A 109993-nucleotide genomic window follows, 5' to 3' on the forward strand; every position below is an offset into this window, starting at 1 on the left:
ACCTGGTTCGTGCTGCACGAGCTGCTCGGCGTCGAGAACGTCAAGAACTACGACGGCTCGTGGACCGAGTACGGCTCCCTCGTCGGCGTGCCGATCGAGCTGGGCGCCGCGAAGTAAGCCCCGAGCAACCCGAACCACGTCCAACTGACCTTTCCTGCCTAGGAGTTACGTATGTGTGGAGCGAAGGCCGGCGGTCCCGACGCCTCGACGATCAAGCCCGGTGAGACCACGATCCAGGGCCAGGTGACCCGCGACGGCGAGCCGGTGACGGGCTACGTCCGTCTCCTGGACTCGACCGGCGAGTTCACCGCCGAGGTCCCGACCTCGGCCACGGGCCAGTTCCGCTTCTACGCGGCCGAGGGCACGTGGACCCTGCGCGCGCTGGTCCCGGGCGGCACGGCGGACCGTACGGTCGTCGCGCAGACCGGCGGACTCGCGGAGGTCGCGATCGCCGTGTGACGGCGGCGCCGCGACGCGCACACCACAGGCTCGAAGGGCCGCATCCCCGGGGGTTGGACGCCACTGGTACGGGGTGCGGTCCTTCGGCTTGCGCGGGGTCCTCGGAGCGGGCCTACGCTGGGGGTATGTCTGCGCGGCGGAAGCGTGTGTACTTCGCCATGATGGGGCTGTGCATCGGCCTCTTCGTCCTGGCGTGGGGGCTCGTGCGGCTCTGGTCCGTGCCCGCCGCCGTCGGGATGTGCGTCGTCGCCATGGTCATCCCGCCGGTCGCCGCCATCGTCGCGAACCGGCGCGGGCCCGAGGACCGCTGGTGGGACGATCCGTCCGGGGACGCCCAGTCCGACGAGTGGTGGGACGAGCTGGACGGGAAGAAGCGGCCCCGTCCCTGAGAGGCGGGCGTGCCGCGCCGGGCACGCGGTTGAAGCGCTTTCGTTATGCGGACGCGTGCAACTCGCACGGGTCTCTGTGGGTCTCCTGTGCGCGCGGATACGGAATCCGCGCGTCGAGTTCCGTGGGGGGACCTGTTGGAAGACGTACAAACCGCGCAGACGGCGCCGCCTGCGCCGCCGGAGTCGACACCTGAGGAGGCGGCACCGGAGCCGGCGCCCCTTCGCCGTCGCCGCCGTGGCCGCACCACCCTGCTGATCGCCTGCGCCGCCGTCCTCGGCGTCGTCGCCGGGGTCTGCACCGGCTACCTCGTGCAGGCCGACCGGGATCCCGACCCGCTGCCGCCGCTCGCCGCGCAGACCGTGGCGCAGGCCCCGGGCGCGGCGCCGCAGGCGTACGCCGCCACCGGCGACCGTCGGGTCCGCACCGACGGTGACCTGCGCAAACTGCTCGTCCGGCGCCCCGCGGGCGCGCAGGAGGCGGACACCACGCAGGGCTGGCGGAACCTGTACGGCTACGCGAACGACTACGAGTCGCCGGACCACATGTTCCGCGAGCTGTCCAACAACTCCTTCCGCCGGGCCGCGGTGACCGCCTGGAAGAAGGGCCGGACCTCGGCCGAGGTCCACCTCATCCAATTCCGCGACGCCGAGCGGCTCGGCTCCCGTGACTTCGTCCTCGGCCAGCAGGAGTACATGTTCGAGAACGCGTGGGCGGGCAACGCCGGCGAGCCGATCCCCGGCAGCCACGGAGGCCGCGTCTATGTCTTCGACCACCCGCGCACCGTGGCCGGGTACTTGCCGCTGTACCAGGTGAGGGCGCTCGCCGCGCGCGGCGACATCGTCATGGACATCTGGCTCTACGGCCCCGATCCCATTCCGAAGAAGTCCGCGATGGACCTCGCCAAGCAGCAGTTGGAGCGTCTGTGAGCGACCAGTTCCCGGCGCCCGGCCCCGCCCCGGAGACACCCGCCGCGCGGAAGCGCAGGCGCTGGCCCGCCGTCGCGGCCGCCTGCGCCGTCGTGCTCGCCGTCGCGGGCGCCACCGGCTACACCGTGACGAAGGTCGACGAGGCCGACCGCACCGTGCCCACCACGGTGTGGGGCAAGCCGGAACAGCAGAAGCAGCGGGCCGGCGGTGAGACCGGCGCGAAGGGCGACCTGATCGAGCGCCTGCTGCCGATGCCCGAGGGGTACATTCCCGGGCCCGACATCGACGAGTTCGGCAACGACAAGGCGATCACCGGCCCGGAGGCCGTGGCCCGCCTCAAGAAGGGCGCCGACGACATGCCCGCCCGCCAGCGCGAGGCCCAGCAGAAGGCCATCGACAAGCTGAAGCTCAAGGGGCTGGCGATGCGCAGCTACGCCTCGGGCGAGTTCGCCCACTCCTGGGCCGACGACGACGCCGACTACGCCGTCGTCGAGATCCAGCTCGCCGAGCTGCAGAACCGGCAGATGGGCCGCCAGCTCCAGGAGTTCAGGTCGGCGTTCCTGCACGCGTTCGCCGGCTTCACCAAGGGGCCGAAGATCAAGGGCCACAAGAACGCGGACTGTTTCCTCGCGCCCCGTGCCAAGGACACCAAGCTCGACCTGCTGATGTGCAACGCGTACGAGGACGACGTCCTGGTCACCGTGACCGCGTACGGCACCAAGGCGATCGACGGCAAGGCCGTCGCCGCGCTGCTCGGCCGGCAGCTCGACCACATCTCGTCGCGGGGAGAACTCGTATGACCCAGCCGACCGAGCAGCCCGGCCCCGTGCCTGAGCCACCGCTCACGACCGAACCCACGACCGAACCCACGACCGAACCCACGACCGAACCCACGACCGAACCCACGACCGAACCCACGACCGAACCCACGACCGAACCCACGACCGAACCCACGACCGAACCCGCGCCCGAGCCCGCTCGCGTGCGCAAGGACCGCCGCGTGCTGCGCGCCGTGCTGCGCTGGACCGCGGCCGTCACCGTGTTCGCCGCGGTCGGCGCCGGGGCCGCGTACGCCGTCACGCAGCAGGACCGCGGCGACCTGCCGGGTCTCGCCACCGAGAGCGACGGCCGCTGGGAGTACCCGGCGATCGAGAAGCCGCCGCTGCCCTCGGGCGCCCCGGCCGCGTTCGCCGAGACGAACGCCCGCGAGGAGCACTTCGCGGACCTGCGCGAGCTGGTCCTGCCCGCGCCGAAGGGCGCGACCTTGGACAAAGAGCTCGCGGGCAAGGACGGCTGGCTGCCCACCGCGGACTACCTGAAGGCGTACGAGAAGGGGGCGCGCGGGGGTCTCGCCCAGTTCCTGAAGGACGGCGGTCTGCGGCACGTGGCCGCCCGCGGCTGGACCATGCCGGACGGCACACACGCCCGTATCTACCTGCTGCGTTTCCAGACGGGAGCCTTCGCGCGCCAGTACGCCGCGCACGTGGCCGGGAACTCCGCCCCGCTGATCGACGCCTTCACCGTCGAGGAGGACTTCTCCTGGACGGGGGACGTGGGCACCCCCGTGCAGTACACGACGCTGCACGTCTACGAGGAGATGCCGCCCTACGACGCCGAGCAGGTCCGGCAGGCCTACATCCAGTCGGGTGACCTGGTCGCCCTCGTCGTGCAGTCCGGCAAGGGCAGTACGCCCAAGGTCCCCTTCCGGCAGACGGTCGCCCTGCAGAACCAGCTCCTCGGCTGAGCCCGGACGCCGCGTGCGGCGGACCTCACCGAGAGCCCCGGGCCCCGCCCGACTACAGTGGGGCCCGGCTCTGTATGTCACCCGAGATGTAATCCGCTCACCGAGGAGCACCCGTGCTTGAGGCCTTCTTCTCCGCTCTCCTTGTCCTGGTCTGCGTCGGCGTCCTCGCCTTCGCCGGTCTGACCGTGAAGAAGCTGTACCAGGGCCAGCGCTGACCTATCGCACCGATTGAGTAACTCCATGATCCAGATCCCGTCCGACCTGCACCCCGACCTCGTCCCGCTCGCGTTCCTCCTGGGGAACTGGGCAGGCGCAGGCGTCACCGACTTCCCGGGCGCCGAGAAGGCCAACTTCGGTCAGGAGGTCTCCTTCACCCACGACGGGCGGGACTTCCTGGAGTACCACTCGCACAGCTGGATCCTCGACAGCGACGGCAACAAGGTGAAGCCGCTGGAGTCGGAGTCCGGCTTCTGGCGCGTCGACAAGGACCGCAAGGTCGAGGTCGTCATGGTCCGCGACGACGGCGTCGTCGAGGTCTGGTACGGCGAGCTGGCCGACAAGAAGCCGCAGATCGACCTGGCCACCGACGCGGTCGCCCGTACGGCCGCCTCCGGCCCGTACAGCGGCGGCAAGCGCCTCTACGGCTACGTGAAGAGCGACCTCATGTGGGTCGGCGAGAAGCAGACCCCCGAGGTCCCGCTGCGCCCCTACATGTCGGCCCAGCTCAAGAAGGTCGTCTCCCCGGAGGAGGTCGCCGAGATGGCGCGCAACCTCCCGGACATGCCCGACGACGGCATTGCCTTCTTCAAGTAGCCGTCCGCGAGTAGTCATACACTCGGCGGTGTGGTGAGCACCGACGGAATCGACTGGAAGAGCGACCTGCGGCAGCGCGGCTACCGGCTGACGCCGCAGCGCCAGCTTGTTCTCGAGGCCGTGGACACCCTGGAGCATGCGACCCCCGACGCCATCCTGGCCGAAGTGCGCAGGACGGCGTCGGGCGTCAACATCTCCACGGTGTACCGGACCCTTGAGCTCCTGGAGGAGCTGGGCCTGGTCAGCCACGCCCACCTCGGGCACGGCGCGCCCACCTACCACCTCGCCGACCGCCACCACCACATCCACATGGTGTGCAGGGACTGCACGGACGTGATCGAGGCCGACGTCGACGTGGCCGCCGAGTTCACCGCCAAGCTGCGCCGCGAGTTCGGCTTCGACACCGACCTGAAGCACTTCGCGATCTTCGGCCGGTGCGCCAAGTGCACGGCCGCCAGGGAAGACAGCCGGGAAGCGGACCGGGCGCAGGAATAAGCGGCCCCGGCTCCTCGTCGTAATGTGGGTGAACATGCAGCGACACTCAACGAGCAGCCCCCTGCTGACCCTGCCCGGCGCGGTCCCCGGCGAGGGCGTGGACGAAGGCGTCGCCGCGCACTACGGCGACCTGTTCCGCGAGCAGCGCTCCCTCGCCGACGGGTCCGGCGTCGTCGACCTCTCGCACCGCGGCGTCATCACGGTCACCGGCGACGACCGGCTGAGCTGGCTGCACCTGCTGCTGACCCAGCACGTCAGCGAGCTGCCCCCGGGGCAGGCGACCGAGGCGCTGATCCTCTCCGCCAACGGCCACATCGAGCACGCCCTGTACCTCGTCGACGACGGTACGACGACGTGGGCGCACGTGGAGCCCGGCACCCAGGACGCCCTCGTGACGTACCTGGAGTCGATGAAGTTCTTCTACCGCGTCGACGTCGCGGACCGCACCGCCGACATCGCCGTCGTGCACCTGCCCGCCGGCTCCATCGCCCCGGTGCCGGACGGGGTGACCGTGCGCGAGACCCCGTACGGGCGTGACCTCTTCCTGCCGCGCGGTGACCTGGAGTCCTACGCGAAGGAGAACGGCCCCGCGGTCGGGCTCCTCGCCTACGAGGCCCTGCGCGTCGAGCAGCACCGCCCGCGCCTCGGCCTCGAGACCGACCACCGCACGATCCCGCACGAGCTGGGCTGGCTGGAGAGCGCCGTCCACCTGCAGAAGGGCTGCTACCGCGGGCAGGAGACCGTCGCCCGCGTGCAGAACCTCGGCAAGCCGCCGCGCCGCCTCGTCTTCCTCCACCTCGACGGCAGCGAGGTCCACCTGCCACCGCACGGCGCCGACGTCCGGCTCGCCGCCGACGGCCCCGAGGGCCGCAAGATCGGCTTCGTGACGACGTCCGTACGCCATCACGAGCTGGGCCCGATCGCCCTCGCCCTGGTGAAGCGGAACGTGCCGGTGGACGCGGAGCTGATGGCGGAGACGACGGCGGCGGCGCAGGAGGTCGTGGTCGAGCCGTAACGGCTCGGCCGCGCTACATCTCCAGGAGCACGGTGAACGGGCCGTCGTTCGTCAGCGACACCCGCATCTGTGCCCCGAACCGGCCCGTCGCCACGGTGGCGCCGAGCGCCCGCAGCTGAGCCACGACCTCGTCGACCAGCGGCTCGGCGACAGGGCCGGGCGCCGCCGCGTTCCACGTGGGGCGGCGCCCCTTGCGGGCGTCGCCGTAGAGCGTGAACTGGCTGATGACCAGCAGGGGCGCGTCGATGTCACTGCACGACTTCTCGTCGGAGAGCATCCGCACGGACCACAGTTTCCGGGCGAGCTGAGCCGCCTTCTCCTCGGTGTCCTCATGGGTGACCCCGACGAGGACGCAGAGCCCCTCGCCCTTGATCTCCCCGACGGTCTCGCCCTCCACGACGACGCTGGCGCCGTCGACTCTCTGTACGACTGCTCGCATGCCCCCATCATGCCGTGACCCGGGGGCCGCTCCGCGCCGCGGTCCAGAACCCCCCATCCGGGGCGGATATGGGGTACTCGCGCACAGAGCGGGCACCGGGAGTGGCACCATGCTCACACGCGGTGCGCCGGTGGCGCGCGGCGGCGGTCCGGTCGAGGGGACGGTAAGCACACACCATGGATGCCCAAGCCATGAGCCACACACCGAGCACGCGTCGGTCCGGGGACCCGGGTGCGGCGCCGGCCCGGCCGCCCGTGCAGCGCGTCGACAGCCCCGCACTGCCGGCCGCCCCCGAACACGATCTGGCCCGGCTCGACCTGCCCGAACTGCGCCGGGTGCGCCGCGAGTCGCAGCAGGACGAGGCGGACCTGAGCTACGTACGCCGCCTGCTGCAGGGCCGTATCGACATCCTGCGTGCCGAACTGGGGCGGCGCCGCGACCCCGAGACGCCCGTCGTGGACCGGCTCTCGGAGATCCTCCGCGACCAGCCGACCCGCCACCGCTCCTCCGCCCGCCACGTCACCCTGGGCACCCCGCACAGCGAGGAGTTCCGCCGCCTCGCGGCCGAGATGCTCTCCGAGGTCGAACTCTCCGACCTGGCGGCCCGCACGGACGACGAACTCCGGGCGGCGATGGGCCGCCTGGTCGGCTACGAACAACAGGTCTCCCGCCGCCGCCAACTCCTCCAGCACACAGCGGACAACTGCACAACAGAGATCGCCCGCCGCTACAGGGACGGCGAGGCCCAGGTGGACGACTTGCTGGTCAACGGCAACTAGTCCGCGGCAGCTTCGCAAACAGCCCCGCCAGGGGCGGGGGGAACTGCGCGCCCAGTCACGACGCACGCGCACTCGAAGACGTAGGCGAGGCAAGCCTGTGCCTCCGCTACCTGGCGAGGCCGCAGACCAGCCCCGCCAGGGGCGCGAGGAACTGCGCGAGCAACCACGACGCACGCGCACTGAACGACGCTGACGAGCGCTCGCGGCGCTGAGGGGCGCGGGGAACTGCGCGCCCAGCCACGACGCACGCGCACCCGACACCGACGACCGGCGCCCGCGGCGCTCCGCCCCGACAGCCCGGGCCCACCGGAATGCCCGCGACACAAAACCCCGCCCCGCCCTAACGTGGCCAAATGATCATCCGCCCCATCACCGACGACGAACTCCCCACCTGGTCCCGCGCCCTGAACGCCGGCTTCCTACGACCCCCCACCACATCCCCGGCCACACTGGCCAAACGCCGAGCCCACTTCGACCTGCGCCGCACCCGCGCAGCCTTCGCCCCGCCCCCCGACCAGCGAGAAGGCAGGGACCAGACCCAGGTAGCCACCTTCCGCTCGTTCGCCCAGACCCTGAGCGTCCCGGGCGGAGCCATCGTCCCGACGGACGCCGTCACGAACGTCACCGTCAGCCCCACGCACCGCCGCCGCGGCCTGCTCAGCCGCATGATGGCCGACGACCTCGCGGAGGCGAAGGCCCGGGGCGACGTCGCGGCGACGCTGATCGCCGCCGAGTACCGGATCTACGGCCGGTACGGCTTCGGCCCCGCGGCCACCACCACCCGGTGGGAGATCGACGTGGCGCGCACCGGCCTGGACCCGCGCTGGTCGGGCCCGGAGGACGGCGCCCGGATCGACCCGGCGGACCCGGACGAGGTGCGCGGGATCGGCCCGGAGCTGCACGCGCGCCTGCGCGCCCGCGTGGCCGGTGTCCCGTCCCGGGACGACTTCTGGTGGCAGCACGCGACCGGCCTCTGGCCGACCCCCGAGGACCCGTGGAACGAGCCGCTCCACGCGGTGTACCGGAACGCGGACGGCGAGGTGGAGGGCCTGGTCGCGTACCGGGCCGACGGCCACTGGGGCGATGCCAAGGTACCGGGCAACACGGCGACCGTGCTGTACCTGATCGGCACCACCCCGGCCGCCGAACGCGCCCTGTGGCACCACCTGTGCTCGATCGACTGGGTCACGACGGTGCGGACGGACGGCCGCGCCCCCGATGACCTGCTGCCCCACCTGCTCCCGGACCCGCGCGCCGCCCGCATCGTGACGCAGGCCGACTATCTGTGGGTGCGGATCCTGGACGTCGTACGGGCGCTGGAGGCACGGTCGTACGCGGCGAGCGGTGAGCTGGTCCTCCAGGTGCGGGACGGGGCGGGCCTCGCCGAGGGCCGGTTCCGGCTGGCGGCGGGGCCCGGGGGAGCGTCCTGCGCCCCGAGCACCGCGGCGCCGCAGCTCACCCTCGACATCGGTGAGCTCGGCGCGCTGTGGCTGGGCGACGTCCCCGCGACGCGGCTGGCCGCCCTGGGCCGGGTCGAGGAGGAGACGGAGGGCGCCGCCGCACTGGCCGACGCCCTGTTCCGTACCCCGAGGCGACCGTGGTGCCTCGACATGTTCTGACCCTGTGGTGCGGTGGTGTACGTGGTCGGAAGACCGACCGGGCTCCCGGCTCCCCTCCGGAAGGGAGCCCGGTCAGCCGCTCTGGGCGAGCAGCAGGACGAGGATGGCCGCCCCGATGCCGCTGATCGTGGTGTTCCTGGCCTTGAGCCCGATGGTGAGCACGACGAAGGCGATGATGCCCATCGGGCCGTACTTCCACTGGATGAGCTGCTCGAATCCGATGGCGAGCGCGGCGATGAGGATGGCGAAGACCGGCATTGGACTTACCCCCTTTGAGTCCGAGTGGTGACCAACTCCGACGCCATGTCGGTGACGTAGACCAACCTGTGTGACCGACGCCAACCCCCGAGGTTGTCCGACCATGTCGCTCAAGTTGGTCACCAACTCACTGATACTTATCTCCGCTGAGGCGCGACTCATAACCACCTTTCCCGCAACTCCCCCAAGATGGCGGGAAGTTGTAGCCTTGGGCTGTGAATGCGGAACATGCCGCCGTCAATGGACGGCCGGAGCCGCGGCGGACGCAGTGGACGTACCGCGAGGTGGCCGACGAGCTGCGCGCCCGGATCCGTTCCGGGGCCCTCAGCGCCGGTCAACGCATGCCGACACAGGCGCAGTTGGCGGAGGACTTCGGCGTGGACCGCTCCGCCGTGCGCCAGGCGCTGCGCATTCTGCAGTCCGAGCATCTGCTGGCCAACGTCTCCAAGGGCAGTCCGGCCACCGTCGCGGACACCAGCAGGGCCGCGCCGAGCGGCCCGGGCGCGCTGCCGCAGCCGACGATGGTCGCGCTGGCACAGCGGGTGTCCGCGGCCTTCCGCCATTCCGATGTGGAGATCGACGCCCTGTGCCTGACCTCGGTCTCGCTGACCCTCGCGATGGGCGAGCCGCTGCGCGAGATCCACGCGGGCCGCATAAAACCGGCCAAGGTGCGGGTGCGGGTGCTGCTGCCGAGCCGGGACATCGACCTCGCCTTCCCCGCCCCGGCCGACGCCGAGGTGGAGGCGGACGGCGTGACCGGCGACCGGCTGCAGCGCTGGTGGCTGGAGCAGCGCAACGCGCAGGGACAGGTCCTGCGCCACAACCTGCTCGGGTTGCGGACCACGCACGGCATCGACGTCGAGGTGGCGTTCCGCGCGCTGCCGTTCACGCCACCGGTCAAGTTGTACCTGCTCAACGACGTCGAGGCGCTGTTCGCGTACTACACGCTGTCGCGGCGCGGCACACAGATCGACCACGAGCGGGTGGACGTCTACGACGCCCAGGGCGTGTCCCAGAAGCTGTTCGGGTTCGAGCAGGGGGCGGGGCTGCGGGACACGACGTTCGTGGAACAGTCCCAGCTCTGGTTCAACAGCCTGTGGAACACGATCAGCGGGGACCTGACGCTCAGCGCACCGGGCTGAGCGGGGTGCGGTCCTGCCCGGTTCCTCAGGTGAGGGCGGGTCCGGCCACCATGATCGCGAGCAGGACGCCGCCGACAGAACTGCACGTGGCGTTCCTCGACTTGGCGCCGACGGCCAGCAGGAGCAGACCGGCGATGCCGGCCGGCCCGTAGTGCCACTGGACGAGCTGCTCGAAGGTGATCACGAACACCGCGGAGAGGAGGCTCAGGAAGGCCATGACGTTTCCTCCTTCATCGGCTACGGCGGAGAAGATGGCTGTACCGGTTGGCCGCAGTTGGCAGCCAACTCTACTGTGGTTGTCCCCACTTGGTCCCAGGACGTAAACAAGTCAACGACCAGTGCCGCCAAGTGACAGGGAGTTGTACCATTTGGTTCGTGACTGGGGAGCGTGGCAGACATGGCTGACATGGCGGACGCGACAATGAACGGCGGGGGCAGGCTTTCGCCCCAGGAGATCGCCGACGACCTGCGGGAGCGCATCAGGGCGGGCCGGCTCCGAGCCGGTGAGCGGCTGCCCACACAGGCCGCGCTCGCCATGGAGTTCGGCGTGGAGCGCGGCACGGTCCGCCAGGCGCTGCACCTCCTGCAGTCGGACGGCCTCCTGAGCAACATCAGCAAGGGCAGCCCGCCCCGCATCGCCACCTCGTCCCCGGCCCGGGACGAGCCACGGCCCACCATGGTCGCGCTCGCACCCCGGCTGGTGCAGGCGTTCTCCCAGCCCAAGGTGCGTATCGACGCCGTCTGCATGACCTCCGAGACGCTGATGCTGGCCCTCGGCGAGCCGCTGCGCATGATCCACGAGGGCCGGATGAAACCCGAGTCCATCGACGTACGCATCCTGCTGCCGAGCCGCAAGATCGACCTGGCCTTCCCGGTGCCGGTCCCCGACGACACGGACGGCACCGACCGCGCGGACGACGAGGCGGTCCACCAGCGCTGGCTCGCCACCCGCAACGCCCAGGGCCAGGTGCTGCGCCACAACCTGCGCTCCCTGCGCTCCTCGCACGGCATCGACGTCCAGGTCACCTTCCGGGCGCTGCCGTTCACCCCGCCGGTCAAGCTCTATCTGCTCAACGACGCGGAGGCGCTCCTCTCGTACTACATGGTCACGCGCCGGGAGGAGGAGATCGACAGCGGCACCAAGCTGGAGATGTACGCCGCCACCGGCTCGCAGGCCCTGCTGTTCTCCTTCGAGCGGAGCGCGGGCCACCGGGACCGGGCGTTCGTGGAGGAGTCGCAGAAGTGGTTCACCGCCCTCTGGGAAACCATCACCTCCGACCTGACACTCTCCTAGTGACTTCAGATGCGACGAAACAAAGCGTTCCCGTGGCCGAAGTGACGGGATCAGCACCCGAGTTGAACGGTTCGGACCGGTCGCTGACCGATCTGGTTAAGGGCGCACGCCATGTGCTCTTCGACTTCGACGGGCCGATCTGCCGCCTCTTCGCGGGGCGCCCGGCCCCCGTGATCGCCCGCGAGCAGGTCGACTGGCTGGACGCCCAGGGCCTCGGCGAGGCCCTGACCCCGGCGGAGCGCACCGACGACGATCCGCACAGCGCCCTGCGCAGCCTGGGGCTGCAACGGCCCGACAGCGACCTCGTCATCGAGATGGAGAAACGTCTCACCGCGCAGGAGCTGAAGGCGGTCCGCTCGGCCTGGCCCACCGAGCACGCGGACCCGCTGATCCGCACCTGGTCCGCGGTCGGCGCCCGGCTGGCCATCACCACCAACAACTCGCCCGAGGCGGCCCGGCGCTACATCGAGGGCCGCGGCCTCGCGCCCTGCTTCGAACCGCACATCTACGGGCGCACCCGTGACCTGCGCCTCCTCAAGCCGGACCCGTACTGCCTGAACCTCGCCCTGCGCGCGATGGGGGCGGCGCCGGCCGCCGCCCTGATGATCGGCGACGCGCCCACGGACCTGCTCGCGGCGCGGGCCGCGGGGGTGCCGTTCCTGGGGTACGCGCGCAATGAACGCAAGGCCGAGCCGTTGCGCGCGGCCGGGGCGCGTCATGTCGTCAGGTCGCTGGAATCGCTGCTCACGATCTTGCGGGGTCCTTAGGGCGGGCCGGGGCGGTCCAGGGCGGAGCCAGGGGAGGGCTGGGACGGTCCGGGGCAGGGCCGGGGCGGCTTCTGCGGAGTGAGAAGTTCCGCGCACGTCCGGTGGAGTTGGCGACCAACTGACGTAGAGTTGAGCCAACTTGGCAAGGCGGAATCTTGCCGAGGCGGGACGGGAGTACGTCGCGGTGAACGGCAAGAGCAACGTGGTGCACGGCAGCAGCAGTCCCACCCCCCGAGCCACCGCCGACGAGATCGCCGGCGTTCTGCGCGAGCGCATCAGAGGGGGCGACCTCAGGGCGGGCGACCGGCTGCCCACGCAGGCCGCGCTCGCCGAGCAGTTCGGTGTGGAGCGCGGCACGATCCGGCACGCGTTGCAGCGCCTGCGCTCGGACGGCCTCCTGACCAACGTCAGCAAGGGCAGCCCGCCACAGGTCGCGGGCGCCCCGGCCGCCCAGGGCCCCGGCGGCTCCCGCGCGGCCCGCTCCATCCTCGGCCCGCGCCTCGTGGCGGCGTTCGGGCAGCCGCGCGTGCGGATCGATGTCGCCTGCCTGACGGCGGAGACCCTGATGACCGCGCTCGGCGAACCACTGCGCCGCCTGTACGAGGGCACCGACCGCCCGGACTCCGTCCACCTCCGGGTCCTGCTCCCCGTCCTCGACCAGGACCTCGACTACCCCTCACCCGACAAGGGCTGGGGCCACGACGAGGCCCTCGACCGCGCCGTCAAGGAACGCAGCCGCGCCCAGCGCGCCGCCCAGCAGACGGTCCTCACCAACACGGTCACGGGCCTGCGCCGCAGCGGCATCGACGCCCGCGTCGAATTCCGCCACACCCTCGGCACACCGACCAGGAAGGTCTACCTCCTCAACCAGCGCGTGGCCCTGGTCGGGCACTACATTCCGGGGCGGTTCCTGCGGGAGGTGGAGGATTACGAGGGGGCGAATCCGGTGGCGTTGTGCGATGTGGAGGGGTTCGATACGCCGATGTTCGTGTTCGACGCGGACGAACACGGGGACGCGGCGGCCTTCGCACAGGCCGAGCAGGCCATGTTCGACGGCATCTGGGAACACGTGGCGCGGGCTCAGGCCTGAGCCAGGACCAGGAAGGCGAGCGCGACCCCGGTGAAGGCCAGCGGAGTGGACTTGCGCTCGGCCGACCACAGGAGGGTCAGGAGGGCGAGCGCGAAGACGCCGAAAACCCCGTACTGGGACTGCAGGAACTGCTCGACGCCGTAGCCGAGCAGAGGCGTCAGGATCTGCCACACCGGATTCATGTACCCCACCCCTTGTGATGTCGTGTCGGTGCCGTCACCTACTGGTCCAATTGGACTGGTTGACTTGGATTGGTACTCCCCGGCCGTGCAGATCCTTAATCAACCCCTGCCCACTGGCGGTAAGTTGACTGAAACCGGTGTGCTGGTGGCCTGACGGAGGTACGTTCCCCCTGTGGCGAGCGGCCGAAGCGATGCGAGTGGCGGCAGCGCGGTCTTCCGCGTCGTCGAGGATCTGCGTGCGCGGATGGCGGGAGGTGACTTCCCGCTCGGCTCACCGCTGCCCGCCCAGCGCCAACTGGCCGACGACTACGACGTGTCGCGCGACACCGTGCAGAGGGCTCTCCAGCAGCTTCGTGACGAAGGGTGGGTCGAGTCCCGGCAGGGCAGCGGGACCCGCGTGATCAAGGCCCAACAGGTCCAGTCGTACACGGCGAAGGCGGCCAAAGAGGGCCGGGTGACGCTGCGGGAGTTCTTCGACGAGGCGTTCGCCCTGCAGGACGTGGCACTCGACGTCTTCACACTGACGTCGGAGTCGCTGGACACCCAGGTGCGGGGGCAGATCGAGCGGATCAGATCCGGGGCGAGGCCGCCACGCAACATCACCATCCGGATGCTGCTGCCCTCGGAATCCCTCGATCTGCCGTATCCACGGGCGCTCAAGGATCCGGACGGCCGGCTGACGGCGCGGCTGCAGAAGAGACTGCTCGGGATCACGCACCGGCACAGCGGCTCACTGGAGGTGCAGTTGCGACAGTTGGAGGCCGAAGGCTTGGTGGAGTCCGCCCGGATCGAGACACGCCATGTCGATCTGGCACCGGCCTTCAAGCTGTACCTGATCAACGGCGAGCAGGCCCTGCACGGCCCGTACGAGGTGCTTGAGCGACCTATCGTCCTGAGCAACAAGGAGACGGTCGAGGCCCTGGACGTGCTCGGCCTCGGCGCGATGCTGACGCACTACCTCAAGGACGGCAATCCGGACTCGCGCGGGTCCGTCTTCATGGCGGCGTGGCAGGCGTGGTTCGACTCGGTCTGGACCCGCTTGGCGTACTGAATCGGTCGTCGTCCGAACGCGGGGCCCCGGAAGAGTGTCTTTACGCCGCCCGAACCCGGCACTAGCGGTCTCCGGTCGTGGGCTCCAGCGGCCCGGTCTACGCTGTGCCCCGTTACGGCCGTACGCATGAGTATTCAGGAGTGACCGGTGGGCGCAGATCTCGCCCTGAGGTCCCAGCAGCCACAAGTGGTCCGTGAGGTAGGGGCGCGTTGGCTGTGGGACGGCGTCGTCGAGGGCGCGCGACACCGTGGTGAGGAGCTGAGCGGGCACCACAACCACAACCAGGTGGTGCAGCTCTCCGCCGAGGAGGCGGCGGAGCTGGGCCGTCCGCCCGGATCCCGCGTCATGGTCAGACGCCGGAAGAAGGACGCGCCCTCGGTGGTGATCAGGACGTGGCGGGACGAACGGACGGTCCTGGACGCGATCGGCGGCACCCTCGGTCACGTACCGCAGTGTCTGGCGCAGCGCGATGACGTCGCCATCCACAGCTATATGGAGGGCACGCCCCTGTCCGGTGTCTGCCGGGACGGTAAACCGGTTGATTCGGTGCTGATCGACGCCTTCACCCATCTGCTGGCGGACATGACGCGTGTACCCGAGGGGCGCCTGCCGGCGAGGCCGCTCCACTGGCCCCGCGACCGGGACAGCCGAGGATTCTTACGGAGACTGGCGCTGGCCACCGACGAACAAGTGCGCCAGCCCAATTGGGCTGCCTTCGGTGGCCTCTTCGTGGCGTTGGGCGTACCGGAGAACGCACTGAGGCTGTATGCCCACTGGGCGCCGAAGCTGACTCCCCGTCCGTTCAGTCTGCTCCATGGTGATCTGCACCGCGACAACGTCATCGTCACCTATGACGGCGTACCCCCGCTGATGTGTGTGGACTGGGAGCTGGCGACCTACGGCGATCCGCTGCACGACCTGGCGGTCCACCTGGTGCGGATGCGCTATCCGCGGGAGCAGTGGGTGGAGGTGATCGAGCGCTGGCGCGAGGCGATGCTCCGGGTGCGTCCGGCAGCGGTCGAGGGGCTCGACGACGATCTGCGGCACTACATCGACTTCGAGCGGGCCCAGTCCGTGTACCCGGATGTGATCAGGGCCGTTGGTTCCCTCGGCGACACGTTCACGCAGAGCGATCTGGAAGTGGCGTCGCAGGAGGTCCACCGGGCGCTGGTCGTGGCCCGGCAGCCGCTCCGGTTGCGTGACGTCATGGACGCGGCATCGATCGAGCCGCTGCTGTTCCGCTGGCGGGTGGCCCAGGGCTCCCGGCACCGGGGGAGAGTTCCCTACCCGGCCATACACTGGAAGCGCGACGTCCGGGTGCCGCTCCGCGCCTCGTTCCCCAAGGAGAAGGTGGAGGCGGCGCTGTGGGCGGAGGGCGCGGCGACGGCGCGGCAGGTCTTCAAGGGCACGGCCCACCTGGGCACAGTGGTCGAAGTCGACGATTACCCCGCCCCCGTCATGGTGCGCAGGAAAGTCGGCACGGACAGACCGATCGAGCCGAGGTTCCTCGATGAGCACGCGGTCCTGCGGGCCATCGAGGACTCGGGTGTGGACGTGCGCGTGCCCAAGGTTCTCGCTCTGGGGAAGAGCGACTTCGGGGAGCCATTCACCATCCACACCTATGTCGGTCCGTCCGACGCGGGCCATCGCCCGGTCCATCCCGTGCACGGGTTGCTGCAGGGAGAGGCCCACGACCTCGTCGACCAGCTGCGAAGACTGACGCAACTGGAGGCGCAGCCGTTGGCGCAGGACATGGGCGGGTCGCGTTTCTACGGTTGGCTCTGCGACCAGCTCGTCCTCCTGGTCACCGGACTCTCCCGCACATCGAAGGACCTGGCCGCCCGCCTCGGCCTGCCGGACGCCACCGGGCTCGCGGAGCGCTTGGACCGGCATGAGGTGCGGGAACGCCCGAATGTCCTGCTGCACGGCGACCTCAACCCTTGGAACCTGGTGCGGGGCGAGCGGGGCTTCGGCCTCACGCTCATCGACTGGGAGATGGCCATGGTGGGCGACCCGCTCTACGACCTCGTACGGCACATCCACCTGACCCCGACGACCCGCGAGATCCGGGAGCGGATGTACGCCCGCTGGGAGCGGCTGCTCCCGCCCCGCCACACGACCGGCTATCGGCGGGACGTGCCCGTGTACCAGGGCCTGGAGGTCGTCCGCTCGGCCTACGTCGACCTGGACCGCCTCGTCACCGGATCCGGCCTCGACGCCCCCAACGTCCGGCGCGCCGTGGGCTCCTACACGACGACCCTTCACAAGGCCCTCACATGGCTGGGCATGCCCCAGCTCTCCCGGGCCGCGGCCAACCCGTACCTCGCCCTCGCCCTGCCGCACGCGGAACCGGCCCCCGTACCCTCCCTCCCATGACGACCCCCGCCCCGCCCCCCGGCCTCCGTGAGCGCAAGAAGCAGCGGACTCGGCAGATGCTTTCCGATGCCGCTGTGCGGATGTTTCTGGAGAAGGGGTACGACAAGGTGTCCGTCGCGGAGGTCGCCGCGGCGGCGGAGGTGTCGAAGCCGACGTTGTTCCGGTACTTCCCGGCCAAGGAGGACCTGGTGCTGCACCGGTTCGCCGATCATGAGGACGAGGCGGCCCGGGTCGTGGCGGGGCGGGCGGCGGGCGAGGCGCCGGTTCAGGCGTTGCGGCGGCATTTTCTGGAGGGGCTGGAGCGCCGGGATCCCGTTACCGGGCTGTGTGATCATCCGGCGGTGCTCGCCTATCAGGAGCTGTTGTACGGGACTCCGGCCCTGGTGGCGCGGTTGGCCGGGTACCGGGAGCGGTCCGAGTCGGCGTTGGCCGACGCCCTCGGGGGGCCGGTCGTCGAGGCGCGGCTCGCCGCCGGGCAGATCGTGGCCGTGCAGCGGATCCTGGCCGAGGAGAACGTGCGGCGGATCCGGAGCGGGGAGGCGGCGGACGCGGTGGCGGCGGATGCGGTGCGCGCCGCCGAGGTGGGGTTCGGGCAGTTGGGGGAGGGGCTGGGGCGGCGGTTCTGTGCGGGTGGGTGAGTGTCGATAGTTTGCGGCTCGATAGTTTATGGCTGAGTTAAAAACTTAACTCGGTAACGTTTTGTGCGTTACCTTGGGGCGTATGGACCAGCCCTCCCTCCTCGCCGAACGCCGTTTCCACGACGCCTGCCGCGCCGCCCTCGACGCCATGGTCGAAGGCGCCGACGAGCAGGTCGTCATCGGGGAGAACGCCTCCGCGTCCGGCGCCGACGCCGAAGTCCTCGGGTATCAACTGCGCAGCCTCGCCGCGGGGTTGCGGGAGCTGCCGCCGGGGCCGTTGTTCTTCGGGCGCCTCGACTTCGGGGCAGGCGGTGAGCACGCGGGGCAGAGCTATCACGTCGGGCGGCTGCGGATCACCGAGGATCCGGCGGCGCCGCCTCTCGTCGTCGACTGGCGGGCGCCGGTGTCGCGGGCGTTCTACCAGGCGGGCGCCAACGATCCACAGGGTGTGGACGTACGGCGCCGGTTCGGCTGGGCGCCGGGCAGTCAGGGCGATTCGGCCGATCTGACCAGCATGGAGGACGAGCGGCTCGGCGCCGGTGAGGGCAGTGGTGGCGGCGGCCGGATCCTCGCCGGGGAGATCGAACGGCCCCGGGTCGGCCCCATGCGCGACATCGCCGCGACCATCCAGCCCGAGCAGGACGACCTCGTACGGGCCGGGCTCGGCACGTCGTTGTGCGTGCAGGGCGCGCCCGGCACCGGCAAGACGGCCGTCGGGCTGCACCGGGCCGCGTACCTGCTCTACACGTATCCGCAGCGCATCCAGCGCGGGGGCCTCCTGGTCCTCGGGCCCAACCGGACCTTCCTGTCGTACATCTCCGCCGTGCTCCCCGCCCTCGGTGAGAGCGGGGTGCGGCAGTCGACCGTCGAGGAGTTGGTCGGGAGAGGGCGGTCGGTAGGGGACGACAGTGATGTTGCGGCCGTCGTCAAGCACGATGCGCGGATGGCGGAGGTGTTGCGGCGTGCGCTTTATGCCCGGGTATCGTCCGAGGTCCAGGTCCAGGTCCAGGTCCAGGTTCAGGTCCAGGTCGAGGTCGATACCGTCGCCGATGTGGGCGGTGGCGCGCTCGTCGTGTCCGACGGGGCCTATCGCTGGCGCGTGCCCCTCGTCGAACTGCGGCGCATCGTCGACGACGTACGACGTGAGGAGCCGCCGTACGCCGCGGGACGCGAGCGCGTACGCAGCCGGGTCGTCCGCTGCGTCCAGGAGCGGGCCGAACGGCGTGGCGTCGCGGCGACCCGTGCCTGGGTGCAGAAGGTCGGGCGGTCACGGGCCGTGCGGGCGTACGTGGATGCCGTCTGGCCCAGGGTCCGGCCGGAGGAAGTGCTGTGGGGGCTGCTGTCCGACGCCGACGCGTTGGCTGTCGCCGCGGAGGGGGTGCTCAGCGGTGCGGAGCAGAAGGCGCTGCTTTGGGAGCGGCCCTCGCGTTCGTACAGGTCCGCGAAGTGGTCGAGTGCCGATCTCGTGCTGCTCGACGAGGTCGCCGGGCTGATCGAACACCCCGAGGGGTACGGGCACATCGTCGTCGACGAGGCGCAGGATCTGTCGCCCATGCAGGCTCGGGTCGTCGCCCGGCGGGCCGTCTTCGGGTCGTTGACCGTGCTGGGGGATCTGGCGCAGGGCACCACGCCCTGGGCTGCGCGCGCGTGGGGCGAGCTGTTGGTTCACCTGGGCAAGCCCGGGGCGGAGGTGGTGGCGTTGACCACCGGGTTCCGGGTGCCGGCCGGTGTCGTCGAGCTGGCCAACCAGGTGCTGGCACGTATCGATGTCGATGTGCCGGCGGCGCGGTCGCTGCGGGCGGACGGGGAGGTGCGGGTCGAGCGTGCCGAGGATGTGGTGGGCGGGGTGGTGCGGGCCGTGCGGCGGGCGCTCACGTATGAGGGGTCGGTGGGGGTGATCGCCGCCGAGGGGGACGTGGCTCGGGTGCGGGGGGCGCTTCGCGCGGCGGGTGTTTCGGTGGGCGGGGTCGAGGAGCTCGGGGCGCGGGTCGTGGTTCTGGGCGCCGGGGAGGCCAAGGGGCTTGAGTACGACCATGTCGTCGTTGTTGAGCCGGCGGCTGTGGTGGAGGGGGAGCCCTGGGGGATGCGGCGGCTGTATGTGGTGTTGACCCGGGCGGTTTCCCGGCTTGATGTTGTGCATGGGCTGCCCCTGCCGTTCGCTCCGCGGTAGGGCTGGACACTTCGGCCGGTATCGCGGGTGCGGGTGCGTCGTGGCTGGGCGCGCAGTTCCCCGCGCCCCTGGCGGGGTTGCCCCCTTGCGTCCATCTCCCGGGTGCGGGTGCGTCGTGGCTGGGTGCGCAGTTCCTCGCGCCCCTGGCGGGGTCGTTCCTGGCGGCGTCGTTCGCACCGCCCCTTCTCAACCCCGTTGCCTCGGGCGGCGCGTCGGGGACGGGGTCGGGGTGGACAGGTGGTCTGTTGTCAGGTGGGTCAGGAGGCGGAGGAATGTCTCCCGGTCGGCCGGAGGGAATGCCGCCAGGGCCTCCTCGTGGACCCGGTCCACGATCTCCTGGCTGCGGGCCGCCGTCCGGGCGCCGGCCTCCGTCACCGCGATGATCCGCGCCCGCCGGTCCGTGCTGGACGGGCGGCGTTCGGCGAGGCCCGCCTTCTCCAGGGCGTCGACGGTCACCACCATCGTCGTCTTGTCCATGTCGCCGATCTCGGCCAGTTGGTTCTGCGTGCGCTCCTCCTCCAGCGCGTGCACGAGCACGCAGTGCATGCGCGCCGTCAGGCCGATCTCGGCGAGCGCCGCCGCCATCTGCGTACGCAGCACGTGGCTGGTGTGGTCCAGGAGGTAGGAGAGGTCGGGCCTGGTCCGGGTCGGGGCGGGCGTCATGGCGGTCATGGGATTCAGGGTAGTCGGTTTCTCGTCCGTACTTCCGTCGTAGATAGTCTGCAACGGAACTATCTGTTACGGTCGTGCTGTCGTCGCCGCCCGGTGGGGGTGGTGGCCCGACCCAGGAGGACCGTTCGACGTGTCCGCCCTCCCCGCGACCGAAGCCGCGCGCCCCGCGCCGCCCCGCACCCGTTCCCGCTGGCTCGCCCTCGGCGTCATCGCCACCGGGACCCTGATGATCATCCTCGACGGTTCGATCGTCACCGTCGCCATGCCCGCCGTCCAGGACGACCTCGGCTTCTCGCCCGGTGGTCTGAGCTGGGTGGTCAACGCCTACCTCATCGCCTTCGGCAGCCTGCTCCTGCTCGCCGGGCGCCTCGGCGACCTCGTCGGCCGCAAGCGGATGTTTCTGACCGGCACCGCCGTGTTCACCGCCGCCTCGCTCCTCGCCGGGTTCGCCACGAGCCCCGGCGTCCTGCTCGCCGCCCGCTTCCTGCAAGGGGTCGGCAGCGCGATGGCCGCCGCCGTCGGGCTCGGCATCCTCGTCACCCTCTTCACCGACCCGCGCGAACGGGCCCGTGCCATCGGCGTGTTCAGCTTCACCGGCGCCGCCGGGGCCTCGATCGGGCAGGTGCTCGGCGGCGTACTGACCGATGCCCTCGACTGGCACTGGATCTTCTTCATCAACCTGCCCATCGGCGCCGCCGTCCTCGCCCTCGCCGTGCCCGCGCTCCCCGCCGACCGCGGCCTCGGACTGCGCGCGGGCGCCGACGCGTGGGGCGCGCTGCTGATCACCGGCGGGCTGATGCTCGGGATCTACGGCGTCGTGAAGATCGAGGAGTACGGGGCGTTCGCCGGGCGGACCCTCGGGCTGATCGGCGGCTCGCTCGCCCTGGTCGCGGGGTTCGTCGTGCGGCAGGCGCGGGCCCGTACCCCGCTGATGCCGTTGCGCGTCCTGCGCTCGCGGGCCGTCATCGGCGCGGGCGTCACCCAGATCCTCACGCTCGCCGCGATGTTCGCCTTCCAGGTACTGGCCGCGCTCTACATGCAGCAGGTGCTCGGTTACGGGGCCCTGGCCACCGGGCTTGCCATGCTGCCCGCCGCCGTCATGATCGGGGCGGTGTCGCTCGGCGTCTCGGCGCGGCTCGCGCACCGGTTCGGGGAGCGGCAGGTGCTCCTCGCCGGGCTCGTACTGCTCGCGGGCGCCCTCGGCTACCTCGCGCGCGTGCCCGTCCAGGGCTCGTACGTCCCTGATCTGCTCCCCGTGATGCTGCTGGTCTCCGGCGGCGGGCTCGTCCTCCCGGCGCTCGCCGGGCTCGGCATGTCCGCGGCGGGGGAGGAGGACGCGGGGCTCACCTCCGGCCTCTTCAACACCACCCAGCAGATCGGCATGGCGCTCGGCGTCGCCGTCCTGTCCACCCTCGCGGCGTCCCGCACCGACGCGCTGCTCGCCGCGGGCGCCACCAGGGAAACGGCTCTGACCAGCGGATACCGGCTGGCGTTCGCCGTCGGGGCGGGACTGATCGGGGCGGCGTTCGTGGTGGCGCTGCTGGTGCTGCGCAGGCCCGCGCGGCCTGTCCAGGAAGACGCCCGTACGGCCGCACCCACCGCCGCCTGAACCCGCAAGCAGCCACGAACCCGCAAGCAGCCACGAACCCGCAAGCAACCACGAACCCACAAGCAACCACGAACCCGTCAGCAGCCACGAACCCGTCAGCAGTTTAAAGAAGGAGCACCCCGATGCCCGGCCCCGCACCCCGTTCCCTCACCGAGCCCGAGCTGTCGAAGATTCTCCAGGACGGCCGTTTCGGCACCCTCGCGAGCGTCCGTTCCACCGGCCACCCGCACCTCTCCACGGTCCTCTACGACTGGAACCCGGCCGAGCGCCTGCTCCGCGTCTCCACCACCCGGGACCGCCTCAAACCACGTCATTACCGCGCCGACCCGCACGCCGCCCTGCACGTCAGACGCGACGATTTCGCCTTCGCCGTGGCCGAGGGGGAGGCGGAGGTGACGTCACCGAGCACGTCGCCCGGCGACGCCGTGGGGCGTGAACTTCTTGCCGTCGCGCGGCAGTTCGTCGCCGAAGGCGCCGAGGAGGAGTTCTACGCGGAAATGGTCGCCGAGCACCGGATCGTCATCCGCATCAAGGTGACACGGCTCTATGGGACGGCGCTCGACGGGGCGGTGTGACTCGTCGTGGAAGCTCAACGCGCGTGGCGTGGAACACTTTTGCAAGCGGTCGCTTGCAAAAGTTAGCGCGGGTGCGGCACCATCGAAGGCATGGCATCGCTCAACGTCGTCGGCAATCTCGGCGAGTACCTGCGGGAGCAGCGCCGAAACGCGCAGCTGTCGCTTCGTCAGCTCGCCGATGCCGCCGGTGTGTCCAACCCGTACCTGAGTCAGATCGAGCGCGGGTTGCGCAAGCCGAGCGCGGAGGTGTTGCAGCAGGTCGCGAAGGCGCTGCGGATCTCCGCCGAGACGCTGTACGTACGCGCCGGCATTCTCGACGCGGAGCGGGAGCGGGACGACGTGGAGACGCGTGCGGTGATCCTCGCCGACCCCTCGCTCAACGAGCGCCAGAAGCAGGTGCTGTTGCAGATATACGACTCGTTCCGGCATGAGAACGGGACCAGCGACCACCGCGCCGGCAGCAATGGCGACCATGACCACGGTTCCGACGGCGATGCCGAGCCCTCGACGACGTAAGCAGATGTGATCCGGGAGGACCACGCAATGGCCATCAAGGACGACCTGCGCAAGACCTTCTCCGACCCGACCCCGCTCTACTTCGCCGCGGGCACGGCCGAGTTGGCGTTCCAGCAGGCCAAGAAGGTGCCCGGGCTCGTGGAGCAGTTGCGGGCCGAGGCGCCCGCGCGGTTCGAGGCCGTGCGCAACACCGACCCCAAGGACGTGCAGGACAAGGCCGCCGCGCGCGCCAAGGAGGCGCAGGCGGTCGTCACCTCGAAGTTCTCCGAGTTCGTCGCCACGCTCGACACCGATCTGAAGAAGCTCGGCGAGAGCGCTCAGGACATCGCCCTGCGCGGAGTCGGACTCGCCGCCGAGGCCGCCGTCAAGGCGCGCGAGGCGTACGAGAAGGTCGCCGAGCACGGCGAGGAGGCCGTGAAGGCGTGGCGCGGCGAGGCCGCCGAGGAGATCAACGAGATCGCCGTGGCCGTCGAGCCGGACCCGGAGCCCGCGGAGGGCGCCGCCGCCGACAAGCCCGCCGCCGCGACGACCACCGCCAAGAAGGCCCCCGCCGCCAAGAAGGCACCGGCCAAGAAGACCGCCACCGCCAAGAAGAGCGCGGAGAGCACGGGCGGCGCCGGCGGCACGGGCGGCGCCGAGTAACCGCACAACCCGCACGACCCGCACGACCCGCACCATCACGAGCCGGGCACGAGACGCGTGTCCGGCTCGTTGTACGGGTACGGTGGCCGCAGGTCACTGGATGGAAATGGCAGACGATTTTGGTGGTGGCGTTGTGCTGATGCAGGGGTTCGCCAATGTGATGTGGCTGCTGAGCCTTGCGCTGATCGTCTTCAGTGGCTTCGCGCTCGTCGACGCCGCCATCCGGCGCGAGGACGCCTACCGCGCGGCCGACAAGAAGACCAAGCCGTTCTGGCTGGTCATCCTCGGGCTGGCGTTCGTCGTGAACCTGCTCTTCCCGATCCTGTCGTTCCTGCCGATCATCGGGCTCGTCGCGACCATCGTGTACATGGTGGACGTGCGGCCCGCCGTCCGGCAGATCACTGGTGGCGGGGGCCGCAGGGGGCGCGGCTCCAGCAGCGACGGCCCGTACGGCCCGTACAACGGCGGACGCTGACCCCCGAGCGGGAGAGGTCGGTCAGCGGTCCAGGAGCAGGATCGCCACGTCGTCCGTCAGGTCGCCGCCGTTGAGGTCGCGGACCTCGTTCATCGCGGCTTCCAGGAGCTCCTCGCCGCCGAGGCCGTCCGCCTGCCGCCGCCGGATCAGTTCGAGCATGCCCTCCTGGCCGAGGCGCTGGTTGCCCTCGCCGATCCGGCCCTCGATCAGGCCGTCCGTGTAGAGCATCAGGCTCCAGGACGCGCCCAGCTCCACCTGCGTACGCGGCCAGCGCGCCTTCGGCAGCAGCCCGAGCGCCGGGCCGCCGTTCTCGTACGGGAGCAGCGACGCCGGGCGTCCCGGGCTCGCGATCAGCGGCGCCGGGTGGCCCGCCAGGCACAGGCCCGCGCGGCGCCCGTCCGGCGATATGTCCACCGTGCACAGGGTCGCGAAGATCTCGTCGTTCTCGCGCTCGTGCTCCAGGACCTGCTGGAGGGTGGAGAGCAGCTCGTCGCCGCAGAGCCCGGCGAACGTCAACGCCCGCCACGCTATGCGCAGTTCGACGCCGAGCGCCGCCTCGTCGGGGCCGTGCCCGCAGACGTCGCCGATCATCGCGTGGACCGTGCCGTCCGGGGTGCGGACCGTGTCGTAGAAGTCGCCGCCGAGCAGCGCGCGGGAGCGGCCGGGCCGGTAGCGGGCGGCGAACCGCAGGGGCGAGCCTTCGAGCAGCGGCGTCGGCAGCAGGCCGCGCTCCAGGCGGGCGTTCTCCTGCGCGCGGATGCGGGACTCGGTGAGCTTGCGCTGGGCGATGTCGGCGCGCTTGCGCTCGACGGCGTAGCGGACGGCGCGGCCGAGGAGGCGCGCGTCCAGCTCGTCGCGGAACAGGTAGTCCTGGGCGCCGACCCGGACCGCCTCGGCGGCGCGCTCGGCGTCGCCGGACGTGGTCAGCGCGAGCACGGCGTGGCGCGGCGCGAGGCGCAGGACGTGCCGGAGGGTCTCCAGCTCGTCGGAGACGGCGTCGGTACCGGACCCGGCGTCGGCGACCGCTCCGGCCTTCGCGCCGCCGGGCGCGGGCAGCGCCAGGTCGAGCAGGACGCAGTGCACGTCGTGGGTGAGCAGCCGCTCGGCCTCGGTGAGGTTGCGGGCGGTGCGCACCCGTATAGGCCGCCCCGCGGCGTCCGGCATCTCCGGGATGGTGAACGAGCCGGCCGGGTCGTCCTCGATGACGAGGAGCGTCAGGAGGGAGTCGGCCGTCGTCTTGCCCGGCTTCGGCGGAGGCGTAGGCGTATGCGGCTGCGTATGCGGCTGCGTATGCGTGTCGGTGCTGGTGGCTTGCGTGGTGGGCGGGGTGTGCGTCGTGGTCGGCTTCGGTCGGGGCGGTTCCGCGGCCTGCGTGGTAGCGGTCGTGGTCGCTCCGGTCGGCGCAGCGTGAGCCTGACCACCTTCCACGGCGGGGATCGCTCTCTGCCGCGGTACGGGTACGGGCATCGCTCGGTTTCCTTCCCTCCCCCGAGGGCGCGGTGGGACGAAGGTCGTCGGCCACCAGACGGGGACCTTAGCGGTACCCGGCGCGTCAACGGAATGGCGAACGGCAAACGGCCAGCGTCATATGCCGCAAGGAGTACCGGAATTGGGCAGGTTGCGGAGGCGAACGCCTGACACGGAATGACGAACATCACGCCGTGCCGCCGGAACCGTACGCGACCGAGTGCGATCGGTCACGTGTCCCAGGTCACCGCGCGCGGGGAAGAGGTGCGGGGGGTGCTGGGGGGGGGTGCGCGGGCTCAGGCGTCCGGCCGCACGACTCCGAGGAGGTCCATGGAACCGGCGCCCGCGACCGTCACGTTCCGCCCCGGGCGGGGGGCGTGGATGATCGCCCCGTCGCCCACGTACATGCCCACATGGCTGGCGTCGTCGAAGTAGATGACCAGGTCACCGGGGCGCATGTCCTGGACGGCGATGTGCTTGAGCTGCTTCCACTGCTCCTGCGACGTGCGCGGGATCGGCTTCCCGGCCGCCGCCCACGCCTGCGAGGTCAGCCCGGAGCAGTCGAACGACTTCGGGCCCTCGGCGCCCCACACGTACGGCTTGCCGATCTGGGCGGTCGCGAACTTCACCGCCTCCTTGCCCGCCTGCGTCGCCTTGCCGTCGATCTCCTTCAGGACGCCCGAGGAGAGCCAGGCGGTCTGCGCCTTCTCCGCCGCCTCGGCCTCCAGCTTGGCGAGCCGCTCGAGCTCCTCCTTCTCGAGCCTGCTCTCCAGCGCCTGCGCCTCCTTGATCTGCTTCTCGACCTTCTTCTTCGCGGCCGCCTTCTTCTTGCGCCCCTGCTCAAGGTCCTTCCACTTGGCGGAGGCGTCGGCGGCGTACGCGGAGAGGTCCTCCTGCGTCTGCTCCAACTGTCCGAGCAGATTCTTGGTGGCGAGCTGGCCCTGGTGCAGCCGCCCCGCGTTGTCGAGGAACTGCTGCGGGTCGCCGGAGAGCAGGAACTGCGCCTCGCGCGGGATGCCGCCCGTGCGGTACTGCTCGCGCGCCGCGGCGGCCGCGCTCGCCTCCAGGCGGTCCAGCTTCTTCTGGCCCGCCGCGATCTTCTGGGCCAGTTTCACGATCTCGACGGACTGCTTGTCGGCCTTCTCCTCCGCCGCGTTGTACGCATCGGTGGCGACCGCGGCGTCGTGGTACAGCTTCTCGATCTTCTTGCGGACGGCTTCGAGGTCCTTGGTCTCGACGGGTGCCGAGGCGGACGCGGACGGCGACCCGGAGGGAGACGCGGACGGGGACGACGACGGGTCCGGGGAGGCGGGCGGTGCCGGTGCCGCGAACGCCGCGCCCGGCGCCGCCAGCACGGTCACGGCGCAGACGACCGCCACGGCCGCCATCGTCATCGTGCTCCGCTTGCTCATCCGCTCCGCCCCCACAGCCACAGCCGACACCACCGGCCCACACCTGATTTACCGTCAGTAACTTGTGTGCGCTCCGGGGATCGTGCCACGTGAGCGCCACATGCGACAGACCCCGCACGGTGTGACGAACGGAACGCGGTGAACGTTCCCGGAGACGGGTGAACGTCCGAGGGTCAGCCGGTGAACGGCCCGCGCGGCGCCAAGGTCAGCCGGTGAACGGCCCGCGCGGTGCCAACGCGCCCCATTCGACCGTCAGTTCCCCCTGCCGCCACCGCCCGGGACCGTCCACCACCGGCCACTCGCCCGACAGGGCCCACGCCGTGCGGATCCAGCGCTGCCGCGCCCCGTACGAGGCATAGGGCGCCGCCGCGGCCCAGGCCCGGTCGAAGTCGCGCAGGAAGGCGTGGACGGGTTCGCCGGGCACGTTGCGGTGGATCAGCGCTTTGGGGAAGCGTTCGGCCAGGTCGGAGGGGGTGTGCAGGGAGCCGAGCCGGGTAGCGAACGTCACCGTGCGCGGACCCTCGGGGCCAAGGGCCACCCACACGTGGCGCCGCCCGATCTCGTCGCAGGTCCCCTCGACCAGGAGGCCGCCCGGCGCGAGCCGCCCGCACAGCCGTTCCCAGACCCCGGTGACCTGGTCCTCGTCGTACTGGCGGAGCACGTTCGCGGCGCGGATCAGCACGGGCGGCGCGGCGAGGGGCAGCTCGAAGCCGCCGTGCCGGAACGTGAGCCCCTCGCGCTCGTACGGCTTCGCGGCCGCCACCCGCGCCGGTTCGATCTCGATGCCGACCACGCGCGCGTGGGGCGCGGTCTCCCGCAGACGGGCGAGCAGCTCGACAGCGGTCCAGGGCGCCGCCCCGTAGCCGAGGTCGACGGCGACCGGGTCGTCGGCGCGGCGCAATGCGGCGCCGTGCGTGGCGGCGATCCAGCGGTCCATGCGGCGCAGCCGGTTGGGGTTGGTGGTTCCCCGCGTCACCGTTCCCACGGGACGGGAAGGGGTACGCGGGTTCATGGCTACGAGGGTATGCGGTGCGGGAGGAGGGACCTCGGTGGGGATTTTGGTTGAGCCCGGGACGGTAATGATTCGGCAAACTGGAAATGGAGGCGGCCCCTCCGGTGTTGCCGCTCTTGGACGAGGGCCCCTGCCCTCTCCGAGCCGTGCCCGCGCCCGCGCAGGCTCCACCGTCCGTCCGCCCCACCGAGGAGGGCCCGCCACGTGAGCCAGTACGTGACCAGGTTCCGCCGGTCCGGTTCCGGGGCGCCCGCGGCCCGGCTGCGGTTCCCCGGCGGCTCCCGGCGCCCCCGCCGGATCGCCATGCTCAGCGTGCACACCTCACCGCTGCACCAGCCCGGCACGGGCGACGCGGGCGGCATGAACGTCTACATCGTGGAGCTGGCCAAGCGCCTCGCCGCGATCAACATCGACGTCGAGATCTTCACCCGGGCCACCACCGGCGGCCTGCCCCCCGAGGTCGAGCTGGCCCCCGGCGTCCTGGTCCGCCACGTGGACGCGGGCCCCTACGAGGGCCTCGCCAAGGAGGAGCTGCCCGCCCAGCTCTGCGCCTTCACGCACGGCGTGATGCAGGCGTGGGCGGGCCACCGCCCCGGCTACTACGACCTCGTGCACTCGCACTACTGGCTCTCCGGGCACGTCGGCTGGCTGGCCGCCGAGCGCTGGGGCGTCCCGCTCGTGCACGCCATGCACACCATGGCCAAGGTCAAGAACGCGGCGCTCGCCGAGGGCGACACCCCCGAGCCGCCCGCGCGCGTGATCGGCGAGACCCAGATCGTGCGCGCCGCCGACCGCCTCGTCGCGAACACCGCCGAGGAGGCCGACGAGCTGATCCGGCACTACGACGCCGAGCCCGGCAAGGTCGCCGTCGTCCACCCCGGCGTCAACCTGGACCGCTTCCGCCCCGCCGACGGCCGTGCCGCCGCCCGCGCCCGCCTCGGCCTGCCGCAGGACGCCCTCGTGCCGTTGTTCGCGGGCCGCATCCAGCCGCTCAAGGCCCCCGACATCCTGCTCAGGGCGGTCGCCGTACTCCTCGACGAGCGGCCAGAGCTGCGCTCGCGGATCGTCGTCCCGGTCGTCGGCGGCCCCAGCGGCAGCGGCCTCGCCAAGCCCGCCGCCCTGCAGAAGCTCGCCGCGCGCCTCGGCATCGCCGATGTCGTCCGCTTCCACCCGCCGGTCGGCCAGGACCAGCTCGCGGACTGGTTCCGGGCCGCGTCCGTCCTCGTCATGCCCTCCTACAACGAGTCGTTCGGGCTCGTCGCCATAGAGGCGCAGGCCGCGGGCACGCCCGTACTCGCCGCGTCCGTGGGCGGCCTGCCCGTAGCCGTACGGCACGACGAGACGGGCTTCCTTGTCGACGGCCACGAACCTGCCCGCTACGCGCGCGTGCTCCGCGAATTCGCCGACCACCCCCACCTCGTCGACACGATGGGCGCCGCGGCGGCCCGGCACGCCAAGGGCTTCGGCTGGGACGCGTCGGCGGCGCGGACCGCCGACGTGTACACGGCCGCGATGCAGGAACACCGCCGTCACGTACCCTCGCACCATGGCTGACCACGACCTTCCCACCGCCGCGGCGACCGTCGAGGCCGTGCTCAAGGACGCCGAGCTGGAGTGGGAGAGCCCGGAGCCCGGCTCGTACGTGGTCAAGCTCCCCGGCACGCGCAAGCTCTCCACGACGCTCTCGCTCCGCGTCGGACAGCACAGCCTCTCGCTGAACGCCTTCGTGATCCGCCACCCCGACGAGAACGAGGCGGGCGTCCACCGCTGGCTCCTCGAACGCAATCTCCGCCTCTATGGCGTCAGTTACGCGGTCGATCAGCTCGGCGACATCTACCTCGCCGGCAAGCTCCCTCTCGCGGCCGTCACCCCGGCCGAGCTCGACCGTCTGCTCGGCTCGGTCCTGGAGGCCGCCGACGGCGCCTTCAACACCCTCCTCGAACTCGGCTTCGCGAGCGCGATCCGCAGGGAGTACGAGTGGCGGGTGTCGCGCGGGGAGTCGACGCGCAACCTGGACGCGTTCGCGCACCTGATCGAGCGCCCGTCGAAGTAGCCGCCGGAGGGGCGTGGGGTCAGTGGGGTCAGCCGAGGGCGACCATCCGTACGACGGTGACGGTCAGCACGGTCCCCGACACGTAGTACAGGACGATCGCCCCGCCGATCGTGGCCTCGCGGCGGTCCCGCTCACCGGCGACCGAGCTGGACCCGTGCCCGTACGGATCATGCGCGAGCGTGCGGCTCATCTCGGCGCGGAACGCGTCCCCGTTCGCCATCTTGGCCAGGGTGTCGTCGGCGGGCGGTGCGTATGCGATGCGGCAGGCGCTGCGCCTGCGACGACGGCTCAAGCCGGGCCCCGCCTCTCCGCCTCGTCCCGGGCGAGCCGGGCGAGGATCGCGTCGGCCTCCGGATCGGGCACGGCCTCCAGCATCCAGTGGCGCATCACGGCGTGGATCTCGTCGACCCCGGCCTCGTTGATGGCACGGTCGAACTCCGTACGGCGCTTCAGGGGGAGCGCGGCGCGGATGGCGGGGATGCTGTTGGGCACGTCGACCTCGACGCCGGCGACGAGGGTGCGGGGCGGTTCATCGGTTCTGCCGGTGTCTGTGCCGGTGCCGGTGCCCGTACCCGTGGCTGCTCCGGTGCCGTCGGTTCTGGCGACTTCGGACATGTGGGGTTCCGTACCCGTCGGGGGGCCGGGTCAAGCGGGGGTGTTGGTGACGGCGGTGGTGGCGGCGGCGTTGTCGGGGGCGGGGACGGCGGCGCTGTCCAGGATGGGGACGGCGGCTTCCTGCCCGGCCGCGACCCGGGTCCCGTCGCCCAGGCCGCGCATCAGCACCCAGTACCCGACCGAGGTGACGGTCCCGAGCACCGCGCATCCGGCCCACAGCCAGCCCGCGCCCGCGGAGTCGAGCACCCAGCCGCCGGCGAGCGGGGCGACGAGCGCCGCCGCCGACCACGACGTCGTATAGACGCCCTGGTACCGCCCGCGCCCCTCGGCGGGGGAGAGCCGGGCGACGAGCCCGGACTGGGTCGGCGCGTTGACCATCTCCCCGAGGGTCCACACGGCGACGGTCAGCGCGTACGTGTACAGGGACCCGGCGAACGCGGTGAGGGCGAAACCGAATCCGATGAGGAGCGAGGAGACGGTCAACAGCCGTCCTGGGTCGCGGCGTTCGATGAACCGGGTGAGCGGGATCTGCAGCGCGACGATGATGACCCCGTTGACCGCGGCGACGAGCCCGACGTCCGAGCTGGACAGCCCTTCCTGCCCCATGACGATCGGCAGCCCGACCGAGCTCTGCGTGAAGACGACGGCGACGAGGAAGGACAGCCCGACCATGAGCATGAAGCGCCGGTCGCGCAGGACGGTGGCCATGGTGACGGCGGAGGAGGCCGACGCGCGGGCGCTGCCCCTGACGGTGTCCATGGTGGTGTCCATGGTGGTGTCCGGCCGGGTCTCCTTCACCTTGACGAAGACGACGAGGGCGCAGGCGAGCGTCATGGCGGCCTCGACGAGGAAGCCGAGGGTGTAGCTCTGTGCGACGAGGAAGCCCGCGTACACGGACGAGACGGCGAACCCGAGGTTGATGGCCCAGTAGTTGAGCGAGAAGGCCCGCACCCGGTCCTCGGGCCGGACGATGTCGGCCATCATGGCCTGGATCGCGGGCCGGGAGGCGTTCGAGGCGAGGCCGAGCGCGAAGCCGGTGGCGGCGATGGCGACGGGGTCGCGCACGAAGGCGAGGACGGCGACGGTCGCGGCGGTCGCGAGCTGCGCCCAGAGGAGTGTGGGCCGCCGCCCGATCCGGTCGGCGAGGACCCCGCCGAGGATCGAGGCGATGACGCCGCCGAGCCCGATGAGCGAGGCGACGAGCCCGGCGTAAGCGGCGGAGAACCCGCGCTGCGCGGTCAGGTACAGGGCGAGGAACGTAAGAACGAACCCGCCGAGCCGGTTCACGAGAGTGCTGGTCCACAGCCACCAGAAGGCGCGGGGGAGCCCGGCGACGGATGCGACGACGGATGCGACGACGGATTGCGTGGCGGCACGTCTGAGCGCGGCGACTGTCATGGGTGCGTCCCCCGGGGCGAAATGGCGTCGATGTAAGCGGTGCGGCAGCGCGACACAACTTACGACCGGGGTGTCTCGCCGGGCCACTCAATTGACGGGGACCGTCAATCGGCGCGGCCCGGGGCGGCCGATTAGTCTTGGCCCCATGGCCGACGCACCGTACAAGCTGATCCTCCTCCGCCACGGCGAGAGCGAATGGAACGCGAAGAACCTGTTCACCGGCTGGGTGGACGTCAACCTGAACGAGAAGGGCGAGAAGGAGGCGGTCCGCGGCGGTGAGCTGCTCAAGGACGCCGGCCTGCTCCCCGACGTGGTCCACACCTCGCTCCAGAAGCGCGCGATCCGCACCGCGCAGCTGGCCCTCGAGGCCGCCGACCGCCACTGGATCCCGGTCCACCGTTCGTGGCGCCTGAACGAGCGCCACTACGGCGCCCTCCAGGGCAAGGACAAGGCGCAGACCCTCGCGGAGTTCGGCGAGGAGCAGTTCATGCTTTGGCGCCGCTCCTACGACACGCCCCCGCCGCCGCTCGACCGCGACGCGGAGTACTCCCAGTTCTCCGACCCGCGCTACGCGACGCTCCCCCCTGAGCTGCGCCCCCGCACGGAGTGCCTCAAGGACGTCGTCGTCCGCATGCTCCCGTACTGGTTCGACGGCATCGTCCCCGACCTCCTGACGGGCCGCACGGTCCTGGTAGCGGCCCACGGCAACTCGCTGCGCGCCCTGGTCAAGCACCTGGACGGCATCTCGGACACCGACATCGCGGGCCTCAACATCCCGACGGGCATCCCGCTCACGTACGAACTCGACGCGGAGTTCAAGCCCCTGAACCCGGGCGGCACCTACCTGGACGCGGACGCGGCAGCGGCGGCGATCGAGGCGGTCAAGAACCAGGGCAAGAGGAAGTAAGCGCGACGTAGTAAGCCCCCTGCCTGCGGTTTCTCCGCTGGCAGGGGGCTTCTTGCTGTGCTGGGGCCGTGGCTGGGCCGTCAGGTGCGACGGTGCCAGCGGTGGAAGCGGATGTCGAGGACGATCAGCAGGACGACGGGCACGGTGATCTCGACGGGAGCTTCGGCCCAGCGGGCGAGTGCGCCGCCGGCCGAGCCGATGAGCGCCATAGGCAGGTCGCGCAGGCCGATGTCGACCGTGACGCCTGTGCGTGGGACCATTGAGTCTCCAACTGGGTTCGGTTTCCTAGCGAGGGATTCTGGACACGGCAAAGGAGCCGAATGCCGCCCCACCACGGGCGGCATTCGCATGCCATCGAGACTTTCTCATAGCGGTCGTGGGTCAATCAAACGAGCAGGTGAATTGGGGTGCGAGGTGCGGTTGCACTTTTACCCTTACGCCTGCAAAAGCTCTCACCACCCCGCAGAATCGTTCCTCCGTCCCTTTTCTGTAGACGTTTTGTCTACAGAAAAGGACAGGTCAGCGCCTCGCGGATCTGTGTGCCACTCCAGGATGGTGCGAAATACCTCCCTAGCAAGGGAGCTTTCTTGCTAGCAAGAAAGAAAGCTAGTGAGAGTCGCGAGTAGGGCGACTTCGTTCCATCCTTGGATGGAACGAAGCCGCCCCAGAAGAAAGAGCAGTGGATCTTCGCGTGATGCTCAATCTTCGTAAAATTCCTGGTAGGTCGCGGCGATGGCCTTACGTGTGCGCGCCTGGCTGGACGGCATCAGGTGCGCGTACACCCGGAGCGTCAGCCCCGGGTCCGAGTGGCCCAGGTACTCGGCGAGAGCCTCGATGTTCTCGCCCGCGTCAAGGAGCACCGAGGCGTAGAAGTGCCGGAGCGCATGCATGCCGTTCTCGCGAGACTCGGCGTACGGCTGTCCGTGCTCCGGAACCGGGATCACCCCGGCGCTGGCCAGCGCCCGTTTCCACGCCTCCTCGTTCAGCGACGTACGCCAGACGTGACCGCCCCGAGGCCCAGTAAAGATCAGCCGCTTGGTCACTGGCGGACCATCCGCGACCTTCCACGGCAAGGTGATCTCGACCGGCGGGAACCGCTTCATGTGAGCGCAGAGCGCGTCAGCGACCGGACCGGGCAGCGGCACGTCCCGGAGCTTGCCGCCCTTGGGCGGGCGAACACGGCCTTGCTGCGGCTCAGTTTGAGTTGCTGGACGACGTGGAGTGCGTCCGTCTCGAAGTCGACCGCGTCGACAGCAACGCCGAGGATCTCCCCCTGTCGGAGCCCACAACCGGCGCCCAGGTCCACCATCGCTTGGAACCGATCAGGCATGGCGGCCCGGACAGCGAAGACCCGTTCCGGCGTCCACGGGATCACACGCTTCGTGTCGACGGTCGGCGGCCGGACAGAGCGGGCAGCGCACGGGTTCCGGGGAAGATGCCCGTCGTCCACCGCAGCGCTCAGCGCGGCCCGAACGTTGGAGTAGATCGTCCGGGCATACGACCCCCTGACGCCGTTCTCCTGGAGTTGCCGCACCCAGTCGCGGACGTGCGCAGGCTGGAAGGATCCGAGCGGACGCGTACCCAGGTACGGGAAGGCGTGCAGCCGTAGCTGTGACACCATCGAGGCTTGGGTGTTCGGGTCGGCCCCCTGTGTGGCCACCCAGCGCTCGGCGTACTGCTGGAACGTGATCCGGGCAGCACGAGGGTCGATGTACTGCCCGCGCGCCATGTCAGCCTCGATGTGGGCCAACCACTGTTCCGCCAGGCGCTTTTGCCGGTCGGGGAAGCTCTTGGACTTCTCGGTACCGTCCGGGCCGACGTAACGAGCGCGGTAACGCTGCCCTGTCCCGTACCGGTCGGGTTTGACCTTGCGCGACTTCCCATCCGGGCCGGTCTCGGCTCTGTACCAGCGGTCTTGGATGTGCCCGGCCATCAGGCGGCGGCCCCTTCGCGCAGGGACTCGACCCAGGCCCGGACGTCCACGGGGTCGTAACGGAGATGCCGGCCGACCCGGAAGCCTCGCGGGCCCGTGCGCTTGCGACGCCACTGATAGACCGTCTCGACGCTGGGCAGGTCGAACATCGCCACCAGGTCATCAGGAGTCAGGAACCGCGATGGCAGGGTCCGCGACTCGGCAGCCACGTCGGTGACGGCGAGGTGCCGGCTAGCCATGGGTGGGCTCTCCTTCTGTTCCTGGGGCGGGTTCGAGGGTTTCGGCGAGCCAGGTTTCGGTGTCGGTGAGGCCAGTTCCGGCGTAGACCCAGTGAGCGAGGACGAGGGTCGTGCCCGGGGCATACGGATTTTCGTAGGTGGCGGGGCCGTTGCTCGCTGTTGTGGTTTGAGCGCGGCGCCATTCGGCTCGGGAGTTGCGGAGGGCGCCGAGGGTGACGGAGTAGCGGCGGCTCTTGGTGGAGAAGTGGCCGCAGAAGCCGAGCATGTGGGCCCAGGCGCGGAGCCGGAGGTCTTCGAGTTCCTTTCGTGCACCGAGAGTCCATGCGGTGCGGACCATGCGGCGGGCGTGGTCGTTGATGTCGAGTTGGGCGAGTTCGGCGAGGAACTTGAGCGGGCGGTCGAGGGCGCCTGTCGCGGTTTCGGCCCCCTTGGTGGCGTACTTGGCGATGTACGCCGCGACGGCCCGTTCGGTGAGTTCTTGGCCGGGGTCGAAGTCGGCGGAGCGGATGGTGCGGACGTCGAGTTGGCGGCCGAAGGCGAAGGCGTGCGTGCGGTCGTCGATGACCGGTCCGTCCACGCGGGCAGCGGTCGCGGCGGCGCGGATCGCATCGGTCAGCAGCTCGGCGCTCGCCCAGGCGGGCGGTGGGGTGTCGCCGCCGTCCGGGCCGTCGATACGGATGACGGCGTGGAAGTGGACCGCGCCGCGATTCTGGTACTCGGCGACCTTGGCGAAGGAGACGCGGGCGTAGTCGCGCGCTTGGCGACCTCGCGGCGGAGGTAGATGGAGAAGCGGCGCCAGAGCAGGCCCGCGTGTGCGTTCCAGAGGACGGCGGCTTCGTAGTCGTAGGTGTCGGGGTCGAGGGGTGTGCCGAGGGCGGGGTCGTCCTGGTCGTGGAGGACGCCGCACCGGCAGGGGCGGACCGTTCGGGCCGGACCGGTGGGGCGGTTGTGGACCGGGCCGAAGCCGGGGGCGGTGAAGGTGGCGAAGACGCGGGGGTGGGTGGCGACGCGTTCGGGGACGCCCTTGCCGCCGCGCAGGCCGGAGATGATCAGGTGAAAGGTGTCGCGGCGGTAGACCTCGGCGCAGGCCGGGCAGCGGGTCGTGCGGCGGTTGTTGCAGCGGACCAGGAGGTGACCGGCGGGGAGGTCGGTGGAGTCGAGGCGGTGGAGGACGTTGCCGATCTCGCCGGTACGGGTGTCGACGGCGTGCTCGGTGCGGCGGCCGTCGAGGCGGATGGGGTGCGTGCAGCCGCCGAGGCCGGAGAGCTGGCGCAGGAGCGCGGGCATGGTGCCGGAGGCGGCCAGTTGACCCAGTTCGGGCAGCGGGGGCGGGGTGGCGCGGGTAATGATGGGTTCTCCTTCTGGCTTCGGTCAGGAGGGACAGGGCTCCCGGGGCGGTGGATGCTTGGCGGTATCGAGGCCGCCCCGGGGGTCTGCGTACGGGCTTGAGCCCGGGTGGATCAGCGGTGCCGCTGGTCGCGGAGCATCGAGCGCAGGACCACGGCGGCGACGGCCACGGAGATGGCCGAGACGGCGACGGCGGCCAGGAGCGCGGTCAGCACGACACCGCCGACGAGGACGGTCACGACCGCGCCGGTACTGACGGAGATCTGCGGCACCGGTCGCCGGGCGGGAGCCAAGTCGCTGGGCGCGTGCGTGTGGACGGGCGGCGGCGTCGGGCTGTAGGGGTACGTCGTGGCTGGGGCGGTCGGCTCCACGGCTTTACGGAGCCACTTTGGCGCGAGCCTCGCAGATCATGGCCCCAACGTCGTGCTTTACCGGGCAGGTCCACAGACTGCCCGACGCGCCGAAAGCTTACGGGGCCATGATCACTCGCGCCAAAGCAGCGCCACCCCAAAGCCGCTCCGCCGCCCTGCATCGTCACTGATCGGTCTCTGTTGCACAAGGCTCGTACCGCGGACTCAAAAGGAGATATGTTGTAAGCCCTCCGGGACATGGGGAGGTACTCCAGTGAAAGGCAGAACGTGAAGGCGTACGCACTGTGGAACAACAAGGGTGGGGTAGGGAAAAGCTTCCTGTGCTTCGTCGCTGCTTGCCAGTACGCGGAGACTTTTCCCGAATCCGACGTATACGTGATCGATCTGTGCCCGCAAGCTAACGTGAGCGAAACCCTACTGGGAGGGTATCAGCCGACTTCGCCGCCAATTCGCAAGATCACCGCAAAAACACCTAGGGCCACGATCGCAGGGTACCTTGAGGCCCGCCTCAATTCACCCTTCCAGATGATCGACGATATCGAGCCCTTCGTCGTACAGCCGAAGAAGTACAACTCCAAGATTCCAGAAAATCTGTACCTTTCGTGCGGAGACAGCCTCCTGGAACTCTTGAGCGAAGCAATTCGACAGACATCCCAGCTAACAATCCCATTCAATGCTTGGCGTCAGGTAATTGAGTGGGTGCGAGACCTCTGCGAGGCCCTCTCCGCGAGGAGTGGCGATCGCGATACGGTGATCTTTATCGACTGCAACCCGAGTTTCGCGGTTTTCACACAGCAGGCACTTGTGGCCGCAGATTACCTGGTGGTGCCATTTACTGCGGATGACAGTTCTCGCCGCGCAATCGAGAATGTTATGGCGCTGCTCTATGGCGCAAGCATCGGTGAAGATATTGCTCAGTACGCGAGGATTAACTTCTCTCAGCGAGCTATTTCTGAGGGGGTGACCACCCCCAAGCTCCACACTTTCGTAAGTAACCGAGTCACTACGTATGGCCAAACGGCCAGCAAAGCATTCCAGGCGGTTAGGAACGCAATTGAATCGACCCTGAACGGAATCTACAAAAAGCACCGCTCGTACTTCGTATCCACGAAATCTCCCGGAGATAGCTTTGTAGAGGTTCCGGACTACCACAGCGCATGCATTGTTTCGGCAGTAACAGGCACACCCGTACACTCGCTGAAGGCTGGCCCTCATGTCGTGAACGGCGAGAGGATTCAGATCAACCTTGACCCTTTGAAGCGGTACAAGAAGGCGCTCTCTGAATTTGTGGAGCGCCTCTGATGCCCTCTCTGGCGCAAACCAACTTCAGGAGAGCGATCGATCGCGCCGTCCTTCTACGCAAATCCTGCTGTCAACAGCGCCGAGGAAAGAGGCTGTCAGATGACGTGCGGCAAGTTCATTACCACTCACATCTCGCTGCATGTGTTGCCGCCTGGGAGGCGTACATCGAGTCAATTGCATTGGAGTTCATCGACCGAGCCGCCCGGCCTCTAGATCCCGCATTCTCGGAATTTCGAACCCTTCTTCGCGATTGTGCAGTCAACGCCAACAAAAAATTCAACACACCCAATTGGGATAATTGCCGCAATCACCTCGTAAAATACACCGGATTCGATCCAATCCCCTCTTGGTCCACCGCGCGCCGCGGAACTAACTCCATCTCGGCGAAGAATTTTCTGAACGATGTCTTGCTAGTTCGCCATTCTTTCGCGCACGGATTTCCGCTGCCATCTACGGTGTCATGGCTCACCGTTGACGGCCCCAAGAGGCTGCTCAGTGTACGAAACCTGAAGGAAGTTGAATCTTTTCTGAAGTCGCTGACGGTTGCCACTGACGCTGGCTTGAGTGCGCGACTATTCAGCGTCTTTGCTGTGCAGGTCAATTGGTGAAGCGCAAGCCAATCAGGCGGTCGGCCTAGACAACCCATTCAGATACTCACACAGCCGACCTACGTGCTCCCCTTCGGCTGGAAGGTTGGCAGCCGGCTCAAGGTCCCAGTCACAGGCGAGACGGCTCATCGCGTCCGCCGGACAGCGATGCGACAGACTTTGCGGTCCGCGCTCAGCGGCCCGGCATGATGACCTGCACATGCTCCAGCGAGGCCAGCGTCATACTGTGCGTCGCGATGATGAACTGACACCCGTCTTCGACACGACCATTCATCCAGGAGACAAGTTCTTCGGTGATTGACCGGTCGAGCCCGGCTTCCGGTTCATCCAGCAGGTAAAGCACCCCTGGTTTGGGGCTCATCTCCGCCAACGCAATACGGAAAGATTCCCACGCGCTAAGATGCGGGTCGCGCCTTTCTCGGAGACTCAAGTAGGAGGCGTACCACACATCCTGGGGCCGCGGACGATGATGAAAAGTGATCTCCAAGGCGGCAGCCAGCCGTCGACTTAGCGGGCGGTAGCCGAAGGCTCTACCTGCTCTTTCCCCCGGTAAAGCGTGCGAGAGCGCCTCAAGGACCACGCTCTTTCCCACGCCATTGGGACCTGCCAGCACGGTGATTCCCGGGGCGATGGTGATGCCCTGACGTAGAAGTCCGATCATCGGTACAGTCAGCACACGATCACTTCCCGGCTCCATGACAGCATCAGTCATGCCTTCCGGAAGGAAGCGCTCAGGCGTAAGGCGCTCTGTATCTATGCACACCGCCCGCAAGAAGCCACCCCCCGTGTAATGGGGGTCAGGTTCAATAAGCTCTTTGTTGAAGCTGGCCGGAATCGAAGCAGAGCCGCCTAGTTCACGGGTGATCTGGGCAACGTCTTGGTCAAGTTCCCGCAGGGTCGTCTCTATTGCCTCGGAGAGACTCACTCCAGTGTCTCCGGCTGGCGCCGCCCCTATCTCTTCCTGGCGGACGAGGACCTGGGCGAAGCGCGCAATCCGACGAGCCCACTCTTCGAGCAGGTGTGCTGTTTGTTCATCAGCTTCCGCACACGTCGGCTCCTGTGGTGCCGAAGGATGCGGCCGTGACAGCGATTCGCCAAACGTTGCCTGTCCTCGCTTCGCACGCAGTGCAGAGATGCGGGTACGCATCTGTTGGCAGGTCATGACTAACGCCCAGGACAGATTCTGATCCTCTGCCCGCAGGTCTGCCAGGCGACGATGCATTTCTCGGAGCTCATGGGAAAGATCGAGCATCTCGCGCATAGTGGCGACGATGTCCGTGGTCGAATTAGCTTCCTCTCGTTCGGCGTTCGCAAGGACCCGCTCCCACAGAGGTCGTGCTGCCGCGAGCAGTTTCTGGTGTTCTGCTGCACTCGGCGTGATCACGTCAGCGACAGCTTCGACAAATTCCCAGGTAATGCCCACTCCAGCGAGCCTCATATAGGTCGCAGTACGCCCAGGCGGTGATTCGCCAGAGAAATGCTCTGCTGTGAAGCGGCTGATCACCTTGCTGACCGTCACGTCTCGGTCATCCAGCCACCGGCGGAGCAAACGGGCGAGCTCGTTCTCTTCCTTGGTGCCCTGCGGTGGTCGCCACTGTCGACGAGCTCCCCTCCCCATGGCCGCGCTACTCCTCTCTCCCGGATGTTCCTGAGTCATCGTGCCGTATAGGTCCGCCGTCCGGAGCCGTCCGGCGAACCTCACGGACGACTGGTCCTGATCAATCCCGTCGCGCCATTGTTGTCAGCGCCGCGATCACCCGAACACGGTCATGTAGAGAGGTAGTTGGTTCGGTTGATCACGTTCTAAGGGACTGGGGTGCTCTCTCTCCCGTCTGTTCACACCCGATGCGAAGGACGTGCATGTCTCAGCCGCACACCCACCAGGACTGTCAGCGACCGCCGTCCACGGACATCCCAGCTGCCGTACTGCCTCTGTTGGCCCTGACCTTCGTCCCGCTCCTCCTTGTCGTCGGCGGTGGACTTGTGTACGTGACTCTCACGCATCCGTCCGTTGCTGTACCTCTAACCGTCGCCACTGCTGGCGTCACGTTCGTGGTCACCATCGCAAGCACCCTCGTCGCTCTGGTTACGCGGCGGCGATGAGGCCAGGCCGAGGAAGCTGTTCGGTCCCGGAATGCACCCGAGCGAGTACCGCAGGCTGCCGCCGACTCCTACCGGCAAGAGGCGTCAGCGTGACCACAACTGGCCGCCGAGAGCCCTCCGCGGCTGGCTGACCAGCTCGCTGGACCGCAATGACCTCACTGCCGAGAGGTCGGGACGAAAAGGTCGTGCCAGACGCGTGCCAGATCCGGCGGGGAACCACGGGGGCCACCGGGAAATCAACCGGCCCGTTCACCATGCGTCGACACCTTCCACCGCAGGCCGGCCACCCAGCAAACCCCAGGTCACCTCAGCTTCCCAAGCTGATGTCTTATAGACCGGACCTGCAGCCGCGAGGCGCGGTTGTCCCGGTTGACGCCCTTAGTTACGTGAGCCCTGCCAGACTCCACTCATGAGGCGTTGTGGGGGCGTGACACGGCAAGGGCGAATGTGCGGTAACCCAGCGGGGCGGAGTGGCTATTGCCATTTGCATGGTGGTGGTCGCCGAAGTCCGAGCCCCAGTGTCCATCCTCCGCGCCGGTCTTCACGTGTGACAGTCAGTCCGCAGCCCCAGAGACAGCGACGTGGTTTGTGGTGGCGACTGCGGTGGCTCTTGATGAGCTGGCTTGAGATGCTGCGGGACCTCATCAGCCGTCGAAGACAAGGCTGTGGCTGGGCCGTCTCTGGGCCGTCCGAAGCCGCTCAAGGCCGGCCGACAACGACAGGTGATGACCAGTCAGGTGTCAGTGTTCGGGCCCCGGATCTGCAGAAACGCAGGCTGCCAAGATCCCCGACAAGACCCAGGGCAAGAAGAAGTAGCTTTTCTGATCATGCCCCTGAGCTGCGCAGACGGCGCAGCTCAGGGGCATCTTCACGGCCTGGGACCACTCTGGACCCTCAGCCCTCCGGGTGCTGAGGCCCGTCATGTCGGTGCGCAGACTGGCCCGCGTCGCTGTGAGTGCCTCTCAGTAATCTGCGACAGTCAGCCCTGGCTCGGCGTCGGGAGGCTCCGTGGAGAAGACTGCCCTCGTCCGTCCCGATCGGCTGTGGTCCGCGCGGGAGGTGCTGACGCGGCCGAGTCCTGTCCCCGCGGCGCCTGGGGTCTACGGATGGCACTTCGAGCAGTCGCCCCATCCGGAGCTGGAAGCCGGGCGGCTGCTCTACGTGGGGATAGCGCCGCGGTACATGGCGAACCGGACCAGCACGCAGGACCTGCGCAAGCGGGTGCGCTACCACTACCGGGGCAACGCGGCCGGCTCAACGCTTCGGCTGACCCTCGGGTGTCTGCTCGGACTTGAACTGCGCCGCGTAGGCAGCGGCAAGCGTATGACCTTCGGCAAGGCCGGCGAAGCCACCCTGAGCCAGTGGATGGCGGACAACGCGCTTGTGTGCTGGATCGAGCAAGGCGAGCCATGGGACCTGGAGTCACAGCTCATCTACCAACTCGACGTTCCGCTGAACCTCGACCAGAATCGCCACAACGCGTTTCACAGTCGTTTGAAGGAGCTACGGGCACAAGCTCGGCAGCGAGCACGGGAGTTGCCCGTCAGCTCCTAGGCCGCCGAGCTGCCGCAGGGCCGTTTCCTGGACCGCGAGCCCACCGCCTCTGACTTCCTGATCGTGCAACCCAGCGTCCGTGATGGCCACGCGGCTGCATCCCTCTAGGCTTTGCCATCGGTCCGCCTCTCCGATATGGCCCGGACCAGTCTGACGCTGACTGCCCGTAGGGATGCCTGCACTGGGCCGGCTCCGATGCAGTGGCAATTCCCGGGTCGTCGTACGCGTGATCAGGCTGCGCTCACAGCAGCCAGGCGTCGGCCATCTCGAAGGAGACCACCGTCCCGCCGAAACGGCTGGCTCCGTAGTGCCACGAGTCGGCGATGGCGTCGACCAGGAGTAGGCCGCGCCCGTGCGGGTCGTCGGCGTCGGGGCATCCGAGGCGCACGTTCGCCGGGGATCCAGGGTTGTGGACCTCGACGCGTAGGGAGGTTCCTTCGCGGAACCACTGCACTCGGACGACTCCGGGCTCGTCCGACTTTCCGTGGACGATCGCGTTGGTCACCAGTTCAGAGATGAGGAGAACGCAATCGTCGACCCGGCGACCGAGCTCGTAGGGGGCGATGAACTTCCGGCAAGTGAGCCGTCAACCTGTGGCCTAAGGTGTCTAGAGATGAGAGGAGGCCCGCGGGATGGCCAACACCGACAACGACCGTCGGCCCAAGTACCAGCGGATCGCGGACGCTCTGCGTGAGGCGATCCAGGCGGGCGAGTACGGTCCCGGTGATCGGCTCCCCGGGGAGAACGACCTCATGGCCACGTACGGCGTGGCCCGCATGACAGCGCGTCAGGCCCTGGGCGTCCTGCGGGACGAAGGTGTGGCCGAAGCCCGTAAGGGTGCCGGTGTGTTCGTACGGGAGTACCGGCCGTTGCGGCGACGCGGCATCCAGCGTCTCGCACAGCAGCAGTGGGGCAACGGTCGTTCCATCTGGTCGACAGATGTCGAGGACCGCGATCTGGTGGTCGACCAGGTCTCGGTGTCGGACGAGGTGGCACCCGAAGGCGTTGGAGCGGTTCTCGACCTGGCCCCGCAGGACACCGTGTGTGTCAGGCGCCGGCGCTTCGTGCTGGATGGCAAGCCCGTCCTGCTCGCGACGAGCTATCTCCCCTCGTCCCTGGTGGCCGGCACCGCGATCACCCGACCGGACACCGGGCCGGGCGGAACGTACGCCAGGCTCGCCGAACTCGGTTACGAGCCGGTGCACTTCCGTGAGGAGATCCGTTCACGGATGCCCTCGAAGGACGAGGCGGCGGAGCTGGGCATGTCCACAGGGACCCCGGTTTTCCTCATCTGCCGCACCGCTTATACGGCCGAGGGCCGCCCCGTCGAGATCAACGAAATGACGGCGGACGCCGCCTCCTACATCCTCGAGTACGACTTCGAGGCGTAAGCGACAAGCAGGTGGTGTCCTGGGTGTGGGACGGTCGGTCGCGCGGGAGCTGAACGTCCCGCCTCTCAGGTGACGTTTTTCGCGATCTCTCGGGCGCAGTCCAGCGCCTCCGCGCGGGTCGTGTCCACCACCACGTCGTACGTGACCCCCTTGTGCACCAGCTCCGCCTGCTGCGCCGCCATTCCTGTGATGCGGTTGCCCCGGGCCAGTTCGCGGGCCGTTGCCGCTTCCGCGTCGCAATGGACCCCGACCCAGAGCACGTCCAGGGTGCGGAGGGCTTCTCGCCAGCGGGACTGGGATTCCGCGCCGCCCAAGAAGATTTCGTCGACCACGATCTTCGCCCCGGCCCGCGCCATCGCCGCCACCCCCGCGATCCACGCCCGTTCCAGCTCACGGAAGGCCGGGCCCACCGTCACCGAGCCGTCGGGGCTGAAGTCGATCCCCGCTCCCGACGCCGGCATCGCCTCGATCAGCGTGTCCGTGCCCAGCGTCAGCCATGCGCCCGGGAGTACGGACTGGAGGCAGCGGGCGATGCCGGACTTGCCGGAGCTCGAGCCGCCGTTGAGGACGATCACGTCAGTCATCGTCGCACCGTAGAGCCGGGTGCGGCCGGGGCGCCAACGCGTTTCCGCGCGCTCATGCGCCGTTGATGCGCCCGCCCCCGCGGGCATGCAATGGGAGCAGACCCGTTGAGCACCGCATCCGTACCCGTACCCGTATCCGTATCCGTATCCAGGAGGGAAGCCCATGGCTGCCGAGTCCCCCAGGCCCGACCGGACACCCGACGCGTCCGCCGCCGCCCCAACCCCCCGCCCCGCACCCCGGCTGGTGCTGCTCGGGGCCTGTGGCTGCGGCTCGGGCTGCGGCTGCGGCTGCCAGTCGGGCGCCCCCTGCCAGTGCGGCGGCTGCTGCGGCTGACCGACAACCCGGACAGCCCGGAAGACCGAGGGGCCCCGCACATCCGCGCCTGCGGGGCCCCGTCAACCGGAGATCAGCGGGCCTCAGGCCGTCTCCGCCGCCGTCACCACCGACGACGATGCCGACGACGCCGACTGCACGTCCGCGTGTTCGCCCGTCACCAGGTACACCACCCGCTTCGCCACCGACACCGCATGATCCGCGAACCGCTCGTAGTAGCGGCCGAGCAGCGTCACGTCGACCGCCGTCTCGATGCCGTGCTTCCACTTCTCGTCCATGAGGTGCTGGAAGAGGGTGCGGTGCAGCAGGTCCATCTCGTCGTCGTCCTGCTCCAGCTGCATCGCCAGGTCGACGTCCTTGGTGATGATGACCTCGGCCGCCTTCGCCATGAGGCGCTGCGCGAGCTGGCCCATCTCCAGGATGGTCGCGTGCAGGTCGTGGGGGACGGCCCGGTCCGGGAAGCGGAGCCGGGCCAGCTTGGCGACGTGCTGGGCGAGGTCGCCGCTGCGCTCCAGGTCCGCGCTCATCCGCAGCGAGGTGACGACGATCCGCAGATCGGTCGCCACCGGCTGCTGCCGGGCGAGCAGCGCGATGGCCCGCGCCTCCAGGTCGTGCTGCAGATCGTCGACCTTCTGATCGGCGGCGATCACGCTCTCGGCGAGCTTCAGGTCGGCGTCGAGCATGGCCGTGGTGGCGCGCCCGATCGCCGACCCGACAAGGCGGGCCATCTCGACCAGGCCCTCGCCGATCGAGTCAAGTTCCTCGTGGTACGCGTCACGCATACGAACGTTCCCTCTCTGTACGTGAGGCTCTCTCCGTGAGGCTCTCTGTGGGGCTCCGCGGGGCCGCGTCAGCCCCACGCTCCCACGTTCGGGCCCGTACGCGTCCGGATCCGGCATCCCAAGTGAACCGGCCCCGTATCCAAGGTGAACTCTGGGCGACGAGTGTTCGAGCGACCACCCGGACGGCTGTGGAGGACCCGGTCGGGCCGCATATCGTTGAAGACATGGACGTGAACGCGGCGGTCGCCGCAGCGGCAGCGATCGCCGGAGTGTGTACCGGTGTCATCGCCATGCTGGCGTTCCGCTGGAGCGAACGCGAACAGAAACGCCCCACCCGTACCTCCCTGCACACGGACCCGGTCCTTCCGCCCGGCGTCGACACCGTGCTGTCGGTCCTGCGCTCCTCCGCTGTCGTCCTCGACGAGGCGGACAGCGTGGTCAAGGCCAGCTCGGCGGCGTACGCCCTCGGTCTCGTACGGGGCGGGAAGCTGGCCGTCGAGCCGATGCTGCTCATGGCCCGCGACACCCGGCGCGACGGCGAGATACGCCAGGTCGAGCTGGACCTGCCCCGGCGCGGCACCGGGCGCGGCGACGCCCTCGCGGTCTCCGCGCGGGTCGCCCCGCTCGGCTCCCGCCTGGTGCTCCTGCTCGTCGAGGACCTGACCGAGGCGCGGCGCATCGAGGCCGTACGGCGCGACTTCGTCGCCAATGTGAGCCATGAGCTGAAGACGCCGGTCGGCGCTCTGTCGCTGCTGTCCGAGGCCGTCATGGACGCCTCCGACGATCCCGAGGCCGTCGAGCGGTTCGCCGGCCGCATGCAGATCGAGGCGACCCGCCTGACCAACCTCGTCCAGGAGCTCATCGACCTCTCCCGGGTGCAGAACGACGACCCGCTTGAGGACGCCGAACCGGTCCGCGTCGACGAACTCGTCGCCGAGGCCATCGACCGCTGCCGCCAGCCCGCCTCCACCAAACAGATCACCATGGCCGCGGGCGGCACCGCCGACCTGCAGATCTGGGGCAACCGCGGTCAGCTCGCCGCCGCCCTCGGCAACCTCGTCGAGAACGCGGTCAACTACTCACCCGCGCGCACGCGCGTGGGCATAGCCGCCCGCCGGGTGGCCGCCCCGGGCGGCGATCTCATCGAGGTCGCCGTCACCGACCAGGGCATCGGCATATCCGACAAGGACAAGGAGCGCGTCTTCGAGCGCTTCTACCGCGTCGACCCGGCCCGTTCCCGTGCCACCGGCGGCACCGGCCTCGGCCTCGCCATCGTCAAGCACGTGGCCGCCTCGCACGGCGGGGAGGTCACCGTGTGGAGCTCGGAGGGGCAGGGCTCCACGTTCACCCTGCGGCTGCCCGAAGCGGCCGCGACCCGCGCCCCGCGCAAGACACCGGCTGCCTCCGGCCCCAGAGACGTACGCGACGAAGACGACGCATTCGGGCCCGACCGCACCACCACCGCCTACGCATCCATCCCCGCCGCCCCGGAGGTCCTTCCGTGACCCGAGTGCTCGTCGTCGAGGACGAGGAGTCCTTCTCCGACGCCCTGTCCTACATGCTCCGCAAGGAGGGGTTCGAGGTCGCCATCGCGGCCACCGGGCCCGACGGCCTGGACGAGTTCGAGCGCAACGGCGCCGACCTCGTCCTGCTCGACCTGATGCTGCCCGGCCTGCCCGGCACCGAGGTCTGCCGCCAGCTGCGCGGCCGCTCGAACGTGCCGGTCATCATGGTGACCGCCAAGGACAGCGAGATCGACAAGGTCGTCGGCCTGGAGATAGGAGCCGACGACTATGTCACCAAGCCCTTCTCCTCGCGCGAGCTGGTCGCCCGCATCCGCGCCGTCCTGCGCCGCCGCGGCGAGCCCGAGGAGGTCGCCCCGCAGGCGCTGGAGGCGGGCCCTGTCCGGATGGACGTGGACCGGCACGTCGTCACCGTCGCCGGTGCCAAGGTCGACCTGCCGCTCAAGGAGTTCGACCTGCTCGAAATGCTGCTGCGCAACGCGGGGCGCGTCCTGACCCGTATGCAGCTCATCGACCGGGTCTGGGGCGCGGACTACGTCGGCGACACCAAGACCCTGGACGTCCACGTGAAGCGGCTGCGCGCCAAGATCGAGCCGGACCCGGGCGCCCCGCGCTACCTGGTGACGGTGCGCGGCCTCGGCTACAAGTTCGAGCCGTAGGCCGGATCCGGCGCCGAGTACGCGTATGGCTGAGGGCGGGCCCCGATCCCCGGGGCCCGCCCTCAGCCGTGTGCGTCCATACGCGGCTCAGTGGCCGCAGCGACCTCAGTGGCCGCAGCGACCTCAGTGGCCGGACGACTCCGTCTGCTCGTCGGCGGAGGCATTGCCGGAGGCCGCGCCCGACGGGGACGCGGAGTTCGACGCGCCGGCCGCCGGCGAGCCGCCGGTCTCCGCCGAGGAGGAGGCCGACGAGGACGCCGACGTGGACGGCTTCGCGCCCTCCTTCGGCGTGGCGGGCGCCTTGCTCGGGCCCCACTTCTCGAAGTAGCTCTCGGCGGGCACGACGAAGCCGCGGATCTTGACGTCGCCGGTCTTGCTGAAGCCGAATGTGATCAGCTGCGCGTTGCCGTCGAGGATCGCGGCGTCGCTGTTGGGCAGCTCGGCGGAGGCGTTGTCCTTGCCGCCGAGGACGACCGAGCCGCCGGCCGGGACCGTGATCTTCGAGCCGCCCTTGGCGCCGGTCAGCTTGGCGGCCTCGGAGACGCCGTCCAGCTTGACCGAGTCGAGGGTCTCGTCGGTCGAGCCGTTGTTGAACAGCGTGACGTTGAGGACGGCGGGGCCCTCGGACGTGCGGTCCGGCTGTGTGATGACGGTGGCGTTCTGGATCTTGATGTCGCCGACCGAGGTCTCGGCGTTGTCCGGCTTGATCTGCAGTGTCTGGGCGTTGTTGCCGGCACCGCACGCGGCGAGCGAGGCGATCGAGAACGCGATGGCGGCGGCGGCGAGGGCGCCGCGTCGAAGGCTGCTGCTCACGGCGGCGGCATCTCCTTGAACGTGGGCGAAGCGGACGGCCCCCCTGGTAGCACAGCAGCACTGGCAGCAGGGGTGTAAAGCCGTCCTAAGGGACTGTCAGCGGCCTTAGGCTACCGAGCCGTTCCCGGGTCGCCGCACCCGACCCGCCCCTACGTGCCCCCGGGCCTCGCACGCGCCCCCGGTCAGCCGCATCGGCCGCCGCCTCCCCGCGCGCCCCGTTCGCCATTCACATAACCTTCCGCGCGCCGTAGTGCGCTCTTGTGCGCTCGCGCGTGGGGATTTCCGGTAAGGAATGCATGGCGGTTCGGAAAAACGATCATCCGACGGCGGAAATCCCGTGGATTGCCGGCGGAGTGACGTAGATCAATTCCCGGGATCGCGGGGTTCTCGAAGGGTTCCGGAAGGGATTCGGCTCGAACGGACCACCGCGACCCCGAACGGAGTAGCGGAACTTCGACGCTTCGAACTACACAAAACGGGACGTTCCTCCCCTCCTGACCCTGTTCCGGCGTCTGTGACGCGGACGTTTCGGGCCCGCCGGAGAGCACCTCCGACCTGCGAATACCGTGCTCCGCTACCCCTCCGCAGCACGTTCCTGTTGTTGTTGTCAAGCCCCGAGATATGCCCTGACCTGCGAAAACGCCATTCAGAACCCGCCGTTTCCGTGTTACCCTGGATAGCCACGGAAGGGGTACCTGTCACATGACGTTCAAGGTTGGCGACACCGTGGTCTATCCCCATCACGGGGCCGCGCTGATCGAGGCTATCGAAACTCGCCAGATCAAAGGCGTGGACAAGACCTACTTGGTGCTGAAGGTCGCCCAGGGCGACCTGACGGTACGTGTGCCAGCGGACAATGCGGAGTTCGTCGGCGTGCGTGATGTGGTCGGTCAGGACGGGCTCGACCGGGTCTTCGAGGTACTGCGCGCGCCGTATGCCGAGGAGCCCACGAACTGGTCGCGCCGTTACAAGGCAAACCTGGAGAAGCTCGCCTCTGGCGATGTCATCAAGGTCGCGGAAGTCGTCCGTGACCTGTGGCGTCGTGAGCGCGAGCGCGGACTGTCCGCGGGTGAGAAGCGCATGCTCGCCAAGGCTCGCCAGATCCTGGTGAGCGAGCTCGCTCTCGCGGAGAACACGAACGAGGACAAGGCCGAGGCCCTGCTCGACGAGGTTCTCGCGTCCTGATACGCGCCGCCTGATCGACCCGCGGAGTTTTCCGCGCAGCCTGATCAGGCACAGCCGTCGCGTAGAACAATGCCGTGGTGCCCGATGACCCTGATGGTGTCGCCGGGCGCTGCGGCATGTTCGTACCCATCTGTGTTTTTGTGGGTGTGCCGGGCCCGGACAGCTGGCTCGACCAGTGTCACGGAAGGGTCCGGTCAAGAAGTCGCGCCCGACACGATGTGGCCATACCCACCACCCCCGAGCGTACAAACCTGAACGGAAGCGATGTCTGACGAAACGCGTCCCGTCGCCGGCGGCGCCCGCACCGCGGCCGTGATTCCGGCCGCCGGACGGGGCGTACGCCTCGGTCCTGGCGCCCCCAAAGCGCTCCGCGCGCTGAACGGCACCCCGATGCTGATCCACGCCGTCCGCGCGATGGCGGCGTCCCGCTCCGTCTCCCTCGTCGTGGTCGTCGCGCCGCCGGACGGCGCCGCCGAGGTGAAGACGCTCCTCGCCGACCACGCGCTCCCCGAGAGGACCGACTTCGTGGTCGTGCCCGGCGGTGAGACGCGCCAGGAGTCCGTCAAGCTCGGGCTCGACGCGCTGCCCGCCGGTATCGACATCGTGCTCGTGCACGACGCGGCCCGGCCGCTCGTCCCGGTCGACACCGTCGACGCGGTCATCGAGGCCGTGCGCGACGGAGCGCCCGCCGTCGTCCCGGCGCTGCCGCTCACCGACACGGTGAAGGAGGTCGTGCCGACCGCGGACGGATCGCCCGAGCCGGTCGTCGCCACACCGCCGCGGGCCCGGCTGCGCGCCGTGCAGACGCCGCAGGGCTTCGAGCACGCCACGCTCGTCCGCGCCCACGAGACCGTCACGGACGACGTCACCGACTGCGCCGGGATGGTCGAGAAGCTCGGCCTCCAGGTCGTGCTGGTGCCCGGCCACGAAGAGGCGTTCAAGGTGACCCGGCCGCTCGACCTGGTGCTCGCCGAGGCCGTGCTCGCCCGCAGGAGGGCCAACGATGGGTTCTGAACACCACCTCCCCCCGCAGGTCGTGCTGCCGCAGGTCGGCATCGGGACCGACATCCACGCCTTCGAGGACGGGCGCGAGCTGTGGTGCGCCGGGCTGAAGTGGGAGGGCGAGGGTCCCGGTCTCGCCGGGCACTCCGACGCCGACGTCGTCGCGCACGCCGCGTGCAACGCGCTGTTCTCGGCCGCCGGGCTCGGCGACCTCGGCCGGCACTTCGGCACCGGCCGCCCGGAGTGGTCGGGGGCCAGTGGTCTCACGCTGCTGACCGAGGCGGCGCGGATCGTGCGGGACGCCGGGTTCGTCATCGGGAACGTGGCCGTGCAGGTCGTCGGCGCGCGGCCCAAGATCGGCAAGCGGCGCGACGAGGCGCAGAAGGTGCTCTCCGAGGCCGCCGGGGCGCCGGTCTCCGTCTCGGGGGCGACGACGGACGGGCTCGGGTTCCCCGGACGGGACGAGGGACTCATGGCCATCGCGACGGCGCTCGTGGTGAAGGCGCAGGTCAGCTAGGGCCGGGCGGCTTACTGCACATCCCTTGCAGTTAGCATGGTCGGGCAGGTGCCCGGTCGTGGTGACCGTGCTGGTCCGGGATGGTCGTGGTGAAGGCAGTGTCAGGCAATGGGTGAGTACGAGATCCGCGCGGCCGGTGACGGCGACGTGGACGGAGCCCGCGCCGTCATGCTGGACACCGTCTACCGCGACCTGCGCTCCGGGTACGTGCCGCGCTGGCACGCCGACATCATCGACCCCGCCGGCGCTTATCTGCGCCCCGAGCGCTGCACCCTGCTCGTCGCCGAGCACACGGCGAGCGGCGAGATCGTCGCCACCGGCGCGGTGCGCGACCGCGGGCCCGCCTCGCCGCCGAACCCGCGCTGGGTCGCCGACCGCTTCCCCTCCGGCTCCACCGCCCAGCTGTGCCGCATCTACGTACGCCCCGCCCACCGCCGCAACGGCCTCGCCCGCGCCCTCGTCCGCGAGCTGACCGGATTCGTCGCCACGGTGGGCGGCTACGAGCGGCTCTACCTGCACACCGACCCGGCCGTGCCCGGCGCCGAACCGTTCTGGCGCTCCCTCGCGCACGAGGTCTGCGACGAGCGGGAGCTGCCCGGCGGCGGACAGGGCATCGTCCACTTCGAACTGCCGCTGCCCGCCCCCGTAACCGTCCCCGCCCGGTGATGCGCCGCCGCGGCTTCCTCCTCGCGGCGGCCGGGGCGGGGCTGACCAGTGCCTGCGGCTCTTTCACCGGGACCGCGCGGGGCGGCCGGATCGCCGTCGACCTCGCCTTCGCGCCGACGCAGGGCCTGTCCCCGTACGGCGACGACGGGCTGCTGCTCAGCCGGCTCGCGGTCGTCGACGGGCTCACGCGGATGGACACCGACGGCGTGATCCATCCCGCGCTGGCCGCGAAATGGACCCGTACGAACGCCACGACCTGGGAGTTCACGCTGCGGGAGGCCCGGTTCCAGGACGGGCGGCCGGTCACCGCCGACGCCGTCGTGGGGGCGCTGCGGGCCGCCGGGCGGGCGAAGGTGAAGCCGCGCGTGCTGAGCGATGTGGAGCTGACGGTGGCGGCGGCGGGGGAGCGGACCGTACGGATCACGACCGGGACCGGCGATCCCCTGCTGCCCGCGCGGCTCGCCAACCCGTCCTTGGCGGTCTTCTCCCCGGCCGCGTACGGGAAGGGTTCCTCCAAGGACGCGGAGGTCGATCCGATCGGGCACGCCACCGGGCCCTTCACCCTCACCCACTTGAACGGCGCCGTCTCCGCCACCCTCGACCGCTTCGACGGGCACTGGCGCGGCAAGGCGGCGGCGCGCGGGATCGACGTGACCTTCGTCGCCGACAACAACGCCCGCGCCAACGCCCTGCGCTCCGGACAGATCGAGCTCGCCGAGTTCGTCCCCGCCGCGCAGGCGCTCGTCCTCGGCGGCAGGGCCCGCAAGGTCGCCACCGTCCGCACCACCACCCTGTACCTGAACACGCGGAAGGGGCCGCTCGCCGATCCCGGTCTGCGCGCCGCCGTGCGCGCGAGCGCCGACACGTCCGCGCTGGCCAAGAGCGTGTACGAGGGCTACGCCGAGCGCGCCACCGGGCTGCTCGGCCCCGGGTTCGCCTGGGCCGACGGCAAGCAGCTCCCCGTCACCGGGCGCGCGAAGGCGGCGAAGCCGCGCGGGCAGCGCCTCACCCTCGCCACCTACACCAACCGGGCCGAGCTTCCGGAAGTCGCCGCCGCGCTCCAGCAGCAGCTCGGGCGGGCCGGGTTCGACGTCCGGCTCGTCGTCAAGGACTACGCGCGCCTGGAGTCCGGGGCGCTCGACGGCGACTACGACGCGTTCCTGATGTCCCGCTCCACCGCGCTCGACACCGGCGATCCGGTCTCGTACCTGGCCTCCGACTTCACCAGCGGCGGCAGCTTCAACATCTCCCAGCTCGGCGACCCGGCCGTCGACGCCGCCGTGCGCAAGGCCGCCGCGCTCGACGACACCGCCCGGCAGCGGGCCGTGCTCGCCGCCGAGGCCGCGATCCTGCGCACCGACGCGGCCGTGCCCGTCGTCCACGAGGAGCACCTCCAGGGCGTCGGCGCCGGGGTGCGCGGAACCGTCCTCGACCCCTATGAGCGACAGTTCGTCGGTCTGGAGACCCGCGCCGCATGAAGAACGCGAGCGTCGTCGCCGGGCGCGTGGCAGCGGCGGGCGGACTGCTCCTGCTCACCGCGCTGCTGCCCTGGCTGACCCGCACCGACCCGGCGCTCACCGTCCTGCACGCGCGGTACGGCGACGCGCCCACGACCCCGCGACAGCTCGCCGAGGTGCGCGACCAGCTCGGCCTCGGCGAGGGCCCCTTCACGTTCCTGGGCCAGTGGGTACGGGACCTGGTCCACGGCGATCTCGGCTCCTCCTGGGTGACCGGCGCCGACGTCGGCGCGGACGTGGGCGCCGCCTTCGGGGTCTCCCTCTCGCTCATGGCCTACGCGATGGTGGTCGCCGTCGCCCTGGCCGTCGCCCTGTGCCTGCCGACGCTGTGGCGGGGGACCACCCGCACCCGGCCGCCGAGCGGGGTCGGCGCGGGAGTGCTCGCCGCGCTCCCCGAGTTCCTCCTCGCCTCCGTCCTGGCGACGCTGTTCGCTGTGCGGCTCGGCTGGTTCCCCGCGCAGGGCTGGCAGTCGCCCGTCTCCGCCGTGCTGCCCGCGCTCGCGCTCGGCATCCCCGCCGGGGCGGTCCTCGGACGCCTCGCGCAGGACGCGCTGCCCGCCGCGTTCGCCGAACCCTGGGTGCGGACCTGGCGGGCCAGCGGCATGCCACGGTCCCGCATCGCCCGGCACGCGGCGCGCCGCGCCCTGCCCGCCGTACTCCCGCAGGCCGGGCTCACCGTCGTGGGGCTGACCGGCGCGGCGGCGGCCGTCGAGGCGGTCTTCGCGATCCCCGGACTCGGCGGGACGGCGGTCGCCGCCGCGCTCGACCTCGACCTGCCGCTCCTCCAGGGCTGCCTTCTCGTCCTGCTCGTGCTGGGCGTGGCGGCGGCCGTGACCGTCGGACTCCTTCGCCGATGGCTGCTCGGGCCCGCGCTCAAGGCGGGCGCGCTCCCCGGCCTGGCCCGGCCGACCGGCGGCGGACGCGCACGCCTCTACGCGGCCGGAGCCCTGGCCGCCGTACTCCTCGCGGTGATCGTCTGGGGCCTCACCCGGGACGCCCTCCACGTCGACCTCGCGGCGCGCCTGGCTCCGCCCTCCGCAGCGCACCCGTTCGGCACGGACGCACTGGGCCGCGACGTGCTGGCCCGGCTCGGCCACGGGGCGCTCCGCACCCTGGCGGTCGCGGCGGCGGTCTGCGCGGCGTGCTTCGTCATCGGCGTCGCGCTCGGCCTCGCCCGCTGGACCAGGGGCCTGACCGAGGTCGCCAACGCCATGCCCGCGATCCTCGCCGGGCTCCTGGTCACCGGCGTCTTCGGCGCGGGCCTGACGGGGGCGGCGGTCGCCGTCGCGGCGGTCGGCTGGGCGCCGCTCGCCGCGCACACGGCGGCCCTGGCCGAGACGGAACGGGCCTCCGGCCACGTGGAAGCGGCCCTTGTGCACGGTGCGGGCCGCTGGCACATCCTCCGCCACCACGTCCTGACCGGCGTCCTCCCCCAGGTGGCCCGCCACGCGACGCTCCGCCTGGCCCCCACGACCCTGGCCCTGGCCTCCCTCAGCTTCCTGGGCCTCGGCACCCAGCCGCCCACGCCGGAGTGGGGCCGCCTCCTGATGGAGAACCTCCCGTACGCGGAACGGGCCCCGTGGTCAGTACTGGCCCCGGCCCTGGCACTGGCGTGCGTGGGCGCCTGCTTGGCACTGGCGTCCAGTACAACCCCCCAGGGGCGCGGGGAACGGCGCGACCAGCCACGACGAGACCGCACCCGGCGAACAACGGAACCGGCCACGGCGAGTCTCCCGTGAGAGCAAGCTGCCTCCACCTTCGCGACACCCCGCGCTATATCCGCCTGCTCACCACAACTCAGCTCGCCTTCAACATCGGCTTCTACGCCGTCCTCCCCTACCTCGCGGCCCACCTCACCGACAGCCTCGCCCTGGCCGGCTGGGCGGTGGGCCTGGTCCTGGGCCTGCGCACCTTCAGCCAGCAGGGCCTGTTCATGATCGGCGGCGCGCTGACAGACCGCTACGGCCCGCGCCCGGTCGTGCTGGCAGGCTGCACCCTCCGCATCGCCGGGTTCACCTGGCTGGCCTTCGCCGACCGCACAGGGACCGTCATCGCGGCAGTCGTCCTCGTCGGGTTCGCCGCCGCGCTGTTCTCCCCGGCGGTCGAGTCGGAGACGGCCCGCGAGGCGGTCGCGCACGAACGGGCCACCGGCACCCCCCGCGCCCAGATCCTCGGCCTGTTCTCGGCCGCGGGCCAGGCGGGCGCCTTCCTCGGCCCGCTGCTCGGCACGGCCCTGCTCTTCGTGAGCTTCCGGGCGGCGTGCCTGGCGGGCGCCTGCGTCTTCGTGGCGGTACTGATCGGCCACGCCCGTCTGATGCCTGGCAGAAAGCCGGACCGCACGGCGGCACCCGGCACGGCAGCACCCCGCACCGGACAGACCGGCGGAGCCCTCCGCCAGGTCTTCGCCCGCCCCCGCTTCCTGGCCCTCTGCCTCGCCTACAGCGGCTACCTCATCGCCTACAACCAGCTCTACCTCGCCCTCCCCGTCGAGCTGACCCGCGCCACCGGCTCCCAGGACGGGGTCGGCGTGCTGTTCGCGCTGTCCTCGCTGCTCGTCGTCGGGGCGCAGCTGCCGGTCACGCGCTGGTCGGCGGCGAGGCTCGCCCCGCGCACCGCGCTCACCGCCGGACTCGTCCTCGTAGCCCTCGGATTCCTGGCGGTCGCCTGGCTGCCGGGGCGGGGCGCGTACGTGTACCTCCCGGCCGGGGTCCTCGTCGTCCTGCTCACTCTCGGCCAGATGCTGCTCGTGCCCGCCGCGCGCGGCCTCGTCCCCGATCTCGTCGACGCGCGCCACCTCGGCCTGGCCACCGGCGCCCTCTCCTCCGTCTCCGGGCTCGCGGTCCTGGGCGGCAGCGCGGCCACGGGCGCGCTGCTCTCGCTGCCCGCCCCCGCCCTGTGGACGGCGCTCGCGGCGGTGCCGCTGGCGGCGGCGGGAATCGGCCGACTTGTGACCCCGGGGCACTCCAGTCACGTAAATGCCGCCCAGCCGCACGGTGTTGGCGCAGGATCGGGTACACGACACCCGTCGCCGGCCCGGCAGAGGGCCGGGCAAGCAGAAAAAGAGGAGTGAGGCCATGTCCGCCCAGCTGTCCGAGGAGCTGAAGGCGCTGCTCGACACCAAGGTCTTCATCAACGTCGCCACGATCCAGCCCGACGGCAGCCCGCAGGTCTCCCCGGTCTGGGTCAAGCGCGACGGCGACGACGTCCTCTTCTCCACGACCGTCGACCGCCGCAAGGAGCGGAACCTGCGCCGCGACCCGCGCGTGACGGTCCTGGTCCAGCCCGCCGACAACCCGTACACGTACGCCGAGATCCGCGGCACCGCCGAGATCACCACCGAGGGCGGCCAGGAACTCATCGACGAGCTGTCCGTCAAGTACACCGGCAAGAAGTACGCGGAGTTCAACCCGGCCTCCGCCCAGGACGGCGAGCGGGTCGTCGTCCGCGTCCGGGCCCGCAAAGTCGTCGGCGGCCTGTAGGAGCCTTCGTCGTCGCCCCGGTCGGGGCGATGACACAGCCTGTGACACCGTCGGGCCCCTGGCACCCCTCCGGGCCCACTACCCTGGAGGGGTGACTATTCGCCTGTACGACACCAGCGCCCGGCAGACTCGTGACTTCTCCCCGCTCACGCCGGGCTGCGTCTCGATCTACCTGTGTGGCGCCACCGTGCAGGCGGCCCCGCACATCGGGCACATCCGCTCGGGCCTGAACTTCGACATCATGCGCCGCTGGTTCACGTACCGCGGCTATGACGTGACGTTTGTGCGGAACGTGACGGACATCGACGACAAGATCATCAAGAAGGCGGCCGAGCAGAACCGCCCCTGGTGGTCGATCGGGTACGAGAACGAGCGGGCGTTCAACGACGCGTACACCGCCCTCGGTTGCCTGCCGCCCACCTACGAGCCGCGCGCCACCGGCCATGTCACCGAGATGGTCGAGATGATGCGCGGCCTCATCGAGCGCGGCCACGCCTACGAGGCCGACGGGAACGTCTACTTCGACGTCCGCTCCTTCCCCGGCTACCTCCAGCTGTCCAACCAGGACATCGACGGCCTGCGCCAGCCCCCGGAGGACGGCGTCACCGGCAAGCGCGACTCCCGCGACTTCGCCATGTGGAAGGCGGCCAAGGAGGGCGAGCCCAGCTGGGAGACGCCGTGGGGCCGCGGCCGGCCCGGCTGGCACCTGGAGTGCTCGGCGATGGCCCACAAGTACCTGGGCTCCGCCTTCGACATCCACGGTGGCGGCATCGACCTGATCTTCCCGCACCACGAGAACGAGATCGCGCAGGCCAAGGCGTACGGGGACGAGTTCGCCCGGTACTGGGTGCACAACTCCTGGGTCACCATGGCCGGCGAGAAGATGTCGAAGTCGCTGGGCAACAGCGTCCTCGTCGCCGAGATGGTCAAGCACTGGCGGCCCATCGTGCTCCGGTACTACCTGGGCACCCCGCACTACCGCTCGACCATCGAGTACAGCGAGGACGCGCTGCGCGAGGCCGAGTCCGCGTTCGCCCGCATCGAGGGGTTCATCCAGCGCGTCGCCGAGAAGGCGGGCGGCGTCGTGGACCCGGCGGACGAGGTGCCGCCCGCGTTCGCCGAGGCCATGGACGACGACCTCGGGGTGCCGCAGGCGCTCGCCATCGTGCACACCGCCGTCCGGCAGGGGAACTCGGCGCTCGCCGCCGACGACAAGGAAGCCGCCGTGGCCCGCCTCGCCGAGGTCCGCGCCATGCTCGGCGTCCTCGGCCTCGACCCGCTCGACCCGCACTGGGCCGGGGAGAGCGACCGCGGCGAGGACCTGCACGGCGTCGTCGACACGCTCGTCCGCCTCGTGCTCGACCAGCGTGAGTCGGCCCGCGCCCGCAAGGACTGGGCCACCGCCGACGCCATCCGCGATCAGCTCGGCCAGTCCGGGCTCGTCATCGAGGACGGCCCGAGCGGGCCGCGCTGGAGCCTCGGCCCCCGCTGAGACCCCTGAATGTGCCGCCCGCGCCGTCGGGCGGCACACTTCATAGACGTACACGCACTGAACACTCACGCAGAGACAGGTAGGTCATGGCCGCCAACAACAACCGCCGCATGTCCGGCAAGAAGGGCGCGCAGGTCGGCAGTGGCGGCCAGCGGCGCAAGGGCCTGGAGGGCAAGGGCCCCACCCCGCCCGCCGAGGCGCGCAAGGGCCACAAGAAGAACCGGATCGCCAACGCGGCGGCCAAGCAGGCCGCCCGCCGTCCCACCAGCCGCACCGGCGGCCCGCGCGGCAAGTCGGCGTCCGAGATGGTCGTCGGCCGCAACCCGGTCGTGGAGGCGCTGCGCGGCGGCGTGCCCGCCTCCACGCTCTACGTCCAGCAGTTCATCGACAACGACGAGCGCGTGCGCGAGGCGCTGCAGCTCGCCGGTGAGCGCGGCGGCATCCACCTCATGGAGGCCCCGCGCCCCGAGCTGGACCGCATGACCAACGGCCTCAACCACCAGGGCCTCGTCCTCCAGGTCCCGCCGTACGAGTACGCGCACCCGGAGGACCTCGTCGCCGCCGCCTTCGACCAGGGCGAGGACCCGCTGATCGTCGCCCTCGACGGCGTCACCGACCCGCGCAACCTCGGCGCCGTCGTCCGCTCCGTCTCCGCGTTCGGCGGCCACGGCGTGGTCGTGCCCGAGCGCCGGGCGGCCGGGATGACCGCCGGTGCGTGGAAGACGTCGGCCGGTACCGCCGCCCGTACGCCCGTGGCCCGCGCGACCAACCTGACCCGCGCCCTGGAGCAGTACAAGAAGGCGGGCGTCGCGATCGTGGGCCTCGCCGCCGACGGCGACCGCGAGGTCGGCGACCTCGAAGCGCTCTCCGGGCCCGTCGTCATCGTGGTCGGCAGCGAGGGCAAGGGCCTGTCCCGGCTCGTCGGCGAGACCTGCGACTTCCGCGTCCGCATCCCGATGCCGGGCGGCGCCGAGTCGCTGAACGCCGGTGTCGCCGCCGGTGTCGTGCTGTACGAGGCGGCGCGCCGCCGCGCCTGACCGGCGCGCACGGTCCGGGTCCCGCCCCCTCTGACGAGGCGCGTTACAGGTTTGACGGGGCCCGGACATTTCGGTGCGGTCAAGGCAGTGTCCTAAACACACATCACTCGGTTAGATGAGTGTGGACACCAGAACGCCCCGCACACCCTCGGGGGACCGCTCGTCGGGCTACGACGACGCTCCCGCGCTGAGCATGGTGAAGGTTCCGTGCGACCCGGCGCAGGTCATCGTCAACCACGCGAGTTTCCGCGTGCAGCTCCCCAGGGCGCAGCAGACGCAACTCCCGCGCATCGCACGGCACTTGGACGCCGTGGGGATGGCCGGAGCCGAAGCGTCGACCACCCGTATCCCCGTCATCACCGGCGCCGGCACGCCCGGCGCCCGGCGCCGCCCCGTCGTCATGCGCGGCGCCCAGGACCTCGCCGCCAGCGGCCTGCTGCAGTCCGCGCGCCGCGTGGGCGAGCCCGACGACGGTGGTGCCACACAGGTCATCCCGCGCGTCGACATGGACCGCGATCTCGCCGACGAGATGTACGCGGGCGAGCCGACCGAGGAGACGCCCGTCGTCATCGGCCGCCAGGGCGGCGGCCCCGGCACCCGGATCCTGCCGCAGATGCGCCAGTCCGGCGCGGCCTTCGAGGACACCGGCGAACTCCAGCAGTTCTCGTACGGGGACGAGGAGTTCGACGGCCCAGGCGGCCCCGGCGGCTCCCGCGGCGGCGAGGAGACACCGGACGAGACCACCGCCGCCCGGCGCTACGGTCCCGTCCGGCACGCCTACTACCCCGGCCGCCGGATGAACCTCGGCGTCGTCCTGCTCCCGCTCCGCGTCTTCCTCGGCTTCATCTCCATCTACGCGGGCATGGGCAAGCTCTGCGACCCCGTCTACTTCGACGGCGGCGAGCGCGGCTCCATGGTCAAGTGGCTGAACTCGCTGCACCCGTGGGCGCTCGCCGAACCCATGCGCGACTGGGCGCTCCAGCACCCCGTCGGCGCCGGGCTCGTCATCGCCTTCGCCCAGGTCATCGTCGGTGTCCTCACCGTCCTCGGCCTGTGGCAGCGGATCGCCGCCGTGTTCGGCGCGCTGCTCTCCGCCGCGCTCCTGCTCACCGTGAGCTGGAAGACCGTCCCCGCCTACGACGCGCCCGACATCATCTACCTCGCCGCCTGGTCCCCGCTGATCATCGCGGGCGCCCCGGTCTACTCGGTCGACGGGCGTCTCGCCGCCGGTGCCTGGCGGCGCCTCGGACCCCGCACCGCCCTGTGGGACCTGCGCCGCTACGTGCTGCGCCGGGGCACCGTCATCGCCACCCTCGTCATCGGCTCCACGCTGCTCGTCGGCTCCCTGCTCGGCAGCGCCGTCCGCGACGCCGACCGCGTCACGGCCCCCGGGCCCGGCGACGCCCCGCGCAACGAGCTGCCGGGCTCCCCGCTCCCGTCCACCCCGGGCGCCAAGCAGCGCCACTCGCAGTCCCCGTCGGCCTCGTCGAGCTCCCCGGCGCAGGGCGGCACCACCGCGAGCCCGTCCGGCGCGGCCAGTTCGCCGGGCGCCACGCGCGAGTCCGGCACGGTCAGCGGCACGACGACCACGCCGACGCAGGGCGCCACGGCCGGCCAGGCCCCGCCCCGCCAGACGACCCCGCAGCAGCCCCCGGCCAGCACGACGGCGGGCCCGGCCGCGAGCGCCGGTGGCACGTCCGGCGGCGAGGGCGGCAGCACGTCCGACGGCGGCGCGTCCTCCTCCGGCGGAGGCGGCGGCGCCCCCGAGCAAGGCGGCGGCGGCAACGGCGGAGGCGGCAGGCTGGTGGGCGGCCTCCTCGGCTGACCCGTTCCTCTCCGCCCGTACGAAGACGGGGCCCCGCACGACCATCGTGCGGGGCCCCGTCCTCGTACTCGCAGGTGTCAGCGGGTGAGCGCCTTGAGCTCCTTCGCCGCCTCGCTGAGGTCCTTCGCCGTGTCGATCGCCCGCCAGTACGCGCCCTGCGGGATCGGGAAACCGGCGAGGCGCTTGGCGCGGGCCAGGCGCGGGAACGTGGTGCGCTCGTGGTCGCCGGTGTCGGGGAGCAGCGAGGCGAACTCGGGGGAGAGGACGTACAGGCCCGCGTTGATCAGGTACGGCGACGGCGGGGCCTCGACGAAGTCCGTGATGTGGCCGAACGTGTCCGTCTCGACGGCGCCCCACGGGATGCGCGGCCGGGCGAGGGCGAGCGTCGCCGTGGCCTCGCGCTCGTGGTGGAAGTCGGCCATGTCGCGCAGCGAGAAGCGGGTCCAGATGTCACCGTTCGTCGCGTACCAGGGCCGGTCCTGGTGCGGCAGGTGCCGGGCCGCGAACTTCAGGCCGCCGCCCCGGCCGAGCGGCTCCTTCTCGACGACGGTCGTGACGCGCAGCGGCAGGTCCGCCCGCGCGAGCCACTCCTGGAGGACTTCGGCGAGGTGCCCGCACGACACCACGGCGTCCGTGACGCCCTCCTCGGCGAGCCAGGCCAGCTGGTGCCCGATGATCGGCGTCCCCGTGCCCGGGATCTCCACCATCGGCTTCGGCCGGTCGTCGGTGTACGGGCGCAGCCGCGAGCCCTGGCCCCCCGCGAGGACGACGGCCTGGGTGGGGCGGTGGGCAAGAGAGTGCGGGCCGTGCGCGGACGGTTCAACGGTCGTCATGACCGGAACTGTACGTGCGCACGGCCCGCCGGGGCTGCGGACGGCAGATGGCTCAGGCCCGGAACCCGGCCACCCCCGAGGCGAAGGAGGTGTCACAGACCGGGCGGGCGTACGACTGGGCGCGCGCCGGGCCGTAGGCCTGCACCGCCGCGCGGCCGAGGGCCTTCGCGATCGACATGCAGTGCTTGGCGAGCGACGGGCGCCGGTCGACCTCCTGCTGGAGATGGGTCAGCGCGATGCCGGGGTTGTCCTCCTGGAGCTCCTGGAGGAGCCGGTCGCGCAGGACGTCCTGCGGGGCGCGCGACTTGGCGCGGGCGGAGACATCCTGTGAGGAAGCCGTGAGGATGGAGTCCGCGTCGTTCCCGGACCAGTTGACTCGGGTGACCGCGAGGGTCCCGGAGAGCACCAGCATCACCGGCAGGACGAACGCGAGCGTGCGGGCGGCGCGGCGGGCGGGGCCCTGGCCCCGGGCTCGGCGCGGCTTCTGGGTGTAGTCAGCGGAGTGCGTCACGCGAGTGAGCGTAGCGGTCAGTGATGATTTGGCGACATTTCGTCACTCGACCGAGGGACGGGTAACTAGGTTTCTTTGCTTACGCGTTGACGCCACTGGCCTATATGTCCTACTTGCCGGGGAATTTGTCGACACCGCAGGGGTGCGGAGGCTTGCGGAGGCATGGGAAGAGCCCCGCGCGGGTAGCGCGGGGCCCTTCGGTCGTGTGTCGTGCGGTGGCTCAGTCGGAGAGACGCTCGCCCGTCGAGGTCGAGAAGACGTGGGTCTCGCCCGGACGCGGGACGACGTGCAGCTGCGCGCCCTTCTCCGGCACCTGGCGGCCGTTGACACGGACGACCAGGTCCTTGTGCTCGCCGCCGACCTGCGCGGCACCGTAGACGTAGCCGTCGGCGCCGAGCTCCTCCACCACGTTCACGGAGACCGCGAGGCCCGCCGGGGCGTCGGTGGCGTCCTTGGTGAGGGTCCTGGCGGCCTCGCCGCCGTGCTCGACGATGTCGAAGTGCTCGGGGCGGACGCCGACCGTGACCGTGGTGTCGCCCTTGTCGGCGGCGGCCTTGAGGGCCTCACGGTTGACCGGGACGACCGAGTTGCCGAACTTCACGCCGCCGTCGGTGATCGGGACCTCGACCAGGTTCATGGCGGGGGAGCCGATGAAGCCGGCGACGAAGAGGTTGGCCGGGCGGTCGTACATGTTGCGCGGCGAGTCGACCTGCTGGAGCAGACCGTCCTTGAGCACGGCCACACGGTCGCCCATGGTCATGGCCTCGACCTGGTCGTGCGTGACGTACACGGTGGTGATGCCGAGGCGGCGCTGGAGCGAGGCGATCTGCGTACGGGTCGACACACGGAGCTTGGCGTCGAGGTTCGACAGCGGCTCGTCCATGAGGAACACCTGGGGCTCACGCACGATGGCGCGGCCCATGGCGACACGCTGGCGCTGACCACCGGAGAGCGCCTTCGGCTTGCGGTCCAGGTACTCGGTCAGGTCGAGGATCTTCGCGGCCTCCTCGACCTTCTGCCGGATCTCCGCCTTGTTGACGCCGGCGATCTTGAGCGCGAAGCCCATGTTGTCGGCGACGGTCATGTGCGGGTACAGCGCGTAGTTCTGGAACACCATGGCGATGTCCCGGTCCTTCGGCGGGAGGTGCGTGACGTCGCGGTCGCCGATGCGGATGGCGCCGCCGTTGACGTCCTCCAGACCCGCGAGCATGCGCAGGGAGGTCGACTTGCCGCAGCCGGACGGGCCGACCAGGACGAGGAACTCGCCGTCCTCGATCTCGATGTCCAGGCCGTCGACGGCGGGCTTGGTCGAACCCGGGTACACGCGGGTCGCCTTGTCGAACGTGACAGATGCCATGGCTGTGAAGCCCCCTTCACCGGCAGGAACGTGCCGGACGATCCGTTGTAAAGGCGGGGCCGCCCTGGCTCGTGCCACGGCGGCGTGAAGCATGGTGGAGCGCTGGATGAAGCACTGGTGTAGTCCACGTGGGTGAACTGAACGGACCGTACCTGGCAGGTGGCCGATCTGTCAGCAGTCCTGAGCTTGTGAGATTCGCCGAAATATTCGACGGGGCGGGCTCCGGCGTTGGTTACACTGCTCGGGCTGCCTCCTTAGCTCAGATGGCCAGAGCAACGCACTTGTAATGCGTAGGTCGTCGGTTCGAATCCGACAGGGGGCTCCGCGCAGGTCAGGAAGGGCCCCGCTCCTCGGTCGGAGGAGCGGGGCCCTTTCGTTCGGTCAGTGGCGGCCCGTGATCCGGTCGGCCGCTCTGGCCAGGCGGGACGAGGTCGCGGTGTGAGTGGTCCGTTCGCGGTGGTCCGCTGTGCGGTACGTGGCGTAGAGGCCGTGGACGCCGAGCCAGCGGAAGGGTTCCGGTTCCCACTTGCGGACCTTGTGGTTGACCCAGGGGAGGGTCGTCAGGTCGGTGGGTCCTGACTGGCCCGAGTCCTGCTGGACGAGGTCGCGCAGAGTGCGGGCGGCCAGGTTCGACGTGGCCACGCCCGAGCCCACGTAGCCGCCTGCCCAGCCGAGGCCGGTCGAGCGGTCCAGGGCGACGGTGGCGCACCAGTCGCGGGGGACGCCCAGGACGCCGGACCAGGTGTGGGTGACAGGGACTCCGGTCAGCTGGGGGAAGAGGTGGGTGAGGAGCTGGGTCAGGGAGGCGACCGTCGCCGGGTGCGTGCGGCCGTCGGTGTCGGTGCGGGAGGCGTAGCGGTAGGGGTGGCCCCGGCCGCCGAGGGCGATGCGGCCGTCCGCTGTGCGCTGGGCGTAGAGGTAGGCGTGGGCCATGTCGCCGAGGGTCTCGCGGCCTTCCCAGCCGATGGATTCCCACTGGGCGGGGGTGAGGGGGGCCGTGGCGATCATGGAGGAGTTCATGGGCAGCCAGGAGCGGCGGTGGCCCTTGAGGGACGCGGTGAAGCCCTCCGTGCAGCGCAGGATGTAGGGGGCGCGGACGGTGCCGTAGGGGGTGACCGCGTGTTTGGGCTTGATCTCGATGACCGGGGTTGATTCGTGGAGGGTGACGCCGAGGGCTTCTACCGTCCTGGCCAGGCCCTTCAGGAGCTTCACCGGGTGCAGGCGGGCGCCGTGCGGGGTCCAGGTGGAGCCGACCGCGCCGGCGACGCGGACGCGGTCGGTGGTCTCGCGGGCGCCGTGCAGGGTGCGGTCCTTCTCGCCGTACGAGAGCTCCGTGGCGTGGAAGGACTTCAGACGCGCCAACTGGGCGGGGGTGCAGGCCACTTCCAGGACGCCGCCCTGGTGGATGTCCGCGTCGATGGCTTCCGTCCGGGCCACGTCGACGACCTCGGTCACCGTGGCGTTCATGGCCTGCTGGAGGCGGACGGCGGCGTCGTGGCCGTGGAGGGCGGCGTAGCGGTCGCGGCCGGCGATGCCGTTGTAGAGCCAGCCGCCGTTGCGGCCGGAGGCGCCGTAGCCGCAGAACTTCTGTTCAAGGACGGTGATGCGGAGGAAGGGGGCGGCCTTCTTCAGGTAGTACGCCGTCCACAGGCCCGTGTAGCCGCCGCCGACGATGACGACGTCGGCGGTGGCGTCGCCGGTGAGGGGCTCGCGGGGGGCGGGCAGGCCGTCGTCCGCGTACCAGAACGATATGCCGCCGTTGGCGGGGCCCGCCGCGCCGCTGCCGATGCTGTTCGCGCTGCTCATGGCGGTGGACGTTACTGCGCGGCACGGGTTCGCGGCAGGGGTTGGGCGCGACCCCGCGTGAGGGGCCGGCAGGCGAGGCCGATCAGGAGGGCGGTGAGGTGGCCGAGGTCGGTGAAGGTGCGGGCGACGGCGAGCGGGGCGGCGTAGACGAGGAGGGTCGCGGCCAGGTACACGTGGCGCCACGGGGGTGCGATGCGGTACGTGAGAACGCCGATGCTGCCCGCCAGGGCGTAACTGACGCCGATGTCCACGGTGTTGACGGCCGAGACGGGGGCGTGGCCGGAGCCGATGGCCCAGAGCAGGGCGCCTTCGCTGATGAGGGTGGCCAGGATGTGCGCGGCGGCGACGACGACGAGCCAGCGCGGGGTGGAGAGCCAGCGTTCGGCCTGGGCGTGGAAGACGGTGTAGAGGACGGCGTACGGCCACCAGCTGCCGTCGGTCCACAGGGCGGAGGAGACGAGGACGCGGACGGGGTGCGTCGCGAGCTCGTGCAGGTTGGTCGAGCGCTGGCGCAGGAAGTCGTGCTCGGAGTGCGGGTTCATGTGGTGCGCGGCGAGGGTGGTGAGGAAGAGCGCGGTCAGCCAGAGGTATGTGCAGGGGGCGCGGCGGATGTACGACCCGACGTGGGTCCCTGCGCGGCGGAGGAAAAGGCGCATGGTCGATTCAGGCACGCGGGTAGGGTCGGCCGGGTGATCGACATTCCGGAGGGGCTCGCACGGTCGCAGGCGGAGTACGCGGGGGAGGCGGGCCGCGCGTTCGTCGCGGCGCTGCCCGCGCTGGTGGAGGAGTTCGTCGAGCGGTGGGGGCTGCGGCTCGACGGGGCGCCGATGCACGGGGTCGCGGCGCTGGTGCTGCCGGTGGTGCGGCGGGCGGACGGGGTGCCCGCGGTCGCCAAGTTCCAGCTGCTCGACGAGGAGACCGAGGGCGAGCCGGTCGCGCTGCGGGTGTGGGACGGCGACGGGGCGGTCCGGCTTCTCGACCATGACGCCCGTACGGGCACGATGCTGCTCGAACGGCTCGACGCCGGGCGGATGTTGAGCACCGTCGAGGATTCTCGGAAGGCCGTTCTCGTGATCGCCGGGCTGCTCGCGCGGCTGACGGCGGGGCCCGCGCCCGAGGGGGTGCGGCGTCTGGACGACATCGCGGCGCGGATGCTCGCGGACGTGCCGGCGGCGCTGCCGAGGATCTCCGATCCGGGGCGGCGGGCGGTGATCGCGTCCTGCGCGGCGGCGCTGCGGGAGGTCGCGGCCGAGCCCGTGGGGGACCGGCTGCTCCACTGGGACCTGCACTTCGAGAACGTCCTCGCGAGCGAGCGGGAGCCCTGGCTCGCCATCGACCCGAAGCCGCTGGCCGGGGACCCGGGGTTCGATCTGTGGCCCGCGCTCGACAACCGGTTCGAGCCGGACGAGGTGCTCTGGCGGTTCGACGCGATGACGGACGTGCTCGGCCTCGACCGGGGGCGGGCGCGGGCGTGGACGCTGGGGCGGGTGCTGCAGAACGCGTTGTGGGACGTCGCGGACGGGCGTGCGCTGTCGGCGGACGATCTGGAGATCGCCGGGCGGTTGCTGGGCGGCTGAACCGCTGTGGACGGCAGCCGTTAGCCTGCGCGCATGATTCGAACCGCCGCCCCCGCCGATGTGTCCGTCATCCACGCCATGGTGCGTGAACTCGCCGAGTACGAGCGCTGCCTCGACGAGGCGGTGGCGACCGAGGAGCAACTGCACGAGGCGCTGTTCGGTGCGCGTCCGGCGGCGTTCGCGCACATCGCCGAGGACGACGGGAGCGGGGAGCCGGTCGGGTTCGCGCTGTGGTTCCTGAACTTCTCCACGTGGCGCGGGGTGCACGGGATCTACCTGGAGGACCTGTACGTGCGTCCGGGCGCGCGGGGCGGCGGGCACGGGAAGGCGCTGCTCACCGAGTTGGCGCGGATCTGTGTGGAGCGCGGGTACGGGCGCCTGGAGTGGTCCGTCCTGAACTGGAACGAGCCGTCCATCGCGTTCTACCGCGCGCTCGGGGCGCGCCCGCAGGACGAGTGGAGCGTGTACCGGCTGACGGGGGAGGCGCTCGACAAGCTCGGGGGATGACCTTCCACGACTTCCTGAGCATGGCTTCCTGGCGATTCAGGGTTCCAGGACCACCTTGCCCGTCGTGCCGCGTGTCTCCAGGGCGTGATGTGCCGCCGCCGCCTGCGCGAGCGGGAAGCGGTGGACGGCGGGGGTGAGGACGCCGCGGGCCGCCAGGTCGAGGGCGGCGAGTTCCAGGGTGCGGACGGGGTTGTCGCCGCCCGCCTTGCGCATCATCGCCTGGCCGAGGACCTCTTCCTGGACGATGCCGCGCCGGGCGCGTTCGGTCTCGTCGAGGAGGTGCGGGCCGCTGTCGGCGCCGATGCCCTGGCCGGACCAGCCGAAGATGAGGTGGTGGCCGCCCGGGCCGAGCAGGTCGAGGGCGGCGGTGGCGGCGGGGCCGCCGACACCGTCGTGGAGGACGGTGGCTTTGCGGCCGAGGTGGACGAGGAAGTCGGCTGCCCGTGTCGTCCAGTCGGGGTCCTTGTAGTCGAGGGCGAGGTCCGCGCCGTTGGCCGCGACCTGCGCTGTCTTCGCCGGGCCGCCGGCCAGGCCGATGACCGTGCCGCCCGCGTGCTTGACGTACTGGACGAGGAGGGTGCCGATGCCGCCCGCCGCCGCGGGGACGATCGCGACGGTGTCGGGGGTGGTCTCGGTGAAGTTGAGGATGCCGAGGGCGGTGCGGCCGGTGCCGATCATGGCTACGGCCTGGGCGGCGTCCAGCCGGGCCGGGATGTCGTGGAGCCGGCCGGCGTCCGTGACGGCGAGTTCGGCGTATCCGCCCGGGGCGAAGCCGAGGTGGGAGACGACCTTGCGGCCCAGCCAGGCCGGGTCGGTGTCCGGGCCGAGTGCTTCGACGGTGCCCGCGACTTCGCGGCCGGGGATGGTCGGCAGGTCGGGGAGGCGGGGGAGCGGGCCTTGTACGCCGCTGCGGATGGCGGTGTCGAGGAGGTGCACGCCCGCGGCCTCGACGGCGATGCGGACCTGGCCGGGGCCGGGCTCGGGGTCGTCGGTCTTCTCGTAGGTCAGGTTCTCGGCGGGGCCGAAGGCGTGGAGGCGGATGGCGTGCACGGCTGCTCCCTTGGCTGACTGGGTGGTGAGGGGTGCGCGGGTGGTCCGGACGCCAGTGTTCGACCTCAAGCTTGGTTGAGGTCAAGGGCGGGCGGCCGGTCCCCGGGCGTTGTCAGTGGGGGAGGGCAGCATGGGGGCATGGCAGCGGACAGGAGTGGCGGGGCGGCGAAGGTGAAGAGGGCGCGGCGGGCGGAGGTGCGGCTGCCCCCGCTGGTGCCGTGGGAGGAGGGCGGCCGCCTCGAGCCGGACGGGGACTACGACGGTATCGAGTTCGACGGGGCGGACTTCGCGGGCCAGGACGGGGCCGGGGCGCGGTTCATGGACTGCGCGGTCCGGGCCTGCGGCTTCGACGACGCGGGGTTGCGGCGGGCGCGGATCCTGGACTCGGCGCTGACCGGGATCAGAGGCGTCGGCACGGATCTCGCGGAGGCGACGCTGCGGGACGTGGAGGTGACGGACGCGCGGCTCGGCGGGGTGCAGCTGCACGGGGCCGTGCTCGAACGGGTCGTCATCAGGGGCGGGAAGATCGATTACCTGAACCTGCGCAAGGCGCGGCTGAAGGACGTCGTCTTCGACGGCTGTGTGCTGGTGGAGCCGGACTTCGGCGGTGCGCGCCTGGAGCGGGTGGAGTTTCCCGGGTGCGTGCTGAAGGGGGCGGACCTGACGGGGGTGACGATGACGGACGTCGACCTGCGGGACGCGGCGGAGCTCGGTGTCGCGCGGGGGGTGGACCGGCTGGGCGGCGCCGTGATCTCGCCGCCGCAGCTCTTCGACCTGGCTCCGGCGTTCGCGGCGCAGTTGGGGGTGCGGGTGGTGGGGTGAGCGTTCCGTTCCCGAGCGGGGCTCAGCGGGGCTCAGCGGTTGTCGGGGACGCGGGGGAAGCGGGCCTGGAGGTCCCAGATCGCCGGGTTCTCCGCGAGGTCCTCGTGCATGTCCGCGAGGTCGGCGATCAGGTCGTGCAGGAAGTCGCGGGCCTCGCGGCGCAGTTCCGCGTGGGAGAAGGTCAGCGGGGGTTCGTCGCCGGGCATCCAGTCGGCCTCGACGTCGACCCAGCCGAAGCGGCGCTCGAACAGCATGCGGTCGGTGGACTCCGTGAAGTCCAGGTCCGCGTACTGGGGGGTGGCGCTGCGGCTGCCGCGCGGGTCGCGGTCGAGCTGCTCGACGATGTCGCACAGCGCCCACGCGAAGTCGAGCACCGGCACCCATCCCCAGGCTGTGGACAGCTCCCGGTCGGCCTTGGTGTCGGCCAGGTACACGTCGCCGCAGAACAGGTCGTGGCGCAGCGCGTGGACGTCCGCGCGGCGGTAGTCCGTCTGCGGCGGGTCCGGGAAGCGGCGGGAGAGGGCGTAACCGATGTCGAGCACGTAGGGATGGTGTCACGCCGCGTGGGTGCGGCACGCAGGCCGGGCTTGTCACGCGGACGCCGCCTGGGTGCGGCGCGCCGCCCGGGTGCGGCGCGCCGCCCGGGTGCTCACGGCAGCAGGCGTTGTTCCTTCGCCACCGCGACCGCGCCCGCCCGCGTGTCCACGCCGAGTTTGTCGTAGATGCGGCCCAGGTGGGTCTTGACCGTGGCCTCGCTGATGAAGAGGGCCTTGGCGATGTCGCGGTTGCCGAGGCCGTGGGCGAGCTGGGCGAGGATGTCGCGTTCGCGGTCGGTGAGGGTGGGGCGCGGCTTGCGCATGTTGGCCATGACACGGCTGGCGACCGGGGCGGAGAGCGTCGTACGGCCCTGCGCCGCGGCGTGGATCGCGGCGAACAGCTCCTCCGGGCGCTCCGCCTTCAGCAGGTAGCCGGTCGCGCCGGCCTCGATGGCGCGGGTGATGTCCGCGTCGGTGTCGTACGTGGTCAGGACCAGGACGTGCGGGGTGGGGGCCGGGCCCGAGGTGAGGCGGCGGGTCGTCTCGACGCCGTCGATGCCGTCGCCCAGCTGGAGGTCCATGAGGACCACGTCGGGGGTGAGCTTGGCGCTGAGCGCGAGGGCTTCTTCGCCGGTGCCTGCCTCGCCGATCACCTCGATGTTCTCGGCGCTGTCGAGGAGGGCCAGCAGGCCTGCGCGGATCACTACGTGGTCGTCGCAGAGGATGATCCGGGTCGGGGTCAAGGGGGCTCCTCTTCGAGGCGTGGTCGGGGTCGGGGTGGCCCCCGCCTGTGCGCCGTGGGGGCGATTGTCGTCTCGCGGGTGCGGGTTCGTCGTGGCTGGTCGCGCAGTTCCCCGCGCCCCTTCAGGGCGCTGGTCGCCGCGGGGCCGCCGAAGCCCGGCCCCTTTGGGGCGCGCCTTTTACGGGTCCGTCAGGGTCCGTCAGCGGGATTGCCGCCGACAGGACCGTGCCGTCGCCTCGTGTTGACTCGATCGTGATCGTGCCGCCCAGCTGGTGGGCGCGGGCGTGGATGGCCGGGAGGCCGTGGCCGCGGACTCCGGTGGGGGTGTCGGGGAGGGCGGCGGGGGTGAAACCGTGGCCGTCGTCGGCGATGTCGAGGACGACCTGGTCGTCGAGGAGCGTCAGGGTGAGCGCGGCGGTGGTGGCGCCGGAGTGTTCCCGTACGTTGGCGAGCGCGCCCTGGGCGATCCGCAGGAGCGCCGACTGGACGCGATCGGGCAGGACCGGGGCGGGGCCCGTCGCGTGCTCCGGTTCGATGGTCACCCGCACGGTAAGGGCATCCGTCGATGCGCGTGCCGCCACCGCGCGCAGCGCCTCTTCAAGGCCGTGCGCCAGGTCCGCGGGGGCGAGGTCGTGGACGAAGCGGCGCGCCTCCGTGAGGTTGTGCTCGGCCACCGACTCGGCGGTGCGGACGTGCGCGCGGGCCTTCGCCGGTTCGGTGTCCCACACCCGCTCGGCGGCCTGCAACAGCATCTGTTGGCTGGACAGGCCTTGCGCGAGCGTGTCGTGGATCTCCATCGACAGGCGCTGGCGCTCGGCGAGGGTCCCCGCGCGGCGTTCGGCGGCGGCGAGTTCGCGCCGGGTGCGGATCAGGTCGTCGATGAGGGCCCGCTGGCGTACGGCCTGCCGCTGCATCTGGAGGAAGACGGCGGTGGCGATGACGACGACGGCGGGCGGGCCGAGCACCAGGTCCGGGTCCCAGCGGCCCGCGAGCCGCAGTTGCGCCGCGATGACCAGGGCCGTCAGGAGCGCGACCAGGACGAGCGCGGCGCGGGTCGGCAGTGTGCGCAGGCCGGTGTAGAAGAGCGGCACCGCGCACCAGGCGAAGCTGGGGGCGAGCACGACGAGCGCCACCCAGACGGCGACGACGAGCAGCAGCCACACCCGTCGCCCGGCCGTCGTGCGGGAACGGGCCGCGAAACCGGTGACGTACACCGCCGCGAGCACGGCGCACAGGGCGATGATCCACGGCGTGCGGTCCTCGCCGGGGTGGCGCAGGAGGAAGCGGGCGAGGGCGACGGCGAGGAGCAGGAAGAACGCCGCGTGCATGACGGCGGTCAGGCGCCGGGTGTCGGTCTCGTAGCTCCGGTCGACGCCGTCCGTGCCGCCCGCCCTGTCCACATGTGGCCACGGCTTCTCGGACACGGCCGCCTCCCTCCACTGTTGAGGCCCACTGCTACAGCCCACTGCTACCGCTCACTGCTACGGCTTTGAACTGGGCAAACACTTCCATTGTCGGGCCGCTGACCGCCCCCGGGGTCAACCGATCGGATGACCCGGGTGTCGGCCGCTCGGCAGCCCGGGAGCAGCCGGAACGGCGACGGCCGCGCCCCTTCCCCGGGCCCAGGCTGGATGCAGACGGACCCACCCCGAACACACGAGGAACTCCCATGAAGAAGCTCTCCCGCCGTTCCACCCTCGTCACCAGCGGCGCCGTCCTCGCCGCCGTTGCCGCCGGAACGGTCGGCGCCGTCAGCGCGAACGCCTCCGCCCCGGCCGCCCCGGCCGCCGCGCCCGCCGCCGCCTCGGCCGCGAAGGGCGGCACCACCATGTCGACGACGCACCTGACGCTGGCGTCCGCCACCAAGGCCGCGCAGGCCGCGCTCGACGCCGCGAAGAAGGAGAACCAGAAGGTCTCCGTCGCCGTCGTCGACCGTGACGGCAACACGATCCTGACGCTGCGCGGCGACGGCGCGGGCCCGCAGGCGTACGAGGCGGCCGAGAAGAAGGCGTTCACCGCCGTCTCCTGGAACGCCCCGACGTCCGAGCTGGTCAAGCGCCTGGACAAGGCGCCGACCCTGAAGGACATCCCCGGCACGCTGTTCCTCGGCGGCGGCGCGCCCGTGGCCGCGAAGGGTGCCCCGATCGCCGGTATCGGTGTCGCGGGCGCGCCGTCGGGCGACCTGGACGAGAAGTTCGCCCAGGCGGGCGTGGCCGCTCTCCGCTAGACCCCGGTCGCCGGTGACCCCGCGCCCTTGAGGGGCGCGGGGAACGGCGCGACCAGCCACGATGGTGGCGCACCCGCTGTAGATCCCTGATGGAGCTGTTCCCCATGCGCAACCCCGCCCACGGCGCCCTGCTCTCCGCCGCGTCCACGGGTGACCTCGGCGGTGTCCGCGCCGCCCTCGCCGCCGGGGCCGACACCGAGGCCCGCGACGAGCACCGCCGCACCGCCCTGCTGCTCGCGTCCGCGCACGACCACGTGGCCGTCGCCCAGGCGCTGGTCGCGGCCGGGGCCGACCCCGACGCCCAGGACGACCGTGCCGACAGCGCGTGGCTGGTCACCGGCGTCACCGGCAGCGTCGCCATGATGCGGGTGCTGCTGCCCGCCCGCCCGGACCTGAAGGTGGTCAACCGGTTCGGCGGGATCTCCCTCATCCCCGCCGCCGAACGCGGCCACGTCGACTACGTACGGGCCGTGCTGCGCGAGACCGACATCGACGTCGACCACGTCAACCGCCTCGGCTGGACCGCCTTGTTGGAGGCGGTGATCCTGGGCGACGGCGGCCGCGCGCACCAGGAGATCGTCGAGCTGCTGATCACAGCGGGCGCCACGCCCGGCCTGCCGGACGGCGACGGTGTCACGGCCCTCGCCCACGCCGAGCGGCGCGGTTTCACGGAGATCGCCGGTCTGCTGAGGGCCGTACGGTGAGGCGCGCGGCGGCGGCGCTGCTGGCGGCGACGGCGGCCGCGGTGATCGCCGGATGCGGTACGACGACGACCCCGGAACCGGCCCCGGACCCGCCCCGAGACCCCACCCGGACAGCCACGCCGCCCCCGACCGGGCAACGCGGGACGCCGAAGGACACGCCGAAAAACACGCCGAGAGGCACGCCGGGAGGCACGCCCAGAGCCACCCTCCTCCTCACCGACTTCGGCTCCGACACCGTCACCTTCCTGAACCCGGACGCGACCGACCCCGCCGCACGGACCACCGGCACCGTCCGCGTCGGCACCGCCCCCTACGGCCTCGCCGTCGGCGACGACGGGCGCGCCTGGGTCGCCACGGCCGAGGGCGTCGCGGTCGTGGACACCGCCGGCCGTACGAGAACCGCGCTCGTCCCGTACGAGACGGGCAAGGAGCGGGACCTGGGCGAACCCACGCACGGCGAGTACCGCGGCGGCGGCATGGGCATCGCCCTCGCCCCGGACGGCGAGCACGTCTACGTCGGTGTCAACGTCCCCGGCGGCCCGGGCACCCTGGAGGCCATCGACACCCGCACGCTGAAGGTCACCGGCACCGCCGACGTCGGCCGCCGCCCCTTCGACGTCGATGTCTCGCGCGACGGGACGGAGGTGTACGCGACGGGCCACGACTCCTTCGACGTCACGGTCGTCGACACGGTCGCCGGCACGGGGGACCTCGCCGGCACGCGCCGCGTCGAGGTCGCGCCGTACGGCACCGAGGGCGGGCTCGGCTCCTGGCTGAAGCCGCACTACGCGGCCGTGCGGCCCGGCGACGGCAGGCTCCTCCTGCCCTTCGAGGGCGAGCGGCTGGTGGTCGTCGACCCGGACACCGGACGTGCGACGGTCGGGCGGATGACGGCGAACACCCATCAGCACGGCGTCACGCTCACCCCGGACGGCACGCTCCTCGTCGTCGGCACCGGCCCCATCGACCCCGCCCGGGACGAGGGCCCCTCCCTCACGGTCCGCGCGCCCGACGGCACGGAGCGGGTGATCCCGCTCGACGGCCCGCACGAGGACGTCACGGTGTCCGCGGACGGTCGTACGGCGTACGTGACCGGCGGTTTCACACGGGACGGGTACTGGAACGGGATCACCGTCGTCGACCTCGACAGCGGCGACACGCGTCGACTGGCCGTCGGGGAGCGGCCGTTGGGCGTCGCGGTGCTCCAGCCGCCGACCCGGACATAGGGGGCAATAGGATCGCGGGGTGCGCCCTATCCTCCCGGTCCTGGTCAGCCTCGTCGCCCTCACCGCCTGTTCCGGCGGCGTCCACGGCACCCCGGGCGCCGCCGGTCTGCGCGACCCGTACTTCCCCCGCCTCGGCAACGACGGCTACGACGTCACCCACTACACGCTCACCCTCACCTACGACCCGGACACGCGCCGCCTGACCGGCAGGGCCGACATCACCGCGACCGCGCGCCAGGCGCTGAGCGCGTTCGACCTCGACCTCAAGGGGCTGACGGTGGACGGCGTCACGGTCGACGGGAAGCGCGCGGCGGGCAGCAGAGTCGGGCACGAGCTGAAGGTGCGCCCGCGCGACGAGCTGCGCGAGGGCGCCACGTTCCGCACGACCGTCCGCTACTCGGGCGAGCCGGTGACGATCACCGACCCGGACGGGTCGGAGGAGGGCTGGCTGCGCACCGCCGACGGCGCCCTCGCCCTCGGCGAACCCACCGGCTCCATGGCGTGGTTCCCCGGCAACCATCACCCGTCCGACAAGGCGACGTACGACATCGCGGTCACCGTCCCGAGGGGGCTGAAGGCCGTCTCCAACGGCGAGTTGAGGCGCGAGCGGACCTCCGCCGACGGGCGGCGCACGACCTACGCCTGGCACGTCGCCCAGCCCATGGCGAGCTACCTGGCGACCGTGGCGATCGGCCAGTTCACGACACGGACGTACACGACCCCGTCCGGCCTCCCCGTCCACACCGCCGTCGATCCGCACGAGGCAAAGGCGAGCGCGAAGGTCCTCGCACGGCTGCCGGAGGTGGTCGAGTGGGGGACGAGGACGTTCGGGGCGTACCCGTTCTCGTCGACCGGCGTGATCGTCGACCGGGCGGGCGACGCCGAGTACGCCCTGGAGACGCAGAACCGGCCCGTCTTCCCCGGCGCCCCCGACCTCGGCACCCTCGTACACGAGCTGGCCCACCAGTGGTACGGCGACTCGGTCTCGCCGAAGTCGTGGCGCGACATGTGGCTCAACGAGGGCTTCGCCACGTACGCGGAGTGGCTCTGGAACGAGGAGCACGACGGGCCGACGGCCCAGGAGACGTTCGACGCGCTGTACGAGAGCCCCCGCTCCGACCCCGTCTGGGCCTTCCCGCCCGCCGCCCCGTCCACCGCCGCGCAGATCTCCGACCCGCCGGTCTACCAGCGCGGCGCCATGGTCCTGCACAAGATCCGCCGGACGATCGGCGACCAGAAATTCCGCTCCCTGCTGCGCGGCTGGGCCGCCGACCACAAGTACGGCAACGCCTCCACCGACGACTTCACGGCGTACGTCGAGGCGAAGAACCCCGGCCGGGTGAAGGAGCTGGCGGGCGTCTGGAAGGTGTGGCTGTACGGGGACGGCAAGCCGGGCCGCGCCTGATCAGGGCGCGAGCGGCTTGCGCAGCACCCGGCAGGGGCGGCCCCGCTCAAGATCGGGCCGCCGGTCGATCTCCTCGTAGCCGAGCGCGGTCCAGAAGGCGAGCGCCGCGGGGTTGGCGTCGAGCACGGCGAGCCGGATCCCGGTGCGTCCCGCCGCCCGGAACCGGTCCTCGACCGCGGTGGCCAACTCTCGCCCGTATCCGCGCCGTTGCTGGTCGCCCGCGATCATCAGCAGGCCGATCCACGGGTCCGGGTCGTCCCGCTCGGCCGCCTCGGGGTGGTGCGCGAGCGTGACGGCGAGGCCGACGAGGCGGCCCCGGGCCCGCGCGAGCAGCACCTCCGCGCCGGGCTGAGCCAGCTCGTCGGCGAGCGCGACGGCGACCTGTGCGCTCGTGATGGCGTCCGGGTCGGGGAAGTCGCCGCTGAGGGCGAAGAACGCGCGGTTGGCGGCGTAGACCTCGGTCACCTCGGTGAGCAGTTCGCCGGGCAGGGCGTGGTCGGGGCCTGGGTCGAGCGGTTCGAGGATCATGCGGTGAGCGTAGGGAGCGGTTTATCGCGTTGCGCGGGCGGCGCGCGGCCGCGCAGCATTTCGGGTATGACCTCGTACCGGCACGCCCCGCGTCCGCTGTCCGCCGTCGCCCTCGTGGCGCGGCGACAGCAGCGTGCCGCCCGCCGCCGGAGGCCGATCCCGCCGCTGACGTGAGCGGGGCCCTGGTCGCGGGGGTGCTCGCCGGGTACGGCATCGCCGTGCCGGTCGGCGCCGTCGGGGCCTATCTGGTCGCCCTCACGGCCCGGACGAATCTGCGGACCGGTGCCTGTGCCGCGCTCGGGGTCGCCACGGCGGACGGGCTCTACGCGCTGGCCGCCGTCGCGGGCGGGGCCGCGCTCGCCCCGCTGATCCGGACCGTGCGGACGCCGCTGAGCTGGGGCGCGGCGGCCGTTCTCCTCGCCCTGGCCGTGCACGGCACCGTACGGGCGCTGCGCGCCACCGGTGCGGCGCCCGCACCCCGGCCGGCCGCCGCCCGCGCCTACTGGGGGCTGCTCGGCCTGACGCTGCTCAACCCCATGACGGTGATCTACTTCGCCGCGCTCGTCCTCGGCGGCGGCGACACCGTCACCGGGACGGGGCCGCGCGTCGCGTTCACCGTGGCCGCGTTCGCCGCGTCGGCGAGCTGGCAACTGCTGCTCGCGGGCGGCGGCGCGCTGCTCGGCCGCGCGCTGACCGGCGTACGGGGGCGGAGGGCGACGGGGCTGCTGTCGAGCGCGCTCGTCGCGGGGCTGGCGGTGCGGCTGGTGGTGACGGGGTAGCGGGTCTGCGGCGCAGCTGCCGGGACAGGTGCAGCCGGCGGAACGGGGGCAGCTGCCGGAACAGGTGCGGCTGTCGGAACGGGGGCGGCGGGCCTCGGGTGTACGCACCCGGGGCCCGCCGCCCTTCAGTTCGTCACCGTCAGACGTTGACGCCGAAGTCCTGCGCGATGCCCGTCAGGCCCGAGGCGTAGCCCTGGCCGACGGCGCGGAACTTCCACTCCGCCCCGTTCCGGTAGAGCTCGCCGAAGACCATCGCCGTCTCCGTCGCCGCGTCCTCGGAGAGGTCGTAGCGGGCGATCTCGGTGCCGCCGGCCTGGTTGACGATGCGGATGTACGCGTTGCGCACCTGGCCGAAGTTCTGCGAGCGGGTCTCCGCGTCGTAGATCGAGACCGGGAAGACGATCTTGTCGACGTCGGCGGGGAGGCCCGCCAGGTTGACGTTGATCGCCTCGTCGTCGCCGGCGCCCTCGCCCGTGCGGTTGTCGCCGGTGTGGACGATGGTCTGGTCCGGCGTCTGCTTGTTGTTGAAGAAGACGAAGTGGCCGTCCGAGTAGACCTTGCCCTGCGGGTTCACCGCGATCGCGGAGGCGTCGAGGTCGAAGTCGGTGCCCGTGGTGGTGCGGACGTCCCAGCCGAGGCCCACGGTGACGGCGGTCAGGCCCGGAGCCTCCTTGGTGAGCGAGACGTTGCCACCCTTGGACAGGCTTACAGCCATTGCGGGAGTCCTTCCCTCGTTAAGTCTTTGCGTGCGTAGCCGAAGCTACTCGTACCCCTATGAACGCGGAGGGGGTACCGGAGGTTCCAGCTCTCTTTACTTTCTTTACCCGGGCGAAAACCGGGTGACGCGGGTGGGGCGGGCGCGCGACCATGGACGCATGTCCGGTCCCTATCCCATCCGCGGTTCGGTCGTCCTCCCGGAGGCCGAGCTCCAGTGGCGTTTCTCGCGGTCGTCCGGGCCGGGCGGGCAGCACGTCAACACCAGCGACTCGCAGGTGGAGCTGCGGTTCGACCTGGCCGGTACGAAGGCGCTGCCCGAGGTGTGGAAGGAGCGCGCGCTCGAACGGCTCGCGTCCCGTCTTGTGGACGGGGTGGTGTCCGTGCGGGCGTCCGAGCACCGCTCGCAGTGGCGGAACAGGGAGACCGCGGCGGTTCGCCTCGCGGCGCTGTTGGGGGAGGCTACGGCGCCGCCGCCCAAGCCGCGGCGGGCCACGCGTATCCCTCGCGGGATCAACGAGCGCCGGTTGCGGGAGAAGAAGGCTCGCGCCGAGACCAAGCGAGGGCGCTCCGGCCGGGACTGGTAGGCGACCACGGGGGTGCCGCCTACCAGCCCCTGACCGGGGGTACGCAAGCCCGGCCCCCCGAGGCCGCTCGCACCCCCGAGCGCCTGCCCCTTAGGCACCGCTTCCGTGTGCGCGCACGCCGTGGCTGGCCGCGCAGTTCCCCGCGCCCCTGAGCGTCTGCCCCTGGCGCACCGTTTCCGTGTGCACGCACGCCGTGGTTGCTCGCGCAGTTCCCCGCGCCCCTGAAATGCGCACTACGTGCGCCATTTCAACGCCCGATGGAGCTGCGGCGAAGCCGCACGCTCCAGGGGCGCGGGGAACTGCGCGATCAGCCACGACGCGTCCGCAGTCGACGACGTTTCCGCTAGCTCAGGTTGCGGTATTTGCCGCGGAAATACATCAGCGGGCCCCCGTCCGCGCTGGGGAGCGCCGCGCTCAGGACACGGCCGATGACCAGGGTGTGGTCACCCGCGGGGACCAGCTTCTCCGTGCGGCACTCCAGCGTGGCCAGGGCGCCACCCACCAGCGGCGCCCCGGTGTGGGCACCCCGCACATAAGGGATGTCCTCGAAGAGCAGGCGGTCGCTGATCCGGCCCTTCATCGCGAAGCGTCCCGCGATGTGGGACTGGGACTCCGTGAGCAGGGACACCGCCCAGAGGGGCTGATCGTCGAGGAGGTCGTCCATGCGGGACCCGTTCCGGATGGAGACCAGCACGAGGGGCGGGTCCAGGGAGACGGACATGAACGCCGTGGCCGTCATACCCGCGTCCTCCCCGGCGGGCCCGTCCGGATCGAGCGGCGGCTCGTGCGCGGTCAGCAGGACGACCCCGGAGGCGAGACGGGACAGGGCGGCGCGGAAATCGTCGGAGCTCACGCCTTCAGCATGCACAGGCGTCACAGGGGAAGTCTTCAACACGCTCCCGACGCTAGCCCGGCCCGGGCACACCCCACATCGGACGGAGGACCGAGAACGGCGGAGATGAGGCCTAGGACCCTCCCAGGACCCGGAAACGGAAAGTAAGCAAACTCACAGGGTTCCCCCAGGTAACCGATTCAATCCCCCTGCACAGCTTGTGACTTGAGTCACAGGAGCCATATTTTGTTGACCCTGTGTACCGAGTGGGCAGCTCGCTGTGATTCAGTGGCGTGGACGCTGCGAGAGGAACGTGCCCCTGCACGTGCGCGTAGAGAGCCGATCAGAATTCTGGAGTGCTGTCGAGGTCTCGGGGAGAACTGAGCATGGAGACCGAGTCGGAGCCCTACGTCCGTCTTGCGACCCTGCATCAGCTGCATCAGGTGATGGCGGACATGAACACCGCCCGCAGCCTGGCCGACACCTTGCAGACGGTCGCCGACGGCGTCGTCACCGGGCTCGGTTACGAGCTGGCCTGCGTCAACCTCGTACGCCCGGACGGCGACCTGGTCGTCGCCGCGTTCGCCGGGAACTCCGCCGCGGAGGCGCTGATCACCGGCCGCGTCGGCTCCAAGGAGTCCTGGGAGCGCCGCCTGAACATGGGCGAGGCCTGGGGCGACCTGCGGTTCATCCCGTACACCGAGGGCTGGGTCCTCGACGAGGACGACGTGCCGCAATGGTTCACCGACGGGCCGCCGCCCCGCTTCGAGGACGAGTGGCACCCCTCCGACCGCCTCTTCGCCCCCATGTATGCGACGGGCGGCTCCGGCGGCGAACTGCTCGGCGTGATCTCCGTCGACCGCCCGCGCAACGGCCGCAGGCCCGGCGCCTGGGGCCGCGAGGCGCTGCAGATGTACGCGTTCCAAGCCGCCATCGCGATCAGCAACGCCCGTCTTCGGGCCAACATGCAGCGCGCCCTGGTCCGCCTGGAGCGGGAGCAGCAGGCGCTGCGGGCCAGTGAGGAATCCTTCCGCCAGGCCTTCGAGTACGCGCCTTCAGGCATGGCCGTCGCCGAGATGGGCGGTGATCAGCACGGGCTGATCCTGCGCACCAACGACGCGCTGTGCCGCCTCCTCGGCCGGCACTCCACCGCGATGCGCCGCTACTCCTTCGCCGACCTCGTGCACCCGGAGGACATAGGCACCCTGCTCCGCACCTCCGCCGAGGGCGGGCGGGCCGAGCTGCGGCTCGCGCGGCGCGACGGCAGCTACGTCTGGGTCAGCCTGCGCAACTCCGTCGTCGCCGACGCCACCGACGGGCCCCGCTTCCTGCTCACCCACGTCGAGGACATCGAGGAGCGCAAGCGCCGCGAGCTGGCGCTCGCCCACCGCGCCTCGCACGACTCCCTGACCGGCCTGCCGAACTCGGCGGAGCTGCGCTCGCGGCTCTCCGCCCGGCTCTGCCAGCGCCCGCTTGAGACCGGCAGGCCGAGCGCGATCGACTCGCTGGACGCCGCCTACGGCGATCACGGCCCGCACGGCCCTCATGCGACGCACGGGCACGACTTCGACTACGGAGCGATCGGTTCCGCCGGGTCCGGCGGGTCCGTCCCGGCCGTCCCGCACCAGTCCGGCCTCTACGACGGCTTCGAGAGCGACCACCACGTGCACCTGACGTCCCCCGACGGGCCGGACGGCTCCGGGACCGGCGTCGACGACGGCACCAAAGGCCTCGCCGTCCTCTTCTGCGACCTCGACGGCTTCAAGTCGATCAACGACCGGTTCGGGCACAACGCGGGCGACGCCGTCCTCATCGAGGTGGCCCGCAGGCTGACCAACGGCGTGCGGGACGGCGACACGGTCGCCCGGCTCGGCGGCGACGAGTTCGTGGTCCTCGCCGACGGGCTCGGCGCCGCCGACGCGCAGGATCTCGCCGTCAGGTTGCGGAACGCCATCATTCCGCCGATCCGCGTGGACGGCAGGGCGGTGCGCGTGGGGGCGAGTTTCGGCATCGGCTGGGCCCATTGCGGCATGACGGCCGAAGAAGTCCTCAGCTCGGCTGACCAGCGCATGTACGTGGAGAAAAGATCACGTGCGAAGCAGCACCGGCGGGCGGGCTGACCGGCGAGAACGGCTGATTCCACAGGTTTCGGTGAGGTCAAGGCCACGTCTTCGGGGTCCCCGCAGCGGGTACGCTCGCCCGGTAGGCAAACGCGTGAGGAGTGATCAGGGATGGCGCCCGGCAACAACGGCGCGAGCACCACGCCCGAGGACGACGATCCGTTCGGCTATCTGTACGCCGACGGACAGGCGGCCGGGGCGACCCCGCCCAGCGGTGGGGGCGGTTACGGCTACCCGCACACCCGCTCCTCGCACCACCACGTCCGCGCGGTCGGTGAGCGCCAGTACGGGCAGCAGCAGGTGCCGCAGCAACAGCAACAGCAACAGCATCAGCAGCAGACAGCCGCGTACCAGCAGCCCAACGCCTACAACCAGCCGAACGCCTACTACCAGGCACCGGAGACGCTGCCCGGCGGTGGCGCGCCCTCGCAGCCGGGTCCGCCGCAGGCCGGGCGCGGCGGTGGCGGCCGGGGCCGCGGCCCCAACACCAAGGCGCTGCTGATCGGCGCGGTCGCCGTGGTGGCGGCCGTCGTCATCGGCATCGGCATCGCCATGCTGAGCAACGGCTCGGACGACGACAAGAAGAACGACGCGGGCAGCACCCCGTCCGCGGACTCGCAGACGGTGGAGCCGAGCGCGACGCCGTCGAAGTCGGCCACGGCCGAGGAGCCGGCCGATCTGCCGAAGACCGACGCGAAGGCGCTGAAGCTGGACGGCGGCACGACGACGGCGTCCGACGTGCAGGGCGCGAAGGCGGCCGGCGGGGTCTATGTCGCGGGGTTCAACAAGGTCGGCGCGAGCGTGACCTGGACCGTCAACGACATCCCGAAGGACGGCCAGTACCGGCTGTACGTGAACTACGGCGTGCCCGGCAAGGACTCCGACGCCACGATCAACGTGAACGGCACGAAGCAGACCCGGCCGCTCAACATGACGAACTTCGCCCACGCCAAGGAAGGCGACTGGGAGAAGGGCTGGACCAACACGTGGGCGATAGTCCAGCTCACGAAGGGGACGAACGCGATCAGCGTCTCCTGCGAAGCGGGCAACAAGTGCGACGCCAACATCGATCAGATGTGGCTCACGACCAACCCTCCCAGCTGAGTTCCCCGTGACGGATCAGGCCGCGCTGGCCTGGTCCGTCACGCGTACCTCGTGCACAAGGCGCTCGTAGGTCGGGCCGTCGAACTCGCCCGCCACCGGGGCCACCACCGTCGCCGCCGACAGCGCGACCGCGCGGGCGAGCCGCTGCGGCCACGGCAGGTGCTCGACACAGCCGGAGATCAGGCCCGCGACCGCCGAGTCGCCCGCGCCCGTCGGATTGCCGCTGAGCCGGTCGGGGGCGGGTGCCTGCCAGGAGCCGTCCGGGGTGAGCGCGCGCAGCCCCTCCGCGCCGAGCGAGGCGACGACGGCGTGCGCGCCGCGTCTGCGGGCGTCCTTCATGGCCTGCGCCGGTTCGTGGCTGCCGGTCAGCTCGGCCAGCTCGTCCGCGTTCGGCTTGACGATGTCGGGGCGGGCCGCGATGCCGCGCCGCAGGGGTTCGCCGCTGGTGTCCAGGAGTACGGGCACGGAGGCGGAGCGGGCCGCGCGGATCAGGGTCGCGTAGGCGTTCACCGGGACGCCGGGCGGCAGGCTGCCGCACAGGGCCACCGCCGAGGCCGAGCCGAGCAGGTCCTCGTACGCCTCCTGGAAGGCGGTCCACTCGGCGGAGGAGATGAGCGGGCCCGGCTCGTTGAGCTGGGTCGTGTCGCCGCTCGCCGCGTCGACGACCGCGATCGTGCGGCGGGTCGGGCCGCTGACGGGGACGAGGGCGTCCCGGATGCCGTCGGCGCCGAGCAACTGCTCCTGAAGGGTGCGTCCCGTGGCGCCCCCGGCGAACCCCGTGACCGTCACCTCGTGGCCGAGGGCGGCGAGCACCCGGGCCACGTTGAGCCCCTTGCCGCCGGGGCGTTCGGTGACCTCGCGGACGCGGTGCGAGGCGTGCGGGCGCAGGGCGTCGACCCGGTGGGTGATGTCGAGCGCGGTGTTCAAGGTGACTGTGAGGATCACAGGACCTCCCCCCAGTGGAAAGGACGCGTGGAGACGCGGTGCGGGCGCGACCGGCACGCGTACGTACGGTGTCGCTTTCAGTTACGGGGGTTGATCATGCCAAAGTCAAGGCGGTTGGCCCAGTCCGCGGACCAACCGCCCTCTTTCCCGGCCCAGTTGAGGGTCGGCTTCAGCCCAGTTGGGGAGCGACGATCCACTCGCCCTTGCGCATGACGCCCTTGAGGTCGAACGCGGCGTCCAGGACGACGAGATCGGCGTCCTTGCCGGGCTCCAGGGAGCCCACCTTGTCGTCGATGCCGAGGAGCCGGGCCGGGTTGGCGGAGATCGCCCGGACGACGTCGTCGACCGCGATCCTGTCGATGGTCACGGCCCGCTTGAACGCGCGGTCCAGGGTCAGGGTCGAGCCCGCGATGGAGCCGCCCTCGACGAGCCGCGCCACGCTGTCCTTCACCTCGACCTCCATCGGGCCGAGCATGTAGCGGCCGTCGCCGAAGCCCGCCGCGTCCATCGCGTCGGTGATGAAGGCGACGCGCTCACCGCCCTTGTGGTGGAAGGCGAGTTCGAGCGCGGCCGGGTGCAGATGCGTGCCGTCGTTGATCAGCTCGACGGTGATCCGCTCGTCCTCCAGGAGCGCGGCGATCGGGCCCGGCGCGCGGTGGCCGAGGGCGGGCATCGCGTTGAAGAGGTGCGTGGCGACGGTGGCGCCCGCGTCGATGGCCTCCGCCGTCTGCTCGTACGTGGCGTCGGTGTGGCCGATCGCGGCGATCACGCCCTGTTCGGCCAGAAGGCGTACGGAGTCGATGCCGCCGGGCAGTTCGGTGGCGAGGGTGACCATCTTGGCCTTGCCGCGCGCCGCGTCGATCAGCTTGCGGACCTCGGCCGGGTCGGGGTCGCGGAGCAGCGTCTCGTCGTGGGCGCCCTTGCGGCACGGCGAGATGAACGGGCCCTCGAAGTGGATGCCCGCGATCTCGCCCTGCTCGGCCAGCTCCGAGAGCAGGCCCGCGCGCTGGACGAGGAAGTCGCTCTCACCGGTCACGAACGAGGTGACGACCGTCGTGGTGCCGTGCAGGCGGTGGGTGTGGACGCCCTTGAGGATCTCCTCGACGGTGCCGGAGGTGAAGGACGCGCCGCCACCGCCGTGGTTGTGCATGTCGACGAAGCCGGGCACCACCCAGTGGCCGGAGAGATCGACGCGCTCGGCGTCCGCGGGAGCGCTCCCCACGATCCGCTTGCCGTCGACGATGACGCGTCCGTCGGTGACGGTCCCGGTGGGCAGTACCACCCGGGCACCGGCGAGCACCTTTGCTGTGGCCATCAGGCGGTTACCTCCGCGCTATCGGTGGATGGGTTTCGGAGCAGGTCCCAGGCGAGCAGACCCGCGCCCAGGCAGCCGGCGGTGTCCCCGAGGACGGCCGGGACGATCGTGGGCCTGGCCTGGAACGTGACGCGCTCCGCGACCGCCGCCCGCAGGGGCGTGAACAACGTTTCCCCGGCCTCGGCGAGACCGCCACCGACGATCATGGTGCGGGGGTCCAGGAGAGTGAGCGCCATGACGAGCCCGTCCGCGAGCGCGTCCACGGCGTCCTGCCACACCTTGACGGCGATCGGGTCCCCGGCGTCGACCGCGCGGGCGCAGTCCGCCGCCGTGGCCGTCTCGTCGCCGCTCGCCGCCTGCCAGGCCAGGGTGACGGCGGACGCGGAGGCGTACCGCTCCAGGCAGCCGCGCTGGCCGCAGCCGCAGGGCACACCGCCAGGCCGTACGACGACATGGCCGATCTCCCCGGCCGAGCCGTGCGCGCCGGGCTCAATCCGGCCGTCGATGCCGATGGCCCCGGCGATCCCGGTGCCGAGCGGCATGAACAGGAACCGGTCGGCGTCCTTGCCCGCGCCGAGGCGGCCCTCGCCGAGCCCGCCGGTGCGCACGTCATGGCCGAGGGCGACGGGGATCGCGCCGAGCCGCTCGCTCAGCAGGGCCCGCATCGGCACGTCCCGCCAGCCGAGGTTGGCGGCGAACACCGCGATGCCGTCCTTCTCGTCGACGACACCCGGCACGGCGACACCGGCGGCCACGGCGGGCTCGCCGAAGTGCTTCTCGCCGTACGCGCGCAGGTCGGCGGCGAAGCCGAGTATCGACTCGACGACCGCGTCGGGGCCGCGCTCGCGCAGGGTCGCCCGGCGCGCCTGGTGCAGCAGCGTGCCGTCCGCCCCGACCAGGGCGGCTTTCATCCCGGTGCCGCCCACGTCCAGGGCGATGACATGTTCCACGGGGCACAGTGTCGCGCGAACACCCTTGAGAGGTCTAGTCCATTCGCACGATCTTGCGCGCGAACGGCCCTGTTTTCCGACCCGGGCGCGGGGTGGTGTAGACCTTATGTTCGACTCCGGGCGACCCCCGGCGACGGAACGTACGAGATCACACGTGACACACGGCGTGACACACATACGAGGGTGGGAACAGCGGTGCAGCGGTACATCACCGGTCTGACGGCGGCAGCGGTCGCACTCGGCATGGCGGGCACGCTCACCGCCTGCGGCGGCTCCGGCTCGGGCGACGTCACCCTGAAGCTCGTCGCCGCCGACTACGGCGACTCCAAGGCGAACAGCAGCCAGAAGTACTGGGACAAGCTGGCCGCCGCCTACGAGAAGGACCACCCGAACACCAAGGTCGACGTCGACGTCTACTCCTGGAACGACGTCGACGCCAAGGTCAAGGCCATGGTCGACGCGGGCCACGCCCCCGACCTGGCACAGATAGGCGCCTACGCCGACTACGCCGCCGCCGGCAAGCTCTACCCGGTCAGCGAGCTGCTCAACGTGCCCACCCAGGCCGACTACCTGCCCCAGCTCGCCGACGCGGGCAAGGTCGACAGCATCCAGTACGGGATGCCGTTCGCCTCCTCCACGCGCCTGCTCTTCTACAACAAGAAGCTCTTCAAGGACGCCGGCCTCACCCCGCCGACCACCTGGAACGAGCTGGAGGCCGACGCCAAGGCGCTCAAGGCGAAGGGCGTGAAGTACCCCTACGCGCTGCCCCTCGGCCGCGAGGAGGCCCAGGCCGAGACCATGATCTGGATGCTGAGCGGCGGTGACGGCTACACCGATGACGTCGGCACGTACACCATCGACTCCAAGCAGAACGTCGCCACGTTCGACTGGCTGAAGAACGACCTCGTCGGCAAGGGCCTCACCGGGCCCACCGCGCCCGGGAGCCTCAACCGGGCCGGTGCCTTCGCCGCGTTCGCCAAGGGCGAGGTCGGCATGCTCAACGGCCACCCCACGCTGATGCGGATGGCCGCCGCGCAGGGCGTCGACTACGGCACCGTGCCGCTGCCCGGACCCGACGGGCGGGCCGCGTCCACCATGGGCGTCGCCGACTGGATGATGGCGTTCAAGCAGAACGGCCACCGCAAGGAGGTCGGCGACTTCCTCAACTACGTCTACAGCGAGAAGAACGTCCTCGACTTCTCCCGCGAGTACGACCTCCTGCCCGTCACCAGGAGCGCCTCCGAGACGATGTCCGCCGCCGACCGGGACAAGAAGCTCTGGCCGTTCCTGGAGAGCCTCACCAGCGCCGAGATCTACCCCGTCGGCAAGACGTCCTGGGCGTCCGTCAGCGCCGAGATCAAGGACCAGATCGGCACGGCCGTCTCGCCGAACAACAGCGCGGGTGCCGTCCTCGGCCGGATCCAGAACCAGGCGGCGGCGGCCGAGGCCGCCGAGTAGCGTGACGGGCATGGACGCTTCCGGCTCCTCCGACCCCTCCGGCTCCTCTGGCTCTCTTGGTGAACGCGAGCGGGCCGTGCTCGCGTTCGAGGGGCGCGGCTGGGAGACGCCCGGCGCGAAGGAGCGCGCGATCCGTGAGGAGCTGGACCTCGCGCCGGTCCGCTACTACCAGCTCCTCAACGCGCTCCTCGACGATCCGCGGGCGCTCGAACTGGCGCCGGTGACGGTGAACAGGCTGCGGCGGGTGCGGGAGAGCCGGCGGCGCGAGCGCTGAGCCCTCCGGGCGGGGTGCGGGTGTGTCGCCGGGCCGCGATTAGCGCGGCCCCCTGTGGATAAAGTCGATCGCATGGGCAGCCATCACACGGACGACCACCGGGACGATCACTGGGACGACCTTCCCACCCCTTCCACCGCCGCCGGGCGGGACGGGCTCGCGGCCATCGTGGCGCGGCCCGGGCGGAGTGTCATCGCCGTCGACTTCGACGGGACGCTGGCGCCCATCGTCGCCGACCCCGAGCAGGCCCGGGCCCACCCCGACGCGGTGCCCGCACTTGCCGCGCTCGCGCCCCGGGTGCTTTCCGTGGCCGTCGTCACGGGGCGGCCGGCGGGCGTCGCGGTCCGCCACGGGGGGTTCGCGGGCGTACCCGGCCTGGAGCACCTCGTCGTGCTCGGGCACTACGGGGCGGAGCGGTGGGACGCGGTGACCGGCACGGTCCGCGCGCCCGCGCCGCATCCCGGGGTGGCGGCCGTCCGCTCGGAGCTGCCAGGGGTGCTGCACGAGGCCGGTCTCTGGCACGACACGTACGTCGAGGAGAAGGGGCGGGCGGTCGCGGTCCACACGCGCCGGGCGGCGGATCCGCAGGGTGCGTTCGACGCGCTGCGGGCGCCTCTTACGGCGCTGGCGGCGCGCCACGGCCTGGTGGTCGAGCCCGGCCGGATGGTGCTGGAGCTGCGCCCGCCGGGGGTCGACAAGGGTGTGGCCCTGACGGAGTACGTGCGTGAGGTGGGCGCCGAAGCGGTGCTGTACGCGGGCGACGACCTCGGTGACCTCCCGGCTTTCGCGGCGGTCGAGAAACTCCGCCTGGACGGGGTCCCGGGAGTCCTGGTCTGCAGCGGCAGCGCGGAGGTCCCGGAGCTGTCGGACAGAGCGGACCTGGTCGTCCCCGGCCCGGCCCAGGTGGCATCCCTGCTGTCCCAGCTGGCCCGGAGAGTGGCGCACTGACCTCCAGGCCACACGCGCGTCGTGGCTGCTCGCGCAGTTCCCCGCGCCCCTGAGCGTCTGCCCCGTCCGCACCTGCCCAGGGCGCACGCTTCGTCGTGGTTGCTCGCGCAGTTCCCCGCGCCCCTGAGGCATGCGGCTCCGCCGCAGCCCCATGGGGCGCGCGCGTCTCACACGCGCCTCTCTGAGATGGCGCACGCAGTGCGCATCTCAGGGGCGCGGGGAACTGCGCGACCAGCCACGACGGTGCCGCAGTCGTGAACGGTGGGGAATGGCGCACGCAGTGCGCGTTCCAGGGGCGCGGGGAACTGCGCGACCAGCCACGACGTGACCCGCACCCGGCAACGGGACCCGGCGTTCAGTCCCGCAGGGCTGACAGCTGGTCCAGGAACCAGGCCCCGGGGGGTAGCGCCGTGCCCGCCGCGGACAAGCGTTTCGTGCGTTCCGCCCGTTCGTCGGGCGACATCGCGAGCGCCGAGGCCAGGGCCTCACACGTCCCGCTCACGTCATACGGGTTCACGACAAGCGCGTCATCGCCCAGCTCCTCGTACGCCCCCGCCTCCCGCGACAGCACCAGCACGCAGCCCTCGTCGGAGACGACCGGCACCTCCTTCGCCACCAGGTTCATGCCGTCGCGGATCGGGTTGACCAACGCCACGTCCGCGAGGCGATACGCCGCCAGCGACCTCGCGAAGTCGTCCTTCACGTGGAGGACGACCGGCGTCCAGCCAGGCGTGCCGAAGCGCTCGTTGATGGACTCCGCGACCCGCGACACCTCGGCGGTGTAGTCCCGGTACACGGCGAGATCCTGCCGCGAGGGATACGCGAAGGCGACGTGGACGACCTTTTCGTGCAACTCGGGCCGGGTCTCCAACAGCAACTCGTACGCCCGCAGCCCCCGCACGATGTTCTTCGACAGCTCCGTACGGTCCACCCGGACGATGACCTTGCGGTCCGGGCCCACCTGTTCCCGCAGCGCGGCGAGCCGCTCGTCGACGTCGGGACGACCCGCCCGCTCCCGGAGGAAGTCCGCGTCGGCGCCCAGCCCGTGCACCCCGATCCGCGTGCCGGACGTACCCCCGAGGATGCGCGTAGCGCAGTCGGTGAAGGCGTCCGCCCAGCGCCGGGTCAGGAAGCCGAGCCGGTCCGCGCCGAGCATGCCTTGCAGGATCTTCTCGGCGATGTCGTCGGGGAGCATCCGGAAGTAGTCGACGGGCGCCCAGGGCGTGTGGGAGAAGTGCCCGATGCGCAGGTCGTCGCGGAGTTCGCGGAGCATCCCGGGGACGAGCGTGAGGTGGTAGTCCTGCACGACGACGGTCGCCCCGGGCGCGGCCTCCTCGGCGAGCGCTTCGGCGAAGGCCCGGTTGTACGCCTCGTAGGAGGCCCACTGGCGCCGGAACTCCGGGCCGAACGACGGCTCGAGAGGCGTCTGGTACAGCATGTGGTGCACGAACCACAGCACGGAGTTGGCGACGCCGTTGTACGCCTCCGCGTGCACCTCCGCGTCGATGTCCAGCATGCGCACGCCGGGCTCGGACACGCCGCGCCGCACGGCCTCCCGGTCGCCGTCGGTGAGGGCCGAGCAGACCCACAGCTTGTCCTCGACGACGCTGAGCGCGGAGACCAGTCCGCCGCCGCCGCGTTTCGCCTCGATCCCCGCCCCGCCGGCGCCGTCGGCACCGTCCTTCAGGACGTACGAGACGGGGCCGCGGTTGGACGCGACGAGAACCTCAGCAGCACCTTGCGTGGAAGCCATAGGGGCACGCTAGCCCGGTCGGAGGGGGTTCAAACGCGCCGACGGCTGCGTGCCGCCGCGAGGGCGAGCGCGCCGAGGACACAGAGCGCGATGGCGAGCCCGCCGTACAGCCACAGCCGTGGATGGTCGGAGCCGGTCGCGGCGAGCGCCGCCCATTCCGCGCGATGAGTGAGCCACATAGGGGGCAATCTAGACAGAAAGCATGATTAACCCACGTCTATGCCACGCGACGCTCCGCATACTCACCGATCTCGGCCATCGGTGGCCGCTCCACCGTGTCCACGGCGTACGTCCGCGGCACGAAGCCGCCCTCGCCCCGCTCGAACTGGGTGAGCTCCGGCCGCACCAGATGGCCGCGCGCGAGCCGGAGCTGGGCCGTGCGGTAGATCGCCGCCGCCATCCGGCCGAGCGCGAGGCCGTCCTGGTGGCGGTGTTTGCGCACCCCCACGTCGACCTGGGCGAGCGCGTCCAGGCCGACGGTGTGCAGCGCGTCGACGAGCAGCCCGAGCTCGACCCCGTACCCGACCGGGAACGGCAGGCGTTCGAGGAGCGACCTGCGCGCCGCGTACTCACCGCCGAGCGGCTGGACGAAACCGGCCAGGCGCGGCCAGTGCAGGTTGAGGATCGGGCGCGCCATCAGCTCGGTGACCCGGCCGCCCTGCCCGGCCGCCTCGCCGAGCGGGCGGTCGTACATCGCCTTGACGAAGCTGACGCCCGGGTCGGTCAGGAGCGGGCCGACGATCCCGGAGACGAAGTCCGCCGAGAACTCCTTCAGGTCGGCGTCGACGTAGCAGACGATGTCGCCGCTCGTGACGTACAGGGAGCGCCACAGCACCTCGCCCTTGCCCGGCTTGGCCGGGATGCGCGGCAGGATCGTGTCCCGGTGCACGACGCGCGCCCCGGCCGCCGCCGCGACCTCGGCGGTGCGGTCCGTGGAGCCGGAGTCCAGGACCACGAGATCGTCGACGAGCGGCACCTCCTCCGTCATCAGCTCGCGCCGGATGACGGTGGCGATCTGGCCGACCGTCGCCTCCTCGTCGAGCGCGGGCAGCACGACGCTCACCGTCTGGCCGGACGCGCGCTTCGCCGCGACCAGCTGGTGCGGCGGGCGGTCGGCCACCGACCAGGAGCGCTGCTCAAGCCAGCGTTCGACTTCTTCCAGCACGGTCTGTGGCTCCTCACGGGGGTCATCGATGTGATCCATCTCGCGGTGCGGACGACTATCTCAAGCGTCCGTGCCTTCGGTTACAGTCTTGAACAAGGCCGGTGACCATCGCATGCCGGGGTCGCCGCCGACACAACTGCCACAAACAACCGAATACCGCTCATCCAGAGGGGCAGAGGGATACGGCCCGTTGAAGCCCCGGCAACCCTCCAGCCGGTCTCGTACGCACACCGCAGTGCGCTCGCGAGGCTCCCGGCTAGGGAAGGTGCCAAATCCGTCTCGCGGCGAGATGCGTCGCGAGGAAGATGAGGAGAAAGGGCCTCGCCTCTCATGGCTGTACAGACTGTCGCCACCACGGACGCCACCGCCGCCGTGGACACCACCGCCGCCAAGGCCGTCGATCTCGGCCCCGCTTCCGGGCTCTCCTGCCGCGAGTGCGGCACCACTTTCGACCTTGGCCCCATCTTCGCCTGTGCCGAGTGTTTCGGCCCGCTGGAAGTCGCGTACGACCTTCCCGTCGGCGACCCCGAGGCGCTCCGCAAGCAGATCGAGGCGGGCCCGGCCAACGTGTGGCGCTACGCCCCGCTGCTGCCCGTCCCGGCCGACGTCGCCGAGAAGCCGAACCTGAACCCCGGCTGGACCAAGCTCGTCAAGGCCGACAACCTCGCCCGCGAACTCGGCGTCGAGCAGGGCAAGTTGTTCGTCAAGGACGACTCCGGCAACCCCACGCACTCCTTCAAGGACCGCGTCGTCGCCCAGGCCATCGAGGCCGCGCGGGCCTTCGGCTTCACCACCCTCTCCTGCTCCTCCACCGGCAACCTGGCCGGCGCCGTCGGCGCCGCCGCCGCCCGCGCCGGCTTCCGGTCCTGCGTGTTCATCCCGCACGACCTGGAGCAGGGCAAGGTCGTCATGGCCGGTGTCTACGGCGGTGACCTCGTCGCCATCGAGGGCAACTACGACGACGTGAACCGCTTCTGCTCCGAGCTGATCGGCGACCCGCTGGGCGAGGGCTGGGGCTTCGTCAACGTGAACCTGCGCCCGTACTACGGCGAGGGCTCCAAGACGCTGGCCTACGAGATCTGCGAGCAGCTCGGCTGGCGACTGCCGGACCAGCTCGTCATCCCGATCGCCTCCGGATCGCAGTTCACGAAGATCGACAAGGGGCTGCAGGAGCTGATCAAGCTCGGGCTCGTCGAGGACAAGCCGTACAAGCTGTTCGGTGCGCAGGCCGAGGGGTGCTCGCCGGTCTCCGTCGCGTACAAGGGCGGGCACGACGTCGTCCGGCCGCAGAAGCCGAACACCATCGCCAAGTCGCTCGCCATCGGCAACCCGGCCGACGGTCCGTACGTGCTCGACATCGCGCGCCGCACCGGGGGTGCCGTGGAGGACGTCGACGACGAGCAGGTCGTCGAGGCGATCAAGCTGCTTGCGCAGACGGAGGGGATCTTCGCGGAGACCGCCGGCGGGGTGACGGTCGGGGTCACCAAGAAGCTGATCGAGGCGGGGCTCATCGATCCGGCTCTCACGACTGTTGTGCTGAACACCGGTGACGGGCTCAAGACGCTTGACGCTGTCGCTGAGACTTCGCAGGCCACCGCGACCATCAAGCCGTCTCTTGAGGCGTTCCGGGACGCTGGGCTCGCCGCCGAGTAGGTTTCCCCTCCCCGCCCCTTCCCGTAACCGGGGGCTCTGCCCCCGGACCCCCGCTCCTCAATCGCCGGAGGGGCTGACTAGTGCTGAGGTGAGTTGTGAGCGTCAACGTTCGGATTCCTACCATTCTGCGTACCTATACCGGTGGGCAGGCCGAGGTCGCCGCCGAGGGCGGCACCCTCGGTGAGGTCATCGCCGATCTCGAGAAGAACCACACCGGGATCGCCGCCCGGGTCCTCGACGATCAGGGCAAGCTGCGCCGGTTCGTCAACGTCTACGTCAATGACGATGACGTCCGCTTCGAGCAGGGTCTGGAGACCGCCACGCCGGACGGCGCGGGCGTGTCGATCATTCCCGCCGTCGCCGGCGGCTGAGCGAACGCTGAGTTACCCCTGTTGCCCCCTCCGCGAGAGAAACGGAGGGGGCAATTCTGCTTGGTTGAGCGCGGTACAGTTGGGGAAGTCGCTTCCTTTCCCCGCCTGGTGCATGACGGGCGCATATGAGTTTCCGCTCGGGACGCGACAAGAAGCAGCCAAAGTGTCCAGCCCCTTCGAGCCTTTTATGGCATTTGCCTGGCCCGAGTTGCCCTGAGATCCGGTGAGTTGGCCCGGTTTCCCCGTTCGAGGGTGCCCAGATTTCTCGTCCGATTGACCTGTTGCAGACGGCAGTTGGGCAGATACATTCAGCCGCGGTCGACGCGTTCCGGCGCACACCCCCACCCATTGGGGAGGGTGAGGTCTGACCCGGATCCGCGAAGTGCGGGTCTGTGCAAGGGCCAGTAATAGGGGAGTTAGGCATGGCTCAGGGCACCGTCAAGTGGTTCAACGCGGAGAAGGGGTACGGCTTCATCGCGGTCGACGGTGGTGCGGATGTATTCGTCCACTACAGCGCGATTCAGATGGACGGCTACCGCACCCTCGAAGAGGGTCAGCGAGTGGAATTCGAGATCTCGCAGGGCCAGAAGGGGCCGCAGGCAGACATGGTCCGCCTGGCCGCCGCCGGCTGAAGCGCGTCGCGACTGACAGGCTTCGTACGAGACGAAGGGTCCGCGTTCCCCGAGGGGGCGCGGGCCCTTCGTCGTGCCCGGCGCCCCTCGCGCGCTGTGCGCGCCCCCGCCCGATCTGTGGTAGCCGCTTGCGCCCGCCCGTCGCCCGACCACCACCCCTCAACGATCCCGCTTCGCGGGAGCACCTTGCACTCTCCGGGGTCGAGTGCTAATCATTGGGCTTAGCACTCTCCCAGTGAGAGTGACAGAACTTGGATCGGGTCGGTGAGGTCCGGGGGCCGGTGGGGCAAGGAACCACGAGGCTCGGGGGCCGTCCGTCGCGGGCACCAGCACGGTCCGTTTGCTTGCTTTTCCACCCCGTCCGGGAGGACCACTTCACATGGCCAAGATCATCGCGTTCGACGAGGAGGCACGGCGCGGCCTCGAGCGCGGCATGAACCAGCTCGCCGACGCCGTCAAGGTGACCCTGGGCCCCAAGGGTCGCAACGTCGTCCTCGAGAAGAAGTGGGGCGCCCCCACGATCACCAACGATGGTGTGTCCATCGCCAAGGAGATCGAGCTCGAGGACCCGTACGAGAAGATCGGCGCCGAGCTGGTCAAGGAGGTCGCGAAGAAGACGGACGACGTCGCCGGTGACGGCACGACGACCGCGACCGTCCTGGCCCAGGCCCTGGTGCGCGAGGGTCTGCGCAACGTGGCCGCCGGTGCCAACCCGATGGCCCTCAAGCGCGGCATCGAGAAGGCCGTCGAGGCCGTCTCCGCCGCCCTGCTCGAGCAGGCCAAGGATGTCGAGACCAAGGAGCAGATCGCTTCCACGGCCTCCATCTCCGCCGCCGACACCCAGATCGGCGAGCTCATCGCCGAGGCCATGGACAAGGTCGGCAAGGAAGGCGTCATCACCGTCGAGGAGTCCCAGACCTTCGGTCTGGAGCTGGAGCTCACCGAGGGTATGCGCTTCGACAAGGGCTACATCTCGGCGTACTTCGCCACCGACATGGAGCGGATGGAGGCGTCGCTCGACGACCCGTACATCCTCATCGTCAACTCCAAGATCGGCAACGTGAAGGACCTGCTCCCGCTCCTGGAGAAGGTCATGCAGTCGGGCAAGCCGCTGCTGATCATCGCCGAGGACGTCGAGGGCGAGGCCCTGTCGACCCTGGTCGTCAACAAGATCCGTGGCACCTTCAAGTCCGTCGCCGTCAAGGCCCCGGGCTTCGGTGACCGCCGCAAGGCCATGCTCGGCGACATCGCCATCCTCACCGGTGGCACCGTCATCTCCGAGGAGGTCGGCCTCAAGCTGGAGAACGCCGGTCTCGACCTGCTCGGTCGCGCCCGCAAGGTCGTCATCACCAAGGACGAGACGACGATCGTCGACGGCGCCGGTGACACCGACCAGGTCCAGGGCCGTGTCAACCAGATCCGTGCCGAGATCGAGAACAGCGACTCGGACTACGACCGCGAGAAGCTCCAGGAGCGTCTGGCGAAGCTGGCCGGCGGCGTGGCCGTCATCAAGGCCGGTGCCGCCACCGAGGTCGAGCTCAAGGAGCGCAAGCACCGCATCGAGGACGCCGTCCGCAACGCGAAGGCGGCCGTCGAGGAGGGCATCGTCGCCGGTGGTGGCGTGGCCCTGCTCCAGGCCTCCGCGGTCTTCGAGAAGCTGGAGCTCGACGGTGACGAGGCGACCGGCGCCAACGCCGTGAAGCTCGCCCTGGAGGCCCCGCTCAAGCAGATCGCCGTCAACGGTGGCCTTGAGGGTGGCGTCGTCGTGGAGAAGGTGCGCAACCTGGCCGTCGGCCACGGTCTGAACGCCGCCACGGGTGAGTACGTCGACATGATCGCCGAGGGCATCCTCGACCCGGCCAAGGTGACGCGCTCCGCGCTCCAGAACGCCGCGTCGATCGCCGCGCTGTTCCTCACCACCGAGGCCGTCATCGCCGACAAGCCGGAGAAGGCCGCTGCCGCGGGCGCTCCGGGCGGTATGCCGGGCGGTGACATGGACTTCTGATCCGGTTCGTTCCGGTTCAGCTCGTCTGTTCGTCCCGAGGGCGGCACTTCCTCTTCAGGAGGGGGTGCCGCCCTCGGGCGTTGTCGGGTTAAAGTCCCCGGGCACTTCACGGGGCAGGCATATGACAGAAGCGGGGGACGGTATGGGAGACGAAGGCGGCAGATCCGAGGACTCCTTCGCCTGGGGGCAGGCGGTGGCGGCCATAGCCGTCGTCGGAGCGCTGGGCCTCGGCCTCTGGGCGCAGCAACTGCGCACCGGGGACACGGCCTCGGGGCAGAGCGCGGCGGAGCCCGCCACCTGCTCGGACTACGACAAGGCGGACGGCGCGAAGAACAAGGCGGCGGGGCGGGTCTCGGGCGCCGAGCTGTGCGCGGCCCTCAACCGGAAGGACCTCGCGACCCTCCTCGGCACGCCCACCGAGATCCCCACCACCGCGTCGGGCAGCAACACCGCGATCACGATGGCGGGCGCCCGCAAGATCCCCACGCCGTCGGCGCGGATCGAGTTCGAGACGTACACCGTGACCCTCGAAGGCACCTACGACGACCATCCGGTCGCCCTCACCGCGGGCCTCTTCGACGACCCGCAGGAGAACCGCCGGTTCCACGGCCACCGCGCGGTGCTCTACGCCGACCGCACCCTCAACCTGCAGTTCAGGCTCGACGGCAGTGACTCAAGCAGCGGCCCTGGCGTGCCCGCCCGCGTGCTGTCGGTGGCGCAGGACGCCAAGGACTCGGGCGGCTCCTTCGAGCTGACGCTGTGGCGCGAGGACGGGGCCGTGCCGGACGACCGCGTGCTGTTCGACGTCGCCGAGCGGGTGCTGCCGACGATCCCCGGGTGGGCCTCCTGATTTTCCTCTCACACGTGTCACCCGGCGCCCTGAGGCGTCCCCCCACACCCCGCACACTCCGAACGGAGCTCCCGTATGTCCGCGGCCCTTCTGGAAGCGCCGTCCATATCCACCCGGCCCGCCGAGCCGCAGCAGCGCCGCCGGTCGAGACGGCCGCGGCTGAACCCGCTCGACCGGACCGTGCTGCGGATCTACCTGCTCACCCGGCTCGGGCTGCTCCTCACCGCGTACTGCGTGACCCGGCTCTTCCCCGCCTCCCCGGACACCAAGGAGGCCAGGCCGCTGCTCTCCGCGTTCCAGCAGTGGGACTGGGCGCACTACCGGTCCATAGCCGAGTTCGGCTACTTCCACACGCAGGACAACTCCGAGGCGTTCTTCCCCGGCTTCCCGCTCGCGCTGCGCGCCGTGCACATGGTCGTACCCGACTGGAACGCCGCCGGGCTGCTCATCTCGCTCGTGTCGGGCGGCGTCGCCGTGCTCGCCCTCGCCCGCATAGCCGGCCCGGTGCTAGGCGGCCGGACGGTGCTGCTCCTGCTGATGTCGCCGTGCGCCGTCTTCCTGGCCGCCGGGTACACCGAGTCGCTGTTCCTCGCGTTCGCCCTGCCCGCGTGGCTGGCGGCGCGGCGCGAGAAGTGGGCGCTCGCGGCGCTCCTCACCGCGACCGCGACGGCCGTCCGGGTCAGCGGGCTCTTCCTCGCGGCGGCGCTGCTCGTGCAGTTCCTCGTGGCGCACGGCCCCGGCCGGCGGTGGCGGCGGCTGCCCTGGCTGGCGCTGCCCGCCCTCGCCCCGCTCGCCTACTCGGCGTACCTGCACGCCGAGACCGGTGACTGGATGGCGTGGAAGCACGCGGAGGAACGCGGCTGGTACCGCACGTTCCACGCGCCGTGGGAGGCGTGGTCGCACACCTGGGACGCGGCCTTCGGCGGCGGCTACGCCACCGGGTACGCCGTCATGTGCCAGGCCGAACTCCTCGGGATGCTGCTCGGGCTCGGGCTGCTCGGGTGGCTGCTGCGCCGTCGCCGCTGGGCCGAGGCGACGTACGTCGCGCTGAGCCTGTGGGCGCTCGGCACGTCCTACTGGTACACATCGGTGCCGCGCGCGACGCTGCTCTGGTGGCCGCTGTGGATCGGCCTCGCCGCGTGGACGCTCCGCAGCCAGCGGGCGATGCACGCCTGCCTGTGCGTGCTCGCGCCGATGTCGACGTTGTACGCGGTGACGTTCCTGTCGGGCCGCTGGGCGGGGTAGCCGAGGCCGTCGCTTTCAGCGGAGCGGCGTCTCCTGGTAGCTCAGCCACGCGTCCCGGCCCGCCTGCGCCGCGCTCTGCGCCTGGTGGAAGGCGCGCGACGCCATCTCGCCCGGCGGCACCTCCCAGCTCCCGGTCCACGTGCGACCGGCCCGCACCAGCTCGTACGCGAGGACGCCGACGCCGACCGTCGAGACGAGCAGCCCGGCGCCCCACAGCGTGGCGCCTGTGGTGAGCCGCCGCTGGTTCGGCCGGAACTCCGTCCAGGAAATCTTCGAAAACGTACTGTCAGCCATGCAGCCAGGATGCGCGTGTGACGGCGGGGCCGCATGTGGAGCCGGGACCGGCGCGGTCTCACACCCGTGTCTCTTCGCGGCCGAAGGCCATGGCCCTGCGGATCTGCGTCGCGTGGCTCCGGACGGTCTCCGGGGCGAGGGTCGTCAGGGGCCTCGACGTGGGGTGCGCGCCTCGGCACAGGGAGCAGGTTCCGCCGGGCAGCAGCTCCGGGTGGCCGGGTGTGCCGCACGTGGAGCACTCGATCATGCGCAGGATCGGGCGGGCCGAGACCGGGGCCGGGGGCGGGAGCTTGTCGACGAGGCGCCGGTGCAGCAGGGCCGCCGGGCTGTGGACTCGCGCCGGGAGCCCTGCGGTCAGCGCGTGCCGCATGTCGTCCTCGCTCGCGCCCCGCGTGAACCACCTCTCCGCCTCCGGCGCGAGCCGCGCGCACTCCGCCGCCGACAGCGCCAGCGAGGGAGCGTGGCGGCCCAGCGCCGCGAGCAGCAGGAACGCGCGGGTCCGCGTCGGGCGCTGCGTGGGTTCGGCCTCTGCCGGTGTCTCCTCCGGTACGTCGCCCATCGCGTACGCCGTCCACCACGCGTCGCCCCTCGCGGTCCGGGAGAACCACGTCCGCGTCACCCAGCGCGCACTGCCCGACCCGTGCACATGCTCGCGCCCGCGCCGCAAGTGTCCGGCTCGCTGGAGGTTGTTGAGCGCCGTACGCATCGCCGCCTGGCCGTACGGGAGGCAGCGCGAAAGAAGCTTCACCGACATCTCCGAGCCGTCGGGCAGCCGGTCGATGAACCCGGCGATGTGCGCTTCCCGCTCGGGGAGGTGGGTGAAGTCGTGCCCTGTGCGGGGCTGTTGCTCGGGTGCGGAACGTTTTCCGTAACCCGGGTTCGCCATTGGGTGCGACGGGGTGGGGGCGGCACTAAACTCGGCGTCAGCCATGAGGATCTCCTGGAAAGATCTTCGTTGGTTAGGCCCCCGCGTGTGTTTGCAGCACCGCGGGGGTTGTTCGTTATCCGGTGACGTTAGGGCTTGGTCACCCTGCGTGGCAAGCCGGTCCCGGAAAGTGCCCGGTGTGGCGAACGCGCAGGGAGGGAGGGTGGGTTGAGACCCACCCCCCAATCCCTACAAGCAGCGCTCGGGCCTCGGGGCTTGAGCCCCGGGTCAGCCCCGCCGCAGGTCGGCGACGAACGCGGACCAGCTCTCCGCCCGGAGCACGAGCCTCGGGCCGGCCGGGTTCTTGGAGTCGCGGACCGGGACGATTCCGGGGAGGTCGGTGGTGACTTCCAGGCAGTCGCCGCCGCTGCCGCCGCTGTAGGAGGACTTTCGCCAAGTGGCCGAGGTCAGGTCAGGCGCGGGGATCGTCGTGATCTTCATATGCGTAATCCTCCGCCACTGATGTGATCAGGGCCAGGGATTGCTTCGGCGTGAGCGCTTCGGCCCTGAGTAGATCGTAGGACAGGTGGTGGCGCGCGACGGTCGCCGGATCGTCCACCAGTTGCCCGACGTCGGACGCCTCGATGAAGGACAGCGGGGGCGCGTCGTCGAAGTGCATGATCTTGAGCGGGCCGTCCAGCGACGCGTGCGCGCCCGCCGCGAATGGCACTACCTGCACGATGATCCGGCGCTTCTGCGCCAGGGTGGCGACGTGGGAGAGCGCCTCCGCCATCACGGCGGAGCCGCCCACAGGTCGTCGCAGGGCGGCCTCGTCAAGGACGGTCCACAACAACGGTTTTGCTGGGTTGTCGAGGATGTGCGCGCGCTCCATGCGAGTGGCCACCAGGTTGTCGATGACCTCGTTCGGCGCTGTCGGCTGGTAGGCCAGGAAGACCGCGCGGGCGTAGGCCGGGGTCTGTAGCAGCCCTGGAATCAGCAGCGCCTGGTACTGCCTGATCTCGATCGCCAGGGCCTCCGCCTCGGCGGCCTCCGCGAAGTGCTCGGGGTGTTTTGATGCGTTCGCCTTGACGCAATGGCGTACGAAAAAGCTCCCCATGCCCAGGGTCTCGTCCAGGCGCGGCGCCATGTCCGGCAGGACGCGTCGCGTACCCGCCTCCATCTGGCCGATGTAGGAGCCGCTCACGAACAGGCGCTCGCCCAGCGCTTGTTGGGTGAGGCCCGCTCTTTCGCGGGCGTGGCGGAGTTCTTCGCCGATCATGACGCGGCGCGCGGCGGGGTCGAGGTCCTTGGGTCCGGTCATCTGCATCAGCTCCGGTGCAGCAGGTGCGGCTGTTGGGGGGTGCCCCCTGGCCAGCGTAGGGATTCAGCCATCACGCTGTGTGGTGAAAGCGCAACTTGGCGTGAAGGAGTGGAGCATGGTGGTGCGGGATGCGGAGCGGTTGCGGGTGGTGGAGGACGCGATCGAGCAATTGCGGGCGGAGCTGGGGGTGTTGGGTGTGACGCTGCCGTCGCTGCGGGTGGACGCGGTGTCGGCGGCGGGGGATGTCGCGTATCCGCTGGTGAACCTCGGGTGCGTCAACCTGGACATGACGCTGCGGATGGTGGCGGTGCTGCACGAGAGGAACGTGCGATGAGCCTCGGCCCGTATGTGATCGACACCCGGGACGGGCGCGTCGGGCAGGTGATGGCGCGCGACGGCGGGTTCCTGCAACTGCGGCCACCGGGCGGCGGGGTCGAGTGGGACTGCCCGCCGGAGGCGGTGACGCCCGCGCCCGTGCTCGATGAGCTACGGGCGCGGGTCCGGGTCGTCAATCAGGAGGGGCGACTGCCCTGAGCGGGCGTGGCCGGGTCAGACCTTGGCCGGGGCGGGCGGGGCCGGGGTGGTCGCGCCGGGGGCGGACTCGGCGCGGGCCGTCGGGGACTCGCCCGCGTCCACGTCCTGGTTCAGCTCGGAGAGCATCTGCTTGCTGAAGCCGAAGAAGTACGTGGCCAGGAAGCCGACCGCGTAGCCGATGAGGAGGCCGCCGCCGTAGATGAGGCAGGTCGTGCCGAGGCCGTGGTTGCCCTTGAGGAGGGGGAACAGGGCCCAGCCGGACGGGCCGATCGCCGTCGAGCCGACCTTCGTGCCGAGCATCGAGAAGAGTCCGACGAACGCGCCGCCCGCCGCGCCGCCGACGCACGCCGTGATGAAAGGGCGGCCCAGGGGGAGCGAGACACCGTAGATGAGGGGTTCGCCGACGCCCAGGAAACCGGCGGGCAGCGCCGACTTGATCGTCGTACGGATCGACTTGTTGTGCCTGAGCCGCTTGAAGACCGCGATCGCGCAGCCGACCTGGCCCGCGCCCGCCATCGCCAGGATCGGGAGGAGGACCGTGTAACCCTGCTGCTCGATCAGAGTGGTGTGGATGGGGATCAGGGCCTGGTGGAGGCCCAGCATGACCAAGGGGAGGAACAGGCCGCCCAGGACGAGGCCCGCGAACGCGCCCGTGTTGTCCAGGAGCCAGTTCGCCGCCGTGCCGATGCCGGTGGAGACCTCACCGGCGACGTACATCAGACCGAAGATCGTGACCAGACCGGAGACGAGGACCGTCAGGGTGGGCGTGACCAGGACGTCCACCGCCTCCGGCACCCACTTGCGGCACCACTTCTCCACGTACACCGCGAGGACCGCCGCGCCGAGCGCGCCCAGGACACCGCCCTGGCCGGGGCTCAGCTTCTGGCCGAACGCCGAGATGTTCGCGACGCCCGCGTACACGATGATCGCCGCGACCGCGCCGCCGAGGATCGGGGTGCCGCCGAACTCCTTCGCCGTGTTGTAGCCGACGAACACCGCGATCAGCGCCATGAAGCCGGAGGCGATCGCGGCGAGGGCGGGGGTGACGCCCGGCAGCCACTCCAGGTTGATCAGCAGGCCGTTGATGCCGGCGATGATGCCGCAGCCGATCAGGGCCGGGATCAGCGGAACGAAGATGTTGGCGATGCGGCGCAGGAAGAGCTTGAAGGGCGTGGCGTTCTTCGCCTTGCGGGCCGCCCGCAGCTCGGCGCCCTGGGCGGCGAGTTCGTCGGCGGTCGTGCTGTGCGCGGGGGTGGAGCTGTGCGCGGGGGCGGAGGCCGGGGCTTGCGCCCTCTCCTCCTCCACCAGCGCCTCGAACTCCGGCGTCACCCGGGCGACCTTCCCCGGGCCGAGGACGATCTGGTACGTCTCGTCCTCGACCACGCCCATGACGTCGGGCAGCGCCTTCAGCGCCTCGTCCTGGACGAGTGAACGGTCCGCCAGACCCAGCCGGAGCCGGGTCATGCAGTGGACGACGGAGGTGACGTTCGCGGCGCCGCCCACAAGAGGGAGGATCGAGGCCGCCACGTCGCGGTTCTTGTTCTCAGCCATGGTGCGTGCTGCCTTGCTGTGCGGTGGTTCGGTTCAGGGGGTGGTCTTGGTCGCCGCGGCGAGCGCCGCGCGCAGGTGGCCGTCGGACTCGGCCAGGAGACGGGCCGCCGTCTCCCCGTCGACCTCGCCGAGCACGACGAGGATCGCGTTCTTCACCTCCCCGTCCGTCGCGGCGAGCGCGGCCTCGATGACGGCGTCGTCGGCGCCCGTGGCCAGGGAGACGATGCGGCGGGAGCGGGCCCGCAGCTTCTCGTTCGACGCGCGTACGTCGACCATCAGGTTTCCGTACGTCTTGCCGAGCCGGATCATGGTGATCGTCGACAGCATGTTGAGGACGAGCTTCTGGGCGGTGCCCGCCTTGAGGCGGGTCGAGCCGGTGAGCAGCTCGGGGCCGACGACCACCTCGATGCCGTGGTCCGCCGCCGCCGCGAGGGCGCTGTCCGCGTTGCAGGACAGGCCGATGGTCAGGGCGCCGACGCTCGTGCGCGCGTGCTCGACGGCGCCGATCGCGTACGGGGTGCGGCCCGAGGCCGAGATGCCCACGACGATGTCGTTCTCGGTGAGGTCGAGCGCGGTCAGGTCTTCTGCCGCCAGGTCCTTGGAGTCCTCGGCGCCTTCCACTGCCGTGATCATCGCGGAGGGGCCGCCCGCGATCAGGCCGACGACCTCGCCGGGGGTGGTGTTGAAGGTGGGCGGGCACTCGGAGGCGTCGAGCACGCCGAGGCGGCCTGCCGTGCCCGCGCCGGTGTAGATCAGGCGGCCGCCGCGGGACATGCGGTCCGCCGTGCCGTCGATCGCGGCGGCGATCTGGGGGAGCTGGGCCGCCACGGCGGTGGGGACCGTGGCGTCCTCACCGTTCATGATCTGGGCGATCTCCAGGGTGGAGCGCTGGTCGATCTCGGCGAGTTCCGGGCGGAAGGCCTCTGTGGTGAGGGTGGCGAGCTGGGCCTGCAGGGCGGTGTAGTCCGTGGTCGTCATTGGGGGGCGGCTCTTTCCGGTACGGAGGGTTGTGGTCGGGTGCGGCTCGCTTTGTGGCCGGTCGCGCAGTTCCCCGCGCCCCTGGAATGCGCACTCCGTGCGGCATTCGTCGGCCGTCGGTCGGGTGCGGCTCGCGTCGTGGCTGGTCGCGCAGTTCCCCGCGCCCCCGAGTGCGCACTTCGTGCGGCACTCCTGCCGTCTTCGCGTGCGGGTCGCGTCGTGGCTGGTCGCGCAGTTCCTCGCGCCCCTTGAGTGCGCACTTCGTGCGCCGTCTCAGAGGGGCGCGCGTGATGCGTGGCCTAGGGGGCTGCGGCGAAGCCGCATGCTCCAGGGGCGCGGGGAACTGCGCGACCAGCCACGACGGTGGGGGAGTCGGGTGAATGCCTCCGGGGGCTGGGCGGTGACCCGGGTTCATGACCTGGACGCTCGTGGCGCCGCGCGATGCCGGTGGGCCAAGGCCTCGTAGGACGCCGAGAGCGCCGGGGCCGCTGTTTCGTAGGAGCGCTGGGCCACGCCCACGAACAGGCAGTCCACCACCAGGAGCTGGCTCGTCCGGGACGACATCGCCGCGGGACGCAGCTCGCTTTCCCGGGCGATGGAGGTCGTCAGGACGTGGTCCGCGTACTGGGAGACCGGCCCGTCCGGACGGCCGGTGATCGCGATCGTCGTGGCGCCGTGCTCGAACGCGACGCGGAGGGGCTCGATCACGTCGCCCGTCGCCCCCGAGTGCGTGATCGAGACCGCCACATCCCCCGAGCGGAGCGTCACCGCATTCGTGATCGCCAGGTGCGGGTCCGAGTGCGCGTGCGCCACCTGTCCTATGCGGAGCAGTTTCTGGGCCAGGTCCTGGGCGACCAGCCCGGACGCCCCGACCCCGTACACGTCGACGCGCCGGGCCCCGGCAAGCGCGCTCACCGCTGCGGCCAGCTGCACCGTGTCAAGCCCCGCCGCGGTGTCGGCCAGCGTCTGCTGCTCGTCGTAGGCCAGCTTCGCGACCACGTCCGCTATCGGGTCGTCGACCGCGATGTCGGCCGTGACGGCGGGCGCCCGGCCCGACTGCTGCTGGGCGGCGAGCCCGGCGAGGGCGAGGCGCAGGTCGCGGTAGCCCGGGTAGCCGAGGATGCGGGCGGTGCGGACCACCGTCGCCTCGCTCGTGCTGGTGAGCTCGGCGAGGCCGGTGACGGTGAGGGCGGCGCAGCCGGCCGGATCGGCGGCGACGGCCTCGGCGACCCGCTGCATGGAGCGGGTCATCGACGGCGCGAGCGTGCGCACCTTGGCGGCGAGGGCCGCGGGCGCGGGCGGCGCATCGCTTGAGAAACTTTCCTTCACGTCATTGCTCACGGCTGAAAGATATTTTCAAATACCGGAGGGGTCAAGAGGCGCACAATTGATGCATGGACACCATCAGCCCCCTGGAGCAGGCCCTGCACGCGGCCCGCGCACTCGTGCTCGCGGACCTGAAGGCGGCGGACGTCGCCGACCCGGACGTCGTCTCGCTCGTCGAGGAGTCGATCGCGTCCCGCCGCTGGTGGGTCGAGCAGTGGCCGGACGGTGTGGAGTACGTCTCCGGGCTCGTCGCGCAGGACGTGAAGGACGGGCTCCTTGAGCGGCACGGGCGCTGGCCGCTCTGCCCCGTGTGCGGGCCGGGCTCGGGCGCGGAGGGCCCGCACGCCCTGGACGTCGAGCCGGAACTGGGCGCCGACCCGCACTGGGTGTGCTCGGAGGCGGGCGTGGTGGTCGCGCCGGTGGGGTCGCTCGGCGCGGTCGGCCGGTGACGCCGGTGACCGTGTACATCGACCCGCCGACCTGGCCCGGCCACGGCCGCATGTGGTCGCACCTGGTCAGCGACGTGTCGTTCGACGAACTCCACGCCTTCGCCGAGCGCTTGGGCGCCCCGCGCCGCGCCTTCGAACGCGACCACTACGACATCCCGTCGCACCGCTACGAGGACGCGGTGCGGGCCGGGGCCGTCGCGGTCGGCTCGAAGGAACTGGTCCGCAGGATCACGGAGGCGGGGCTGCGGCGGCCGAAGCATCCCCGGTAGGTCAGGGACGGTCCGAGGTCAGCAGGTCAGCAGGTCAGCAGGTCAGCGGGTCAGCGCGTCAGCGGGTCAGCAGGTCGAGTTCCGTCGTCAGGTTGTCGCGGGCCGGGGACTCCCAGTGCGCCGCGCCGTGCGGCGTGCGGAACAGGCGGGGCAGGGCGAGGAGTTGGCGCAGGACCGCGGCGCGGCCCTCGCGGAACGCCTCGTCGGGCACGAAGGCGTACTCCGCGCGGACCGCCTTCGTGTACGCGGCGTACGCCTCCGGGGGCGAGGCGAGGATGGCCAGGTCGGCGTCGCACAGGGTCTCGCCGTTGGTGTCGCCGTCGGCCGGGTCGTGGCCGACCGTGAGCCGGACCAGGCGCGCGACCTCCGCGACCGCCGCCTCCGGCAGACCCGCCTCCGTCAGCGCGCGTTCGGCGAGCGCCGCCGAGCGCTCCTCGTTCTCGGAGCGGTCCGGGCGGTACACCGCGTCGTGGAACCAGGCGGCGAGCCGCACCAGCGCGGGGTCGTCGGCGTGGTCCGCGAGGACGTCGACGCGGGCCAGGACGGCCGTCAGGTGCTCGGTGGTGTGGTACTTGCGCTGAGGCTCGGCCCAGCGGGACAGCAGGTTGTCGGCGTACGGGTACGGGTCGAGGTCCGTCGCCCCGGCGCTTGCCGCGCGCAGGGCGCGGGCCCAGTGCTCACGCAGTTCCTGTGGGTCCTCGTACGGGGTGGTCATGGCCCGAACCCTAGAGCCTGGAGGCCGGTGTCAGTGGTGGCGGACCACGCCCGCGTCCCGGTACAGCGTGCTGTCGGTGTCGCCCAGGACGACGACCGAGAACACCGCCGAGGCGAACGCCCGGACGGCCCGCGCGGCGTCGCCGACGCGGTGCGGACGGGGGGCTCCGGTCGTCGCCGAGGCGCCGGAGGGGGCCGTGGTGCAGGTCGCTGTGCTCATGTATCCATCATGCGAATCCGGGCATACCCGCACATCGGTCCCGGGAGGGAACCCGGGTACGACCTGCGGGGGATGCCGACCCTGAGGGACCCCGGGGAAAAGTGTTGGCCCCGGCCATGGGGCGTCCCGTACACTCGCGCGTCTGCCCGCCTCCCTTCACCGCGTCGCGGTCGCCGAAGCCGGAGCGCCGCCGGCCGGACGGAAACCGGCCGGATCTCCCACCCGCGTACCCGCGTATCCGCGTACCCGTAGCCGGAGGCAACCCGTGAGCACGTCCACGCCGCTCGACCGTGAGCGCGCGCATCTCCATTCGTCCCGCGCCGCCCTGCGCGCCATGCGCGAGGACGCCGAGTCGCTCGACATCCGCGACGTCACCGCGAACTGGGTCAACGCCGAGGTGCTCCAGCGCCAGATCGACGACCGGATCAAGGCGCTCGCCGACCTCAGCCACACCCCGCTCTTCTTCGGCCGCCTCGACTACCTGCACGCACCCGGCGTCGACCTCGCCGAAGGCGCCGACGGCGAGCAGTTCTACATCGGGCGGCGGCACGTGCACGACGCCGAGGGCGACCCGATGGTCATCGACTGGCGCGCCCCCGTCTCGCAGCCGTTCTACCGGGCCTCGAAGAAGGACCCGATGGACGTCGCGCTGCGCCGCCGGTTCGGTTACACCGGCGGCGAGCTGAGCGCGTACGAGGACGAGCACCTCTCCGACCCGGACGAGGCCGAGCGCACCAGCAAGCTGCTCCAGCAGGAGATCGAGCGGCCCCGCGTCGGCCCGATGCGGGACATCGTCGCCACGATCCAACCCGAGCAGGACGAGATCGTGCGCAGCGGGCTCGCCGGATCGGTGTGCGTCCAGGGTGGTCCGGGGACCGGGAAGACGGCGGTCGGCCTGCACCGGGTCGCCTATCTGCTGTACGCGCACCGCGAGCGGCTCGCCCGCACCGGGACGCTCGTCATCGGGCCGAACGCGTCCTTCCTCCACTACATCGAGCAAGTGCTGCCCGCGCTCGGCGAGTTGGAGGTCAAGCAGGCGACCGTCGACGACCTCGTGGGGACGCACGTGGAGGTGCGGGGCGTCGACAGCGCCGAAGCGGCCCTCGTGAAGGGGGACGCGCGGATGGCGGAGGTCGTGCGGCGGGCGCTGCGGTCGCACATCACGATGCCGGACGAGGGGGTCGTGGTCGTCCGCGGATCGCGCCGGTGGCGGGTCGCCTCGTACGAACTGGAGGAGATCGTCCGCGAGTTGATGGCCCGCGACATGCGGTACGGGGCCGCGCGCGACGCCCTCTCGCAGCGCATCGCGCACGCCGTGCTCGTCCAGATGGAGCGGGCGGGGGAGGCGCCGGACGACCGGGTGCAGGACGCGGTCGCGCGGAACGCGGCGGTCAAGGCCGTGGTGAAGGCGGTCTGGCCGGCCGTCGACCCGGCCAAGCTCGTGCTGCGGCTGCTGTCCGACGCGGAGTTCCTGGCGGAGCACGCGGAGGGTGTGCTGAGCGGGGACGAGCAGAAGGCCGTGCTGTGGGAGAAGCCCGCGCGGAGCGTGAAAAGCGCCAAGTGGTCCGTCGCGGACGCGGTGCTCATCGACGAGGCGAGCGATCTCGTCGCCCGTACGCACTCGCTCGGGCATGTCGTTCTCGACGAGGCGCAGGATCTGTCGCCGATGCAGTACCGGGCGGTGGGGCGGCGGGCGACGACCGGGTCCGTGACCGTGCTCGGGGATCTGGCGCAGGGGACGACGCCGTGGGCGACGCGGAGCTGGGGTGAGGCGCTGGAGCACCTCGGCAAGCCGGACGCGGTGATCGAGGAACTGACGGCCGGGTTCCGCGTCCCGACGGATGTCATCCGGTACGCGTCCCGGCTGCTTCCGTCGATCGCGCCGGGGCTGGCGCCGGTGGAGTCGGTTCGTGAGAACCCGGGGGCGTTCGAGGTGCGTGCGGTGGCGGGGGCGGAGGGGGTGGTCGGGGCGTGTGTCGAGCTGCTGCGGCATGAGGGGTCGGTGGGGCTCATCGCGGCGGATGGGCGGTGCGCTGCGCTGGCTGAGGCGTTGGCGGGGGCGGGCCTGTCGTTTCTGGCCCCGGGCGAGGAAACGACGGCGGAGGCCCGTCTGACCCTGGTTCCGGCGTCCCTGGCGAAGGGGTTGGAGTACGACTACGTGGTCCTGGACGATCCGGCGTCGATCGTCGCTGGGGAGCCGGACGAACGCACAGGCCTCCGGCGGTTGTATGTGTCGCTGACCCGCGCGGTATCGGGCCTGTTGGTAACCCACACGACCCCACTACCGCTCCATCTGGCCTGACCCCCATCGCCGTAGGGCTTCCCCTTGGGGGCGGCCGCGCGTCGCGTCGTGGCTGGTCGCGCAGTTCCCCGCGCCCCTGAAGCATGCGGCTCCGCCGCAGCTTCATGGAGGGCCGCGTCACGCGCGCCTCACTGAGATGGCGCACGAAGTGCGCATCTCAGGGGCGCGGGGAACTGCGCGACCAGCCACGACGAGAGTCGCGCCCGAAAATCAACCGAAGAATGCCGCACGCAGTGCGCATTCCAGGGCCCGCGGTCGAGGACGGGGGTGCGTGGTGGCGGGCACCCGCTGGGGTCACGCGTCCAGGGTCTCGCGCCAGACCCGGACCGCTTCCGGCGAGACCGGGCCGTTCCAGCCGTCGGGGCGGGACGCGCCG

At 70.9% G+C, this 109993-nt stretch carries 116 protein-coding genes, 1 tRNA gene, 2 pseudogenes and 1 riboswitch (2 of these 120 cut by a window edge); of the genes and pseudogenes, 70 read left to right on the forward strand and 49 right to left on the reverse strand.

What is annotated here, in order from left to right:
• The 9 genes from N5I75_RS18245 to ygfZ all read left to right on the forward strand — a co-directional run.
• Nucleotides 1-117 carry the 3' end of a sulfurtransferase gene (locus tag N5I75_RS18245; RefSeq protein ID WP_476678806.1) on the forward strand. 729 nt of this gene lie to the left of the window's left edge, so 117 of the gene's 846 nt are visible here — the last part of the coding sequence; its start codon lies beyond the left edge, outside the window; it ends in the stop codon at nt 115-117.
• A 54-nt stretch (nt 118-171) separates the two neighbouring features.
• Nucleotides 172-459 (forward strand): DUF1416 domain-containing protein, encoded by a 288-nt coding sequence (locus tag N5I75_RS18250; RefSeq protein ID WP_127832476.1) that lies wholly within the window; start codon nt 172-174, stop codon nt 457-459.
• Between the two features lie 125 nt (nt 460-584).
• A complete protein-coding gene (locus N5I75_RS18255) occupies nt 585-848 on the forward strand; it encodes a DUF3099 domain-containing protein (RefSeq protein ID WP_476678808.1) in 264 nt (87 codons plus the stop codon).
• Nucleotides 849-983: 135 nt separating this feature from the next.
• Nucleotides 984-1775: a hypothetical protein gene (locus N5I75_RS18260; RefSeq protein WP_476678810.1), complete on the forward strand. Its 792-nt coding sequence runs from the start codon at nt 984-986 to the stop codon at nt 1773-1775.
• Nucleotides 1772-2575, forward strand: a complete 804-nt coding sequence (locus tag N5I75_RS18265) for a hypothetical protein (protein ID WP_476678812.1) — start codon at nt 1772-1774, stop codon at nt 2573-2575. Before N5I75_RS18260 ends, N5I75_RS18265 begins: the two co-directional genes overlap by 4 nt.
• On the forward strand, nt 2572-3519 hold the full coding sequence (locus tag N5I75_RS18270; RefSeq protein WP_476678813.1) for a hypothetical protein: 948 nt from the start codon (nt 2572-2574) through the stop codon (nt 3517-3519). Before N5I75_RS18265 ends, N5I75_RS18270 begins: the two co-directional genes overlap by 4 nt.
• 240 nt (nt 3520-3759) lie before the next feature.
• Nucleotides 3760-4332, forward strand: coding sequence for a heme-binding beta-barrel domain-containing protein (locus N5I75_RS18275; RefSeq protein WP_476678815.1), 573 nt, complete (start codon nt 3760-3762; stop codon nt 4330-4332).
• A 30-nt stretch (nt 4333-4362) separates the two neighbouring features.
• On the forward strand, nt 4363-4827 hold the full coding sequence (locus tag N5I75_RS18280) for a Fur family transcriptional regulator (protein WP_476678817.1): 465 nt from the start codon (nt 4363-4365) through the stop codon (nt 4825-4827).
• Between the two features lie 34 nt (nt 4828-4861).
• On the forward strand, nt 4862-5842 hold the full coding sequence (gene ygfZ / locus N5I75_RS18285) for a CAF17-like 4Fe-4S cluster assembly/insertion protein YgfZ (protein ID WP_476678819.1): 981 nt from the start codon (nt 4862-4864) through the stop codon (nt 5840-5842).
• Nucleotides 5843-5855: 13 nt separating this feature from the next.
• Here ygfZ and dtd read toward each other — a convergent pair whose 3' ends face one another.
• Entirely contained in the window at nt 5856-6281 is a 426-nt protein-coding gene (gene dtd / locus N5I75_RS18290; protein WP_476678820.1) for a D-aminoacyl-tRNA deacylase, read from the reverse strand.
• A gap of 191 nt (nt 6282-6472) precedes the next feature.
• Here dtd and N5I75_RS18295 point away from each other — a divergent pair, with 191 nt between their 5' ends.
• Both N5I75_RS18295 and N5I75_RS18300 read left to right on the forward strand, forming a co-directional pair.
• A complete protein-coding gene (locus N5I75_RS18295) occupies nt 6473-7060 on the forward strand; it encodes an RsiG family protein (protein WP_476678822.1) in 588 nt (195 codons plus the stop codon).
• A gap of 353 nt (nt 7061-7413) precedes the next feature.
• Nucleotides 7414-8679 carry a GNAT family N-acetyltransferase gene (locus N5I75_RS18300; RefSeq protein ID WP_476678824.1) on the forward strand — a complete coding sequence of 422 codons (1266 nt, stop codon included), beginning with the start codon at nt 7414-7416 and terminating at the stop codon, nt 8677-8679.
• A gap of 72 nt (nt 8680-8751) precedes the next feature.
• On the opposite strand, the gene N5I75_RS18305 is transcribed toward N5I75_RS18300, so the two are convergent.
• Nucleotides 8752-8937: a hypothetical protein gene (locus N5I75_RS18305; RefSeq protein ID WP_476678826.1), complete on the reverse strand. Its 186-nt coding sequence runs from the start codon at nt 8935-8937 to the stop codon at nt 8752-8754.
• Between the two features lie 215 nt (nt 8938-9152).
• Between N5I75_RS18305 and N5I75_RS18310 the strand changes: the two genes are divergently transcribed.
• Nucleotides 9153-10079, forward strand: coding sequence for a winged helix-turn-helix domain-containing protein (locus N5I75_RS18310; RefSeq protein ID WP_476678828.1), 927 nt, complete (start codon nt 9153-9155; stop codon nt 10077-10079).
• 25 nt (nt 10080-10104) lie between these two features.
• Here N5I75_RS18310 and N5I75_RS18315 read toward each other — a convergent pair whose 3' ends face one another.
• Entirely contained in the window at nt 10105-10296 is a 192-nt protein-coding gene (locus tag N5I75_RS18315; RefSeq protein WP_476678830.1) for a hypothetical protein, read from the reverse strand.
• A gap of 204 nt (nt 10297-10500) precedes the next feature.
• Between N5I75_RS18315 and N5I75_RS18320 the strand changes: the two genes are divergently transcribed.
• The 3 genes from N5I75_RS18320 to N5I75_RS18330 all read left to right on the forward strand — a co-directional run bounded on the left by N5I75_RS18320 (nt 10501) and on the right by N5I75_RS18330 (nt 13230).
• Nucleotides 10501-11373, forward strand: a complete 873-nt coding sequence (locus tag N5I75_RS18320; protein ID WP_476679535.1) for a winged helix-turn-helix domain-containing protein — start codon at nt 10501-10503, stop codon at nt 11371-11373.
• Nucleotides 11374-11414: 41 nt separating this feature from the next.
• Nucleotides 11415-12140: an HAD family hydrolase gene (locus tag N5I75_RS18325; RefSeq protein WP_476678832.1), complete on the forward strand. Its 726-nt coding sequence runs from the start codon at nt 11415-11417 to the stop codon at nt 12138-12140.
• A 139-nt stretch (nt 12141-12279) separates the two neighbouring features.
• Nucleotides 12280-13230: a GntR family transcriptional regulator gene (locus N5I75_RS18330; RefSeq protein ID WP_476678834.1), complete on the forward strand. Its 951-nt coding sequence runs from the start codon at nt 12280-12282 to the stop codon at nt 13228-13230.
• Here N5I75_RS18330 and N5I75_RS18335 read toward each other — a convergent pair.
• On the reverse strand, nt 13221-13412 hold the full coding sequence (locus N5I75_RS18335; protein ID WP_476678836.1) for a hypothetical protein: 192 nt from the start codon (nt 13410-13412) through the stop codon (nt 13221-13223). The two genes, N5I75_RS18330 and N5I75_RS18335, sit on opposite strands and share 10 nt — an antisense overlap.
• Nucleotides 13413-13584: 172 nt before the next feature.
• Between N5I75_RS18335 and N5I75_RS18340 the strand changes: the two genes are divergently transcribed.
• From N5I75_RS18340 to N5I75_RS18355, 4 genes are all read left to right on the forward strand, one after another.
• Entirely contained in the window at nt 13585-14463 is an 879-nt protein-coding gene (locus N5I75_RS18340; RefSeq protein WP_476678838.1) for a GntR family transcriptional regulator, read from the forward strand.
• A 147-nt stretch (nt 14464-14610) separates the two neighbouring features.
• On the forward strand, nt 14611-16839 hold the full coding sequence (locus tag N5I75_RS18345) for a phosphotransferase (protein WP_476678840.1): 2229 nt from the start codon (nt 14611-14613) through the stop codon (nt 16837-16839).
• A complete protein-coding gene (locus tag N5I75_RS18350; protein ID WP_476678841.1) occupies nt 16836-17477 on the forward strand; it encodes a TetR/AcrR family transcriptional regulator in 642 nt (213 codons plus the stop codon). The genes N5I75_RS18345 and N5I75_RS18350 overlap by 4 nt, the downstream gene beginning before the upstream one ends.
• Before the next feature lie 82 nt (nt 17478-17559).
• Nucleotides 17560-19647: a HelD family protein gene (locus tag N5I75_RS18355; RefSeq protein WP_476678843.1), complete on the forward strand. Its 2088-nt coding sequence runs from the start codon at nt 17560-17562 to the stop codon at nt 19645-19647.
• A 186-nt stretch (nt 19648-19833) separates the two neighbouring features.
• On the opposite strand, the gene N5I75_RS18360 is transcribed toward N5I75_RS18355, so the two are convergent.
• Entirely contained in the window at nt 19834-20319 is a 486-nt protein-coding gene (locus N5I75_RS18360) for a MarR family winged helix-turn-helix transcriptional regulator (protein ID WP_476678845.1), read from the reverse strand.
• A 130-nt stretch (nt 20320-20449) separates the two neighbouring features.
• Here N5I75_RS18360 and N5I75_RS18365 point away from each other — a divergent pair, with 130 nt between their 5' ends.
• The 5 genes from N5I75_RS18365 to N5I75_RS18385 all read left to right on the forward strand — a co-directional run bounded on the left by N5I75_RS18365 (nt 20450) and on the right by N5I75_RS18385 (nt 24136).
• The gene (locus tag N5I75_RS18365) at nt 20450-21928 is read left to right on the forward strand and encodes an MFS transporter (protein ID WP_476678847.1); all 1479 of its coding nucleotides are present in this window, start codon (nt 20450-20452) and stop codon (nt 21926-21928) included.
• A gap of 122 nt (nt 21929-22050) precedes the next feature.
• The gene (locus tag N5I75_RS18370; protein ID WP_476678848.1) at nt 22051-22503 is read left to right on the forward strand and encodes a TIGR03618 family F420-dependent PPOX class oxidoreductase; all 453 of its coding nucleotides are present in this window, start codon (nt 22051-22053) and stop codon (nt 22501-22503) included.
• 90 nt (nt 22504-22593) lie between these two features.
• The gene (locus tag N5I75_RS18375) at nt 22594-23019 is read left to right on the forward strand and encodes a helix-turn-helix domain-containing protein (RefSeq protein ID WP_476678850.1); all 426 of its coding nucleotides are present in this window, start codon (nt 22594-22596) and stop codon (nt 23017-23019) included.
• A 27-nt stretch (nt 23020-23046) separates the two neighbouring features.
• Entirely contained in the window at nt 23047-23661 is a 615-nt protein-coding gene (locus N5I75_RS18380) for a hypothetical protein (RefSeq protein WP_476678851.1), read from the forward strand.
• Between the two features lie 139 nt (nt 23662-23800).
• The gene (locus N5I75_RS18385) at nt 23801-24136 is read left to right on the forward strand and encodes a DUF2516 family protein (RefSeq protein WP_476679536.1); all 336 of its coding nucleotides are present in this window, start codon (nt 23801-23803) and stop codon (nt 24134-24136) included.
• A gap of 21 nt (nt 24137-24157) precedes the next feature.
• Here the strand turns inward: N5I75_RS18385 and N5I75_RS18390 are convergent, their stop codons facing one another.
• From N5I75_RS18390 to N5I75_RS18400, 3 genes are all read right to left on the reverse strand, one after another.
• A complete protein-coding gene (locus tag N5I75_RS18390; RefSeq protein WP_476678853.1) occupies nt 24158-25603 on the reverse strand; it encodes a PP2C family protein-serine/threonine phosphatase in 1446 nt (481 codons plus the stop codon).
• Nucleotides 25604-25899: 296 nt separating this feature from the next.
• Complete coding sequence (locus N5I75_RS18395; RefSeq protein ID WP_476678855.1) at nt 25900-27015, reverse strand: C40 family peptidase; 1116 nt, start codon at nt 27013-27015, stop codon at nt 25900-25902.
• Between the two features lie 205 nt (nt 27016-27220).
• Entirely contained in the window at nt 27221-28027 is an 807-nt protein-coding gene (locus N5I75_RS18400; RefSeq protein ID WP_476678857.1) for a class I SAM-dependent methyltransferase, read from the reverse strand.
• A gap of 204 nt (nt 28028-28231) precedes the next feature.
• Here N5I75_RS18400 and mshA point away from each other — a divergent pair, with 204 nt between their 5' ends.
• Together mshA and N5I75_RS18410 are read left to right on the forward strand one after the other, a co-directional pair.
• Nucleotides 28232-29581, forward strand: coding sequence for a D-inositol-3-phosphate glycosyltransferase (mshA, locus tag N5I75_RS18405; RefSeq protein ID WP_476678859.1), 1350 nt, complete (start codon nt 28232-28234; stop codon nt 29579-29581).
• Nucleotides 29574-30080, forward strand: coding sequence for a type III secretion system chaperone family protein (locus N5I75_RS18410; RefSeq protein WP_476678860.1), 507 nt, complete (start codon nt 29574-29576; stop codon nt 30078-30080). Before mshA ends, N5I75_RS18410 begins: the two co-directional genes overlap by 8 nt.
• 28 nt (nt 30081-30108) lie before the next feature.
• On the opposite strand, the gene N5I75_RS18415 is transcribed toward N5I75_RS18410, so the two are convergent.
• The 3 genes from N5I75_RS18415 to N5I75_RS18425 all read right to left on the reverse strand — a co-directional run bounded on the left by N5I75_RS18415 (nt 30109) and on the right by N5I75_RS18425 (nt 32093).
• Nucleotides 30109-30300, reverse strand: a complete 192-nt coding sequence (locus N5I75_RS18415; RefSeq protein ID WP_476678862.1) for a hypothetical protein — start codon at nt 30298-30300, stop codon at nt 30109-30111.
• A 68-nt stretch (nt 30301-30368) separates the two neighbouring features.
• Entirely contained in the window at nt 30369-30572 is a 204-nt protein-coding gene (locus N5I75_RS18420) for a hypothetical protein (RefSeq protein WP_394438217.1), read from the reverse strand.
• Between the two features lie 153 nt (nt 30573-30725).
• Nucleotides 30726-32093 carry an MDR family MFS transporter gene (locus tag N5I75_RS18425; protein ID WP_476678864.1) on the reverse strand — a complete coding sequence of 456 codons (1368 nt, stop codon included), beginning with the start codon at nt 32091-32093 and terminating at the stop codon, nt 30726-30728.
• A gap of 145 nt (nt 32094-32238) precedes the next feature.
• Here N5I75_RS18425 and N5I75_RS18430 point away from each other — a divergent pair, with 145 nt between their 5' ends.
• On the forward strand, nt 32239-33000 hold the full coding sequence (locus N5I75_RS18430; RefSeq protein WP_476678866.1) for a phosphoglyceromutase: 762 nt from the start codon (nt 32239-32241) through the stop codon (nt 32998-33000).
• A gap of 80 nt (nt 33001-33080) precedes the next feature.
• On the opposite strand, the gene N5I75_RS18435 is transcribed toward N5I75_RS18430, so the two are convergent.
• From N5I75_RS18435 to N5I75_RS18455, 5 genes and pseudogenes are all read right to left on the reverse strand, one after another.
• Nucleotides 33081-33260, reverse strand: a complete 180-nt coding sequence (locus N5I75_RS18435; RefSeq protein ID WP_476678868.1) for a hypothetical protein — start codon at nt 33258-33260, stop codon at nt 33081-33083.
• Nucleotides 33261-33698: 438 nt separating this feature from the next.
• A pseudogene (locus tag N5I75_RS18440) lies at nt 33699-34933 on the reverse strand (tyrosine-type recombinase/integrase).
• Nucleotides 34933-35172: a helix-turn-helix transcriptional regulator gene (locus N5I75_RS18445; protein ID WP_476678869.1), complete on the reverse strand. Its 240-nt coding sequence runs from the start codon at nt 35170-35172 to the stop codon at nt 34933-34935. The pseudogene N5I75_RS18440 and the gene N5I75_RS18445 overlap by 1 nt, the downstream one beginning before the upstream one ends.
• Nucleotides 35165-36459, reverse strand: a pseudogene (locus N5I75_RS18450) (replication initiator). The gene N5I75_RS18445 and the pseudogene N5I75_RS18450 overlap by 8 nt, the downstream one beginning before the upstream one ends.
• 173 nt (nt 36460-36632) lie before the next feature.
• Complete coding sequence (locus N5I75_RS18455) at nt 36633-36890, reverse strand: SpdD protein (protein WP_476678871.1); 258 nt, start codon at nt 36888-36890, stop codon at nt 36633-36635.
• 237 nt (nt 36891-37127) lie between these two features.
• Here N5I75_RS18455 and N5I75_RS18460 point away from each other — a divergent pair, with 237 nt between their 5' ends.
• Both N5I75_RS18460 and N5I75_RS18465 read left to right on the forward strand, forming a co-directional pair.
• Nucleotides 37128-38192: an AAA family ATPase gene (locus tag N5I75_RS18460; protein ID WP_476678873.1), complete on the forward strand. Its 1065-nt coding sequence runs from the start codon at nt 37128-37130 to the stop codon at nt 38190-38192.
• Entirely contained in the window at nt 38192-38800 is a 609-nt protein-coding gene (locus N5I75_RS18465) for a HEPN domain-containing protein (protein ID WP_476678875.1), read from the forward strand. The genes N5I75_RS18460 and N5I75_RS18465 overlap by 1 nt, the downstream gene beginning before the upstream one ends.
• 172 nt (nt 38801-38972) lie before the next feature.
• On the opposite strand, the gene N5I75_RS18470 is transcribed toward N5I75_RS18465, so the two are convergent.
• Nucleotides 38973-40319, reverse strand: coding sequence for an AAA family ATPase (locus N5I75_RS18470; RefSeq protein ID WP_476678877.1), 1347 nt, complete (start codon nt 40317-40319; stop codon nt 38973-38975).
• Nucleotides 40320-41911: 1592 nt separating this feature from the next.
• On the opposite strand from N5I75_RS18470, the gene N5I75_RS18475 reads away from it, so the two are divergent.
• The gene (locus N5I75_RS18475) at nt 41912-42457 is read left to right on the forward strand and encodes a GIY-YIG nuclease family protein (protein WP_476678879.1); all 546 of its coding nucleotides are present in this window, start codon (nt 41912-41914) and stop codon (nt 42455-42457) included.
• A gap of 241 nt (nt 42458-42698) precedes the next feature.
• On the opposite strand, the gene N5I75_RS18480 is transcribed toward N5I75_RS18475, so the two are convergent.
• Nucleotides 42699-43022: an ATP-binding protein gene (locus N5I75_RS18480; RefSeq protein ID WP_476679537.1), complete on the reverse strand. Its 324-nt coding sequence runs from the start codon at nt 43020-43022 to the stop codon at nt 42699-42701.
• Between the two features lie 67 nt (nt 43023-43089).
• Between N5I75_RS18480 and N5I75_RS18485 the strand changes: the two genes are divergently transcribed.
• Nucleotides 43090-43848 carry a GntR family transcriptional regulator gene (locus N5I75_RS18485; RefSeq protein WP_476678881.1) on the forward strand — a complete coding sequence of 253 codons (759 nt, stop codon included), beginning with the start codon at nt 43090-43092 and terminating at the stop codon, nt 43846-43848.
• Between the two features lie 65 nt (nt 43849-43913).
• Here the strand turns inward: N5I75_RS18485 and cpt are convergent, their stop codons facing one another.
• Both cpt and phoU read right to left on the reverse strand, forming a co-directional pair.
• Nucleotides 43914-44432: a chloramphenicol phosphotransferase CPT gene (gene cpt, locus N5I75_RS18490; RefSeq protein ID WP_476678883.1), complete on the reverse strand. Its 519-nt coding sequence runs from the start codon at nt 44430-44432 to the stop codon at nt 43914-43916.
• A 417-nt stretch (nt 44433-44849) separates the two neighbouring features.
• Nucleotides 44850-45548, reverse strand: coding sequence for a phosphate signaling complex protein PhoU (gene phoU / locus N5I75_RS18495; RefSeq protein ID WP_476678885.1), 699 nt, complete (start codon nt 45546-45548; stop codon nt 44850-44852).
• A gap of 224 nt (nt 45549-45772) precedes the next feature.
• On the opposite strand from phoU, the gene phoR reads away from it, so the two are divergent.
• Together phoR and phoP are read left to right on the forward strand one after the other, a co-directional pair.
• Nucleotides 45773-47053, forward strand: coding sequence for a two-component system sensor histidine kinase PhoR (gene phoR, locus N5I75_RS18500; RefSeq protein WP_476678887.1), 1281 nt, complete (start codon nt 45773-45775; stop codon nt 47051-47053).
• 5 nt (nt 47054-47058) lie between these two features.
• Nucleotides 47059-47730 (forward strand): two-component system response regulator PhoP, encoded by a 672-nt coding sequence (gene phoP / locus N5I75_RS18505; protein ID WP_476679538.1) that lies wholly within the window; start codon nt 47059-47061, stop codon nt 47728-47730.
• 123 nt (nt 47731-47853) lie between these two features.
• Here phoP and N5I75_RS18510 read toward each other — a convergent pair whose 3' ends face one another.
• Nucleotides 47854-48543, reverse strand: coding sequence for a DUF461 domain-containing protein (locus tag N5I75_RS18510; RefSeq protein ID WP_476678889.1), 690 nt, complete (start codon nt 48541-48543; stop codon nt 47854-47856).
• Nucleotides 48544-49245: 702 nt separating this feature from the next.
• On the opposite strand from N5I75_RS18510, the gene N5I75_RS18515 reads away from it, so the two are divergent.
• The 11 genes from N5I75_RS18515 (at nt 49246) to N5I75_RS18565 (ending at nt 61263) form a co-directional block, all read left to right on the forward strand.
• Nucleotides 49246-49728, forward strand: coding sequence for a CarD family transcriptional regulator (locus N5I75_RS18515; RefSeq protein ID WP_003953493.1), 483 nt, complete (start codon nt 49246-49248; stop codon nt 49726-49728).
• Nucleotides 49729-49992: 264 nt separating this feature from the next.
• Nucleotides 49993-50742, forward strand: a complete 750-nt coding sequence (gene ispD / locus N5I75_RS18520) for a 2-C-methyl-D-erythritol 4-phosphate cytidylyltransferase (protein ID WP_476678891.1) — start codon at nt 49993-49995, stop codon at nt 50740-50742.
• Nucleotides 50732-51247, forward strand: a complete 516-nt coding sequence (ispF, locus tag N5I75_RS18525; protein WP_476678893.1) for a 2-C-methyl-D-erythritol 2,4-cyclodiphosphate synthase — start codon at nt 50732-50734, stop codon at nt 51245-51247. Before ispD ends, ispF begins: the two co-directional genes overlap by 11 nt.
• Nucleotides 51248-51355: 108 nt before the next feature.
• Nucleotides 51356-51913 (forward strand): GNAT family N-acetyltransferase, encoded by a 558-nt coding sequence (locus N5I75_RS18530; RefSeq protein ID WP_476678895.1) that lies wholly within the window; start codon nt 51356-51358, stop codon nt 51911-51913.
• Nucleotides 51913-53391 carry an ABC transporter substrate-binding protein gene (locus N5I75_RS18535; protein ID WP_476679539.1) on the forward strand — a complete coding sequence of 493 codons (1479 nt, stop codon included), beginning with the start codon at nt 51913-51915 and terminating at the stop codon, nt 53389-53391. Before N5I75_RS18530 ends, N5I75_RS18535 begins: the two co-directional genes overlap by 1 nt.
• Entirely contained in the window at nt 53388-55169 is a 1782-nt protein-coding gene (locus tag N5I75_RS18540) for an ABC transporter permease subunit (RefSeq protein ID WP_476678897.1), read from the forward strand. The genes N5I75_RS18535 and N5I75_RS18540 overlap by 4 nt, the downstream gene beginning before the upstream one ends.
• The gene (locus tag N5I75_RS18545; RefSeq protein WP_476678899.1) at nt 55166-56500 is read left to right on the forward strand and encodes an MDR family MFS transporter; all 1335 of its coding nucleotides are present in this window, start codon (nt 55166-55168) and stop codon (nt 56498-56500) included. Before N5I75_RS18540 ends, N5I75_RS18545 begins: the two co-directional genes overlap by 4 nt.
• Before the next feature lie 4 nt (nt 56501-56504).
• Nucleotides 56505-56909 (forward strand): PPOX class F420-dependent oxidoreductase, encoded by a 405-nt coding sequence (locus tag N5I75_RS18550; RefSeq protein WP_476678901.1) that lies wholly within the window; start codon nt 56505-56507, stop codon nt 56907-56909.
• 91 nt (nt 56910-57000) lie between these two features.
• The gene (gene cysS / locus N5I75_RS18555) at nt 57001-58401 is read left to right on the forward strand and encodes a cysteine--tRNA ligase (protein ID WP_476678902.1); all 1401 of its coding nucleotides are present in this window, start codon (nt 57001-57003) and stop codon (nt 58399-58401) included.
• 86 nt (nt 58402-58487) lie between these two features.
• Nucleotides 58488-59438 carry a 23S rRNA (guanosine(2251)-2'-O)-methyltransferase RlmB gene (gene rlmB / locus N5I75_RS18560; protein WP_476678903.1) on the forward strand — a complete coding sequence of 317 codons (951 nt, stop codon included), beginning with the start codon at nt 58488-58490 and terminating at the stop codon, nt 59436-59438.
• Between the two features lie 121 nt (nt 59439-59559).
• A complete protein-coding gene (locus N5I75_RS18565; protein WP_476679540.1) occupies nt 59560-61263 on the forward strand; it encodes a DoxX family protein in 1704 nt (567 codons plus the stop codon).
• 77 nt (nt 61264-61340) lie between these two features.
• Here the strand turns inward: N5I75_RS18565 and N5I75_RS18570 are convergent, their stop codons facing one another.
• The 3 genes from N5I75_RS18570 to N5I75_RS18580 form a co-directional block, all read right to left on the reverse strand.
• Complete coding sequence (locus N5I75_RS18570) at nt 61341-62096, reverse strand: nucleotidyltransferase family protein (RefSeq protein WP_476678905.1); 756 nt, start codon at nt 62094-62096, stop codon at nt 61341-61343.
• A gap of 52 nt (nt 62097-62148) precedes the next feature.
• The gene (locus tag N5I75_RS18575; RefSeq protein WP_476678907.1) at nt 62149-62607 is read right to left on the reverse strand and encodes a hypothetical protein; all 459 of its coding nucleotides are present in this window, start codon (nt 62605-62607) and stop codon (nt 62149-62151) included.
• Nucleotides 62608-62827: 220 nt separating this feature from the next.
• Nucleotides 62828-63964 (reverse strand): ABC transporter ATP-binding protein, encoded by a 1137-nt coding sequence (locus tag N5I75_RS18580; protein WP_476678908.1) that lies wholly within the window; start codon nt 63962-63964, stop codon nt 62828-62830.
• Between the two features lie 248 nt (nt 63965-64212).
• Between N5I75_RS18580 and N5I75_RS18585 the strand changes: the two genes are divergently transcribed.
• Nucleotides 64213-64286 (forward strand) — tRNA-Thr (locus N5I75_RS18585).
• Between the two features lie 59 nt (nt 64287-64345).
• Here the strand turns inward: N5I75_RS18585 and N5I75_RS18590 are convergent.
• Together N5I75_RS18590 and N5I75_RS18595 are read right to left on the reverse strand one after the other, a co-directional pair.
• A complete protein-coding gene (locus N5I75_RS18590) occupies nt 64346-65770 on the reverse strand; it encodes an NAD(P)/FAD-dependent oxidoreductase (protein WP_476678910.1) in 1425 nt (474 codons plus the stop codon).
• A gap of 11 nt (nt 65771-65781) precedes the next feature.
• Complete coding sequence (locus N5I75_RS18595) at nt 65782-66426, reverse strand: rhomboid-like protein (protein ID WP_476679541.1); 645 nt, start codon at nt 66424-66426, stop codon at nt 65782-65784.
• Nucleotides 66427-66459: 33 nt separating this feature from the next.
• On the opposite strand from N5I75_RS18595, the gene N5I75_RS18600 reads away from it, so the two are divergent.
• Both N5I75_RS18600 and N5I75_RS18605 read left to right on the forward strand, forming a co-directional pair.
• Entirely contained in the window at nt 66460-67347 is an 888-nt protein-coding gene (locus N5I75_RS18600; protein WP_476678912.1) for an aminoglycoside phosphotransferase family protein, read from the forward strand.
• Nucleotides 67348-67380: 33 nt separating this feature from the next.
• Nucleotides 67381-67854 (forward strand): N-acetyltransferase family protein, encoded by a 474-nt coding sequence (locus tag N5I75_RS18605; RefSeq protein ID WP_476678914.1) that lies wholly within the window; start codon nt 67381-67383, stop codon nt 67852-67854.
• Nucleotides 67855-67890: 36 nt separating this feature from the next.
• Here N5I75_RS18605 and N5I75_RS18610 read toward each other — a convergent pair whose 3' ends face one another.
• Nucleotides 67891-68904, reverse strand: a complete 1014-nt coding sequence (locus N5I75_RS18610; RefSeq protein WP_476678916.1) for a zinc-binding dehydrogenase — start codon at nt 68902-68904, stop codon at nt 67891-67893.
• Nucleotides 68905-69042: 138 nt separating this feature from the next.
• Between N5I75_RS18610 and N5I75_RS18615 the strand changes: the two genes are divergently transcribed.
• The gene (locus tag N5I75_RS18615; protein ID WP_476678918.1) at nt 69043-69726 is read left to right on the forward strand and encodes a pentapeptide repeat-containing protein; all 684 of its coding nucleotides are present in this window, start codon (nt 69043-69045) and stop codon (nt 69724-69726) included.
• 32 nt (nt 69727-69758) lie between these two features.
• Here the strand turns inward: N5I75_RS18615 and N5I75_RS18620 are convergent, their stop codons facing one another.
• The 3 genes from N5I75_RS18620 to N5I75_RS18630 form a co-directional block, all read right to left on the reverse strand.
• Nucleotides 69759-70268, reverse strand: a complete 510-nt coding sequence (locus tag N5I75_RS18620) for a hypothetical protein (protein WP_476678919.1) — start codon at nt 70266-70268, stop codon at nt 69759-69761.
• A 107-nt stretch (nt 70269-70375) separates the two neighbouring features.
• A complete protein-coding gene (locus N5I75_RS18625; RefSeq protein ID WP_476678921.1) occupies nt 70376-71005 on the reverse strand; it encodes a response regulator in 630 nt (209 codons plus the stop codon).
• Nucleotides 71006-71126: 121 nt separating this feature from the next.
• Nucleotides 71127-72332: a sensor histidine kinase gene (locus N5I75_RS18630; protein WP_476679542.1), complete on the reverse strand. Its 1206-nt coding sequence runs from the start codon at nt 72330-72332 to the stop codon at nt 71127-71129.
• A 341-nt stretch (nt 72333-72673) separates the two neighbouring features.
• Between N5I75_RS18630 and N5I75_RS18635 the strand changes: the two genes are divergently transcribed.
• The 4 genes from N5I75_RS18635 (at nt 72674) to N5I75_RS18650 (ending at nt 76566) form a co-directional block, all read left to right on the forward strand.
• Nucleotides 72674-73231 (forward strand): GlcG/HbpS family heme-binding protein, encoded by a 558-nt coding sequence (locus tag N5I75_RS18635; protein ID WP_476678923.1) that lies wholly within the window; start codon nt 72674-72676, stop codon nt 73229-73231.
• Nucleotides 73232-73335: 104 nt separating this feature from the next.
• On the forward strand, nt 73336-73935 hold the full coding sequence (locus tag N5I75_RS18640) for an ankyrin repeat domain-containing protein (protein WP_476678925.1): 600 nt from the start codon (nt 73336-73338) through the stop codon (nt 73933-73935).
• Entirely contained in the window at nt 73932-75161 is a 1230-nt protein-coding gene (locus N5I75_RS18645; protein ID WP_476678927.1) for a hypothetical protein, read from the forward strand. Before N5I75_RS18640 ends, N5I75_RS18645 begins: the two co-directional genes overlap by 4 nt.
• Before the next feature lie 19 nt (nt 75162-75180).
• On the forward strand, nt 75181-76566 hold the full coding sequence (locus tag N5I75_RS18650) for a M1 family metallopeptidase (RefSeq protein ID WP_476678929.1): 1386 nt from the start codon (nt 75181-75183) through the stop codon (nt 76564-76566).
• On the opposite strand, the gene N5I75_RS18655 is transcribed toward N5I75_RS18650, so the two are convergent.
• On the reverse strand, nt 76567-77094 hold the full coding sequence (locus tag N5I75_RS18655; RefSeq protein WP_476678931.1) for a GNAT family N-acetyltransferase: 528 nt from the start codon (nt 77092-77094) through the stop codon (nt 76567-76569).
• Nucleotides 77095-77264: 170 nt separating this feature from the next.
• Here N5I75_RS18655 and N5I75_RS18660 point away from each other — a divergent pair, with 170 nt between their 5' ends.
• Entirely contained in the window at nt 77265-77873 is a 609-nt protein-coding gene (locus N5I75_RS18660) for a LysE family transporter (protein ID WP_476678932.1), read from the forward strand.
• Between the two features lie 139 nt (nt 77874-78012).
• On the opposite strand, the gene N5I75_RS18665 is transcribed toward N5I75_RS18660, so the two are convergent.
• Nucleotides 78013-78588, reverse strand: coding sequence for a TerD family protein (locus tag N5I75_RS18665; protein ID WP_476678934.1), 576 nt, complete (start codon nt 78586-78588; stop codon nt 78013-78015).
• Between the two features lie 160 nt (nt 78589-78748).
• On the opposite strand from N5I75_RS18665, the gene arfB reads away from it, so the two are divergent.
• Nucleotides 78749-79174, forward strand: a complete 426-nt coding sequence (gene arfB, locus N5I75_RS18670) for an alternative ribosome rescue aminoacyl-tRNA hydrolase ArfB (protein WP_476678936.1) — start codon at nt 78749-78751, stop codon at nt 79172-79174.
• 343 nt (nt 79175-79517) lie between these two features.
• Here the strand turns inward: arfB and N5I75_RS18675 are convergent, their stop codons facing one another.
• Entirely contained in the window at nt 79518-80027 is a 510-nt protein-coding gene (locus tag N5I75_RS18675) for a flavin reductase family protein (RefSeq protein ID WP_476678938.1), read from the reverse strand.
• A gap of 365 nt (nt 80028-80392) precedes the next feature.
• Here N5I75_RS18675 and cdgB point away from each other — a divergent pair, with 365 nt between their 5' ends.
• Nucleotides 80393-82126 (forward strand): diguanylate cyclase CdgB, encoded by a 1734-nt coding sequence (gene cdgB / locus N5I75_RS18680; RefSeq protein WP_476678940.1) that lies wholly within the window; start codon nt 80393-80395, stop codon nt 82124-82126.
• A 111-nt stretch (nt 82127-82237) separates the two neighbouring features.
• A complete protein-coding gene (locus tag N5I75_RS18685) occupies nt 82238-83230 on the forward strand; it encodes a carbohydrate-binding protein (RefSeq protein ID WP_476678942.1) in 993 nt (330 codons plus the stop codon).
• Between the two features lie 15 nt (nt 83231-83245).
• Here the strand turns inward: N5I75_RS18685 and N5I75_RS18690 are convergent, their stop codons facing one another.
• From N5I75_RS18690 to N5I75_RS18700, 3 genes are all read right to left on the reverse strand, one after another.
• The gene (locus N5I75_RS18690) at nt 83246-84175 is read right to left on the reverse strand and encodes a 1-phosphofructokinase family hexose kinase (RefSeq protein ID WP_476678944.1); all 930 of its coding nucleotides are present in this window, start codon (nt 84173-84175) and stop codon (nt 83246-83248) included.
• Nucleotides 84176-84344: 169 nt separating this feature from the next.
• Complete coding sequence (gene nagA / locus N5I75_RS18695) at nt 84345-85490, reverse strand: N-acetylglucosamine-6-phosphate deacetylase (RefSeq protein WP_476678945.1); 1146 nt, start codon at nt 85488-85490, stop codon at nt 84345-84347.
• Entirely contained in the window at nt 85490-86440 is a 951-nt protein-coding gene (locus N5I75_RS18700; protein WP_476678947.1) for an ROK family protein, read from the reverse strand. The genes nagA and N5I75_RS18700 overlap by 1 nt, the downstream gene beginning before the upstream one ends.
• 195 nt (nt 86441-86635) lie before the next feature.
• On the opposite strand from N5I75_RS18700, the gene N5I75_RS18705 reads away from it, so the two are divergent.
• From N5I75_RS18705 to otsB, 3 genes are all read left to right on the forward strand, one after another.
• Nucleotides 86636-87898: an ABC transporter substrate-binding protein gene (locus N5I75_RS18705; protein WP_476678948.1), complete on the forward strand. Its 1263-nt coding sequence runs from the start codon at nt 86636-86638 to the stop codon at nt 87896-87898.
• 10 nt (nt 87899-87908) lie between these two features.
• Nucleotides 87909-88172, forward strand: coding sequence for a DUF3263 domain-containing protein (locus N5I75_RS18710; protein ID WP_476678950.1), 264 nt, complete (start codon nt 87909-87911; stop codon nt 88170-88172).
• A gap of 72 nt (nt 88173-88244) precedes the next feature.
• A complete protein-coding gene (gene otsB, locus N5I75_RS18715; protein WP_476678951.1) occupies nt 88245-89120 on the forward strand; it encodes a trehalose-phosphatase in 876 nt (291 codons plus the stop codon).
• A 355-nt stretch (nt 89121-89475) separates the two neighbouring features.
• Here otsB and N5I75_RS18720 read toward each other — a convergent pair whose 3' ends face one another.
• From N5I75_RS18720 to N5I75_RS18730, 3 genes are read right to left on the reverse strand one after another with little or no spacing between them, the layout of a single operon-like run.
• Nucleotides 89476-90873 carry an alpha,alpha-trehalose-phosphate synthase (UDP-forming) gene (locus N5I75_RS18720; protein WP_476678953.1) on the reverse strand — a complete coding sequence of 466 codons (1398 nt, stop codon included), beginning with the start codon at nt 90871-90873 and terminating at the stop codon, nt 89476-89478.
• Between the two features lie 29 nt (nt 90874-90902).
• Nucleotides 90903-91052 carry a hypothetical protein gene (locus N5I75_RS18725; protein WP_476678955.1) on the reverse strand — a complete coding sequence of 50 codons (150 nt, stop codon included), beginning with the start codon at nt 91050-91052 and terminating at the stop codon, nt 90903-90905.
• Nucleotides 91053-91090: 38 nt separating this feature from the next.
• Nucleotides 91091-92038 carry a glucosyl-3-phosphoglycerate synthase gene (locus N5I75_RS18730; RefSeq protein ID WP_476678957.1) on the reverse strand — a complete coding sequence of 316 codons (948 nt, stop codon included), beginning with the start codon at nt 92036-92038 and terminating at the stop codon, nt 91091-91093.
• Between the two features lie 157 nt (nt 92039-92195).
• Nucleotides 92196-92350, forward strand: a riboswitch (SAM riboswitch).
• Between the two features lie 18 nt (nt 92351-92368).
• Here N5I75_RS18730 and thrC point away from each other — a divergent pair.
• The 6 genes from thrC to N5I75_RS18760 all read left to right on the forward strand — a co-directional run bounded on the left by thrC (nt 92369) and on the right by N5I75_RS18760 (nt 98794).
• Complete coding sequence (gene thrC / locus N5I75_RS18735) at nt 92369-93691, forward strand: threonine synthase (protein ID WP_476678959.1); 1323 nt, start codon at nt 92369-92371, stop codon at nt 93689-93691.
• 95 nt (nt 93692-93786) lie between these two features.
• Nucleotides 93787-94062: a MoaD/ThiS family protein gene (locus tag N5I75_RS18740; protein ID WP_164323599.1), complete on the forward strand. Its 276-nt coding sequence runs from the start codon at nt 93787-93789 to the stop codon at nt 94060-94062.
• 422 nt (nt 94063-94484) lie between these two features.
• Entirely contained in the window at nt 94485-94694 is a 210-nt protein-coding gene (locus N5I75_RS18745) for a cold-shock protein (RefSeq protein WP_109445992.1), read from the forward strand.
• 379 nt (nt 94695-95073) lie between these two features.
• Entirely contained in the window at nt 95074-96699 is a 1626-nt protein-coding gene (gene groL / locus N5I75_RS18750) for a chaperonin GroEL (protein WP_476678962.1), read from the forward strand.
• Between the two features lie 142 nt (nt 96700-96841).
• Nucleotides 96842-97549: a DUF6215 domain-containing protein gene (locus N5I75_RS18755; RefSeq protein ID WP_476678964.1), complete on the forward strand. Its 708-nt coding sequence runs from the start codon at nt 96842-96844 to the stop codon at nt 97547-97549.
• Nucleotides 97550-97624: 75 nt separating this feature from the next.
• Nucleotides 97625-98794: a mannosyltransferase family protein gene (locus N5I75_RS18760; RefSeq protein ID WP_476678965.1), complete on the forward strand. Its 1170-nt coding sequence runs from the start codon at nt 97625-97627 to the stop codon at nt 98792-98794.
• A gap of 15 nt (nt 98795-98809) precedes the next feature.
• On the opposite strand, the gene N5I75_RS18765 is transcribed toward N5I75_RS18760, so the two are convergent.
• From N5I75_RS18765 to N5I75_RS18780, 4 genes are all read right to left on the reverse strand, one after another.
• A complete protein-coding gene (locus tag N5I75_RS18765) occupies nt 98810-99088 on the reverse strand; it encodes a hypothetical protein (RefSeq protein ID WP_476678967.1) in 279 nt (92 codons plus the stop codon).
• Between the two features lie 58 nt (nt 99089-99146).
• Nucleotides 99147-99974: a hypothetical protein gene (locus N5I75_RS18770; protein WP_476678969.1), complete on the reverse strand. Its 828-nt coding sequence runs from the start codon at nt 99972-99974 to the stop codon at nt 99147-99149.
• 267 nt (nt 99975-100241) lie between these two features.
• Nucleotides 100242-100454 (reverse strand): DUF397 domain-containing protein, encoded by a 213-nt coding sequence (locus tag N5I75_RS18775; protein ID WP_476678971.1) that lies wholly within the window; start codon nt 100452-100454, stop codon nt 100242-100244.
• Nucleotides 100426-101274 carry a helix-turn-helix domain-containing protein gene (locus tag N5I75_RS18780; RefSeq protein WP_476678973.1) on the reverse strand — a complete coding sequence of 283 codons (849 nt, stop codon included), beginning with the start codon at nt 101272-101274 and terminating at the stop codon, nt 100426-100428. Before N5I75_RS18780 ends, N5I75_RS18775 begins: the two co-directional genes overlap by 29 nt.
• A 115-nt stretch (nt 101275-101389) precedes the next feature.
• On the opposite strand from N5I75_RS18780, the gene N5I75_RS18785 reads away from it, so the two are divergent.
• Both N5I75_RS18785 and N5I75_RS18790 read left to right on the forward strand, forming a co-directional pair.
• On the forward strand, nt 101390-101608 hold the full coding sequence (locus tag N5I75_RS18785; protein WP_476678975.1) for a hypothetical protein: 219 nt from the start codon (nt 101390-101392) through the stop codon (nt 101606-101608).
• Nucleotides 101605-101808: a hypothetical protein gene (locus tag N5I75_RS18790; RefSeq protein WP_476678977.1), complete on the forward strand. Its 204-nt coding sequence runs from the start codon at nt 101605-101607 to the stop codon at nt 101806-101808. Before N5I75_RS18785 ends, N5I75_RS18790 begins: the two co-directional genes overlap by 4 nt.
• A 15-nt stretch (nt 101809-101823) precedes the next feature.
• Here the strand turns inward: N5I75_RS18790 and N5I75_RS18795 are convergent, their stop codons facing one another.
• The 3 genes from N5I75_RS18795 to N5I75_RS18805 all read right to left on the reverse strand — a co-directional run bounded on the left by N5I75_RS18795 (nt 101824) and on the right by N5I75_RS18805 (nt 105678).
• Complete coding sequence (locus N5I75_RS18795) at nt 101824-103359, reverse strand: PTS transporter subunit EIIC (RefSeq protein WP_476678979.1); 1536 nt, start codon at nt 103357-103359, stop codon at nt 101824-101826.
• Nucleotides 103360-103392: 33 nt separating this feature from the next.
• Nucleotides 103393-104337: an N-acetylmuramic acid 6-phosphate etherase gene (murQ, locus tag N5I75_RS18800; protein WP_476678981.1), complete on the reverse strand. Its 945-nt coding sequence runs from the start codon at nt 104335-104337 to the stop codon at nt 103393-103395.
• 411 nt (nt 104338-104748) lie between these two features.
• Entirely contained in the window at nt 104749-105678 is a 930-nt protein-coding gene (locus N5I75_RS18805; RefSeq protein ID WP_476678982.1) for a MurR/RpiR family transcriptional regulator, read from the reverse strand.
• Nucleotides 105679-105731: 53 nt separating this feature from the next.
• Here N5I75_RS18805 and N5I75_RS18810 point away from each other — a divergent pair, with 53 nt between their 5' ends.
• Nucleotides 105732-106112 carry a hypothetical protein gene (locus N5I75_RS18810; RefSeq protein ID WP_476678984.1) on the forward strand — a complete coding sequence of 127 codons (381 nt, stop codon included), beginning with the start codon at nt 105732-105734 and terminating at the stop codon, nt 106110-106112.
• Nucleotides 106113-106117: 5 nt separating this feature from the next.
• The gene (locus N5I75_RS18815; protein WP_476678986.1) at nt 106118-106381 is read left to right on the forward strand and encodes a DUF4031 domain-containing protein; all 264 of its coding nucleotides are present in this window, start codon (nt 106118-106120) and stop codon (nt 106379-106381) included.
• Nucleotides 106382-106439: 58 nt separating this feature from the next.
• Here the strand turns inward: N5I75_RS18815 and N5I75_RS18820 are convergent, their stop codons facing one another.
• Both N5I75_RS18820 and N5I75_RS18825 read right to left on the reverse strand, forming a co-directional pair.
• Nucleotides 106440-107096 (reverse strand): HD domain-containing protein, encoded by a 657-nt coding sequence (locus N5I75_RS18820; protein WP_476678988.1) that lies wholly within the window; start codon nt 107094-107096, stop codon nt 106440-106442.
• Nucleotides 107097-107126: 30 nt separating this feature from the next.
• Nucleotides 107127-107315 carry a hypothetical protein gene (locus N5I75_RS18825; RefSeq protein WP_476678990.1) on the reverse strand — a complete coding sequence of 63 codons (189 nt, stop codon included), beginning with the start codon at nt 107313-107315 and terminating at the stop codon, nt 107127-107129.
• A 334-nt stretch (nt 107316-107649) separates the two neighbouring features.
• On the opposite strand from N5I75_RS18825, the gene N5I75_RS18830 reads away from it, so the two are divergent.
• Entirely contained in the window at nt 107650-109617 is a 1968-nt protein-coding gene (locus N5I75_RS18830) for a HelD family protein (protein ID WP_476679543.1), read from the forward strand.
• A gap of 294 nt (nt 109618-109911) precedes the next feature.
• Here N5I75_RS18830 and N5I75_RS18835 read toward each other — a convergent pair whose 3' ends face one another.
• A protein-coding gene (locus N5I75_RS18835) for a copper homeostasis protein CutC (protein WP_476678992.1) crosses the window boundary here: on the reverse strand, nt 109912-109993 show its final stretch. Its footprint extends 617 nt past the window's final position; the window shows 82 of its 699 coding nt (coding positions 618-699); its start codon lies off the right edge, out of view; it ends in the stop codon at nt 109912-109914.

The sequence above is a fragment of the Streptomyces sp. R818 genome, from assembly GCF_056172735.1.

Coding starts and splice junctions, on each gene's coding strand:
- N5I75_RS18780 (WP_476678973.1), bottom strand. CDS start 101,274: ATGACCGGACCCAAGGACCTCGACCCCGCCGCGCGCCGCGTCATGATC.
- N5I75_RS18810 (WP_476678984.1), top strand. CDS start 105,732: ATGGACACCATCAGCCCCCTGGAGCAGGCCCTGCACGCGGCCCGCGCA.
- N5I75_RS18355 (WP_476678843.1), top strand. CDS start 17,560: ATGGACCAGCCCTCCCTCCTCGCCGAACGCCGTTTCCACGACGCCTGC.
- N5I75_RS18400 (WP_476678857.1), bottom strand. CDS start 28,027: ATGAACCCGCGTACCCCTTCCCGTCCCGTGGGAACGGTGACGCGGGGA.
- N5I75_RS18375 (WP_476678850.1), top strand. CDS start 22,594: ATGGCATCGCTCAACGTCGTCGGCAATCTCGGCGAGTACCTGCGGGAG.
- nagA (WP_476678945.1), bottom strand. CDS start 85,490: ATGGCCACAGCAAAGGTGCTCGCCGGTGCCCGGGTGGTACTGCCCACC.
- N5I75_RS18765 (WP_476678967.1), bottom strand. CDS start 99,088: ATGGCTGACAGTACGTTTTCGAAGATTTCCTGGACGGAGTTCCGGCCG.
- ispF (WP_476678893.1), top strand. CDS start 50,732: ATGGGTTCTGAACACCACCTCCCCCCGCAGGTCGTGCTGCCGCAGGTC.
- N5I75_RS18595 (WP_476679541.1), bottom strand. CDS start 66,426: ATGCGCCTTTTCCTCCGCCGCGCAGGGACCCACGTCGGGTCGTACATC.
- N5I75_RS18515 (WP_003953493.1), top strand. CDS start 49,246: ATGACGTTCAAGGTTGGCGACACCGTGGTCTATCCCCATCACGGGGCC.
- N5I75_RS18615 (WP_476678918.1), top strand. CDS start 69,043: ATGGCAGCGGACAGGAGTGGCGGGGCGGCGAAGGTGAAGAGGGCGCGG.
- thrC (WP_476678959.1), top strand. CDS start 92,369: ATGGCTGTACAGACTGTCGCCACCACGGACGCCACCGCCGCCGTGGAC.
- N5I75_RS18460 (WP_476678873.1), top strand. CDS start 37,128: ATGGGGAGGTACTCCAGTGAAAGGCAGAACGTGAAGGCGTACGCACTG.
- N5I75_RS18275 (WP_476678815.1), top strand. CDS start 3,760: ATGATCCAGATCCCGTCCGACCTGCACCCCGACCTCGTCCCGCTCGCG.
- ispD (WP_476678891.1), top strand. CDS start 49,993: ATGTCTGACGAAACGCGTCCCGTCGCCGGCGGCGCCCGCACCGCGGCC.
- N5I75_RS18425 (WP_476678864.1), bottom strand. CDS start 32,093: ATGACAGTCGCCGCGCTCAGACGTGCCGCCACGCAATCCGTCGTCGCA.
- N5I75_RS18775 (WP_476678971.1), bottom strand. CDS start 100,454: ATGAAGATCACGACGATCCCCGCGCCTGACCTGACCTCGGCCACTTGG.
- N5I75_RS18410 (WP_476678860.1), top strand. CDS start 29,574: ATGGCTGACCACGACCTTCCCACCGCCGCGGCGACCGTCGAGGCCGTG.
- N5I75_RS18315 (WP_476678830.1), bottom strand. CDS start 10,296: ATGGCCTTCCTGAGCCTCCTCTCCGCGGTGTTCGTGATCACCTTCGAG.
- N5I75_RS18655 (WP_476678931.1), bottom strand. CDS start 77,094: ATGATCCTCGAACCGCTCGACCCAGGCCCCGACCACGCCCTGCCCGGC.
- N5I75_RS18390 (WP_476678853.1), bottom strand. CDS start 25,603: ATGCCCGTACCCGTACCGCGGCAGAGAGCGATCCCCGCCGTGGAAGGT.
- phoR (WP_476678887.1), top strand. CDS start 45,773: ATGGACGTGAACGCGGCGGTCGCCGCAGCGGCAGCGATCGCCGGAGTG.
- dtd (WP_476678820.1), bottom strand. CDS start 6,281: ATGCGAGCAGTCGTACAGAGAGTCGACGGCGCCAGCGTCGTCGTGGAG.
- N5I75_RS18395 (WP_476678855.1), bottom strand. CDS start 27,015: ATGAGCAAGCGGAGCACGATGACGATGGCGGCCGTGGCGGTCGTCTGC.
- N5I75_RS18790 (WP_476678977.1), top strand. CDS start 101,605: ATGAGCCTCGGCCCGTATGTGATCGACACCCGGGACGGGCGCGTCGGG.
- N5I75_RS18665 (WP_476678934.1), bottom strand. CDS start 78,588: ATGGCTGTAAGCCTGTCCAAGGGTGGCAACGTCTCGCTCACCAAGGAG.
- N5I75_RS18795 (WP_476678979.1), bottom strand. CDS start 103,359: ATGGCTGAGAACAAGAACCGCGACGTGGCGGCCTCGATCCTCCCTCTT.
- N5I75_RS18725 (WP_476678955.1), bottom strand. CDS start 91,052: ATGTGGCTCACTCATCGCGCGGAATGGGCGGCGCTCGCCGCGACCGGC.
- N5I75_RS18580 (WP_476678908.1), bottom strand. CDS start 63,964: ATGGCATCTGTCACGTTCGACAAGGCGACCCGCGTGTACCCGGGTTCG.
- N5I75_RS18785 (WP_476678975.1), top strand. CDS start 101,390: ATGGTGGTGCGGGATGCGGAGCGGTTGCGGGTGGTGGAGGACGCGATC.
- rlmB (WP_476678903.1), top strand. CDS start 58,488: ATGGCCGCCAACAACAACCGCCGCATGTCCGGCAAGAAGGGCGCGCAG.
- N5I75_RS18720 (WP_476678953.1), bottom strand. CDS start 90,873: ATGGCTTCCACGCAAGGTGCTGCTGAGGTTCTCGTCGCGTCCAACCGC.
- N5I75_RS18590 (WP_476678910.1), bottom strand. CDS start 65,770: ATGAGCAGCGCGAACAGCATCGGCAGCGGCGCGGCGGGCCCCGCCAAC.
- N5I75_RS18430 (WP_476678866.1), top strand. CDS start 32,239: ATGGCCGACGCACCGTACAAGCTGATCCTCCTCCGCCACGGCGAGAGC.
- N5I75_RS18250 (WP_127832476.1), top strand. CDS start 172: ATGTGTGGAGCGAAGGCCGGCGGTCCCGACGCCTCGACGATCAAGCCC.
- N5I75_RS18820 (WP_476678988.1), bottom strand. CDS start 107,096: ATGACCACCCCGTACGAGGACCCACAGGAACTGCGTGAGCACTGGGCC.
- N5I75_RS18550 (WP_476678901.1), top strand. CDS start 56,505: ATGTCCGCCCAGCTGTCCGAGGAGCTGAAGGCGCTGCTCGACACCAAG.
- N5I75_RS18605 (WP_476678914.1), top strand. CDS start 67,381: ATGATTCGAACCGCCGCCCCCGCCGATGTGTCCGTCATCCACGCCATG.
- N5I75_RS18770 (WP_476678969.1), bottom strand. CDS start 99,974: ATGGCGAACCCGGGTTACGGAAAACGTTCCGCACCCGAGCAACAGCCC.
- N5I75_RS18360 (WP_476678845.1), bottom strand. CDS start 20,319: ATGACCGCCATGACGCCCGCCCCGACCCGGACCAGGCCCGACCTCTCC.
- N5I75_RS18270 (WP_476678813.1), top strand. CDS start 2,572: ATGACCCAGCCGACCGAGCAGCCCGGCCCCGTGCCTGAGCCACCGCTC.
- N5I75_RS18630 (WP_476679542.1), bottom strand. CDS start 72,332: ATGCACGCGGCGTTCTTCCTGCTCCTCGCCGTCGCCCTCGCCCGCTTC.
- N5I75_RS18415 (WP_476678862.1), bottom strand. CDS start 30,300: ATGGCGAACGGGGACGCGTTCCGCGCCGAGATGAGCCGCACGCTCGCG.
- otsB (WP_476678951.1), top strand. CDS start 88,245: ATGGGCAGCCATCACACGGACGACCACCGGGACGATCACTGGGACGAC.
- N5I75_RS18540 (WP_476678897.1), top strand. CDS start 53,388: ATGAAGAACGCGAGCGTCGTCGCCGGGCGCGTGGCAGCGGCGGGCGGA.
- cpt (WP_476678883.1), bottom strand. CDS start 44,432: ATGACTGACGTGATCGTCCTCAACGGCGGCTCGAGCTCCGGCAAGTCC.
- N5I75_RS18710 (WP_476678950.1), top strand. CDS start 87,909: ATGGACGCTTCCGGCTCCTCCGACCCCTCCGGCTCCTCTGGCTCTCTT.
- N5I75_RS18485 (WP_476678881.1), top strand. CDS start 43,090: ATGGCCAACACCGACAACGACCGTCGGCCCAAGTACCAGCGGATCGCG.
- N5I75_RS18755 (WP_476678964.1), top strand. CDS start 96,842: ATGGGAGACGAAGGCGGCAGATCCGAGGACTCCTTCGCCTGGGGGCAG.
- ygfZ (WP_476678819.1), top strand. CDS start 4,862: ATGCAGCGACACTCAACGAGCAGCCCCCTGCTGACCCTGCCCGGCGCG.
- N5I75_RS18685 (WP_476678942.1), top strand. CDS start 82,238: ATGGCGCCCGGCAACAACGGCGCGAGCACCACGCCCGAGGACGACGAT.
- N5I75_RS18255 (WP_476678808.1), top strand. CDS start 585: ATGTCTGCGCGGCGGAAGCGTGTGTACTTCGCCATGATGGGGCTGTGC.
- cdgB (WP_476678940.1), top strand. CDS start 80,393: ATGGAGACCGAGTCGGAGCCCTACGTCCGTCTTGCGACCCTGCATCAG.
- N5I75_RS18745 (WP_109445992.1), top strand. CDS start 94,485: ATGGCTCAGGGCACCGTCAAGTGGTTCAACGCGGAGAAGGGGTACGGC.
- N5I75_RS18635 (WP_476678923.1), top strand. CDS start 72,674: ATGAAGAAGCTCTCCCGCCGTTCCACCCTCGTCACCAGCGGCGCCGTC.
- phoU (WP_476678885.1), bottom strand. CDS start 45,548: ATGCGTGACGCGTACCACGAGGAACTTGACTCGATCGGCGAGGGCCTG.
- N5I75_RS18830 (WP_476679543.1), top strand. CDS start 107,650: ATGCGCGAGGACGCCGAGTCGCTCGACATCCGCGACGTCACCGCGAAC.
- N5I75_RS18825 (WP_476678990.1), bottom strand. CDS start 107,315: ATGAGCACAGCGACCTGCACCACGGCCCCCTCCGGCGCCTCGGCGACG.
- N5I75_RS18335 (WP_476678836.1), bottom strand. CDS start 13,412: ATGAATCCGGTGTGGCAGATCCTGACGCCTCTGCTCGGCTACGGCGTC.
- N5I75_RS18435 (WP_476678868.1), bottom strand. CDS start 33,260: ATGGTCCCACGCACAGGCGTCACGGTCGACATCGGCCTGCGCGACCTG.
- N5I75_RS18570 (WP_476678905.1), bottom strand. CDS start 62,096: ATGACGACCGTTGAACCGTCCGCGCACGGCCCGCACTCTCTTGCCCAC.
- N5I75_RS18380 (WP_476678851.1), top strand. CDS start 23,047: ATGGCCATCAAGGACGACCTGCGCAAGACCTTCTCCGACCCGACCCCG.
- N5I75_RS18530 (WP_476678895.1), top strand. CDS start 51,356: ATGGGTGAGTACGAGATCCGCGCGGCCGGTGACGGCGACGTGGACGGA.
- N5I75_RS18350 (WP_476678841.1), top strand. CDS start 16,836: ATGACGACCCCCGCCCCGCCCCCCGGCCTCCGTGAGCGCAAGAAGCAG.
- N5I75_RS18535 (WP_476679539.1), top strand. CDS start 51,913: ATGCGCCGCCGCGGCTTCCTCCTCGCGGCGGCCGGGGCGGGGCTGACC.
- N5I75_RS18295 (WP_476678822.1), top strand. CDS start 6,473: ATGAGCCACACACCGAGCACGCGTCGGTCCGGGGACCCGGGTGCGGCG.
- N5I75_RS18305 (WP_476678826.1), bottom strand. CDS start 8,937: ATGCCGGTCTTCGCCATCCTCATCGCCGCGCTCGCCATCGGATTCGAG.
- N5I75_RS18385 (WP_476679536.1), top strand. CDS start 23,801: ATGCAGGGGTTCGCCAATGTGATGTGGCTGCTGAGCCTTGCGCTGATC.
- groL (WP_476678962.1), top strand. CDS start 95,074: ATGGCCAAGATCATCGCGTTCGACGAGGAGGCACGGCGCGGCCTCGAG.
- N5I75_RS18760 (WP_476678965.1), top strand. CDS start 97,625: ATGTCCGCGGCCCTTCTGGAAGCGCCGTCCATATCCACCCGGCCCGCC.
- N5I75_RS18640 (WP_476678925.1), top strand. CDS start 73,336: ATGCGCAACCCCGCCCACGGCGCCCTGCTCTCCGCCGCGTCCACGGGT.
- N5I75_RS18320 (WP_476679535.1), top strand. CDS start 10,501: ATGAACGGCGGGGGCAGGCTTTCGCCCCAGGAGATCGCCGACGACCTG.
- murQ (WP_476678981.1), bottom strand. CDS start 104,337: ATGACGACCACGGACTACACCGCCCTGCAGGCCCAGCTCGCCACCCTC.
- N5I75_RS18300 (WP_476678824.1), top strand. CDS start 7,414: ATGATCATCCGCCCCATCACCGACGACGAACTCCCCACCTGGTCCCGC.
- arfB (WP_476678936.1), top strand. CDS start 78,749: ATGTCCGGTCCCTATCCCATCCGCGGTTCGGTCGTCCTCCCGGAGGCC.
- N5I75_RS18445 (WP_476678869.1), bottom strand. CDS start 35,172: ATGGCTAGCCGGCACCTCGCCGTCACCGACGTGGCTGCCGAGTCGCGG.
- N5I75_RS18370 (WP_476678848.1), top strand. CDS start 22,051: ATGCCCGGCCCCGCACCCCGTTCCCTCACCGAGCCCGAGCTGTCGAAG.
- N5I75_RS18465 (WP_476678875.1), top strand. CDS start 38,192: ATGCCCTCTCTGGCGCAAACCAACTTCAGGAGAGCGATCGATCGCGCC.